At 64.0% G+C, this 114001-nt stretch carries 102 protein-coding genes and 5 pseudogenes (1 of these 107 cut by a window edge); 41 read left to right on the top strand and 66 right to left on the bottom strand.

Annotated features, from left to right (window positions below; translation table 11 throughout):
* Positions 1-94: the 5' portion of an HD domain-containing protein gene (locus ACOJB8_RS09305; protein ID WP_475012171.1), read on the bottom strand. Its footprint begins 530 nt before the window's first position; only the first 94 of its 624 coding nucleotides appear in the window; the start codon lies at positions 92-94; the stop codon falls past the left edge of the window.
* A 244-nt stretch (positions 95-338) separates the two neighbouring features.
* Between ACOJB8_RS09305 and frmR the strand changes: the two genes are divergently transcribed.
* From frmR to ACOJB8_RS09330, 5 genes are all read left to right on the top strand, one after another.
* On the top strand, positions 339-611 hold the full coding sequence (gene frmR, locus ACOJB8_RS09310; RefSeq protein WP_028203886.1) for a formaldehyde-responsive transcriptional repressor FrmR: 273 nt from the start codon (positions 339-341) through the stop codon (positions 609-611).
* Between the two features lie 59 nt (positions 612-670).
* Positions 671-1780: an S-(hydroxymethyl)glutathione dehydrogenase/class III alcohol dehydrogenase gene (locus ACOJB8_RS09315; protein WP_475012174.1), complete on the top strand. Its 1110-nt coding sequence runs from the start codon at positions 671-673 to the stop codon at positions 1778-1780.
* Between the two features lie 22 nt (positions 1781-1802).
* A complete protein-coding gene (locus ACOJB8_RS09320; RefSeq protein ID WP_368605264.1) occupies positions 1803-2093 on the top strand; it encodes a hypothetical protein in 291 nt (96 codons plus the stop codon).
* A gap of 7 nt (positions 2094-2100) precedes the next feature.
* Positions 2101-2931, top strand: a complete 831-nt coding sequence (gene fghA / locus ACOJB8_RS09325; RefSeq protein ID WP_475012176.1) for an S-formylglutathione hydrolase — start codon at positions 2101-2103, stop codon at positions 2929-2931.
* A 197-nt stretch (positions 2932-3128) separates the two neighbouring features.
* Positions 3129-4361, top strand: a complete 1233-nt coding sequence (locus tag ACOJB8_RS09330) for a M24 family metallopeptidase (RefSeq protein ID WP_475012397.1) — start codon at positions 3129-3131, stop codon at positions 4359-4361.
* Positions 4362-4444: 83 nt separating this feature from the next.
* On the opposite strand, the pseudogene ACOJB8_RS09335 reads toward ACOJB8_RS09330, so the two are convergent.
* The 12 genes and pseudogenes from ACOJB8_RS09335 to ACOJB8_RS09390 form a co-directional block, all read right to left on the bottom strand.
* A pseudogene (locus tag ACOJB8_RS09335) lies at positions 4445-5595 on the bottom strand (porin).
* Between the two features lie 236 nt (positions 5596-5831).
* On the bottom strand, positions 5832-6947 hold the full coding sequence (locus ACOJB8_RS09340; RefSeq protein WP_083245201.1) for a GlxA family transcriptional regulator: 1116 nt from the start codon (positions 6945-6947) through the stop codon (positions 5832-5834).
* A gap of 76 nt (positions 6948-7023) precedes the next feature.
* On the bottom strand, positions 7024-8025 hold the full coding sequence (locus ACOJB8_RS09345) for a LysR substrate-binding domain-containing protein (protein WP_069263839.1): 1002 nt from the start codon (positions 8023-8025) through the stop codon (positions 7024-7026).
* 389 nt (positions 8026-8414) lie between these two features.
* Entirely contained in the window at positions 8415-9908 is a 1494-nt protein-coding gene (locus ACOJB8_RS09350; RefSeq protein ID WP_368685276.1) for an aldehyde dehydrogenase, read from the bottom strand.
* A 17-nt stretch (positions 9909-9925) separates the two neighbouring features.
* Complete coding sequence (locus tag ACOJB8_RS09355) at positions 9926-11257, bottom strand: NAD(P)/FAD-dependent oxidoreductase (RefSeq protein ID WP_475012179.1); 1332 nt, start codon at positions 11255-11257, stop codon at positions 9926-9928.
* Positions 11258-11266: 9 nt separating this feature from the next.
* Complete coding sequence (locus tag ACOJB8_RS09360; RefSeq protein ID WP_475012181.1) at positions 11267-12154, bottom strand: dihydrodipicolinate synthase family protein; 888 nt, start codon at positions 12152-12154, stop codon at positions 11267-11269.
* A gap of 74 nt (positions 12155-12228) precedes the next feature.
* Positions 12229-13524 carry a serine hydroxymethyltransferase gene (glyA, locus tag ACOJB8_RS09365; RefSeq protein WP_475012183.1) on the bottom strand — a complete coding sequence of 432 codons (1296 nt, stop codon included), beginning with the start codon at positions 13522-13524 and terminating at the stop codon, positions 12229-12231.
* Positions 13525-13621: 97 nt separating this feature from the next.
* Complete coding sequence (locus tag ACOJB8_RS09370) at positions 13622-14503, bottom strand: glycine betaine ABC transporter substrate-binding protein (RefSeq protein WP_475012185.1); 882 nt, start codon at positions 14501-14503, stop codon at positions 13622-13624.
* An 80-nt stretch (positions 14504-14583) separates the two neighbouring features.
* A complete protein-coding gene (locus tag ACOJB8_RS09375) occupies positions 14584-15465 on the bottom strand; it encodes an ABC transporter permease (protein WP_069263825.1) in 882 nt (293 codons plus the stop codon).
* Positions 15462-16751 (bottom strand): quaternary amine ABC transporter ATP-binding protein, encoded by a 1290-nt coding sequence (locus tag ACOJB8_RS09380; protein WP_475012188.1) that lies wholly within the window; start codon positions 16749-16751, stop codon positions 15462-15464. Before ACOJB8_RS09380 ends, ACOJB8_RS09375 begins: the two co-directional genes overlap by 4 nt.
* Before the next feature lie 589 nt (positions 16752-17340).
* The gene (locus ACOJB8_RS09385; RefSeq protein ID WP_475012190.1) at positions 17341-18441 is read right to left on the bottom strand and encodes an FAD-binding oxidoreductase; all 1101 of its coding nucleotides are present in this window, start codon (positions 18439-18441) and stop codon (positions 17341-17343) included.
* 52 nt (positions 18442-18493) lie between these two features.
* A complete protein-coding gene (locus tag ACOJB8_RS09390) occupies positions 18494-19753 on the bottom strand; it encodes an aromatic ring-hydroxylating oxygenase subunit alpha (RefSeq protein WP_475012192.1) in 1260 nt (419 codons plus the stop codon).
* 269 nt (positions 19754-20022) lie between these two features.
* On the opposite strand from ACOJB8_RS09390, the gene ACOJB8_RS09395 reads away from it, so the two are divergent.
* Both ACOJB8_RS09395 and ACOJB8_RS09400 read left to right on the top strand, forming a co-directional pair.
* Entirely contained in the window at positions 20023-20949 is a 927-nt protein-coding gene (locus ACOJB8_RS09395; RefSeq protein WP_475012399.1) for a LysR substrate-binding domain-containing protein, read from the top strand.
* Positions 20950-20986: 37 nt separating this feature from the next.
* The gene (locus tag ACOJB8_RS09400) at positions 20987-21577 is read left to right on the top strand and encodes a dimethylsulfoniopropionate lyase (protein WP_069263815.1); all 591 of its coding nucleotides are present in this window, start codon (positions 20987-20989) and stop codon (positions 21575-21577) included.
* A 28-nt stretch (positions 21578-21605) separates the two neighbouring features.
* Here the strand turns inward: ACOJB8_RS09400 and arcD are convergent, their stop codons facing one another.
* Positions 21606-23069, bottom strand: coding sequence for an arginine-ornithine antiporter (gene arcD, locus ACOJB8_RS09405; protein ID WP_069263813.1), 1464 nt, complete (start codon positions 23067-23069; stop codon positions 21606-21608).
* A 197-nt stretch (positions 23070-23266) separates the two neighbouring features.
* Here arcD and ACOJB8_RS09410 point away from each other — a divergent pair, with 197 nt between their 5' ends.
* The 7 genes from ACOJB8_RS09410 to ACOJB8_RS09440 all read left to right on the top strand — a co-directional run bounded on the left by ACOJB8_RS09410 (position 23267) and on the right by ACOJB8_RS09440 (position 31247).
* Positions 23267-23734, top strand: coding sequence for a YaiI/YqxD family protein (locus tag ACOJB8_RS09410; protein ID WP_069264168.1), 468 nt, complete (start codon positions 23267-23269; stop codon positions 23732-23734).
* Between the two features lie 473 nt (positions 23735-24207).
* Positions 24208-25563 carry a lysine N(6)-hydroxylase/L-ornithine N(5)-oxygenase family protein gene (locus ACOJB8_RS09415; RefSeq protein WP_475012194.1) on the top strand — a complete coding sequence of 452 codons (1356 nt, stop codon included), beginning with the start codon at positions 24208-24210 and terminating at the stop codon, positions 25561-25563.
* Entirely contained in the window at positions 25560-26783 is a 1224-nt protein-coding gene (locus tag ACOJB8_RS09420) for an MFS transporter (RefSeq protein WP_475012196.1), read from the top strand. Before ACOJB8_RS09415 ends, ACOJB8_RS09420 begins: the two co-directional genes overlap by 4 nt.
* Positions 26773-27372, top strand: a complete 600-nt coding sequence (locus tag ACOJB8_RS09425) for a GNAT family N-acetyltransferase (protein WP_475012198.1) — start codon at positions 26773-26775, stop codon at positions 27370-27372. Before ACOJB8_RS09420 ends, ACOJB8_RS09425 begins: the two co-directional genes overlap by 11 nt.
* Positions 27373-27393: 21 nt before the next feature.
* The gene (locus tag ACOJB8_RS09430; RefSeq protein WP_475012200.1) at positions 27394-29286 is read left to right on the top strand and encodes an IucA/IucC family protein; all 1893 of its coding nucleotides are present in this window, start codon (positions 27394-27396) and stop codon (positions 29284-29286) included.
* A 2-nt stretch (positions 29287-29288) separates the two neighbouring features.
* Complete coding sequence (locus ACOJB8_RS09435; RefSeq protein WP_475012202.1) at positions 29289-30062, top strand: siderophore ferric iron reductase; 774 nt, start codon at positions 29289-29291, stop codon at positions 30060-30062.
* 9 nt (positions 30063-30071) lie between these two features.
* A complete protein-coding gene (locus ACOJB8_RS09440) occupies positions 30072-31247 on the top strand; it encodes an aromatic ring-hydroxylating oxygenase subunit alpha (RefSeq protein ID WP_475012203.1) in 1176 nt (391 codons plus the stop codon).
* 79 nt (positions 31248-31326) lie between these two features.
* Here the strand turns inward: ACOJB8_RS09440 and ACOJB8_RS09445 are convergent, their stop codons facing one another.
* Positions 31327-32400, bottom strand: a complete 1074-nt coding sequence (locus ACOJB8_RS09445; RefSeq protein ID WP_475012205.1) for an alkene reductase — start codon at positions 32398-32400, stop codon at positions 31327-31329.
* Positions 32401-32504: 104 nt separating this feature from the next.
* Here ACOJB8_RS09445 and ACOJB8_RS09450 point away from each other — a divergent pair, with 104 nt between their 5' ends.
* Entirely contained in the window at positions 32505-33377 is an 873-nt protein-coding gene (locus ACOJB8_RS09450) for a LysR family transcriptional regulator (RefSeq protein WP_176732869.1), read from the top strand.
* Between the two features lie 82 nt (positions 33378-33459).
* Here ACOJB8_RS09450 and ACOJB8_RS09455 read toward each other — a convergent pair whose 3' ends face one another.
* The 3 genes from ACOJB8_RS09455 to ACOJB8_RS09465 form a co-directional block, all read right to left on the bottom strand.
* On the bottom strand, positions 33460-34734 hold the full coding sequence (locus ACOJB8_RS09455) for a DUF3443 family protein (RefSeq protein ID WP_475012207.1): 1275 nt from the start codon (positions 34732-34734) through the stop codon (positions 33460-33462).
* A complete protein-coding gene (locus ACOJB8_RS09460; protein WP_368624635.1) occupies positions 34731-35126 on the bottom strand; it encodes a DUF2844 domain-containing protein in 396 nt (131 codons plus the stop codon). Before ACOJB8_RS09460 ends, ACOJB8_RS09455 begins: the two co-directional genes overlap by 4 nt.
* Positions 35127-36199: 1073 nt before the next feature.
* Positions 36200-37099 carry a DMT family transporter gene (locus ACOJB8_RS09465; RefSeq protein ID WP_368605252.1) on the bottom strand — a complete coding sequence of 300 codons (900 nt, stop codon included), beginning with the start codon at positions 37097-37099 and terminating at the stop codon, positions 36200-36202.
* Between the two features lie 195 nt (positions 37100-37294).
* Between ACOJB8_RS09465 and ACOJB8_RS09470 the strand changes: the two genes are divergently transcribed.
* The 5 genes from ACOJB8_RS09470 to ACOJB8_RS09490 all read left to right on the top strand — a co-directional run bounded on the left by ACOJB8_RS09470 (position 37295) and on the right by ACOJB8_RS09490 (position 42203).
* On the top strand, positions 37295-38212 hold the full coding sequence (locus ACOJB8_RS09470) for a helix-turn-helix domain-containing protein (RefSeq protein WP_069263781.1): 918 nt from the start codon (positions 37295-37297) through the stop codon (positions 38210-38212).
* A gap of 124 nt (positions 38213-38336) precedes the next feature.
* Positions 38337-38597 carry a hypothetical protein gene (locus ACOJB8_RS09475; protein WP_475012210.1) on the top strand — a complete coding sequence of 87 codons (261 nt, stop codon included), beginning with the start codon at positions 38337-38339 and terminating at the stop codon, positions 38595-38597.
* Between the two features lie 106 nt (positions 38598-38703).
* The gene (locus ACOJB8_RS09480) at positions 38704-39180 is read left to right on the top strand and encodes a VOC family protein (protein ID WP_475012212.1); all 477 of its coding nucleotides are present in this window, start codon (positions 38704-38706) and stop codon (positions 39178-39180) included.
* Between the two features lie 240 nt (positions 39181-39420).
* Positions 39421-40536, top strand: coding sequence for an OpgC domain-containing protein (gene opgC / locus ACOJB8_RS09485; RefSeq protein WP_475012214.1), 1116 nt, complete (start codon positions 39421-39423; stop codon positions 40534-40536).
* Entirely contained in the window at positions 40533-42203 is a 1671-nt protein-coding gene (locus ACOJB8_RS09490) for a tannase/feruloyl esterase family alpha/beta hydrolase (RefSeq protein WP_475012216.1), read from the top strand. The genes opgC and ACOJB8_RS09490 overlap by 4 nt, the downstream gene beginning before the upstream one ends.
* 10 nt (positions 42204-42213) lie before the next feature.
* On the opposite strand, the gene ACOJB8_RS09495 is transcribed toward ACOJB8_RS09490, so the two are convergent.
* Complete coding sequence (locus tag ACOJB8_RS09495) at positions 42214-43002, bottom strand: COG4705 family protein (RefSeq protein WP_069263771.1); 789 nt, start codon at positions 43000-43002, stop codon at positions 42214-42216.
* Positions 43003-43273: 271 nt separating this feature from the next.
* Between ACOJB8_RS09495 and ACOJB8_RS09500 the strand changes: the two genes are divergently transcribed.
* Positions 43274-43543, top strand: a complete 270-nt coding sequence (locus ACOJB8_RS09500; RefSeq protein WP_475012218.1) for a hypothetical protein — start codon at positions 43274-43276, stop codon at positions 43541-43543.
* A 72-nt stretch (positions 43544-43615) separates the two neighbouring features.
* Here the strand turns inward: ACOJB8_RS09500 and ACOJB8_RS09505 are convergent, their stop codons facing one another.
* Positions 43616-43876, bottom strand: coding sequence for a DUF2934 domain-containing protein (locus ACOJB8_RS09505; protein ID WP_475012220.1), 261 nt, complete (start codon positions 43874-43876; stop codon positions 43616-43618).
* A gap of 156 nt (positions 43877-44032) precedes the next feature.
* Between ACOJB8_RS09505 and ACOJB8_RS09510 the strand changes: the two genes are divergently transcribed.
* Positions 44033-44410 (top strand): VOC family protein, encoded by a 378-nt coding sequence (locus tag ACOJB8_RS09510; protein WP_475012222.1) that lies wholly within the window; start codon positions 44033-44035, stop codon positions 44408-44410.
* Between the two features lie 72 nt (positions 44411-44482).
* On the opposite strand, the gene ACOJB8_RS09515 is transcribed toward ACOJB8_RS09510, so the two are convergent.
* A complete protein-coding gene (locus tag ACOJB8_RS09515; RefSeq protein WP_256094628.1) occupies positions 44483-45766 on the bottom strand; it encodes a phospholipase A in 1284 nt (427 codons plus the stop codon).
* 239 nt (positions 45767-46005) lie between these two features.
* On the opposite strand from ACOJB8_RS09515, the gene ACOJB8_RS09520 reads away from it, so the two are divergent.
* Both ACOJB8_RS09520 and ACOJB8_RS09525 read left to right on the top strand, forming a co-directional pair.
* The gene (locus tag ACOJB8_RS09520; protein ID WP_256094627.1) at positions 46006-46506 is read left to right on the top strand and encodes a Spy/CpxP family protein refolding chaperone; all 501 of its coding nucleotides are present in this window, start codon (positions 46006-46008) and stop codon (positions 46504-46506) included.
* 46 nt (positions 46507-46552) lie between these two features.
* Positions 46553-46846, top strand: coding sequence for a hypothetical protein (locus tag ACOJB8_RS09525; RefSeq protein ID WP_035512844.1), 294 nt, complete (start codon positions 46553-46555; stop codon positions 46844-46846).
* Positions 46847-46926: 80 nt separating this feature from the next.
* Here ACOJB8_RS09525 and ACOJB8_RS09530 read toward each other — a convergent pair whose 3' ends face one another.
* The 7 genes from ACOJB8_RS09530 to ACOJB8_RS09560 all read right to left on the bottom strand — a co-directional run bounded on the left by ACOJB8_RS09530 (position 46927) and on the right by ACOJB8_RS09560 (position 53398).
* A complete protein-coding gene (locus tag ACOJB8_RS09530) occupies positions 46927-49041 on the bottom strand; it encodes a phosphocholine-specific phospholipase C (RefSeq protein ID WP_342947568.1) in 2115 nt (704 codons plus the stop codon).
* A gap of 89 nt (positions 49042-49130) precedes the next feature.
* On the bottom strand, positions 49131-49574 hold the full coding sequence (locus tag ACOJB8_RS09535; protein ID WP_475012226.1) for a hypothetical protein: 444 nt from the start codon (positions 49572-49574) through the stop codon (positions 49131-49133).
* Between the two features lie 163 nt (positions 49575-49737).
* Positions 49738-50139: a PPC domain-containing DNA-binding protein gene (locus ACOJB8_RS09540; protein ID WP_475012227.1), complete on the bottom strand. Its 402-nt coding sequence runs from the start codon at positions 50137-50139 to the stop codon at positions 49738-49740.
* Positions 50140-50262: 123 nt separating this feature from the next.
* Positions 50263-50583 (bottom strand): DUF4148 domain-containing protein, encoded by a 321-nt coding sequence (locus tag ACOJB8_RS09545; protein WP_069263760.1) that lies wholly within the window; start codon positions 50581-50583, stop codon positions 50263-50265.
* Between the two features lie 402 nt (positions 50584-50985).
* The gene (locus tag ACOJB8_RS09550) at positions 50986-52104 is read right to left on the bottom strand and encodes a WD40/YVTN/BNR-like repeat-containing protein (protein WP_069263758.1); all 1119 of its coding nucleotides are present in this window, start codon (positions 52102-52104) and stop codon (positions 50986-50988) included.
* A 58-nt stretch (positions 52105-52162) separates the two neighbouring features.
* Complete coding sequence (locus tag ACOJB8_RS09555) at positions 52163-52432, bottom strand: MoaD/ThiS family protein (RefSeq protein WP_475012230.1); 270 nt, start codon at positions 52430-52432, stop codon at positions 52163-52165.
* Between the two features lie 162 nt (positions 52433-52594).
* Entirely contained in the window at positions 52595-53398 is an 804-nt protein-coding gene (locus tag ACOJB8_RS09560; RefSeq protein ID WP_475012232.1) for a hypothetical protein, read from the bottom strand.
* A gap of 177 nt (positions 53399-53575) precedes the next feature.
* Here ACOJB8_RS09560 and gcvA point away from each other — a divergent pair, with 177 nt between their 5' ends.
* Positions 53576-54484 (top strand): transcriptional regulator GcvA, encoded by a 909-nt coding sequence (gcvA, locus tag ACOJB8_RS09565; protein ID WP_475012234.1) that lies wholly within the window; start codon positions 53576-53578, stop codon positions 54482-54484.
* A 21-nt stretch (positions 54485-54505) separates the two neighbouring features.
* Here the strand turns inward: gcvA and ACOJB8_RS09570 are convergent, their stop codons facing one another.
* The 3 genes and pseudogenes from ACOJB8_RS09570 to ACOJB8_RS09580 all read right to left on the bottom strand — a co-directional run bounded on the left by ACOJB8_RS09570 (position 54506) and on the right by ACOJB8_RS09580 (position 56834).
* The gene (locus ACOJB8_RS09570) at positions 54506-55312 is read right to left on the bottom strand and encodes a sulfite exporter TauE/SafE family protein (protein WP_475012235.1); all 807 of its coding nucleotides are present in this window, start codon (positions 55310-55312) and stop codon (positions 54506-54508) included.
* 49 nt (positions 55313-55361) lie between these two features.
* A pseudogene (locus ACOJB8_RS09575) lies at positions 55362-56516 on the bottom strand (cysteine desulfurase family protein); the annotation flags it as partial.
* A gap of 105 nt (positions 56517-56621) precedes the next feature.
* Entirely contained in the window at positions 56622-56834 is a 213-nt protein-coding gene (locus ACOJB8_RS09580; protein WP_475012237.1) for a hypothetical protein, read from the bottom strand.
* On the opposite strand from ACOJB8_RS09580, the gene ACOJB8_RS09585 reads away from it, so the two are divergent.
* The gene (locus ACOJB8_RS09585; protein WP_475012239.1) at positions 56833-57948 is read left to right on the top strand and encodes a Kelch repeat-containing protein; all 1116 of its coding nucleotides are present in this window, start codon (positions 56833-56835) and stop codon (positions 57946-57948) included. The genes ACOJB8_RS09580 and ACOJB8_RS09585 overlap by 2 nt on opposite strands.
* Positions 57949-57984: 36 nt before the next feature.
* Here ACOJB8_RS09585 and ACOJB8_RS09590 read toward each other — a convergent pair whose 3' ends face one another.
* Positions 57985-58248: a DUF6723 family protein gene (locus tag ACOJB8_RS09590; RefSeq protein ID WP_342947578.1), complete on the bottom strand. Its 264-nt coding sequence runs from the start codon at positions 58246-58248 to the stop codon at positions 57985-57987.
* Between the two features lie 215 nt (positions 58249-58463).
* Between ACOJB8_RS09590 and ACOJB8_RS09595 the strand changes: the two genes are divergently transcribed.
* On the top strand, positions 58464-59732 hold the full coding sequence (locus ACOJB8_RS09595) for a multidrug effflux MFS transporter (RefSeq protein WP_069263745.1): 1269 nt from the start codon (positions 58464-58466) through the stop codon (positions 59730-59732).
* Positions 59733-59755: 23 nt separating this feature from the next.
* Here the strand turns inward: ACOJB8_RS09595 and ACOJB8_RS09600 are convergent, their stop codons facing one another.
* From ACOJB8_RS09600 to ACOJB8_RS09625, 6 genes are all read right to left on the bottom strand, one after another.
* Positions 59756-61384, bottom strand: a complete 1629-nt coding sequence (locus ACOJB8_RS09600) for an FGGY-family carbohydrate kinase (protein ID WP_475012241.1) — start codon at positions 61382-61384, stop codon at positions 59756-59758.
* Between the two features lie 45 nt (positions 61385-61429).
* Positions 61430-62158: an SDR family oxidoreductase gene (locus ACOJB8_RS09605; protein WP_475012242.1), complete on the bottom strand. Its 729-nt coding sequence runs from the start codon at positions 62156-62158 to the stop codon at positions 61430-61432.
* A gap of 34 nt (positions 62159-62192) precedes the next feature.
* Entirely contained in the window at positions 62193-63488 is a 1296-nt protein-coding gene (locus ACOJB8_RS09610; protein ID WP_368605238.1) for a sugar ABC transporter permease, read from the bottom strand.
* An 11-nt stretch (positions 63489-63499) separates the two neighbouring features.
* Positions 63500-64357 carry an ATP-binding cassette domain-containing protein gene (locus ACOJB8_RS09615; protein ID WP_475012245.1) on the bottom strand — a complete coding sequence of 286 codons (858 nt, stop codon included), beginning with the start codon at positions 64355-64357 and terminating at the stop codon, positions 63500-63502.
* 60 nt (positions 64358-64417) lie between these two features.
* On the bottom strand, positions 64418-65476 hold the full coding sequence (locus tag ACOJB8_RS09620) for an ABC transporter substrate-binding protein (RefSeq protein WP_475012247.1): 1059 nt from the start codon (positions 65474-65476) through the stop codon (positions 64418-64420).
* A 135-nt stretch (positions 65477-65611) separates the two neighbouring features.
* On the bottom strand, positions 65612-66580 hold the full coding sequence (locus tag ACOJB8_RS09625; protein ID WP_342947584.1) for an AraC family transcriptional regulator: 969 nt from the start codon (positions 66578-66580) through the stop codon (positions 65612-65614).
* A 469-nt stretch (positions 66581-67049) separates the two neighbouring features.
* Here ACOJB8_RS09625 and ACOJB8_RS09630 point away from each other — a divergent pair, with 469 nt between their 5' ends.
* Positions 67050-68456 (top strand): MFS transporter, encoded by a 1407-nt coding sequence (locus ACOJB8_RS09630; RefSeq protein WP_368618599.1) that lies wholly within the window; start codon positions 67050-67052, stop codon positions 68454-68456.
* A 78-nt stretch (positions 68457-68534) separates the two neighbouring features.
* On the opposite strand, the gene ACOJB8_RS09635 is transcribed toward ACOJB8_RS09630, so the two are convergent.
* From ACOJB8_RS09635 to ACOJB8_RS09645, 3 genes are all read right to left on the bottom strand, one after another.
* Positions 68535-68963 (bottom strand): YybH family protein, encoded by a 429-nt coding sequence (locus tag ACOJB8_RS09635; RefSeq protein ID WP_475012250.1) that lies wholly within the window; start codon positions 68961-68963, stop codon positions 68535-68537.
* Positions 68964-69061: 98 nt separating this feature from the next.
* Positions 69062-69583, bottom strand: coding sequence for a hypothetical protein (locus ACOJB8_RS09640; RefSeq protein WP_475012252.1), 522 nt, complete (start codon positions 69581-69583; stop codon positions 69062-69064).
* 49 nt (positions 69584-69632) lie between these two features.
* Entirely contained in the window at positions 69633-70469 is an 837-nt protein-coding gene (locus ACOJB8_RS09645; RefSeq protein WP_069263730.1) for an MFS transporter, read from the bottom strand.
* A gap of 138 nt (positions 70470-70607) precedes the next feature.
* Here ACOJB8_RS09645 and ACOJB8_RS09650 point away from each other — a divergent pair, with 138 nt between their 5' ends.
* On the top strand, positions 70608-71543 hold the full coding sequence (locus ACOJB8_RS09650; RefSeq protein ID WP_069263728.1) for a LysR family transcriptional regulator: 936 nt from the start codon (positions 70608-70610) through the stop codon (positions 71541-71543).
* Between the two features lie 22 nt (positions 71544-71565).
* On the opposite strand, the gene ACOJB8_RS09655 is transcribed toward ACOJB8_RS09650, so the two are convergent.
* Positions 71566-72561 carry a Gfo/Idh/MocA family protein gene (locus tag ACOJB8_RS09655; protein ID WP_475012255.1) on the bottom strand — a complete coding sequence of 332 codons (996 nt, stop codon included), beginning with the start codon at positions 72559-72561 and terminating at the stop codon, positions 71566-71568.
* A gap of 275 nt (positions 72562-72836) precedes the next feature.
* Here ACOJB8_RS09655 and ACOJB8_RS09660 point away from each other — a divergent pair, with 275 nt between their 5' ends.
* The gene (locus ACOJB8_RS09660; RefSeq protein ID WP_475012256.1) at positions 72837-74486 is read left to right on the top strand and encodes an alkaline phosphatase family protein; all 1650 of its coding nucleotides are present in this window, start codon (positions 72837-72839) and stop codon (positions 74484-74486) included.
* Between the two features lie 80 nt (positions 74487-74566).
* Here ACOJB8_RS09660 and ACOJB8_RS09665 read toward each other — a convergent pair whose 3' ends face one another.
* The 11 genes from ACOJB8_RS09665 to ku all read right to left on the bottom strand — a co-directional run bounded on the left by ACOJB8_RS09665 (position 74567) and on the right by ku (position 88621).
* A complete protein-coding gene (locus ACOJB8_RS09665; RefSeq protein WP_083245196.1) occupies positions 74567-75322 on the bottom strand; it encodes a helix-turn-helix domain-containing protein in 756 nt (251 codons plus the stop codon).
* 262 nt (positions 75323-75584) lie between these two features.
* The gene (locus ACOJB8_RS09670) at positions 75585-76976 is read right to left on the bottom strand and encodes an aminotransferase (RefSeq protein WP_475012258.1); all 1392 of its coding nucleotides are present in this window, start codon (positions 76974-76976) and stop codon (positions 75585-75587) included.
* A 20-nt stretch (positions 76977-76996) separates the two neighbouring features.
* Positions 76997-78475 (bottom strand): NAD-dependent succinate-semialdehyde dehydrogenase, encoded by a 1479-nt coding sequence (locus ACOJB8_RS09675; RefSeq protein ID WP_475012259.1) that lies wholly within the window; start codon positions 78473-78475, stop codon positions 76997-76999.
* A 128-nt stretch (positions 78476-78603) separates the two neighbouring features.
* Positions 78604-79086, bottom strand: a complete 483-nt coding sequence (locus ACOJB8_RS09680) for an Lrp/AsnC family transcriptional regulator (RefSeq protein ID WP_342919974.1) — start codon at positions 79084-79086, stop codon at positions 78604-78606.
* Between the two features lie 7 nt (positions 79087-79093).
* Positions 79094-80122: a N(2)-acetyl-L-2,4-diaminobutanoate deacetylase DoeB gene (gene doeB / locus ACOJB8_RS09685; RefSeq protein WP_475012261.1), complete on the bottom strand. Its 1029-nt coding sequence runs from the start codon at positions 80120-80122 to the stop codon at positions 79094-79096.
* A gap of 5 nt (positions 80123-80127) precedes the next feature.
* Positions 80128-81336: an ectoine hydrolase DoeA gene (gene doeA, locus ACOJB8_RS09690; protein ID WP_475012263.1), complete on the bottom strand. Its 1209-nt coding sequence runs from the start codon at positions 81334-81336 to the stop codon at positions 80128-80130.
* A gap of 9 nt (positions 81337-81345) precedes the next feature.
* Positions 81346-82371 (bottom strand): cyclodeaminase, encoded by a 1026-nt coding sequence (locus ACOJB8_RS09695; RefSeq protein ID WP_475012265.1) that lies wholly within the window; start codon positions 82369-82371, stop codon positions 81346-81348.
* Position 82372: 1 nt separating this feature from the next.
* A complete protein-coding gene (gene eutB, locus ACOJB8_RS09700) occupies positions 82373-83353 on the bottom strand; it encodes a hydroxyectoine utilization dehydratase EutB (RefSeq protein WP_069263711.1) in 981 nt (326 codons plus the stop codon).
* A 108-nt stretch (positions 83354-83461) separates the two neighbouring features.
* Positions 83462-84874 (bottom strand): MocR-like ectoine utilization transcription factor EhuR, encoded by a 1413-nt coding sequence (gene ehuR, locus ACOJB8_RS09705; RefSeq protein WP_475012267.1) that lies wholly within the window; start codon positions 84872-84874, stop codon positions 83462-83464.
* Positions 84875-85097: 223 nt separating this feature from the next.
* Positions 85098-87701, bottom strand: a complete 2604-nt coding sequence (gene ligD / locus ACOJB8_RS09710) for a DNA ligase D (RefSeq protein WP_475012269.1) — start codon at positions 87699-87701, stop codon at positions 85098-85100.
* 44 nt (positions 87702-87745) lie between these two features.
* The gene (gene ku / locus ACOJB8_RS09715; RefSeq protein ID WP_475012271.1) at positions 87746-88621 is read right to left on the bottom strand and encodes a non-homologous end joining protein Ku; all 876 of its coding nucleotides are present in this window, start codon (positions 88619-88621) and stop codon (positions 87746-87748) included.
* Between the two features lie 244 nt (positions 88622-88865).
* On the opposite strand from ku, the gene ACOJB8_RS09720 reads away from it, so the two are divergent.
* Positions 88866-91802 (top strand): PAS domain-containing hybrid sensor histidine kinase/response regulator, encoded by a 2937-nt coding sequence (locus ACOJB8_RS09720; RefSeq protein WP_475012273.1) that lies wholly within the window; start codon positions 88866-88868, stop codon positions 91800-91802.
* A 17-nt stretch (positions 91803-91819) separates the two neighbouring features.
* On the opposite strand, the gene ACOJB8_RS09725 is transcribed toward ACOJB8_RS09720, so the two are convergent.
* The 3 genes from ACOJB8_RS09725 to ACOJB8_RS09735 all read right to left on the bottom strand — a co-directional run bounded on the left by ACOJB8_RS09725 (position 91820) and on the right by ACOJB8_RS09735 (position 95608).
* The gene (locus ACOJB8_RS09725) at positions 91820-92968 is read right to left on the bottom strand and encodes a branched-chain amino acid ABC transporter substrate-binding protein (RefSeq protein WP_342947600.1); all 1149 of its coding nucleotides are present in this window, start codon (positions 92966-92968) and stop codon (positions 91820-91822) included.
* 76 nt (positions 92969-93044) lie between these two features.
* Positions 93045-94277 carry an NAD(P)/FAD-dependent oxidoreductase gene (locus ACOJB8_RS09730; protein ID WP_475012276.1) on the bottom strand — a complete coding sequence of 411 codons (1233 nt, stop codon included), beginning with the start codon at positions 94275-94277 and terminating at the stop codon, positions 93045-93047.
* Positions 94277-95608 carry an amino acid permease gene (locus ACOJB8_RS09735; protein ID WP_368685325.1) on the bottom strand — a complete coding sequence of 444 codons (1332 nt, stop codon included), beginning with the start codon at positions 95606-95608 and terminating at the stop codon, positions 94277-94279. Before ACOJB8_RS09735 ends, ACOJB8_RS09730 begins: the two co-directional genes overlap by 1 nt.
* A gap of 366 nt (positions 95609-95974) precedes the next feature.
* Between ACOJB8_RS09735 and ACOJB8_RS09740 the strand changes: the two genes are divergently transcribed.
* Both ACOJB8_RS09740 and ACOJB8_RS09745 read left to right on the top strand, forming a co-directional pair.
* Positions 95975-97402, top strand: a complete 1428-nt coding sequence (locus ACOJB8_RS09740; RefSeq protein WP_475012278.1) for an aminotransferase-like domain-containing protein — start codon at positions 95975-95977, stop codon at positions 97400-97402.
* A 347-nt stretch (positions 97403-97749) separates the two neighbouring features.
* Positions 97750-98286 carry a hypothetical protein gene (locus ACOJB8_RS09745; RefSeq protein ID WP_368605216.1) on the top strand — a complete coding sequence of 179 codons (537 nt, stop codon included), beginning with the start codon at positions 97750-97752 and terminating at the stop codon, positions 98284-98286.
* Positions 98287-98472: 186 nt separating this feature from the next.
* Here ACOJB8_RS09745 and ACOJB8_RS09750 read toward each other — a convergent pair whose 3' ends face one another.
* Complete coding sequence (locus ACOJB8_RS09750; protein ID WP_368605215.1) at positions 98473-100077, bottom strand: EAL domain-containing protein; 1605 nt, start codon at positions 100075-100077, stop codon at positions 98473-98475.
* Between the two features lie 205 nt (positions 100078-100282).
* Here ACOJB8_RS09750 and ACOJB8_RS09755 point away from each other — a divergent pair, with 205 nt between their 5' ends.
* Entirely contained in the window at positions 100283-101749 is a 1467-nt protein-coding gene (locus ACOJB8_RS09755) for an MFS transporter (RefSeq protein WP_475012281.1), read from the top strand.
* A 271-nt stretch (positions 101750-102020) separates the two neighbouring features.
* Here the strand turns inward: ACOJB8_RS09755 and ACOJB8_RS09760 are convergent, their stop codons facing one another.
* From ACOJB8_RS09760 to ACOJB8_RS09775, 4 genes are all read right to left on the bottom strand, one after another.
* Positions 102021-102182, bottom strand: coding sequence for a type VI secretion lipoprotein TssJ (locus ACOJB8_RS09760; protein WP_475012283.1), 162 nt, complete (start codon positions 102180-102182; stop codon positions 102021-102023).
* Positions 102183-102455: 273 nt separating this feature from the next.
* The gene (locus ACOJB8_RS09765) at positions 102456-103511 is read right to left on the bottom strand and encodes a relaxase/mobilization nuclease domain-containing protein (RefSeq protein WP_475012285.1); all 1056 of its coding nucleotides are present in this window, start codon (positions 103509-103511) and stop codon (positions 102456-102458) included.
* A gap of 1 nt (position 103512) precedes the next feature.
* Complete coding sequence (locus ACOJB8_RS09770; RefSeq protein ID WP_475012286.1) at positions 103513-104034, bottom strand: plasmid stabilization protein; 522 nt, start codon at positions 104032-104034, stop codon at positions 103513-103515.
* Positions 104035-104044: 10 nt separating this feature from the next.
* Positions 104045-104497 (bottom strand): hypothetical protein, encoded by a 453-nt coding sequence (locus tag ACOJB8_RS09775; protein ID WP_475012288.1) that lies wholly within the window; start codon positions 104495-104497, stop codon positions 104045-104047.
* Positions 104498-104604: 107 nt separating this feature from the next.
* Between ACOJB8_RS09775 and ACOJB8_RS09780 the strand changes: the two are divergent.
* The 3 genes and pseudogenes from ACOJB8_RS09780 to ACOJB8_RS09790 all read left to right on the top strand — a co-directional run.
* A pseudogene (locus ACOJB8_RS09780) lies at positions 104605-104790 on the top strand (branched-chain amino acid ABC transporter substrate-binding protein); the annotation flags it as partial.
* On the top strand, positions 104777-105520 hold the full coding sequence (locus ACOJB8_RS09785; protein ID WP_475012290.1) for an ABC transporter ATP-binding protein: 744 nt from the start codon (positions 104777-104779) through the stop codon (positions 105518-105520). The pseudogene ACOJB8_RS09780 and the gene ACOJB8_RS09785, both read left to right, overlap by 14 nt.
* Before the next feature lie 26 nt (positions 105521-105546).
* Positions 105547-106263, top strand: a pseudogene (locus ACOJB8_RS09790) (ABC transporter substrate-binding protein); the annotation flags it as partial.
* Between the two features lie 268 nt (positions 106264-106531).
* Here the strand turns inward: ACOJB8_RS09790 and ACOJB8_RS09795 are convergent.
* From ACOJB8_RS09795 to ACOJB8_RS09805, 3 genes are read right to left on the bottom strand one after another with little or no spacing between them, the layout of a single operon-like run.
* Complete coding sequence (locus tag ACOJB8_RS09795; protein WP_475012291.1) at positions 106532-106813, bottom strand: acyl carrier protein; 282 nt, start codon at positions 106811-106813, stop codon at positions 106532-106534.
* Positions 106800-107222 (bottom strand): acyl-CoA dehydrogenase family protein, encoded by a 423-nt coding sequence (locus tag ACOJB8_RS09800; protein WP_475012401.1) that lies wholly within the window; start codon positions 107220-107222, stop codon positions 106800-106802. Before ACOJB8_RS09800 ends, ACOJB8_RS09795 begins: the two co-directional genes overlap by 14 nt.
* Complete coding sequence (locus tag ACOJB8_RS09805) at positions 107117-108229, bottom strand: VirB4 family type IV secretion/conjugal transfer ATPase (RefSeq protein ID WP_475012293.1); 1113 nt, start codon at positions 108227-108229, stop codon at positions 107117-107119. Before ACOJB8_RS09805 ends, ACOJB8_RS09800 begins: the two co-directional genes overlap by 106 nt.
* Here ACOJB8_RS09805 and ACOJB8_RS09810 point away from each other — a divergent pair.
* From ACOJB8_RS09810 to ACOJB8_RS09820, 3 genes are all read left to right on the top strand, one after another.
* On the top strand, positions 108213-108947 hold the full coding sequence (locus ACOJB8_RS09810; protein ID WP_475012295.1) for a 3-oxoacyl-[acyl-carrier-protein] synthase III C-terminal domain-containing protein: 735 nt from the start codon (positions 108213-108215) through the stop codon (positions 108945-108947). The two genes, ACOJB8_RS09805 and ACOJB8_RS09810, sit on opposite strands and share 17 nt — an antisense overlap.
* Before the next feature lie 355 nt (positions 108948-109302).
* Positions 109303-110091: an autoinducer binding domain-containing protein gene (locus ACOJB8_RS09815; RefSeq protein WP_475012297.1), complete on the top strand. Its 789-nt coding sequence runs from the start codon at positions 109303-109305 to the stop codon at positions 110089-110091.
* Positions 110092-110281: 190 nt separating this feature from the next.
* A complete protein-coding gene (locus ACOJB8_RS09820; RefSeq protein WP_475012299.1) occupies positions 110282-111082 on the top strand; it encodes an acyl-homoserine-lactone synthase in 801 nt (266 codons plus the stop codon).
* Here the strand turns inward: ACOJB8_RS09820 and ACOJB8_RS09825 are convergent.
* Positions 111055-111621, bottom strand: coding sequence for a hypothetical protein (locus ACOJB8_RS09825; protein ID WP_475012403.1), 567 nt, complete (start codon positions 111619-111621; stop codon positions 111055-111057). The two genes, ACOJB8_RS09820 and ACOJB8_RS09825, sit on opposite strands and share 28 nt — an antisense overlap.
* Positions 111622-112420: 799 nt before the next feature.
* On the opposite strand from ACOJB8_RS09825, the pseudogene ACOJB8_RS09830 reads away from it, so the two are divergent.
* Positions 112421-112916, top strand: a pseudogene (locus ACOJB8_RS09830) (transposase); the annotation flags it as partial.
* A gap of 51 nt (positions 112917-112967) precedes the next feature.
* Here the strand turns inward: ACOJB8_RS09830 and ACOJB8_RS09835 are convergent.
* Positions 112968-113444, bottom strand: a complete 477-nt coding sequence (locus tag ACOJB8_RS09835) for a hypothetical protein (protein WP_475012300.1) — start codon at positions 113442-113444, stop codon at positions 112968-112970.
* Between the last annotated feature and the right edge of the window lie 557 nt (positions 113445-114001).

Raw genomic sequence — 114001 nt, forward strand, 5'->3', positions numbered from 1 at the left:
CATAACGGCGCGCGAGATCGGCATAGACGGCCTCGGCGCGCGCGCCCCCGCTGCGCGACCACAATTCGACGAAGCGTCGCTGCGTGCGGTTCACCCCTGCTCCTTTGCGCGCTGCGCAATGCTCGGAGAAAATTCCTCACGAATGTCGATGGTCGCAGATACAGCAGGTAAGGCACGTGGTCCTCGAAACTGCGCATCACGGGCTCATTATGCGCCGCATGCCCTGCGGGAACAGCCCCGATATTCACCTGGCATCACGTTGGCAACATCGATGCAAACGTATACTCCCTGCCAGTATTCGCCTATACTACCCCACAGTATCTTCAATCGATGCCGTCATGCCCCATTCCCCCGAAGAAAAGAAGCGCGTGCTCACGCGCGTGCGCAAGGTTCGCGGCCAGCTGGACGCGCTCGAGCGCGCGCTGGAGGAAGGCGCCGATTGCGCGCCGGTGCTCCAGCAACTGGCGGCGATTCGCGGCGCGATCAACGGCGTGATGGCCGGTGTGCTCGAAAGCCACTTGCGCGAAGAATTTACCCACCTTGCGGGATCAGCGGAGTCCCCGGGATCGATCGACGATGTCGTGACCCTCGTTCGAACCTATTTACGCTAGCTCACCGCGGGATTTTTCCCGCGCCGATTCGGCCGACCTTCTTTTTTTACAGGACTACTATGAAATCGCGTGCTGCAGTTGCGTTTGGGCCGGGCAAGCCCCTCGAGATCGTCGAGATCGACGTTGAACCGCCCCGCAAGGGCGAGGTGCTGGTCAAGATCACGCATACCGGCGTTTGTCATACCGATGCCTTCACGCTCTCCGGCGACGACCCGGAAGGCCTCTTCCCCGTCGTGCTCGGCCACGAGGGCGCCGGGATCGTCGTGGAAGTGGGTGAGGGCGTGACCAGCGTGAAGCCCGGCGATCACGTCATCCCGCTCTACACCGCCGAATGCGGCGAGTGTCTGTTCTGCAAGAGCGGCAAGACCAATCTGTGCGTGTCCGTGCGCGCGACCCAGGGCAAGGGCGTGATGCCCGATGGCACGAGCCGTTTCAGCTACAACGGCCAGCCGCTCTATCACTACATGGGCTGCTCCACGTTCAGCGAATACACCGTGGTGGCCGAAGTCTCTCTCGCCAAAATCAACTCGCAAGCCAATCCCGAGCAGGTGTGCCTGCTGGGCTGCGGCGTGACCACGGGTCTGGGCGCGGTGAAGAACACCGCCAAGGTGCAGGAAGGCGATAGCGTCGCCGTGTTCGGCCTGGGCGGCATCGGACTTGCTGTGATCCAGGGCGCGAAGCTCGCCAAGGCCGGCCGCATCATCGCCATCGACACCAATCCGGGCAAGTTCGATCTGGCGTGCGCCTTTGGCGCCACCGACTGCGTAAACCCCAAGGATCACGAGAAGCCCATCCAGCAGGTGATCGTCGACATGACGGGCTGGGGCGTGGATCACAGCTTCGAATGTATCGGCAACGTCAACGTGATGCGTGCGGCGCTCGAATGCGCGCATCGTGGCTGGGGCCAGTCGGTCGTCATCGGCGTAGCCGGCGCGGGTCAGGAAATCTCCACGCGCCCGTTCCAGCTCGTGACCGGCCGCCGCTGGCTTGGCACGGCATTCGGCGGCGTGAAAGGACGCTCGCAACTGCCGGGCATGGTCGAAGACGCGATGGCGGGCAAGATCCAGCTCGCGCCGTTCGTCACCCACACGAAGCCGCTCTCGGGCATCAACGAAGCGTTCGACTTGATGCACGAGGGCAAATCGATCCGGACCGTCGTGCACTACTGACACGCAAGGAAGGAGACAGACCATGGCCTCGGCCATTCACCCCACGGTTGACCGCGGCATCCAGAAAGGCGCCGAAAGCTTCGCGGGCGGCACGCTGCGCTGCCCGTCGAAAGACGCGGGCTGGGACGGCCCCGGCTTCGCAGCCTTCGTGTCCTCGATCATCGAGAGCGGCACACCGCCTTCGGCCATGGCCGACGTGCGCCAGACGCTGCGCGACAAGGGCCTCGAGCCGTACGGTTGTCTGAGCCCCGCGCTCATGGACATTCTCTCCACTCAGGCTGCGAAAGCCAAAGGCACTTACCGGGAGGCCTGAAACGCTTATGGAGCGCATTGAACGACACGTCAGCCACGGCGGCAGCCAGGAGGTCTGGAAGCACGCCTCTTCCACCGTTGGCGGCGACATGAAGTTTGGCATCTATCTGCCCGAGGCTGCCATGCGCGGGCAGAAATGTCCCGTGTTGTACTGGCTTTCGGGCCTGACCTGCACGGAACAGAATTTCATCACCAAGGCGGGCGTGCAACGCTACGCGGCGGAGCACGGGATCATCGTCGTCGCGCCGGATACCAGTCCGCGTGGCAGCGATGTGCCCGATTCGCCCGACTACGACCTCGGCCAGGGCGCGGGCTTCTACGTGAACGCCACGCGGGAACCGTGGGCGAAGCATTTCCGCATGTACGACTACGTGGTCTCCGAATTGCCCGCCCTCGTCGAGGCGGGTTTTGCGGCGAGCGAGGCGCGCTCGATCAGCGGGCATTCGATGGGCGGGCACGGCGCGCTGGTGGTTGCACTGCGCAATCCGGGCCGCTATCGCAGCGTATCCGCATTCTCGCCGATCGTCGCGCCGAGCCAGGTGCCGTGGGGCGAAAAAGCGCTCACCGCCTACCTCGGCGATGACCGCGAGGCGTGGAACCAGTATGACGCCGTGGCGTTGGTCGGCAGCGCGCGCGAACGCTTGCCGCTACTCGTCGAACAAGGCGGCGGCGACGAATTCCTCAATGCGCAGCTACGGCCGGAATTGCTGCAGGCTGCCTGCGCAAAGGCGGGACAACCGTTGACGCTCAACGTTCGTGAAGGCTACGACCATAGCTATTACTTCATCGCCAGCTTTATCGGCGAGCATATGGCCTTTCACGCCAAAGCGCTGGCTTGAAACGTGCCGCGCGCCCGTTCGCTGGTTTCGGCGGACGGGCGCGTTCTCTATGGTCATCCAAAGGCAAGGCGCCGAGGCCGCCGCTACGTATAACCCAAAGTCATGCGGCCAGGAAAATAAAGCGCATTGACGCTGTACACCCCATCCTCCAATACTCAAAGGCAACACGCTATCAATGCCAGGCCAGGAGAAAGAGGATGACGAGCGCCCCGCTTTTGGATGCGACACGCAGCACGATCGAACCGACCCGCAAAGACGCGATCTTGCGTGACGTCCGGGCCTGGCGGCTCGCGCGCGTGCAGGAGCAATTACGCAAGCACAACGTGCCCGCCATCCTGCTCTATGACCCGGTGAACATTCGCTACGCGACCGACACTTCCAACATGCAGGTATGGGCCGGCCGCAATCCCGCGCGTTACGTCATGGTCTTCGCAGACGGTCATGTCGTCGCCTGGGAATTTCACAGCAGCGAGCATGTCTGGGACGGGCTGGACCTCGATGTGGAATTGCGCGGCGCGCTCAGCTGGACATTCTTCAACGCGGGCCACGAGGCGGAGCGCCGCGCGCAGGTCTGGGGTGCCGAGATCGTCGACGTATTGCGCCAGCACGCACCCGGCGAACATGTGCTGGCAGTCGACCGGCTCGATCCGTTCGGCGCAGCCTACCTGGAAAAGCACGGCATCTCGCTGCTCGACGGACAAGCCCTGATGGAAACGGCGCGATTGATCAAGTCGTCCAGTGAACTCGTGTTGATCGGCGAATCGTTGCGCACCTGCGAGGCGAGCATCGGGCGCATGAAACGCGAGCTTCGCCCCGGCATGACCGAGAACGACCTGTGGGCGTATCTCCATTACGAAAATATCCGGCACGGCGGCGAGTGGATCGAGACCCGGCTTCTCGCCTCCGGCGACCGCACGAACCCGTGGATGCACGAATGTTCGTCGCGCGTTCTACAGAAAGGCGACCTGCTGGTCTTCGACACGGATATGGTGGGACCGAACGGCTACTGTTCGGACATCTCCCGTACGTGGCTCGTTGGTGACGGCCGTCCTTCTGACGAGCAGCGCAAGCTCTACGAGTATGCGTTTGCACAGGTCCATTTCAATATGGAGCTTCTTCAGCCGGGCATGACGTTTCGAGAGTTCTCGGAAAAGGCGTGGAAGATTCCGGAGCCGTTCGTCAAGAACCGTTACTGCTGCCTTGCCCACGGTATCGGCATGGTCGACGAATATCCTTCGATTGCCCACCAGGTCGATTGGGACAGCGCGGGCTACGACGGTCGCTTCGAAGTGGGCATGACGGTGTGCATCGAGAGCTATATCGGTGCGGAAGGCGGTACGCAGGGCGTCAAGCTCGAGCAGCAAGTCGTGCTCACCGAGGACGGCTGCGCCTCTTTGACCGGTTGCGCCTTCGAGACTGACTGGCTGTGACATGTGGCGTGCGGCGTTCAGGGACGCACTTCGCGCTCGTTACGGCGTGCCCGCCAGCACGCCGTCGGCGATTGCGCGGGTGATTAGAACTTGTGACGGATTGCAGCGCGAATCACGAGCTGATTCGAGTTAGACGAAACGTCCGCGGCACCCGGAACATAAGCGACGTCGAGCGCCGTTTGGGTCTTGTCGCCGCCAACGTGCTGATACGCACCCTGCAGATAGAGATCCGTGCGCTTCGACAGATTGTAGTCCGCCATCAGACCGATGGTCTGATAGTTCGGATGCAGCTTGCCGGTGGTGGCATTGAAATCCGCGCGCGTGTAGGTGTACATCGCACCCACGAAGAAGGCCGGGGTGAACTGATATTTCCCGTTCACTTCGAAGTTCTGGAAGCGCAGCGACGACAGATTCGATCCGGCGGGAGGCGTGATCGCGCCAATATAGCCGTTGCTGACCGGTTGGGTGACGGCGGTGTTCGTGTATGCAAAGCCCAGCGTTGCCGAACCGATCGTATAGTTGATCCCCGCGCCGAAGATACGCAGGCGTTGCGCCAGGAAATTTTCGTCGCCGCCGTTGTTGATCGCGCCAGTGGCCGTCGAAGATGGGTTGTTGGCCTGCACATATGACGCCGCGATCAAAAGCGAACCGTTCGTGTACTGGGCGCCGACGCTGTACTGTCGGTTGTTGGCAAAATTCGTGTCGTTGCTGAAGCTATACGTGCCGCCGAACTGGAAACCTGCGAGCGACGGGCTCGTATATTTCGCCGTGTTGTTCACGCGAAACGTGTTGTCCGTGTTGTCGTTGTCATACGGGTGCGAAAAGAGATAGCCGGCCCAGTTTCCATTCGCCGTAGTCTGTGCGAGAAAATCGACCAACGAGTCGTACTGGCGCCCCAGGGTGACCGTACCATACGTGTCGCTCGCCACGCCAACAAAGGCCTGCCGGCCAAACATCAAGCCGCCCTGCCCGAGTTTCCCGTTATTGACGTTGAAGCCGTTTTCAAGCTGGAACACGGCTTTCAGACCACCGCCGAGATCCTCCGCGCCCTTCATGCCCCAACGGCTGCCTTGAACATAGCCGCTCTGCAGTTCATACAGCTTGCTGCCGCCTGCATTGTTGTGAAGTCGAAGCCTTCGTCGATCACGCCATAGAGCGTTACCGAGCTTTGAGCCATCGCGGGAGCGGCAAATGCCGCCAATATCGATGCCGCGATTACACTGCGTCCTTTCATCGAAGTTCTCCAAACCTGGTTGTCATTCGAGAACGAATGATCGTATGTACGTTTTCTGATTGATTAAATATGTAGCTTACCTAAGTATTCTTGTCTGTGGTTGTCTCCTTTCATTGTCATCAATCTATGGCACGACGAGGAACCGGTGCGCGGAGTATTGAAGCAACGCCGCAGGCTTTCAACGTGATTTATTTTCCTTTTCGGATGACTTTAAATTAAGTGATCTCTCGGCACTGCTACCGCAATCTATTCGATTCACCTTGCAGTTGCCGAGCCGGTGCCTCGACATATTCCTCAGGCAACGGGGTATCCGGCTCCGGCGTGCCCAGCAGCGCCTCATGAGCGTTCGGCAGCCGCGTCGTGCGATATTCGTTGGGCGACTCGCCAAATTCCTTGCGAAACTCACGGCCGAGATGCGAGGCGTCGGAAAAGCCGCATGACGACGCGATATCCGCAACCGTGCGGTCCGAACTCGTCAACAGCCATGACGCCATGCGTATGCGGATCTGCCTCGCGTACGCGCCCGGCGATTTGCCGGTTTCCGTCGTGAAAAGGCGTTCGAGCTGGCGCACCGAAACATCGAGCCTGTGCGCCAGGTCCGGCAGACTCAGCGGCTGGCCAACGTGTTGCTCCATCAGCAGAATCGCGCGCCTGACCTTGGGATGCGTGGCAGGCGCGAGGCCCGGAGGATGCGGTTGCGGCGCGTTGCCTTTCTGCGCGTCGTCCACGAGCAGAATACGCAGCGCCTTGCGCACGATCGTGGCCTCGACATGGCGCAGCAGAATCGCCGCGGCCACGTCGATCGACGCACGGCCGCCGGAACACGTAATGCGCCTTCTGTCGATCACGAAGAGCCGGTCCGCAACGAGGTCGCGCTCATCGGCTTGCGGAAAACGCTCGACGAAATCCCAGTAGTGGAACCAGCTCACGCAAATTCGATAGCCGTTCATCACGCCGGCCCGGGCGAGTGCGAACGCCCCCGTACAGAGTCCCACGAGCGTGGCCGGCGTTTCGGCCATCGCGCGAATGAAGGAGAGCGTTGCGTCGCTGGCCGGCGGTCCCGAATGCAGCAGCCCGCCTACGATCACGACATAGTCGAACGCCTCATCCGCATCGAAGGTCGTCCACGGTGTGATCTGGATTCCGCAACTGGCGCGAACCGGAACGAGGTTTTCTCCGACGATGGTCCATGCGCACCGCACCGGCCGGCTCATGTCGCCTTCGTCGCTGGCGAGCCTGAGCAAATCGACGAAGCCGGAGAACGCGGTCAACGTGAAGTTGGGCAATAGCACGATCCCGAAACGCAGCCGCCTCGCCGCCGTGGCTTCGCTGTCAATCGCGTGGTGAACCATGAGGACCGCCTCTGTCAATGCATTCCAGACAATCGATACGGTCGAAATCCGTTGCCCGTTGATTAGCCTGTGATAATTAGCCGGTGACCGCAACACCGGCATCGAGCCAGTCGCGCATCATCGCACCGGCTTCTTCGCTGAGCCAGTTCCGAAACTGCAGATACTCGGTGCGAGGCCGCGCATTCCGGTGCGTAATCAGATAGTGGTAGCGGTCTCTAAAGACGAGCGCATCCGGAACAGGCCGTATCAGGCGTCCCTGCTCGACCTGAAGATGGAGCAGATGATGCCAGCCCAGCAGCGTCCCTTCGCCGGCTTCCGCCTGCGCGACGAGAAGCCGGTAGTCGTTGCTCTCAAGGTTGCGGTTTTCAGCCAGCATGTCCGTGCCGTCGCCCTGCTGGAACCAGTTGCGCCACACTCGCCAATCCACGTGTTCGCACACCTGGGCGCGCCCGAGCAACGAGAGATTCAACGTGGGTTCGGAAAGCAGGTCGAGCGGCTTGAGTTTCTTGCCGCGAAAATACCGGTCGTAAAACGTCGGGCTGCAAACCGGATAAACGACATCATGAAACAGCGGCTCGACCTCATACTCCGGCTCACGCGGCGGATTCTTCGTGATGATGATGTCGGGCTCCATGAGTTCGTCCAGTTCCATGAAGTGCTCGGTGACCATTACGTGCAGCCGGATATCCGGAAAGCGCGCACGAAACGCCGGGAGGCGCTGCGACAACCAGAGGGCCGAAAACGTATGCGAGACGCAAATCGTCAATGCGTGCCGATCCGTGCGCCGCACCGCCTCCGCCGCTTCGGCGATATTCATGATCGAGAGGTACGACGCGTTGTACAGAATGCGTCCTGCGTCGGTCAACGCGATATGCCTCCCGGTGCGCTCGAACAGCGCGACATCGAGCGAGTCTTCGAGCTCCTTGATTTGTCTGCTGATTGCGGCCTGCGTCACGCAGAGGACCTCCGCCGCCTGGGTAAAGCTTTCGTATCTCGCCGCCGTCACGAAGCAACGGAGAGCACGGAGCGACGGCATCTGGGCGAGGAGTCTGTCTGCGAATAGCTGCTTCTTTAACATGGCTTGCGCTCTTTAAACGGGTGCTCGCATGGCGCATTCAAGCTCGCCACGAACGATAAAGGGATCCGGATGAGAATAGTGTGCGAGTCCGTTTGCCCCGTGGCAAGTGAGGCGTTCCATAATATGGGTCTTATAAATGATGCAGCATCGCCCTTCTACTGTGGTGCCGCCAGTTCGCCAGCCGTTTGTTCGCCGCGCGGAGAAAAGTGTGATCCGCTCGAATGACAGGCCCGAGCGCAGCAGCCCGGTCACCACGGCCTTTGTGATTGCACCCGTTCCAACGAATCCGATGCGCATTAGCATGCAAGTCCTGTTCAGCTGTGGCGCAAGCGCGCCACGGAAGGCGAGCGGGGCCTGACGGCCCGCTCGCGCGCGTTACCGCTGCCAGTTCAGGCGAGTTTCAACCAGGTCGTCTTCAGCTCGCAATACTGGTCGTGTGCGTAGACCGACTTGTCGCGGCCGCCGAAGCCCGATTGCTTGAAGCCGCCGAATGGCGTCGAGAGGTCCCCCTCGCCGAAGCAGTTTACCGTGACCGTGCCCGCACGGATCCGCGCCGCAACCTTATGCGCACTGTTCACGTTGTCGGTCCACAACGAAGCCGCCAGTCCATAGCAGGTGTCGTTCGCGATGCGAATGGCGTCTTCCACGTCCTCGTATTCGATAAAACACACGACCGGCCCGAACACTTCTTCGCGCGCGATGGCCATATCCGGCGTGACCTGATCGAAGATCGTCGGCTCGACGAACCATCCGCCGGTCTCGGTCAGCACGGCACGTCCGCCGCAAACCACGCGTGCGCCCTGCTCCTTCGCTTTCTCGATGTGCGTCAGCACCTTCTCGTAGTGCTTTTGCTCGATCAGCGCGCCGAGCTTGGTGTCCGGGTCGAGCGGGTCACCCGTCCTCCAGCGCGCGAGAACAGCCTGAACTTTCTCGATCAGTTCCGCCCGATTGCTCGATGGAACGAGAATGCGCGAACCGGCGCTGCAGTTCTCTCCCATATTCCAGAACGCAGCGGCGACGGCCTGTTCGGCGACCGCATCGAGATTCGCGACATCGGGAAGAATCACCTGCGGATTCTTGCCGCCGCATTCGAGCACCACACGCTTGAGGTTGGTATCCGCGGAATAGTGCAAAAAGCGCTTTCCGGTCGCGGTCGAGCCCGTGAACGCGACGAGGTCGACATCGGGATGGCGGCCCAGCGCCTGCCCCGCGCTATCGCCGAAACCCGTGACGACGCTGAACACGCCCGCGGGCACGCCGGCCTCGAGCGCGAGATCCGCGATGCGCAGAGTCGAGAGCGACGTTTGCTCCGCAGGCTTCACGACCACGCTATTGCCAACCGACAAAGCGGGACCGATCTTCCAGGCCAGCATCAGCGCGGGGAAATTCCAGGGCAGGACCGCGCCCACCACGCCAATCGGCTCACGCGTGATCATGCTAACGACATCCGCGCCCGAAGGCGAGAGCGCGTCGTAACGCTTGTCAGTCACTTCGGCATGCCAACGAATGCAGGCTGCCGACTCGGGAATATCCAGCGCGAGGCATTCGCTGATCGGCTTGCCCGCCTCCAGCGCTTCGAGAAGCGCCAGCTCGTCCACATGCTCGTCGATCAGTTGCGCGAGGCGAAGCAGCACCGCCTTGCGATGGGCCGGCGCGGCCCTTGACCATACGCCAGTTTCGAATGCATTGCGGGCAGCGGCGACCGCGTGATCCACATCCTTTTCACCGCATTTCGCCACTTCCGCAAGCACCTTGCCCGATGCCGGATTGAGCGTAGCGAAGGATTCTCCCGCTGCCGAATCACACCGCTCTCCGGCGATGAGTGCCCGGCCGTCGAGTGCCAGCTCCGCGGCTTTCTGCTTCCATTCCTGATGCGTCGTCATCTCGTGTCCTTGGTTGATTAAAGCTCGGCGCCCGCCGACATTTCCTTTGCCCAGATCGTCGCCGACACGGCCATGTCCACGATGGGCCGAACCGGCAGCGAACGCGGGTGGGGTTGATTCAGAAGCTGATGGACAAGCTCGCTGCTTTGGCCAAGCGCGTATTCGGCAATCAGCTTGCCCGACGACGATCCTCGGCTCAGCCCGAGCCCGTTGCAGCCCACCGCTTCGAGAATGCCATCGTCGCGGCGGCCGAACAGCGCGCCGTTGTTCGCGGAGAGACACAGTGGACCGCCCCACGTATACTCGAGCTCGACGCCCTCGAGCATGGGGAATCGGCGGTCGAACGAGCGCTGATGCAGCGTTTTCGCCTTCGCGAGATCGGCTTCGGACACCTGCAGTCCCGGCCTGAACGCAAAATGGTTACGCACGCAAATACGGTCCGTGGCAAGACGGCGCACGGTCGTGCCCATGGGGTCAGCCGGGATCAGCGCCCACGACCGCGTTCCGCCCAGCTTCTCGACCTCGCCCGCATTCATGACGCGCGTCATCGATGCAAAGGTGTAGACGGGCAGCAAGCCATTGGGGTGGATGCCGAACGTCGCAGCATAAGCGTTCGTGCAGAGAATCACCTGTTTGGCGACGATCTTTCCCTTGGCGAAATGCAGGACTTTCTCGTTGCCGCGATGCTCGATTTCGGTGACTGCGCTCAGCTCGAATACCGTGACGTTCTCCGGCTGCGTGGCCGCGAGGCCGCGCATGAGCGCCGCAGGCTGCACCGTGCTGCAGCCCGGCGTAAATAGCGCCCCCTGATAGAAGTCCGTGCCCGTTACCTCGCGGATGGCTGCCTGATCGAGCCATTCAAAAGCTTCGTCGATGCGCGTCAGACCCCGCGCAAAGTGCAAAAGCGCGTCGAGCCCCTTCTTGTTGACCGAGGCGTGGAATTTCCCCTCGTCGCGCCAATCGCAGTCGATATTGTGTTGCCGTACGATCGAGCGCACGTAGTCGATGCCATGCCGCTGGAACCGCACGTCGGCCTTGTCCTCTGCCACGCTGCGCGAATAGCTTTCACTGCTGATGTCGTGGGGCAAATCGACGAAGAATCCGGAATTACGGCCGGCCGTCGCGCGCCCGATGCGATCGGCCTCGACTAGCGCGATCGATGCATCGGGCGCCAGTTCGGCAAGCCGGCGAGCCGCGCAAAGCCCGGTGATGCCGCCGCCCACAACGACCCAATCGTATCGATGCTCCGACGACACGCTTCTGGCAGGCCCCGCCGGCGGGAGACTCTCCCACCAGCCGTTGACGCCATCTGGCGCAGGAAACCGCGCGAATTCCAGGTTCGAGACCATTTTCGGTTATTACTGGGCGTTGCGAATAAGCGGTTGCACAAGCTGCGCAAACGCGCTGCGCTCCTCTTGCGTGAGCGAGCCGAGCGGTGCACGCGCCACACCAACCGGCAGCCCCACCAGTTCGCAACCGTAGCGCACGTACTGAATGAATTTGCCGCTGCGCTCGAGCAGTTCGAGCACCGGCAGCAATTGCGTCATCAGTTTGCGGCCCAGAACGAAATCGTTCTGTTTGACGCACGCATCGAACAGCGCCGTGTGTGCTTCCGGCAGGAAGTTGGAGGCGCCGCCTACCCAGCTCTTCGCGCCCCACGCGAAAAATTCGAGGGCCTGGTCGTCCATGCCGCAGCTGAGCACCAGCCGGTCCTTGAAGTGCGTGACGAGATGATGCAGATGCGAAATATCGCCGGTGCTCTCCTTCATGGCGATAAAGTTCGGGCGCTCGAGCAGCGTTGCCAGCACGTCATCGCTGATCTCCGTGCCCGTGCGGGCCGGAAAGTTGTACAGCATGATCGGCATGTCGAGCGCGTCGTCGACCTTCAGCATGTGGCTGAGCAGTTCTTCCTGCGTGGGCTGCGCGTAGTACGGCGCGGCCACCAGCAGCGACGACAGACCTGCACGCTTCGCTTCGAGACCCAGTCGAGTCACTTCCTTCGTCGTGGTCGCGTTGATGCCCGCGGTCAGATAGGTTTTTCCACCCGCCGCCTCGGCAACGGTGTTGAAAGTCTTGACGCGTTCCTCGAAGCTCAACGCGTAGTATTCGCCGGTGGTGCCGCCGATCCCGAGTCCCGATACGCGGCCTGCGAGATTCGCTGCATGCTTGCCGAGCAACGCATGGTCGATTTCACCGTCTTCCTTGAACGGTGTGACCAGCGGAGTATGTACGCCCTCGAAGCTCATTTCGATTCCTTTGTTCAGTAGTCTTCAAACAGATAAACGGGTCTTCACTGCATTTGCGCGCTGAGTGCCTGGGCTTATGCCAGCGCGTCGGCGTGCGAATAAATCGGATACTGGTTGCACAGATCCCGTACGCGGCTGCGCACGGCGCGCTCGACGTGGTCGTCGCCGCCCGGCTCGCGCTCGACGCCCGCCAGCACTTCGAGAATCATTTCGCCAATCTGCTCGAATTGAGCCGTGCCGAATCCGCGCGTCGTACCGGCCGGCGTGCCAAGCCGGATGCCGGAAGTCACTGTCGGGTTTTCCGTATCAAACGGAATGCCGTTCTTGTTGCAAGTGATGCCCGCGCGCTCGAGGGCTTTTTCAGCCTGCGTGCCCGTAATGCGTTTGGAACGAAGATCGACGAGCAGCAGATGGTTATCGGTGCCGCCCGTGACGAGCGAGAGCCCGCCCGATTGCAGCACGTTGCCGAGCGCCTCGGCATTGCGCAGCACGCGGTCGATATAGCCCGCGAACTCAGGACGCAACGCTTCGCCGAACGCCACCGCCTTGCCCGCGATGACATGCATGAGCGGACCGCCCTGCAAGCCGGGGAACACGGCGGAATTGATCTTCCTGGCGAGGTCGCCGTTGTTGGTCAGGATGAAGCCGCCACGCGGGCCGCGCAGCGTTTTGTGCGTGGTCGACGTCACGACGTCCGCGTACTTGATCGGATTTGCATGGCGGCCGGCCGCGACGATGCCGGCGATATGCGCCATATCGACCATCAGCAGGGCCCCGACGCTATCCGCGATTTCACGGAAAGCCGCAAAGTCGAGCGCGCGCGGATAGGCCGAATAGCCCGCGATAATGAGCTTTGGCCGGTGCTCCTGCGCGAGCCGCCGCACGGCGTCGTAGTCGATGCGACAAGTCTGCGGGCTCACGCCATATTGCACGGCATTGAACCACTTGCCGGAAAGCGCTGGCCACGCGCCATGCGTGAGGTGGCCGCCGGCGTCCAGCGACATGCCCATCACCGTGTCGCCCGGCTTGACCAGCGCGAGCATGACTACGCCGTTTGCCTGCGCGCCGGAATGCGGCTGCACGTTGGCATATTCGGCGTCGAACAGGGCCTTCACGCGGTCGATCGCGAGCGCCTCGATGCGGTCCACATGCTCGCAGCCGCCGTAATAGCGCTTCGACGGATAGCCCTCGGCATACTTGTTGGTCAGCACCGTCCCTTGCGCTTCCATCACCGCCGCCGAAACAATGTTCTCGGAAGCGATCAATTCGATCTGCGTTTGTTGCCGGCGCAATTCGAGCGCGATCTCCGATGCGATGACCGGGTCACGGCTCTGGAGCGTTTCAGAAAAGAAGCACGAGTATTCGCTCACAGGTCACTCCAGGAAGTAATCGTGTCAAGCAGGCCCTGCTAGTACATGAACTCGGGGCAGCGGGCCTTTCCTGCCCCCGTGAATACGAACCTGGTGGTTACTGCTGCAGCCAGGCTTTCAGCTTGTCCGGGTGCGCGTCGACGAACTTCTTCGCGGCGGTCGCATAGTCGTTCGTGCTGTTGCCTTCGAGTTCGATGGCTTCGACATCAGCCAGCGTCAGCTTGAAATGCTTGAAGAACACGTCGGCGCGGGGAAACCTGGTGGCGAACTGTTTGGATGCGAACGCGTGGACCTGTTCTTCGCCGCCCAGCGTGCCCTTGGGGTCCTTCAGGTAGCGCATCTGCCATTTCTGCCAGAGCCAGTGCGGGCTCCAGACTGTGGCCACGACCCACTGCTTCGTTTGATACGCACGCGACACGGCAGCGAGCATCCCGGCTTCGCTCGACGACTGCAGGTTGTAGCCATTCAGGTCGTAGGCCTGAACCGACTTCTGGGAGGCCTGCATGAGGCCCGAGCCCGGACCAATGCCCTGGATCGTGCCGTCGAGCTTGCTTTTGACGTCCGGCTTGTTCAGGTCCGAAATCGACGACACTTCCGACTCCGGCACGTAGGCGGGCACGGCCCAGCCGTTTCGGCCGCCCGTGTAAATGACGCCGACATCATCCAGATCGTTCTTGTACTTCGCGTAGTACACAGCGTGCGTCACCGGTAGCCAGCCGCCCACCATGATGTCGAGGTCGCCGCGTGCCACGCCCTGGAACTGAATGCCGATGTCTGCATTGACGAACTTGACCGGCTGATTCAGTTTCGCTTCGAGCACGTACTTGGCGACGTTGGCCGTGGCGAGAACGTCGGCCCAGTCGGTGATCGCCAGCTTGATCGGCTCCGCCGCTACCGCAGACCCGACGCCGACACTCATGGCGACGACCGTCGATAGCGCCAGCTTCGTCACGAGTGATTTGAAAGTATCGCTAATCATGTTAGTACTCCGGATTTATATTGAAACTACTCATTCGTCACGGATGACCTGCCTGTGATGTCAGGCAGGCATCCGGCTAGTCAGCTATGCGCCGCTTCGGTGGTGCCAGCTTTGCCCACCTTCGCGACGGGTCTCCTCTTCTTCGATTTCACGCCGAACGTCTCCGTCAGGCGGTCCAGCACGATGGCCAGCAGCACGACGCCGAGGCCACCTTCGAAGCCGATGCCGATGTCAAGCCGCTGGATGCCGCTCAACACATATTCGCCGAGGCCGCCTGCGCCGATCATCGAGGCGATCACGACCATCGAAAGCGACATCATGATGGTCTGGTTCACGCCGGCCATGATGGACGGCAATGCATTCGGCAGCTGGATTTTCCAGAGCAGTTGCGCGTCGGTGCTGCCGAACGAGCGGCCTGCTTCCAGCAATTCCTCGCGAACCTGGCGGATGCCGAGCGTCGTGAGGCGCACCACGGGGGGCATGGCGAACACGACGGTGGCGATCACGGCAGGCACGCGGCCGAGGCCAAACAGGATCACGGCGGGAATCAGATAGACGAACGCCGGCATGGTCTGCATGAAATCGAGCAGCGAGCGCAGAATCAGTTCCACCCGCTTGTTGCGCGCGCCCCAGATGCCGAGCGGCACGCCGACGATGAGGCTGAAAACCGTCGCGGCAACGACAAGGGCCAGCGTAGCGACCGTTTGCGGCCACAGCCCCATGTAGTGAATGAGCAGCAGCGCGATGCCGACGAACACGGCGAAGGCGATCCCACGGCGCCACAACGCGAACGCCACGAGAAAGACGAGCATCGCGACGAAGGGAATCGCCCCAAGGCCGTCTTCGAGCAGCTTGACGACTGCGCCCAACGCCGCGGAAAACGCGTTGAATCCGCCCTGGAAGTGATTGAACAGAAAATTGACGGCGTTCTCTGCGAACTTGCCGATGACTGACGAATTCATGCTGCCCTCCGCTCCATAACCTGTTTGAGTATCGTTCGGCACGACACGACTCCCGCGAGCTTGCCTGCCGCGTCCGTCACCGGCACGTCGTGTTGCTGGCTCAGTGCGATCGCGGAGAGTTCGTGCAGGTCGGTGTCCAGCGAGACCGTGCTCAAGTTCTTGAGCAACGCTTCGCGCAGGGGTTGGGCACCCGCCCTGTGCAGCGAAGCGGGCGTGACGCAGCCCTGGTAGCGGCCGGCTTGATCGCACACGTAACCGCACTCGGCACCGCTATCGATCAGTTGATTGAGGTAACGTTCAGCGGGCGCGCCGACGTCGCCGGTAATCAGTCCGCGCTCGACGCGGGTCATCAGGCTCTCGGCCTTGAGGAAACGCGAAACGTCTACGTGACGGAAGAAGTCCCGTACGTAGTCGTCCGCAGGAGACTGGATCAGTTCGGCGGGCGTGCCGACCTGAATCAGACAGCCGTCTTTCATGATGCCGATACGGCCGCCAATCTTGATGGCCTCTTCGATATCGTGCGAAATGAAGACGATGGTTCGCTGCTCCTCCTTCTGGAGCCGCAGCAGTTCGCTTTGCATTTCGAAGCGGATCAGCGGATCGAGTGCGGAGAAGGCTTCATCCATCAGCAGCACAGCAGGATTGACGGCCAGGGCGCGCGCGAGACCGACCCGCTGCTGCATGCCGCCCGAGAGTTCGCTGGGCAGCAGCTTTTCGTACGAGCCGAGTCCCACGCGCTTGAGCGCGGCGCGTGCGATTTCATAGCGCTCGGACTTCTTCATGCCCGCGACTTCCAGGCCATACGAGATGTTGTCGAGCACTGAGCGGTTCGGCAGCAGCGCAAACGACTGGAACACCATCGCCATCTTCTTGCGGCGCACTTCACGCAGTTCGGGCGTGGACATCGGCGCAATGTCGCGGCCTTCGAGAACGACCTGGCCGGACGTCGGCTCGATCAGGCGATTGAGCAGACGCACGAGCGTCGACTTTCCGGAACCGGAGAGTCCCATGATGACGAAGATCTCGCCGGCCTTCACGTTGAGGCTGACGTCGTTGACCGCCACCATGTTGCCGGTGCGCTTGAAGACCTCATCGCGTCCCAGGCCCTGCTTGACCAGTTGCGCAGCAACCTCGGGCTTCGGGCCGAAGATCTTCGACAGGTTCTTGACCGTCAGGATGTCGGTTCCTGATATGGCAATGGGCCGGGCCACCGAAGGCGTACCCGCTGTGTTGATTGCGCCTGGCGGCAATGTGTCGCCCGGTGCGAACGTCAGATGAGGGGCCATTTGTCATCCCAGCTGGCTGGTTCAGAAAAGTGGCGCTGGTGAACTCCGGTACGGCCTGAAGTTCTAGCGCGGCGATTCAGCTCGCATCGACGCTTATCCGGTTTCGAATTCACTATTTCGGTGAATCCGGCTCGGGTGCAGCAACTGATGCAGTGATTGCAGCGTAGCAATCCAAATTGCGCGCTCCAGCTACATTTTTTCGGCCCTTTCCCATACCTTTGGTAATGCATGCAAAGTGCCCGGTGAGTAATGAAACGTTTAGCGAATAAGCGAACGGCGCGCGGACCCTATACGGGTTGGGACTTTGCGGGCAATTGAGTGCCGGGAACGGCTGCCTTTGGCCCAATGATCGCGAAGTAGAGCGCGCCGCATGGAACGAGGGAAAGTCCTGGGGGGTTTTAGTCTGGGAAACTACCAGGAGAATGGGAGGAAAATGCAGGAAACTACGAGGAATTGGGCTGAATATCAGACGACAAAAAAGAATTGCCCTGTCGTGACCGGCACCGCATTGCGGGCCACGACAGGGCGTTGGAGCATTTCAATTCAAGCTGAACGGCTTGCCGAAGCCATTCAGACCATAGTCGCCCTGCTACAAATCGAGTACCAGGTTCGAAGTCGGGCGGCTGCAGCACATTAACCGCATCCCTTTCTCGATTTCGCGCGGACGGATGCCGCCGTTGTGCTTCATGTCCACGGAACCTTCGAGCACCTTCGTCTTGCAGGTCCCGCAGATGCCCTGGCTGCATGACGACGGCAAGGGCACGCCGGCCTTGCGCGCGGCGACGAGCACGGTCTGCGAGGCGTCCATCGTGAACGAGCGGCCCGAGCGCGCCAGTTGCACCGTAAAGCCGGCCTGCGCAGCCGGCTCGGCGCTGGCCTCGGCGACTGGCCCTTCGGCGCACTCCACGGTCTCCGCGAAGTTGAAGCTTTCCTGATGATAGTGGGCGGGGTCATGGCCGCCATCCGCGAGCATCTTTCTGCAAGCGTCCATATAACCACCGGGTCCGCAGATGAACACCTCGCGCTCGCGATAGTCCGGCACATGCTCCTTCAACAGATCCAGGCTGAGGCGCCCCACGGGCCCCGACCAGTCCGGTTCGCTCCCGAGCGCCTCGCAGACATGTACCACACGCAGTTTGTCCGAGAGCGCACACAAGTTCGAAAGCTCGATGCGGAAGATGATGTCTTCCGGCGTTCTTGCGCTATGAATGAACACGATGTCGCGGTTCAGCCCCAGGTCGAGCGCCGCGCGCGTCATCGACATCAACGGCGTCACGCCCGATCCCGCCGAAAGATAGAGACTCTTGGCAGCCGGTCCCGAAGACGGCGTAAACACCCCCGACGGCCCGAAGGCCTTCAACTCGACGCCCTCTCGCATGTTCTCGTGCAGCCAGTTCGACATGACGCCGCCCGGCGTGCGCTTGACCGTAATGGAAAGCGTATAGGGACGCGTGGGCGGCGAGGAGATCGTGTAGCAGCGGCTGACCTCCTTGCCGTCGATTTCGGCGGACACAGTAATAAACTGGCCCGGCTCGAAACTGAAATGGCCCTCCCGCGTGCTGAACACGAAAGTCCGCACGTCGTGCGTCTCGGCACACACGCGCATGCACGTCAGCATGCGCTGCTCGTGACTCGGCCACTGTGCATCAGCGCGTTCCCACGTGCTCGCACTGCAAAAGCGATCAAGCATGTCCTGACCCTGCCCGATGAAACATGAATCCGCGGCTACGTCCATGGCGACCTCAAACTCCGTGCGCCTTCAGCTTCGCGTCGTACCAGCGCGAAAACTGGTCGAGCGCTGCCTCAGTGAAGTTCGAGAAAGGACCCGGAATATAGGCCGGATCCTGCGTTCCCGCATGCGTGTTCCCGACGAGCTCCGCGTCCTGCGTCGTGGTTGCGACCCACACTTCAGTGAGCCGCTTCAGGTCGTAGTCCACGCCTTCCACCGCATCTGCATGGACCAGCCAGAGCGTGCGCACGAGCGTCTTGTCCGGCGCGAGGGGCAGGCTATAGGCGATCACGGCATGGTCGCTCATCACGTGAGTCCACGAATGGTGGCCCCACATGTGGACGTCGCCGAGGTCGCGGCGCGTGACGTCGCCCAGCAGCTTCGTGCAGGCCACTTTCGTGTCCAGCGTCTGCGATTCGTTTGCACCCGAGATGACGAGGCGCTGAGTGCGGAAGTTGGTATCCACGCTTTCGTCGAGCGCTTCAACCGTGCCGCAGACATAACCGTCTTTTTCCCAGTTCTCCTGGCATGCCGCGTTGCGCTTCAGGTAATCGTCGTAGGCCTGCAGCGACGCTTCGCTCTGGCCGTCCGGACAAAAGCCGAAGTCTTCCGCGAGAAACGAATTCGTCAGCTCCGGATGCGTACCCGCGCAGTGGTAGCACTCGCGGTTGTTTTCCATCACGAGCTTCCAGTTGCCGTTCTCGACGATCTCCATTTCATAGGCGATCTTCGTACGGGCCAGGTCGTACGGCGCGAAGCGCGGGGCCATCACGGCCTCGAGCTTCTCGAAGTCCGCAGGCGGTTCGTCGGCGAGGCACACGAAAATATGCGCGCCCACCGTCTTCACATGGACCGGAATCAGGCTGTGGCAGCTTGCGTCGAAGTCCTTGCCCATATGCGTCGAATGCTTGAGGCTGCCGTCCAGGTCGTACGTCCACTGATGGTACGGACACACGAGCATCCCGACGCTTGCCTTGCCCGCCTTCTTCATGATGCGCGAGCCACGATGACGGCAAACGTTGCGATACGCCCGCACGTTCTCGTCGTCGTCGCGCACGATGATGATCGATGCACGGCCGATATCCACCGTGTGGACATCGCCCGGTTCCGGCACGTCGGCCGTCACACCAACGAGAATCCAGAGCTTGTGAAAAAACACTTCGACATCCGTTTCGAAGACGTCCTGACGCCCGAACAATTCACCGGGCATGCCGTGTCCTTTCTTGCGGCTATCGACGAGTTCGCGGTGCGTTTGAATTTGAACCTCAGACATGGTGAGCCTCTGGATGAGAACGTTGCGTAGCGTTCGGGACACTGATATGGCGTGAAGTATTGGACCTTCAAAACGCACCGTCAACGCGCTTTATAAGCTGCTTCACATTCGTTTAAATCATGCGAAAATGCGCCCGAAATGCGGCGCACGAAATGGGCCTCCCGGGTCGACTAGCAGGGAATTCCAGATCAGGGCTTCCCCGGAAGAGATGGCCGTCAATGCAGGCAACAACCCCCACTCGCCTTACCCGTCGACAGATTGGAAAGCGGATGAAAACCACCAAAGCAACGAAAGGCTATCGTCGGATCGTTCCCTCGCTGACCGCCCTTGTCGAGTTCGAGGCCGTGGCACGCCTTGGAAGTTTCACCTATGCGGCAAGCGAACTGGGTGTCACGCAGTCCGCCGTGAGCCGACAGGTGCGGTTCCTCGAAGAAACGCTCGGCGTGCAACTCTTTCACCGCCTGCACCGGTCGATTGATCTGACGAGTGAAGGCGAAGCGCTTTACCTGGTGGTCGCGGAGTCCATGCAGAAGATCGCCGGCGTCTTCGATCGACTGGTGACCGGAACCGAGCAACGAGAACTGGTGCTGGCTTCGACGGCTGCGTTTTCGCAGTTCCGGCTCTTGCCGCGGCTCGCGAAGCTGAAGAAGCTCGATCCGCCCTTGCAGCTGCGTTTGTCGACCGACATGTTTACGGCGGACCTTCGGCATGTGGAAGTGGATGTCGCCGTGCGCTATGGGGACGGCAACTGGCCGGACGGAACTTCGACCTTGCTGTTCGACGTTGAAGTCTTTCCCGTCTGCTCGCGGGAGTTCCTCGAGGAATACGGCACGCCGCGCTCGCTCGACGACCTCGCGAAGATGGCGCTCGTGGAGTCGGATGCCACGTCCGAAGGATGGATGGGCTGGAACGAATGGTTTCGCGCTGTCGGGTACCGGCCCGCGCGCCTGAACAAGCTGCTACGGTGCAGCCTCTACACCGACGCCATTCAAGCCGTGCGATACGGACAGGGAATAGCACTCGGGTGGAACAGACTGGTCGATGACCTGCTGCAAACAGGCGACCTGGTTCGCATCTGCCTCGCAACTGTCCGCCCCACCGACGCTTATTTCGTCGTGGTGCCTCACGGCCGGGCCATTACCCCCGTCATCACGCAGCTTATCGAGTGGCTGCGAGGGGATCCGGCGCGGCGCTGACTGCAGGAGTCCTATCAACACAATTACCGGAGCCCCCATGTATCAACGACATGAGAACCTCGAGCATTTCATTCGCGTAGCCCGAGCGCTGTTTCAGGCGCCAGCGCTGCCGGAGGCCGGCCGCCAGATGGCCATGAAAGTATTCGAGCGACTCGAACAGCCATCGGACGACGGCAAGCGCAACCTCGCACGCTATCCCGCCTGCGACCTCCTCGATTCGGCACTGAGGCCGTTGCTTGACGAAACAAGCAGTCTCGGCGATACGGCCCGCGCCATCAAAACGCTCGAACCCGCTATCGGCTGGCAGCGGCGAACGTCCGGATCGAACGGAAGCAAGGACTATGTCGAGAAGCACGTGAACGGCATGATTTGCGGTCCCGGCGGCATGGAAAGCCGATACGACGTGCAGCTAGGGTTTTCGCTGCTCGCGCCGAACACGCGATACCCCGATCATCGACATCCCCCTGAGGAAGCCTATGTGCTCCTCAGTGCCGGGGAATTTCGCCAGCGTGACGGCGACTGGTTCGATCCAGGCATCGGCGGTGGCCTCCGCAATCCGCCCAACAGCCTGCACGCCATGCGCTCGGGCGCCACTCCGCTCCTCGCGCTATGGTGTCTGCTGGTATAAGCGTCCCTTTCGACTATCGGCGGCCCAATCAAAGGTTCAGCAGCCCGCGATACAAGCCGTAGCCTGCCACGATCGCGGCAACGAGCACGGCCGCGAATACGAATTTCTCCAGATGCGTAAACACGTTTTCCCCGGCCTCGCGCCGCGCCTTGGCGAACAAGACGACGCTCGGCGCATAAAGCAGCGACGAAAGGAGAAGGTATTTCACGCCGCCCGCATAAAGCAGCCAGACAGCGTAGAGCACGGAAACCGCAGCAATCACCAAATCCCTGCGGCGTTCCGGTTGCGACAACTCGTAAGTCTCGCCGCGAATGGCAAGCAGCAGCGCGTACGTCGCCGACCAGAAGTAAGGCACGAGAATCATCGAGGTGGCGAGATAGATGAGCGAGAGATACGTGCCCTTCGACACCAGCGTGATGAGCAGAAACAGCTGCACCATGCCGTTGGTCAGCCATAACGCGTTGGCCGGCACCTGTCTCGCGTTTTCCTTGCGGAGGAACGCGGGCATCGTGCGGTCGCGCGCGGCCGAGAACAGAATCTCCGCACACAGCATGACCCACGAAAGCAGCGCGCCGGCCAACGAAATGGCAAGCCCCACGCTCACCAGCACCACGCCCCAATGTCCGATAACGTGTTCAAGCACGCCTGCCATCGAGGGATTCTTCAGCCCCGCGAGTTGACGCTGCGTCATGATGCCGAGCGCCAGCACATTGACGAGCACCAGCACGAGAAGCACGACGAAAAATCCGATCACCGTGGCCTTGCCGACGCTCTTGCGATCCGCGGCACGTGCCGAGAAAACGGTCGCCCCCTCGATGCCGACGAACACCCAGACCGTGACGAGCATCATGTTTCGGACCTGATCCAGCACACCGCCCAGCGCCGGATTCGAGCGCGCCCAGATATCGGCCGAGAAGACATCCAGCCGAAACGCGAGGAGGCAGATCAGAATGAACAGGACGAGTGGAACGATCTTCGCAATCGTCGTGAACTGATTGATGAAACTCGCTTCCTTGATGCCCCGCAGCACCAGAAAATGCACGCTCCACAGCAGCACCGAGGAGCAGGCGATTGCGGGTAACGTATTGCCTTCGCCGAATACAGGGAAGAAATACCCGAGCGTACTGAATAACAGCACGTAGTACCCGACGTTGCCGAGCCACGCGCTGATCCAGTAGCCCCAGGCCGAGGCGAAGCCCATGTAATTGCCGAATCCGGCCTTGGCGTATGCGTAGACGCCGCCATCGAGATTCGGCTTGCGGTTGGCGAGTGTCTGAAATACGAGCGCGAGGGCCAGCATGCCGAAGGCCGTAATGACCCAGCCAATCAGTACGGCGCCCACACCGGCCGAAGCGGCCATATTCTGCGGCAACGAAAAGATGCCGCCGCCGATCATCGAGCCCACGACGAGGGCAACGAGCGCACCCAGTCGCAGCCCGTTTGTCTCCCTGTGTTCCCCAGCGGCATCGAACCCGTGGGTGGCGTCGCTCATATCCGCTCCGTCTTCGCAGTGTCAGGTCGGCGTATCCGGCTCCATTGCGAAATCAATGTTGGCAGGTATGCAGGCAAATGCAAGGAAAACGCGGTGCATTCGGAATGCGACAGGAAACGACAGGAAACGTCGGGCAATGCACGGCGCATCGCCGGCATTGCGATATGATCGCGCTTTACTGTGCCGGGATTCCCTACATGCAAGTGCTGGTCGACGCTGACGCCTGCCCCGCCGTCATCAAGGACATGTTGTTTCGGGCCGCGCGGCGTGCCGAAGTCCTGGTGACGCTGGTGGCAAACCAATATCTGCGCACACCGCCGTCGCCCTTTATCAAGTCGATTCAGGTGCCGGCGGGTTTCGACGCGGCTGACGCCCGTATCGTCGAACTGGTCGAGGCGGGCGACCTCGTGATTACCGCCGACATACCGCTTGCCGCAGCGGTGCTCGAAAAGAACGCGCAAGCGCTCGATCCGCGCGGCAACTGGTTTACGCGCGAAAACATTCAGGAACGGCTGACGATGCGCGACGTGATGGATCAACTGCGCAATGCAGGCATCGAAACGGGCGGTCCGGCGCCGTTCAGCGCGCGTGACAGCAAGGCGTTCGCCGGCCAGCTCGATCGATTTCTCGCGCGGCATAGCCCGCCGCCGCGCAAGACTGAGTGAGCGCAGAAGGCGCGAGACGTTTGGGATCGTCGTGGTCCCGCACACGCGAATCGCGCGCGATTAGAGCCGAAATATTTCCTGCGCGCCGCTAACCCCTGCAAAGCGCAGGGTTTTTGTCAGGTGATTTGACGCCAAAAATGAGGCGGCGCGACCGCGAACCCCGCTGCCTCCCGAAACAAGCCGATCCCCCGCCCGCCCCAGCCCAGCCGGACTTTGCCGCGGATCGCCCCTGCCGGGCTCGATGCGTATTGGGCAGACACGATAGTTCGTCGTCCTCAACGCTGTGCGTTTCGCTCTTGCCATTGGGCGGCGTCTTTCCTATGATCATCAAACGCGAATCACTCTCATTCTCATCGAAGCGTCACGCGCCGCGTAAACGGTTGCGCGTTGCGCCTCGTTAGCCTTCTCGCCGTCTTGGTCCTTCGATGAGGTAACCCGACATGGTCCTTTCCGCTCCAGGTGAAAGTTCAATCATGAGTACAACTAATGTCAAACCAGGTCCAACCTCGCCCGTGCTCGACTTCGTGGCGATCGGCCTCGGGCCGTTCAATCTGAGTCTCGCCTGCCTCGCCGATCCGATCCGCGATCTGCGCGGCCTCTTCCTCGAACGCAACGAGGACTTCGACTGGCACCCGGGCATGCTGATCGACGACACGACGCTGCAAAACCCATTTCTCGCCGATCTCGTCAGCCTCGCGGATCCCAAAAGCAAGTTCAGCTTCCTCAACTACTGCAAGCAGGAAGGCAAGCTCTATGCGTATTACATTCGCGAGCGCTTTTATCTAAGCCGCGCCGAATATAACCGCTACTGCAAATGGGCTATCAGCCAACTGTCGAGCATCGCGTTCGGCTCGAGCGTGGAGCACGTTGAATACGACGCGCAGCAAGGCCATTACCTGGTGCGCGGGCGGCACGTGCGCACCGGCCAGCCGTTCATGCATCGCGCCGCGCGCCTCGTGATCGGCGTGGGTTCCGTGCCGCAATTGCCGCCGTGCTGCGCCGAGCTGCGCGAGCGCTGCATCCATAGCGCGCATTACGTGGCGTGCAAAGCCGAGCTGCAGCAAAAGCGCTCGATTGCCGTGATCGGCAGCGGCCAGAGTGCAGCCGAGATTTTCTACGACCTGCTCAAGGAAAGCGACGAGCACGACTACACGCTCACGTGGATCACGCGTTCGCCGCGTTTCTTCCAGATGGAAAATACGAAGCTCACGCTGGAAATGATCTCGCCCGACTATATCGACTACTTCTACAACCTGCCGGACGGCGTGCGCGAAAACATCATTGCCAAGCAGGACAGTCTCTACAAAGGCGTGAACGCCTCGCTCATCAACCAGATTTATGACCTGCTCGACGACCGCCGCAGCCGCGGCTGCAACAGCGCGCGCCTCATCACCAATTCCGAGTTGAGCGCCTGTCGTCACGACCGTATCGAAGACCGCTTTCACCTGCGCTTCGTGCAACGCGACGAGGGCGTGCAATACACCCACGTGACGGACGGCGCGATCTTCGCGACCGGCTATGGGCAGAACGTGCCCGGCTTCATCGAGGGCATTCGCGCACGCATCCGCTGGGACGACAAGGGGCGCTACAGGCTCTCGCGCAACTATGCAATCGACGTAAGCGGGCGCGAGATCTTCGTGCAGAACGCAGGGCTCTACAGCCACGGCCTGACCAACCCCGACCTCGGCATGAGCTGCTATCGCAACTCCTGCATTCTGCGCGAGCTGACCGGTGTGGAGCACTACAAGATCGAGCGGCGCATCGCGCTGCAGGACTTCTCGGTGCCGGACACGGAAGCGTTCGTGAAGATGCCGCTGGAGGCGCAATGAAGCTGCGCAGCACGATCATCCTGATGACGACCTTCGCCGTCATCAGCGATGCGATCCTGATTCCCTTCTACCCGCAGTTCTTCGCCGCGCGCTATGGCGTGACGAGCCCCGTGCATGCGGGCGCTTACGTGGCGTTCATCTCCATTGTCGTGATGCTCACGCTGCCGCTCTGGGCACGCATTGCGAAGCGCCTCGACGCCATGCATCTGCTCGTTTATACGCAGTGCGCCGCGGGCGTGCTTTCGGTCGCGAGCTATTTCGCCGCGACGGTGCCGCTCTTCTGGGTACTCTCGCTCGCGATGTTCATGTGCAAAAGCAGCTATCTGCTGATGTACCCGTACATGATGCGCCTCGAAGCGAAAGAATCGCATCCGCATACCATCGGCGTGCTTTCGGTGGTGGTGCACTTCGGCGCGATTGCGGGCGCGGTGGCGGGCGGCTTCGTCATGCAGGTCTGGGACGCGCATCACTGCATCTTCGCGATGGCCGCCGGCGACTTCGTGCAGATGGCGATCTGCCTTGCGCTGATCCGCACTCACCGCATTGCGCGGCGCTGCCGGTTTGCGGACTCTGCCGATGAAGCACCGGTCAAGCCGGGTCTGCGTGCGCGCATGCCGATCCTGCGTCTCGCACTGCTCATGCTCGCGTTCGACTTCTGCGTGTATCTCATCCGGCCGTTCATGGCGGCGTACTGGCAAGCCGTCACTCATGCGCCCGGCGAACTGGTTCCGGGGCTCGTGTTCGCCATTCCCGGCATGGTCGCGCTCGTCGCGCTGCGCCTGAACAAGCGCCTCGCCACCCAGGGCAAGCGCGTGCCCGACCACATGCTCGCGAACCTGCTGCTGTGCACCGCCGGCATGCTGCTGCAAGGCGTGGAGGCGCCGCTGTGGATCGTCGTGGGCCGCGTGATGTTCGGCTGGGCGCTGTTCCAGATCGTCGTGAAGCTCGACGTGACGATGTTCGCACTGAGCACGCCCGCCTCGTATGCCGCCGATTACAGCGTCATCAACTTCTTCCAGAACCTCGGCGTGCTGCTGGCTTCGTTCGCGGCCGGCGCGATCGTCGACAAAGCCGGCTTGCGTGCGCCGTTCTTCGTGGCGTCCGTGGGCCTCGTTTTCACGGCGCTCGCGAGCGTCTGGCTGCTCGCCCGGCCGCGCGCCCAGGACTCGGCCCTTTCCAACCCGATTGCCGAAACAGGAGTCACCGCCCGTGCGAACTGAAATCGCTGCCGAGGAAATCGCGCTGTGTCATGTCCCGGCTGCACGCATGGCCATGCCCGAGGCCTTTCACATCCGCCCGCTCGACGCGCAACGCGACGCGCCCACGCTGCACCGCTGGTTCATCGAAGAACGCGCCGCGTTCTGGAACATGCGCGACAAGAGCGTGACGGAGGTGGCCGCGTTCTATCAGGCTATCGAGGACTCGGGGCACGCGCGCGCCTGGCTCGGTTCGCAGGATGGCGTACCCGCCTTCCTGTTCGAAAGCTACGACCCGGCTCACGAAGAGATCGGCGAGCACTACGACGTGTGCGAGGGCGACCTCGGCATGCATCTGTTCGTCGGCCCCGCGGCCCGGCGCACATCGGGCTACACGCGCCACGTCTTCGAAACCCTCATGGCGTTCCTGTTCGAGCGCCTTGGCGCGCAGCGCGTCGTCGTCGAGCCGGATGCGCGCAACGCACGCATCCACGCCCTGAATCGCGCGATGGGCTTCGTGTATACGAAGGACGTCGCGTTTCGCGAGAAGACCGCCTCGCTCGCTTTCTGCACGCGATCCGCTTTTTACGCCGCCATTACGCAGGATCACTAAATTCCATAAGGACATCGCAACATGAATCACGTCGCAACCCAGGCTTCCATGCAACATGTGCTCCTCACGCCCCATGAGGCTACCGCCCACCTCATACCCGAGGTGTGGCAGCACGCGAACCGCATGTTGGTGCGCAAGGCCATTGCCGAGTATGCGCACGAGCTGATCGTCGAGCCACAGCGTGTGGGCGATGCGCCCGGCGAGCACTACGCGCGCTATGCGCTCGAATCCGACGACGGTACCCGCGTCTACACCTTCGACGCGCGCCTGCTCGCACTGCGCCACTGGAGCATTCGCCCCGAGACCATCGTGTGCTCGCAGGACGGCGCGCCGCAACCGCTCGACGCCCTCGCCTTCATCCTCGACGTGAAAGCGCGGCTTGGCATCAAGGAGGAGATGCTGCCCATCTACCTCGATGAAATCAGCAGCACGCTGTATGGCGCAGCCTATAAAGCGGTGAAAGATGGCCCGGACACAGCCGAACTCCTCGATGCCGATTTCCAGTCGATCGAAACCGCGATGAGCGAAGGCCATCCAGGCTTCGTCGCCAACAACGGCAGGCTCGGCTTCGACGCGGGCGACTATCGCGCGTTCGCGCCCGAGGCAGGCTCGCCGATTCAAATCGTCTGGCTCGCCGTGCACAAGGAGAACGCCGCGTTCCACAGCTCAGCCGACCTCGACTACGAACAGCTCATGGCAGAAGAACTGGGCGTGGAGACCATCGCGCGCTTTCGCTCGATCGTCGAAGCGCGCGGCGTGGACTTCGCCGACTATCGGTTGATGCCGGCGCACCCGTGGCAGTGGTTCAACAAACTCTCGATCGCGTTTGCGAGTTATGTCGCGACCAACCGCATCATTTGCCTTGGCTTCGGCGCGGACCGTTATCAGGCCCAGCAATCGATCCGCACGTTCTTCAATCTCTCGGACCGTTCGAAACGCTATGTGAAGACGTCGCTCTCGATTCTCAACATGGGCTTCATGCGCGGACTCTCGCCGTACTACATGTCGGGCACGCCCGCCATCAACGACTTCATCAAAGGCCTCGTGGCGAGCGACGCGTATCTGCAAGGCAAAGGGTTCACCATCCTGCGCGAAGTCGCGTCCATCGGCTTTCGCAATCGCTATTACGAAGCGGCCGTCCAGGTGGACAGCCCCTACAAGAAGATGTTTTCGGCGCTCTGGCGCGAGAATCCGCTCAGTCTCGCGGGAGACGGCCAGCGGCTCATGACCATGGCCGCGCTGCTGCATACGGACCGCCATGGCGCAGCGCTGCTGCCGGCGCTGATCGAGGCTTCGGGGCTCACGGCGCAAGCCTGGCTCGAGCGCTACATGGAGGCATATCTCGCGCCCCTCGTCCATTGCTTCTACGCACACGATCTCGTGTTCATGCCGCACGGCGAAAATCTCATCCTAGTGCTTGAAAACCATGTGCCCGTGCGCGCGATCATGAAGGACATTGCGGAAGAATCTGCCATCCTCAACAAGGATGCGCAGCTTCCGGAAAACGTCAAGCGCCTCGCCGTGGACGTGCCCGAGCGCGTCAAGCTGCTCGCGATCTTCATCGACGTGTTCGATGGCTTCTTCCGCTACATGAATCAGGTACTCGTCGAGCACGGCTGCTGCACGGAAGACGTCTTCTGGGACACGGTGGCGCGCTGCGTTGCACGCTATCAGGACGAGCACCCGCAACTCGCGCGCAAATACGCCGAATACGACCTCTTCGCGCCCGAGTTCCTGCACTCGTGCCTGAACCGCCTGCAACTCGGCAACAACCTGCAGATGGTCAATCTCGCCGATCCCGCGGGCAATCTGAAGATGGCGGGCAATCTGCAGAACCCGCTGGCGGGCAGGCGCGGCGCGGCGCGAAACGCCGCGCAAGCGAATGGCATGAACGCCGAAGCGGTCGCGGCATAAGCATGGCGGCAAACCGCGCGCTCGACGACATGCTGCAACTCGCCGCGCGGCTCGTACCGGGATTGCGGGGCGTGGTAGCCGCGCGCCCCGCGCAAGGCATCGTGCATACGCGCCCGGCGCCGCCTGGCGGGGACGCCAATCGCGCTGCGCTCGATGCGCTCCTTGCCTTCTGGTCGCGCACCTACCCGGAAGCGGGCCGCCTGTACTGGTCGTCGCGCTGCTGGGGCATCCTGATCTGGCAACCGCTCTACTTGAGCGTGATCGGAGTGCATGCGGCAGGCGTGTCGCTCTCGCTTGCGGACATCGCGCAACCCATTGCCGAGGGCTGGACCCGCGAGGTCCGCATACGCGATCACGAACCGGCGCAGGGCGACACGCACGCATTGATCGCGCACGCCGCACGCGAAATCGTCTCGTGCTGCGAGCAAATGCACGACGAGTTGATGCCGGTGACTCGCCTGAATGCGGCAGCAGCGCGCGGCACGCAAGCCGACGTAGTGCTCGCCGCACTACTTGCGGCACGCAAGGCGCGTCCCGAGTGGAGCGACGCACAGGTCGAGGCGCATGGCCGGCAGTGGCTCGCAGCGCTCGGCCTGCAAGGCTGCTCAGGCTATTTCCCGTTTTCGCGCACGGACGGCGCAAACGCACTCGCGCTGGAGCGGCGCACCTGCTGTTACCACTATCGCCGCCGCGACGGCGAACTCTGCAGCACCTGCCCGCGGCTCGCAAAGCATGAACGCATCGTGCGCCTGAACGCGCAACACGAAACAGGATGAAACCGACCGATGAACGATATCAGTGACCTCGCGCATCTCGCGCTGCCGACCGATACGGAGGAGGTGCATGCGCAATTGCCCGCGAGCGCCTATTTCGACGAGACGCTGTTCGAGCGCGAGATGGCGCGTATCTTCGCGCACTCGGCGCTATACGTGGGCCACGAACAGTCGGTGCCCGAGCGCGGCGACTGGCGGCACCTGCCGCAGGACGAAGGCGGCCGCGTGCTGGTGCGCGGCGAACACGGCGTGCAATTGCTCTCGAACGTCTGCCGTCATCGCCAGTCGCTCATGCTGGGCGGCAAGGCCGGCAACGTCGCTGAGAGCGGCGGCCCGCCTGCGCAAGGCAATCTCGCCGCGAGCGGCGGCAACATCGTATGTCCTTTGCATCGCTGGACGTACGCGCCTGGCGGCGAGTTGATCGGCGCGCCCGAGTTCGAGCGCAAGCCGTGCCGCAATCTCGAACGTTTCGAACTGCGAAATTGTCATGGGATGCTCTATGAGGGACCCCGCGAGCCCGCGCGCGACATGGCGCGCGTGTTCATGCGCCCCGAGTTCGACTTCTCCGGGTACGTGCTCGATCACGTCGAAACGCATACCTGCCGGTACAACTGGAAAACCTTTATCGAAGTCTATCTGGAGGATTATCACGTCGCGCCATTCCACCCAGGCCTCGGGCGCTTCGTGACCTGCGACACGCTCGACTGGGAATTCGCCGAAACGTACAGCATGCAGCGCGTGGGCGTACACGCCGCGCTTGCGCAGCCCGGTTCGGAAATCTATCGCGCGTGGCACGATCGATTGCTCGATTATCGCGGCGGCGAGGCGCCCGAGTTCGGCGCCATCTGGCTCGCGTATTTCCCCACGCAGATGATCGAGCTCTACCCGCACGTGCTCGTGGTCTCGACGCTGTATCCGAAGAGCCCGCAGGAAACGCTCAACGTGGTGGAGTTCTACTACCCCGAAGAAATCGCGGCATTCGAACGGGAATTCATCGAAGCTCAACGCGCGGCGTATCTGGAGACGATGATCGAGGACGACGAGATCGCCGAGCGTATGGATGCGGGACGACTGCGGCTCCACCGGCGCGGCATCAGCGACGCCGGGCCGTATCAGTCGCCGCTCGAAGACGGCATGCGCCATTTCCATGCGTGGTATCGGCGCGCCTTCGCGGGACCGCTCGAATGAGCCATTGCGTAACCGCGCAAGGCAGGCGGTTTGCATTGGCGCGGCGAATGCAACGCACGCCCCGCGCCTTCTCGTTACGTCAGGCGTTAGCCACTTCGCTCAAGCTCGGGTAGTCCGTATAGCCTTGCGCGGCGCCCCCAAAGAAGCCGTTGCGATCCGCCGCGTTCATCGCCGCATTGCGCCGCAGGCGGGTGACGAAATCGGGATTCGCCAGCACCATCTGACCGTAGGATTCCAGATCCGCCAGCCCCGTGGCCACATCTGCGCCAATCTGTTCGCGCGGGCGGCCAGCCCGGTTCACGATCAACGCGCCCTTCCACAGCTTGCGAATGTCACCCAGCAGCGCCTCGTCGCCCTGATGCGCGATGTGCAGATAGGCGAGCCCCAGTTTGTCGAGTTCGGCCACCAGATAGTGATAAAGATCGGGGCCTTGGGCGCCTTCGTCGATGCCCCACAGCGTCGTGCCCGGTGAGAGGCGGATAGCCGTGCGGTCCGCGCCGATTTCGCCGGCAATGGCCGCCGCGACTTCGAGCGCAAAGCGTGCGCGGTTTTCGATCGGGCCACCGTATTCGTCCGTGCGCGTATTGGCGCTCGGCGCGAAGAACTGCTGAATCAGATAGGCATTCGCGCCGTGGATTTCGACACCGTGCGCGCCGGCATCAACGGCGTGGCGGGCGGCGGTGCGGAAATCGTCGACGGTGCGGCGGATTTCCTCGATGGTCAAGGCACGCGGCACGGGAATGTCCTGCATGCCGCTGGCCGTGAACATGGCCGTACCCGGCGCAATGGCGGAAGGCGCGACGCCCACGCGGTGGTGCCGCGTATTGTCGGGATGCGACATGCGGCCGGCGTGCATGAGCTGGATGAAGAGATGACCGCCTCTCGCATGTACGGCCGAGGTGACTTTTTTCCATCCGGCGACATGCGCGTCGCTATAAATGCCCGGGGTCGTCATGTAGCCCTGGCCCTCATCCGAAGGCTGCGTGCCTTCGGTGACGATCAAGCCAACGCTCGCACGCTGGGCGTAATACTCGGCGGCCAGTTCGCCGGGCGTGCCGTCGGCCAGCGCGCGCGAACGCGTCATGGGCGCCATGACCAGACGGTTTGGCAGCGTGTAACGTCCGACGCGTACGGATTCGAAAAGCTTGCTCATGATGATCACCTCGACTGGTTTGGATGGGTGCATCATCGCCTGCTTCACGATTGGGATAAATATGGTAATTTGGATATCATTGATCCATTGATGGAGCAGTGAAGGTGGAACTATTGAACGACATGGCCTTGTTCGTCGAAGTCGTCAAAGCCAAGGGGTTTCGCAGTGCCGCCGACGCGACAGGCATGCCGAATTCCACCCTTTCACGCCGCATCAGCGGCCTGGAAAAGGCGATCGGACTGCGCCTGCTCCATCGCACGACGCGCAAGATCGAGTTGACCGAAGCGGGTCAGGTCTACTTCGAGCGCTGCAAGCGCATCGTCGATGAAGCCCGCCTCGCGCACGAGCAGCTAGGCGACATGGTCGCGCAGCCCAGCGGCGTGCTGCGGGCCTCGTTTCCGGTCGATTTCGCCGTCACCTACCTCGCGCCCCTGATCGCCGAATTCGCCAGTCTCTACCCAGCCATCTCCTTCGATTTCGAACTGAATCCGCGGCGTGTCGATCTGGTGAGCGATCCGTTCGACGTGGCGATCCGCATGGGCGAGTCCGAAAGCTCGCAACTCATTGCGCGTCCGCTGGCGTCGCTCACACCATATCTCTATGCGTCGCCGGGCTATCTCCGGCGCGCGGGCGAGCCAGGCAAGCCGGCCGACCTGGAACGGCACGAATGCCTGGTTATCCTGAGGGCTGACACGTGGACCTTGCACGACGCAAAGCGCACGAGCATGGTGAAGGTGGGCGGACGCTTTACGCTCAACAGCGTCGGCATGATCCGCCGCCTCGCTACGCTCGACATGGGCATCGTGCTGCTGCCAGCGGAAATCGTGGCCGACGAGGTGGCCAGCGGAGCGTTGCGGCGGATTTTGCCGCAATGGCATGGCACGCCCACGCCGGTCTACGCGATTACGGAAACGCGTCTGCTGCCAGCGAAGACGCAGCGGTTTATTGAGTTTTTGCGGGCGCGGCTGGCGCGGTAGCGCACCCAAAAAAAAGGCGATCACGCATCAGCAGAGTGATCGCCCTTTTGCCGCGTCGGGCCTGCACGCGGTCAATCAGCCATTAGAACGCGACGTAAGGCGCGGTCCCGCCGGGTGCCGTCCTGCCCGCAATCGCGAAGTAGACATTGCGCCCGAAGAAGAATGGCAATCCCCAGTCGAACGTCGCGCTGGTTGCGGTCCCCGCGAGATTGTTGAAAGCCGAGGCGCGCGTACTCGCAAGTATGTTTGCGTTGGCGACCATGAAGGACATGCTCACAGGCGTCGTGGCTCCCGCGTTGCCAAAGGCTGTCGCCGTCAACGCCTGGGTGGCCGTCGGGCAGTACCACCCGGTCCCGCCGGCGCACTGGGTTATCGAACTGTCGGCGAAAAACAGGCCATTGGATCCGCTGTCGACATATGACTCGGCCAGCACCTGCCCGTTGTACTGGGTTGAGATGAACAGGCTCGCGTCATAGCCCAGCACCGAAGTCGCACCGAACGTGTTGTTCGATTGCGTTCCTATCCCGAACACGAGCGAACCATCGACGGACGCCTGTCCCGCAGCCGAAATGGCGGGCAACTCGACGATGACGCCGTTGTTGTCCTGCGGGAGAACTGCCACCGGGTTCTGAATCTGGGCCGAGGCGGTCACTGCCGTCGACGTGCAAGTTCCAGTCGTCGTGTTACAGGAATAGTAAATGTCCTTCGACGCATTGCTCGTGCAGCTCGGGCAATCCTCCACGAGATTCGCTACGCCCAGAATCCCGTTGGCGCCAATGACTGACGGCGTATCCGCGAGGGTGACGCCACAGGCACTGGGTGCGGCAGGAAATCCGCCGGGCGTGCCGTCGATCATCATCGGCACGTTGCTGGCAACTTCGCCAGCCAGCTTGATATCGGCGGTAGCCACCGGCCCCCAGAAATACCGGCCGTCCGCGAACGGGTAGCACTCGCCAAGCACATTGCCGCTGCTGTCCTTTTGCTGGGGCAGCGCACTCGCCAGGGCACCGAGCGCCGAGGACGTGAGACGCAGCCCGACCGAACCGGTGTCCACGATAACGTCACTCACGATCGTACATTGCGTGGTGCCATGGAGGCACACCGTCACCGTGGCTACCGGGAGATTGGGCGAATAGCCGCTACCTGAAGGCGCCAATGAGTTGTCCACCCTAATCGGCAGGACGTTACCGGTGCCCAGAGTAGGGTCGCTCGAGTTCCCACCGTTGCTCGTGCCCGAACCCGGTGTGCTCGATTGCGCGGTCTGGCCGCCGTTACCGCTGCTGCCACCACCGCCGCCGCAAGCGGCCAGTACGGCACAGAGCCCCATTGCCCAAAACGCGTTGCGAGTCGAGTTCATTTCAGGTCCTCCGGCGTGACACCCGCAGGAACCGCAGCCGGCAACCAGGCCGTGCCTCGCATGTTGTTCATCCGTCCGCCTCCCACATAGCGCATCTGCGCCGACTCGACCGCTACGTGTCGATGCAGGTCAGCGTGGGTCGGCGTCTGCAGCGCGGCCTTGTATTCGGAGAAGTAAGTCCCGAACAATTGCGAAAGATCCGGCGGGCGCGGCCCGCTCCAGGACACGGCGAAAACTTGCCCTGCCGCATTTGCGTATTCGCGTACCGTCGTGCCCGTGGGCAGCGTGATGACCTGGGTGGTGTAGGTCGAGGTCGAGGTAGATGCCGTCGAGGACAACTGCCCCCTGAGCGCGGACGCTTCGATCTGAAGTGAGTCGATCTTCCCGCCCAAGGCGGCCTGTGCAGAAGACTGGCATATTGCAATTGAAGCGACGCCTGCCAGTGCAGCAATTAGCAAAGCGCGTTTTCCCCGGAATTGATAAGGACGTACTCTCATGTTTTTCTCGTCTTTACTCTCTTTTTAATCGAGGCCACCCGCACAGGAAGTGGATATAGCCTCATGTTGGCACAGCATTTATTCGGTGATTATCTCAGTCGCCCTCAGTTAATTTCAGTCATTGAGCTTTTGTTTGCTGAGGCGCGCATCCCCTCGACTATCCTGGGCGCTATCTTCGATCTGGTATACGCGCGTTCGCACCACGGGAAGCTCGGGCGGTTCCTGTGCGATTCCCCATGCGCTCAACAAGCCGTCAAACGATGCGCCGGCCGGCGATGTCCGTGGCTCGGGCAGAGGTACGCCAGTCGAGCGGTAACGCGCGGATCCTCGCGCACTCGCGCCCTTATTGACGCGTTCGGCGGCGCCGTTGCGCATGGCGTAGCGAACGACATCCGAGGCTTCGCGCGAACTCATCAATCCCGACGCAGTAATTTCGCTGACTGAGGCGCTTTCACGTTGCGCCAACCAGTGCAGCAGCGTGAGCGCACTAGCGTGAACCTTCATTACTGCCCTCTCCCGTCTTTGTCGTGTGCCTGTCCCCGGCGCAGATCACGCTCGCGGCGTAAGGACGGCGCTCGCCAGGAGGGGGTGAATAGCTCGCCAGGCGCGGGCTTACGCAGTAACCCCGGAGCGGCCGTCAATCCCCGTGTTTGCACTCATCTTTATCTGCACATCAGAGGGTATCGGCAACCGTCAGACGAATCTTTAGCGCACACGATCAACTTGTGGCGCTCAGCTCGTTTTGTAATAAAAATGAAGGAATTCGATATTCAATTGAATCAGCCACCGAGAACCTCAGTGCGCCATCCCGCTCACTCGCACCCCATATCCCGTCACAATCGACGCGGCGGCCAGGCCGCCGACAAATGATGCAAAACACATAAACTCCGGACTGACGCTTCCAGACGACCGCAAATCACAACGCTACGCCAACACCCTGAAGGCGAGCCTGGCGCGCTGAAGCCCGCTCACGCCGCCGGCGCGCGGCGCGCGAACAGGCGCCGCGTCAGATCGAACGCTACGAGGTTGCCCGAGACGACCAGCAAAAGCCCGATAACCGCAAGCAAGGACCACCGGTAGCCCTCGTAGACCGTCGAAACGGCCAGAGCGACGATCGGGAACAAGACCGTGCAATACGCCGCGCGCTCGGGCCCGATCCGGCCAACGAGCGTCAGATAGGCCGTAAAACCGATCACTGACCCTGCCACGACGAGCCAGGCCAGCGCGCCGAGATAGCGCGCATCCATTTCGAGCCTGAACGGCAATCCGGCCGCGGCACTGCCGGCCACGAGCACAGCGGTGCCGATCAGCATGGCCCAGCCGTTCGTGACGAGCGGATTGAGCCCCATCGACTGCATGCGGCTGGATAGCAGATTGCCCGTGGAAAAGCACAGCGTGCCGAGGAAGGCCACGGCGAGGCCGAGCCACGCGGTCTGATCGCCGATATGGCCGGCCATCTGCTGCAGGAAAAGACAAACGATCCCGATCAGGCCCAGTACGGCGCCGCCCACGGCGGAGGGTTGCAGCGGCCGCCCCATGAAAATGCGTCCGTTGATCGAATTCAAGAGCGGCGCGGTCGAAAACACCACGGCCACGAGCCCGCTCGGCACGATGTTCTCGGCATAGTAAAAGCACAGGAAATTGAGGCAGAACAGCGCCAGCCCCTGGGCGACGAGATAGCGCCACGCCGCGCGCGGCGGCCAGATGGGGCGGCGCATCACGCCCAGCAGCGCAAACACCAGAAGTGCCGCGAGCCCGAAACGCCAGGCGATCGAAACGGGCGCGGGCACGACGCCAAGCTGCCACTTGATAGCGATCCAGGTGGTGCCCCAGATCAGGACGGTGAGCATGTAGAGTAAGAGATTCATTACGGGAAAGGACCTCGAGTCGATGCCCCAACTATGGCGCACGGGGCCGGCGCGGACTTGTCCAGGATTGCGCATTTCTTGCCTGCGCCCGGCCACGGCCAGCAACGGCGGGGGCGCGAGCGTATACTTTCAAAAGCCGCTCTGACTACCCGCTTTGTGGACCCCATCACCGCCTTGCAGCACGCCGCCCCGACCATGAACGCCCAGGTGCCGCTTCCCGCACCCGCCCTCGCCAATACGCCCTTTGGGCTGCATTCGGTGTGCCGCACGCTGAGCGAGGCCAATGCGACGCTGGAGCGCTTTGCGTGGCTCGGCGACCAGTTCGCGGCCGCCGTGTGGACGCGCGTCACGCGCGAGGCCGAAACCGTCTATGACCGGCCGGGCCATCACACGCTGTCGTGCTATCTCGACGGCGGCTACCGCACGGAGCGGCAGAAACTGCCTGGCGTGTACGGCGCGCCAAGCCGCCTCTGCGCGCTGCCCGGCGACCATGAATCGCGCTGGTGGGTGCGCGGCCACATGCATTTCATGCACCTGTATTTCCTGCCCGAGCACTTCACGCAGCGCGCGGTGCGCGAACTCGACCAGGAACCGCGCGAACTCACTCTCGCTGACCGCACGTATTTCGAAGACGAACGCATTGCCGTGCTCTGCCAGGCGCTGGCCAACGAGAACTGGGCCGATCCAGATGGACTTTTACGCAGCAACGAAACGGCGCACGACGTGCTGAGCCTGCTGCTGCGCAGCCAGGGCGTGCGGCGCGCGGGCGCGGCCCTCAAGGGCGGCCTCGCCGTATCGACACGGCGGCGGCTGCGCGACTATATCGACGCCCACCTGGGCGAGACGCTGACGCTCGGCGCACTGGCCGATGTCGCGTGCCTTTCCGAGTACCATCTCGCGCGTATGTTTCGCACCTCGTTCGGGCGGCCGCCGCATGCGTGGATCGCCGCCCAGCGTCTGGAGCGCGCCCGCCTGCTGTTGCGCACGACCGCTCTGCCGCTCGCGCAGATTGCCGCAGAGTGCGGGTACGCGAACGCGAGCCACTTCAGCCATCGCTTCCGCGATGCATTCGGCGCCGCGCCGAATGTCTATCGTCAAGCATTCCCGAAGTAGTCGTATGTCCCTCGATCCCGCGGTGCGTGGCTCCATGTTTTGCCGCGCGGCTGGGTCTTGTCGCGACTGCCGGGCCTGCCTATCGTGACGTCATGCCCTAGACGTTCACCGCAAAGAGCCCGTCATGTTCCGAACCATCGTCGAACACACTTCGCGTTTTAGCGCCGTTTTCCCCTTATCGCCCGCTTTGCGCACGACCTTGCGCGGCGGCGCTATTGTGCTTGCGGCAGTCATGGCATTCACGCTTGCGCTCATGTTCGCGCCACACAGCACTCGCGCTAATCTTGCGCTGTGTGTTGCATCGTACTCCGAATCATTTTCGGAACACGACAGGATAGATGCACACAACGCCCAGTCCCTCGCGATCGAACGCTGCATCGACTAGCCGCGGTACTCCATCAGCAAAAATCAAAAATCCCCCATAACGCCGAGGCTTTGTCACAATGTGCGCTACGCGTCGGCAATGAGACGCCTTGTCAAAGGAGATCGTGATGGCGGAACTTGTGACTTGCCTGTGGTTCGATGAAGGTAGAGCACGCGAAGCGGCGGAGTTCTACGCCGCGACGTTTCCGGACAGCCATGTCGGGGCTGCCCATGTATCCCCGATACCAGGCATCGGTGCGGGGGCGGAACTGGTGGTCGAATTCACGGTGCTCGGCCGGCGCTTCGTGGGCCTGAACGGCGGCCCCAACTTCCAGGCGAACCAGGCCGTGAGCTTCATGGTCGAGACCCACAGCCAGGAAGAGACCGACCGCTACTGGAACGGCATCGTCGGCAACGGCGGCGAGGAATCGGATTGCGGCTGGTGCAAGGATCGCTGGGGTTTTTCGTGGCAGATCACGCCAAAGCGCCTGCTCGAATGCGTCTTCGGCACTGATCGCGAAGCCGGCAAGCGCGCGATGGAAGCGATGATGACTATGCGCAAGATCGACATCGCCGGAATCGAACGCGCCGCCGCAGCGAAGTAGGCGACACGCCGCCGGACACCGCAATCGCCACATAGCTGGCATGCAGATGGCGCCGACATGGCGCGCGTGTCATATCAGGCGCATAAAGCCCCAACCACGCCGCGAGCAGGGAACGATACCTGCGAGATGCCCTCGTACGCACAAGGGCGACGCTCACGATAAGTGAGCCGCCGCCCTGCCATTCATCGAGCGGTCAACGCCAGCCTGAGCTGGCGCCGCCGCGATGCTTGCGAGGGCACCATGGAGTCTCGCCAGAGGCGTTCGATCGAAGTCGACTTTTTCCGCGGCGTCGTGCTGATTGTGATCGTGCTCGATCACATACCGGGCAGCGCCTTGGCGCAGCTGACGCTGCACGCTTACGCGCTGTGCGACTCCGCCGAAGTGTTCGTGTTTCTCGGCGGGTACGCGTCGGCCGCGGCCTTTATGGCCGTGCGCGCGCACCGTGGCATGAGCGCCGCGCAAGCGCGCTTCCTGCGCCGCGGCTGGGAGATCTACCGCACCTATCTGCTGACCGCCCTCCTCACGCTGCTTTCTGGCGCGATGCTCGCGCTCCTGAACCTCAATCCTGCCGCCGCCGACCTGAGCGGCTGGGCGTCGTTTGCCACGCATCCGCTGCGCGAGACCCTCCACGTCGTCTTGCTCGCCCGCCAGCCGTATCTGTCCAGCGTGCTGCCGATGTATGTCATATTTGCGCTGTGCGTGCCCGCAGCCGTCCCTTTCGCCCGCCGCGCGCCGCTCGCCACGCTGATCTGCAGCCTGTTGCTCTGGGCCTTCGCGCCGCTGCTGGCTGCGCTCATCGGCGCGAGCACACTCGCGAACTGGCCGTTCAACCCATTCGCGTGGCAGTTGATGTTCGTATTCGGCATGCTCTGCCGGCTGCACCCGCTTCCGCCCGGCTTCAAGACCTCGGAAACCGCGCGCTGGCTGGTACGATGCGCGTTCGCCGCGGTGGTGCTGTTCGCGGCGGTTAAATGGTTCCTCCTGATTCAACCCATGCCTGGGGCAATGAAACAGCATCTGGCCTTCGCGCGCGTCGTCAACTTCATCGGCATTGCCATGGTGGCGGCGTATTTCGTCCATCGCGGCACGATCGCGCGGATCGCCGCGCGCGTGCCCGCCGTCGTGACCGTTGGCCGCACGGGGCTCGTGTGTTTCGTCGGCGGCACGCTGATCTCGGTGATCGTCGACACCGCCACGCCACACGCGCTGCACGGCGCGGCGGCGTTCGCGGCAGCGCTGGCGGGCGACATCGTCGCGATCGGCGCGACGCTCATGCTCGCCAGGGCGTGGCGCGGCACCCTCGGGCGCCAGAAGGAGAAGGCCCGGGCGAGCGTCAACGGAGCCGGCTGCGGATGATACGACGGGGCAAGCGCGCACTCGGATCCCTCAAGGCGATCGCCATCGCCACGCTCACGCTCATCGCTAGCGGCCCCGTTTTCGCCCAGCACACGCCTTCGCTGCCGCTGCATTGCACCGACCTTGCCGGCGCGCTGCTGCCGCCCACGAGCATCGGCCTGCCGACCAACGGTGCGCTCGTGCAGAGCGCCGCGATGATCTCCGCGACCGCCACAGGCAATCTCAACGGCGACTTCTGCCGCTTGACCGGCGTGATCCGCGCCCGGAGCGCCGGGACGCCGGACATCCGCTTCGAAGTCAATCTGCCGAGCCGCTGGAACGGCCGTGCGCTGCAATTCGGCGGTGGCGGCTACAGCGGCGTCGTGGTGACGGGAACCGGCCCGATGCCCTTCTCGCCCGACCGCGCGCCGCTCGCGCGCGGCTATGCGACCTTCGGCGACGACTCCGGCCACAATGGCACCTCGTCCGAGGCCAACTTCGGACTGCTCGAAGAAGCCGTGACCAACTTCGGCTACGCGCATTTGAAGAAAGCGCATGACGTTGCGCTCGCACTGATCACGCTCGGCTATGGCAAGCCGCCGGAGCACGTGTATTTCGCGGGCGGCTCGACAGGCGGCCGCGAAGGCTATACCGTGATCCAGCGCTATCCCGATGACTACGACGGCGTGATCGCGAATTCGCCCGCGCTGAACTTCTCGGGCGTGCGCTTGACGGGCGTCGTGGTGGGCCAGCACGAATACCGCACGCCGGGCGGCTATCTGTCGCCGCAACTGCTGGAGCGCGTGTACGAGCGCGTGATGCAGGCATGCGATACGCTCGACGGCGCGGCGGACGGCCTGATCAGCGACGTCGAAGCCTGCCGCGCGAAAGAGCCCGAGATCATCGACTCGCTGCGTTGCTCCTCACAGGATCAGACGGATCGCCAGCACGCCCCCGACGACTGCCTGACGCCACCGCAACTGGCCACGCTGGAAAGCCTGCGAGACGGCCTGCGCCTGCCCTACGCGCTCGCCTGGAATGCGGACACCTATCGCGGCTACAACGTCTTCCAGGGCACGCGCTTCACGAGCATGCTGGGCCTCGCGCATGAGCCGCAGCGGCTGACTCAACTGGGGTTCGTCGCCAATGGCTACCTGTACGCGCAGGGCGATGCGTACCTCAAATACTTCATCACGCACGACCCGACTTTCGATTCGACGAACTTCGACGTAATGCATCCCGGCCGTCACCGCGAGCGCCTGTTTACGCTGTCGACGACGATCGGCGCGATGAATCCGGACGTGTCGCGCTATATCGCGCGAGGCGGCAAGCTCATCACCTTGCAAGGACTCGCCGATGAGGTCATCAGCCCAAACCAGACCATCGCCTACTACCAGGGGCTGGTGGGGCGCTACGGCGAAGAGCGCGTGGACAGCTTCATGCGGCTCTACATGGTGCCGGGTTACCAGCACGGCAACGGCGTGTTCATTCCGTCCGTCGATCTGCTGGGCGCGCTCGACGACTGGGTCACGCATGACAGCGCGCCGGAAACCTTGTTCGCGACCGACATTGCCCAGGCCACGAACGGCCGCACGCGGCCGCTGTGCCGCTACCCGGCGTTTCCGCGCTATCTGGGCAAGGGTAATCTGAACCGCGCGACCAGTTTCACGTGCGCGATGCCGCAATGACCGATGCGCGCTACGCGTCGCGCACCCGGCGAGCGGCACGCTGAGGCAGCACCACGATGCAGCCGACGATGAAGATCATCAGCAGCGCCGATGCATAAAAGCGGCTGAAGTGCAGGCCGCCGTCAGCGACGGGCTTGTCGAGCAGATCGCCCAGCGTCGCGCCGAGCGGACGCGTGAGCACGAACGCGAACCAGAAAAGCGCCGTGCGCGAAACGCGCGGCCACAACCACAGCAGCGCGACGACGACGAGGCCTGCGCCGAAGATCGCAGCGCCATATTCGTAGCCTACGCCAAGGCCGCCGCGGTCTTCGCCCGCCACCCAGTCGCCCAGCGCGGTGCCGAGCGTCTGCGAAAACAGGATCGTAATCCAGTAAAACCACTCGACGCGCGGCGTCGCGACGCTCTCGATCGACACCGTGCCTTCTACGCGGTACCAGATCGCGAGACTGGCCACGAGCAACAGCAGAATGATCGATACGCCGCCGGGATAGCCTACGCCGAGCGAACGGTCGCAAAAGTCGGCGAGCGTCGTGCCAAGCGTGGTCGTGGCGACGATCGTCGCCCAATAAAGCCACGGGTAGAAGCGCTGTGCGCGGATCTGCGCCCCAACCAGCACGACGAAGCATGCGAGAAAAATGAGGGTGCCAACCAGATAGCCCAGATTCAGTGACATCGTCACCCAGTCACCGCCGGTTTCGCCGAGCGTGGTGCAAGCAATCTTGATGATCCAGAAGCCGAGCGTCACGGCGGGGACCTTGCTGACCGTATCTTCGATGAGACTTCGTGTGGTGGTGGACATGAACACTCCTTGCGCCGCATGACGGGCGGAACGAAACAGCTTGGGACTATATGCCGCCGTTGCTTAACTAAACCTTAACCACGGCCGAATATGCACTAGATGCGCATCGTTGCCTGCGCATAAGCAAACTCTAAGGTTGGCTGCGTAGCCTGTGGACATACGTCGCGGTGATCGGACGTCGCGATGTTGAATGCGCGGTTGCAAAACGGTTTTGCGATCCGTACATTTTTTCAGTAATCCGAAGTAATTTTTGTTACATGGAGTCTGTATCATGAAACTTATACTTGCTACTGCTATTGTCTCGCTTGCCGTCGCGTTGCCCGCCGCCGCCTTCGCGCAGGACACTGAACCTGCGGCACAAACCAGGCAGATGCAGATGCAGCAACCGGCAAACCCGCAGCACGCCAGCACGCAACCCACCGAGGACTCCGGCTATGGCATGGAAAGCTCGGGCACCTCGAATGCGTCGGTTGCGCAAATGTCGCGCCACGACGCACTCATGTCACACGAGGGCCGCAACGACCTGTTCGCGCATCATTGATGTGCGAACAGGTCGCGCCGGCTGGCGTGACGATGGCCTGAAGCGCGGCACATGCGCGATCAACGCGTGAGTTCACCCGCCACCGCGCCGCTTGTCGCGCGCCAGTTCACTCGGCGGCATGGTGTCGCTTTCCTGCAGGGGTTCACCGGCAAACCGGCGCTTGCCGGCCTGATCGCTGGCGATGCTCGACGCTTCTCCTTCTGCGTCATATTCGGCGGCAACCTGTTTTTCGGCGCGGCTCCAATATTCGTCCGCCCGACCTTCCGGCGCGCCGTCGTCTTCCCAGAGTTGATAAGCGCGTCGCCGGATGCGCTCTTCCCGTTGCTCATTCATGGTCATTCCTCCGATGGTGCGTGTGTGAGCAGCGCGGCAACCGGCTAGCCGCGACTGCGGATGGCGCACTGCATGTACAGCGAGCAAACACGGTGCCCGATGCGTGCGTCATACTCACGCCACCACCAATCGAATCCCTGTTGAAGAAGATCGCTCATGACCGACACGAACACGATACGTCCCTTCGCTTTCGTCCTTGCCGTCCAGGACCTCGAACGCAACGCGGCATACTTTCGCGACGTGCTTGGCTTTCGGGTAGATTGGGCCGATTCGACCGACTGGCGAATCGTCGAGAAGGGCGGCGTGCGGATCATGCTCGGCCATTGCCCCGATGCGTTGTCCCCGGCGGCGACGGGGGATCACAGCTACTTCGGCTATCTGGAAGTCGAGGACGTTCAAGCGTTTCACGATGAAATCGCGCAACGAGGTGCAATTGTCCCGCAGCCTCCGCTCGATCGCCCGTACGGCATGCGCGAATGCACCGTGGCCACACCGGATGGCCACCGGTTCGTAGTGGGTCAAAGCATTACGTGACCCACGCCTGGTGTCTCTCTACGATACCCGCCGCACGAGTGACGTTTCCCAACATTCGCACGCCAAAGTCAGTCAGCGCGACACGGCGAAACCGATGCGCGCAGCCCAGCGGTGCTGGTTGTAATCGAGAAGATCTTCGGCGTAGCCGTTGAAGTAGTTGAGGAACAGATACCCGCCCCATGCATTGCCGAATAGCTTGGCAAGCGGGTATGTAAATTGCACATCGACGCTTCCATAGGTCGATCTCGTGCCTTTTCTCAGCGTCGTTGCGAGTTGCCAGCCATCAGGGCTGCCGTATTTGAACAGCAGATCGACATAGCCGCGATAGTGGGCTATATCCCCATTCGTCTCCTGGATGTGCTCGTACGCGTAGATTTTCGGCTCGATGGTCAGGTGGTTCGCGTTGAGGTCGCCGAAATCCCAGATCGGCTTCACATACACGATGTCGACGCCGCGTGAACCCGGACCGGGCGTCCCGTTCGATTCGTGCTCGTAGCCGGTCTCGATACCCATCCGGGTGAACCAGCTTGACCTCCAACCGGTGTCCTCGAGGTAGTAGAAAAGCGCGGGCATGTAGCTCGTATCGTGGAACGGCGACTCGTCCCCGCGGACATCCCAAAGCGAAGTCTGCGTATAAGCAAAATAGAGGTTGTCGAGGAAACCGCGTGAGCGCGGATCGTCCGGCAAGATGAAGCGGAATTTGATACTGATCTGGAATCTTGCGAGATCCGCGTCGCTCGATGACCAGCCGTCCGCGAAATAGTTTGGCTGGTAGAACGAAAGACGGCCCGCGAGGAAAGTGCCAATGTCGGGCACCAGCGAATTCGAGGGCTTTACGGTGGAAGGCGGCATTTGCGCCGCAAGTGAAGCATTGCCCGCCATGGGTCCTTCGGCTGGCGCCGTGGCGACCGGTTCCGATGCGGACGCAACCGTTGCCGCTGGCACCAAAGGCGCGGAGGCAGGCGCCGCGGCGTTCGCCGTTGCCGAAGCCGGCATGCGCGTGAGCAGGACCACGGAAGGCGAAACGTCCACGCCCGGCACGTCCACTCTCAAAGCGCCGCGCGCCCACTTGGGCCATGCCGCGCTATAGCTCACGGCCTTCATCTCTCCGGCGGCGAGCCGCAAATGCTCGGGTGCGCCTGGTTCGCGCGCGAGCAGCACGGCCTTCGGCAACGCCTCTCCATTGGTCAGCGTGATGCTCAAATCGCGCGGCACGTCGATCGAAGTGCCGGTCGGCGCATCGCCGGTATACACGATCGTCACGACGAGCGGTTCGTCCGATCTCGCCTCGCGCGGCGGGCGCATGATGGACACGGCGGCGCGGCTCGCAGGCACATAGCCCGCCAAAGTTGCCACGGCCAGCGTGGCGCACGCCAGTCTTCCCCACGCTAACCGGGCGACAGGAGCGGAATGCGAATGGGATGCCCTCTGAAATGCCAATCGAATCGCCACGTTGCCTCCTTGTATCGTCAGAATGCCTCGCTGCCGGGCGAGCCAAGCCGATTTTCTGCGTGAGTGAAGCGTGGTGCTTTGCGGGAATCGTGCCCTATTCCCTCTTTTCCCTGTTATTCGCTGTTACATAGAGGATGCCGAATTTGGTTGCCGCCGCTGCTATGATCAAAATGGTTCGTTCCGACTTGCCGGCCATTGCCGGCGAACGCTTTTCGCGAGGGCTGACAATGAAACCTGTCCTGCTTGCGCTAGCCCTGCTCGGCACTTCCACGTGCTGGGCGCAGGCCAGCGCTCCGGCTGCGTCGTCGCATCAGCATCACGTCGAAACTGTCGACGACCGCGTGAAAGAACTGCATGCCGAACTGAAGATTACTCCCGCCGAAGAGGATCAGTGGGCGAAAGTGGCCGACGTCATGCGCAATAACGCGAAAACGGTGGATGATCTGATCCAGCAGCGGCACGATAATGCCCAGCAGCAAACCGCGGTGGAGAACCTTCAATCGTGGAACGAAATCGCCCAGGCGAATGCCGACGGCAGCAAGGCGATGCTCGATGCCTTCTCGGCGCTTTACGCGACCATGCCCGACTCGCAGAAGAAGCTTGCGGACGCCGCTTTCCGGCCCGCTGAAGCGCACACGAAATAACCAGCCGCGAGCGTCCGCAACGCGCGCTCGCGACGGAGGATCGGCGATGAAACTCCGTGTGTTGAAGTTTGCATTCCTCTGTATCGCGACGACGCTGTGCGCGATGCAAACCGCACAGGCGCGCGTGAACGTCAATGTCGGCGTGGGCATCGGGATTCCTGGGGCGTTCTACGCGCCGCCGCCGCCCGTATTCTTCATGCATCCCGCCGCGCCGATGTGGCCGCCTCCCGTTGTGTATTCGCGGCACGGCTTTTCTCCGTGGCACCGCCCTCCGCATTTCATGGGTCCGCGACACGTCCGGCATCCCGGCTGGGGACCGCCACCGCCACGCTGGCGCTAGAGGCGCCGTGATCCACTACGCGGTAAACAAAAAAAGCCACGGCTCGCGAAAGCCGCGGCTCATCTCACTCCTCAGCGGTATCAGGCGCCGAGCGCGGGATCGCTATAGCTCGCGTGGCCCGTTTCGACATGCCCCGCAATGCGGCGCACGAACGTCGCATCGCTATCGACCGTGATCGTCAGGTCGTACCAGCCGTACGCGTTGCGCAGGTCGAGATAAAGCTGCTCGGTGTCGCCGCCGGGCACCGTGCGCTGGATCTTCGTGCCCGGGTCGTACGCGTTGACGATCGTGAACTGGCAGCGCGCGCCGCCCTTGTTCTCGAGGCGCAGTTGCAGGTTGCCGTTCGCCACGTCGTAGCCCTCGGCCACTTCGGGGCGCGCCGTTTCGTTGCCGCCGAACCAGTCCGACTTGACCTGCGTGCCCGCGAAACGGCGCAGAAACCCGTTCGGTCCATGCACGCTGAAGTCGTATGCGCCGCTCGCGCCAATCGCGAGCTTGTCCTGCAGATGCTTGCCGGCTTCGACCGTATAGGTGCGCGGCGCATCGGTGCTGCCCGCCGTGTAGACGAGGAACACCGCACCGGCGCGGCCCGAATTGACGAAGCGCGTGGAAACGTCGCCCGAGCTGGCGTTCGAATCGAAGCGCACGAACAGCTCGTACGGCAGCGCCCGCGCGTTGCGCACGCCCGCTTCCTGCTTCGGCACGCTGCCCACGACCGGCGGCACCGGCACGTAGTCGGGGTGACGCAGCTTGTCGGGCGGCGCATAGCCCGTCGTGGAAGGCAGCGCGGGAATCGCCGCGTTAGGCGTGGCGAAGTTGAATGCCGACGTGAGGTCGCCGCACACGGCGCGGCGCCATGGCGTGATGTTCGGCTCGCGCAGGTCGTGATGCAGACCGAAGCGCTTCTCGATGAAGCGGATCACGGAAGTATGGTCGAACGTCTCCGAGCACACCCAACCGCCGCGCGACCACGGCGAGACCACGAGCATCGGCACGCGCGGTCCGAGGCCGTACGGGCCCGCCGCGTACTTGCTGCTGCCCGGGAAAATCTCGTTCGTCGTATCGACGGTCGAGAGGCCGTTCGCGCTCGAAGCCGGCGGGAACGGGGGCGCCAGGTGATCGAAGAAGCCGTCGTTCTCGTCGTAGTTCACGAGCAGCACGGTCTTGCTCCACAGGTCCGGGTTCGACGTGAGGATCTGCAGCACCTGGTCGACGTACCACGCGCCATAGTTGGCGGGCCAGTTCGGATGCTCCGAATACGCCTCGGGCGCGACGATCCACGAGACCTGCGGCAGCGCATTGTTCGCCACGTCCTGCTTGAGCACGTCGAAATAGCCGCCGCCCGCCAGCACGTTCGTGCCCGTGCGTGCGCGGTCATACAGCGGATTGCCGGGCTGCGCGTTCTGGTATTGATGGAAATACAGGAGCGAGTTGTCGCCGTAATTGCCGATGTACGGGTTGTCGCCCGTCCAGCCCCACGAGCCCTTGGCATCCAGGCCTTCGCCCGCGTCCTGATAGATCTTCCACGTGATACCCGCGCTCTGCAGGACTTCGGGATACGTGGACCAGCCATAGCCCGCTTCCGCGTTGTCGATCACCGGGCCGCCGCCGCTGCCGTCGTTGCCCACCCAGCCCGTCCACATGTAGTAGCGGTTCGGGTCGGTCGCGGTCATCGTCGAGCAGTGGTACGCGTCGCAAATCGTGAACGCGTCGGCGAGCTGGTAGTGGAACGGAATGTCGTCGCGCGTGAGGTAGGCCATCGTGGTCGTGCCCTTGGCGGGCACCCACTGGTCGTAGCGGCCGCCGTTCCAGGCAGCGTGCGTCGTGGTCCAGTCGTGCGGCAGGTCCTGGATGAACTGCAGGCCCAGGTTGGACGCCGTGGGATGAAACGGCAGCACTTCGCCCGCGCCGGCCGCGAGCGGCTGGTTCCACACCGGCTTGCCGGTGGGCAGCGTGATCGCGCGCGTGTCGCCGAAGCCGCGCACGCCGCGCAGCGTGCCGAAGTAATGATCGAACGAGCGGTTCTCCTGCATGAGGATCACGATGTGTTCGACATCGCGGATGCTCCCCGTGCGATTGTTCGCGGGAATCGCGAGCGCATTGCGGATGCCCTGCGGCAGCATCGTCAGGGCGGTGGCCGAACCGGCGCTCATCGCGGCGGTGCGGAGGAAGTCACGGCGGCTTCTCGAGGTCATCTTGTGGTTTCCATCTTCAGGTTGAGAAAGGCACGCACGGCACGCCGCCTTGACGGGCGGCAGGCGGCCAGGCCGCGCGGCCGGGTACGTCAGTCAGCGGTGTGGATAACGGGTGTGACAAGCGGTTCGATCTGCGCGGCTTGTGTGTCTTGCGCGCTCCCGCCGGCGGGTGGCTTCGCCGGCGAGCGCACGGCGTTCGCGGGCAAGGCGACGCCGGCGTTCACCATGCTGTTCGCACTATCTGGGAGATTCGATGCGCCCGCATCCGACGCCAGCGTGAATGCGTTGGCGAGCGCCGGGCGCTGTGGATTGGTACCTGGCTGCGCTTGCGCGAGTTCGCGCGCCGCGTTCGTGGTGAGCGCGACGCGCGCGTCGCTATCACGTGCGCTGCACGCGCCAAGCGTACACAGCGCGGCTGCGCATGCAAACAGCATGGCGGGCGCACGCATCGTTTTGAATGCAGCGGGCAGGCGCAAACGTCTGCGCGACGCGCGTTGCCATGGCAAGCGCGCCGGCGCGGATTCGACCGTCATCGAAGTCTCCGTCCAGATAGAGGCACAACAACGGCTCGAGGAGCGGCCCGAGCGGGGCCTCGCGCGCAGCACGGACAGCGGCGAGGCAACGCCGAAGCATAGCGATGCCGCTTTTAAATTTTGTGACGGTGCGTGGGGTCGCGCGAATGGCGGCGCAGGCGGATCAGCCTGGCGCGTTGCGGATCTGCAGTTCCGCGTATCCGGTCGCGGAATCGAGCTCGCGTGAGAAACGATGGCCAGGCAGCAGCACCAGCAGCAGCTCCGCCGTGGTGCGCACGGTGCAGCCGCGCGCGACGTGGCCGCCCAACACGCGGCCTTGCGCGTCGGACACGGACATGTGCAAATGGGCGCCATCGGGCGACACCGAGCCCGCGAGCGTGAGGATTTCGAGGTCGCCGCGCAATGCGGTCGGCGTTTCGGCGCCGGCGAAGCGCAACTGCGCGACGCTCAGGCTGCCGATGCCCTGAATGACGAACGCCGCATGCGAGGCTTGCTGGCCCAGCAAGCTTTCGACGGCGGCGCGCAGATCGTCGCCGGGAGACAGCCGTACGGGATGGATTTGCATGCTGGCCTCGGGGTCGTCGTATCCGGCACAGGTTAGGCCGGGACGAAGCACGAGGCAAGTCGCGACATGAACAACGGCCCGCTCGAAGCGGGCCGCTCTTGCACTCGCACCTTCACGCACCGATCACTGGTGCGCGTAGATCGAACCCAGGCCGGGAATGTCGTGCGACGCCGAAGCCGTAACCGCGCCCGCTGCCGACGACCCATTCGCCACGCCGCCGAACGCCGACGCCACCGCGCCGTTCTGCGCACTCACCTTCGCTTCGGCGGCCTCGATGTGCTGCGGATAGTCGTTGTAGTCGGCCGCCGGGTTGTAGCCGGCCTGTTGGAGCTGCACCAGTTCGGCGCGCACCTGGGCACGCGTGAGCGGCTCAGCCGACTGGGCGAAAGAGACGACGGGAACGGCGACAACAGCGGCAACGATCAGCGACTTGATGAGTTTCATGGTATCCACCTGTAAGCAATGAGTTGGTTCGGACCACGATGGCGTGGCTCGCGCGTCCAGTCTTTTTCGATGTCTCTTGTGCGACGTCGCTGACTGGCATGGGTGTATTTGAACTCCCGCACGTATCCCGCTTGTTTCCACGCCCCCCTGCTTTTGCAAGCCTCTTTGTCCATTGCCACGGCGGATACACAACGATACAAAACCCCTCGCTACTCCCGCATTTCGCTCGATACCCGCCGCGCAATACAGATTGCGGCGAAGATCTGCATCTTGACCGAGCTGAGCGCGATCCGCACGCCGCCTCCCGCTGCGCGAGATGCGCGTACGTGCTGCGCGCCGGCTCCGCGAGCGTGCGCATGCCGCGACCATGGCCGCGCAGCAGGGCGGGCTGGAAGGCCGCCATCACCCGAAGCGCACGCAATACACCGGCGGCAAGTGCGCCGAAACGAGCCGCCAGTTTTCGCCGCCATCGTCCGAGGTCCAGAGCGCGCCCGTGGTCGAGCCCATGGCGAGGCGCGTGCCAGTACCGTCGATGTCGAGACCGTGGCGGTACACGAGGTCGTATGCCGGTGCGGCCGGCAAGCCGTTCGAGAAGCGCTCGAATGTACGCCCGCCGTCGCGCGTGCGCGTGACGACGAACCGGCCGTCCACAGGAACGCGGTACTGGTCTTTTTGGGCCGGCACGAACCACGCGGTGTCCGGCTCGCGCGGATGCACCACGACCGCGAAACCGAAGCTCGACGGCTGCGCTTCGATGCGGCGCCAGTGGGCCGCGCCATCGGTCGAGCGGAAGATCGCGCAGTGATGCTGGGTCCACAGCACATCCGGATTCGCCGCGCATTGCACCACGCGGTGCGGGTCTTGCGCATTGGGTTCGCCGCGCCGCTCGGGCGGCATGTAGTCGGCCTCCATACCCTCGGCGGTGAGGCGCCAGCTCGCGCCGCCGTCGCCGGTCTGCCACACGCCGCCGCACGACACGCCCACTGTCACGTGCCGGCTGTCGCGCGGATCGACCATCACCGAGTGAATGCCCGGCGCGTCGTAGCCGCCGCCCGCCCATTCGCGGCGCTCCGGGCGGTCCCACAGCGGGCGGTTGAGTTCCCAGCTGTCGCCGCCGTCGCCGGAGCGAAACAGGCCGCCAGGTATCGTGCCCGCCCACAGCACGCCCGGCTCGTCCGCGCCGCCCGGTTCGAGCGACCAGATCTGCTGGAGCGACCACGGCGCAGGCAGGCGGCCCAATGCATCCGGTTCGCTGGCCTGAATCTCCTCGGCAGGCTGTGGCGGATAGACGGGCACCGCGCATTCTTCCCAGTGCGCCATGCCCGCGCGCCGGCGATGCAGCTTCACGCCGAAGTGGCCCAGGTTGAGCGCGGCATAGAGCGAGCCGTCGCGCGTATCGGGCATCACCATGCTCACCGGCTCGCCGACGAATTCAGGTTCGCCGATTGTCCAGCCGCCCTCTCCATCGCCTTGCAGAACGAACAGCCCCTTGCGGGTTGCGACCAGCAGTCGATCGCTCATCTCGCGTACCCTCCTGTCGATCCAGAGTCAGCGCTCCGATCCCACGCAAAGTGGTGACTCATCCGCCGGACAGCGCCTGCACGACGTACACCCGGCTCTCATCGCCGAGCGCGTCGCTCAAATGTCCCCGATCGCGCAGGCGAACGCCGTCCACGAATACCGCCAGATGCTTACGCAATGCGCCCTGATCATCGAGGATATAGCCGCGCAAACGCGGCTGCTCGGCAAACACGGCATCGAACGCTTCGCGAAGCGTGCGCGCGTCGATCTCGCGCTCGGGCGTCGCGACGTGCCGCTGAATCGAAGCTGCGAAGAAGAGGTGCGCCATGGCGGGCCGGCGATGCGGAAACGGCCGCGTCCGCCGGATCTGTAGTTTAGGCCATTCGCCGTGGGCGTCGAGGCGTCGGCGCGCCCCGAAGCCGAAGTCCTGCGATGCACCGCAGCAAGCGCGGCGCCGTCAGCCCAGACCCGCCAGACGCAAAGCCAGCGGTTAAGGCGTGCTGCCTTCGGCCTTGGCCTTGCCGTGCAGGCAAGGTGTCGGCAGACGCATGCGGTACAGGGAAATCGCCTGAATCGTAAGCACGCAGATTATCGCTGTTCCGTAAGCAGCCAGTAGATTCCAGTGCGTGAGCGTGAGGCTCAGGACGAAGAAGAACGACGCAAATCCCAGCAGTCCCGTGGTCATGCCGCGCATCAGTTGCTGCGCCGCTTCGTGGCCGATCAGGCGGTGCGCGAACACGGCGAGGATGATCGCCATGAACGGGAACGATGCGAGCACGCCGCTCGCCTCGGGTCCGACGTAAGGCGCGATCAGCGTCACGCTCACCACGAGGCCGGCGATGAGCGCCATGCGCGACGGCAAATCCCACCACGGCGGCGAGAGGCGCATCGTTCTTGCCGGCTGGTTGGGAATCAGGTTGAGCGCAAGAGCAATGGCCAGAATGGCGAAGAGATAAAGACCATGCGTAGGCAGCGCGCCCCATTGCAGCACGAGGGCCACCAGGGCGAACGTGGCGCCTGCGCCTGCCAGCGCCACCTTCCACCCACGCGCCGCGAGCCGGCAATAGACGACGCAAAACGCCGCCTGCGCAGCCGTTGCGACAAGCGAACCCGCAGTCGCTTGCGCGGCGAACGCCGGTCCGTGCTCCAGCGCGAGAAAAACCGAAACCGGCCCCGAAGTAAGCGGCAGTCCCACGAGCAGCCCGCCGACCGCTTCGCCCCAGCGGCGAGCGGCGAGACTGGCGGCCAACAGCAACAACGGCGTAAAGACGAGCTTGAAAAGCAGAAGATCCATGATGGGCGACGCAATGCGGAGAATGCCAACTGTCGGGAATGCGCGGCGGACGTCGCACTGGTTACGTTACGTCCCGCGGCTTTATGCCCATATTGAAGCCGGTCGATGTGGCTGACAAACCATTTGTCGTCATATAATGCGTGAGCAAAACTCACACGTCACGTACATCCCGGCTCCATGTTCGACCGCCTTCCCCCGCTGCAAACCCTGCGCGCCTTCGAAGCCACCGGGCGGCTCCTCAGCATGACGCTGGCGGCACAGGAACTGCACGTCACGCATGGCGCCGTGAGCCGGCACATCAAGACGCTCGAAAGCCATTTGGGCGTGGCGCTGTTCCAGCGCCTCACGCGTCGCATCGTCCTGACCGAAGCGGGCGCCGAGTTCCTGCTGGCCGTGAACCGCGCGCTCGCTGAATTGACCAAGGAGTCCGAGCGCCTGCGCACGCACGACAGCGTCACGCGCCTGAAGATCAACGCCAGCGTGTCCTTTGCGAACCGCTGGCTCGCGCCGCGCCTGCATCGCCTCAAGGCTCGCCATCCGGAACTCGACGTCCACCTCGACGTGACCGACAAATACGTCGATCTCAACGACTCGGATGTCGATGTGGCGATTCGCTACGGCAGCGGACGCTATCCGCGCGTGCTGGCCGAGCGCATTCTCGACGAAACCGTGACGCCGGTTTGCAGTGCTGACTATCGGGCGAAGATGGGCGGCATGGCATCGGTCGAGAGTCTCGCGCGCTGCACCTTGCTGCATGAGGGCGGCATGCTTGCGAACTGGGAGCAATGGCTGGCGCTGGCGGGATTGAGCGGCGTGCGCAGCGATCGCGGCACGGCATACAGCCATGGGAGCCTCGCGATCGAGGCGGCGATTCGAGGGGAAGGCGTCGCGCTCGGGCGCAGCGTGATCGTGGCGGACGACATCGCGGCCGGCCGGCTCGTTGCGCCGTTCCCGGACCTGCGTCTCGAGTCCGAGCGCGGCCATGATCTCGTCTATCGGATTGGCAGCCGCGACGACCCCAAGGTGCGTGCCGTGCGCGACTGGCTCGCCGACGAAATCCGCGTCTTTCTCGCCCCGGCCGGTTGAGCGCGAACCAAGCGCAAGGTCTCAGTAACCGAGCACCACCTTGGCGAGCATGCCGCACGCCACGCACACCAGAATGGCAGCGAAGCCCATCTGCGTATGCCGCGAGGAAACGCGGTGCGAAACGTGACGCCCCAGCATCATGCCGACGACGGTCGCGACGCTGAACCACAGCGTGAGGTCGAGCCGCAGCGGCACGCCATGCAGCACCGTCGCCACCACGCCGCCGGAGCCCACGAGCGCAATGACCATCAACGACGTCGCGACGATACCGTGCATAGAGATGTTCGTGAGCTTGCGCAGCATGGGCACGATGATGAAGCCGCCGCCCACGCCGAGCAGGCCGGTCATCAGTCCCGTCAACGCGCCGGTCGAGGCCAGCGCGAGCGCCGTCGCTTTCGACCACACGAGGCGGCCGGTATCGGGATTGACGCGGCCCACGCAAAGCGGCGACGCTTCGGGCAGCGCGCGCTTTTTCCCGATGGTCTGACGTAGCAGCCGCACCGCCACGAACAGCATCACGCCGGCAAAGAGCGCGAGCAGCAGGCGTTGCGGCATGGCTTGAGCGAGGCGCACGCCCAGCCACGTGGTCGGCACGCCCGCGAGCGCCATGCAGAACGCCGCGCGATAGCGCACGAGACGCTTGCGGAAGGCTTCGAGCGCGCCGATCCCCGCGCTGCTCGCCACGGCGATCAAGGCGACCGGTGTGGCCTGCTGCATGGACCAGCCCATTCCCACCACGATGGCCGGCACGGCGAGAATGCCGCCGCCCGCGCCCGTGAGTCCCAGCATCGCGCCGATCATGGCGCCGAGTACGAGTGAAACGATCATCGGGTTTCGATGTTCATCGTGACCTTGACCGACGAAATCAGGCGGGCTCAGCGGCCGGCAGACACGGCGCCACCGAGCGACGGATGCAGTCCACCGCGAAATCGACGTCTTGCGGCTTCGTGAAGCGCCCGAGGCTCAGGCGCACCGTGCGGTTTGCCGCCTCTTCGCCAAGCCCGATGGCAGTGAGCACGTGCGAAGGCGTGCCCGCCGCCGAGTTGCAGGCCGAAGTCGACGAGATCGCGAGGTCGCCGGTCAGCAGGAACGGGAAGAAGCCCGGCAGATCGATCGTGAGGCTCAGCGTGTGGGGAATGCGCTGCGCGCGCGCGGCGTTGAGCGTGACACCCGGCAACGCGAGCACCTCGGCCAGCAGGCGCTCGCCCAGCCGCGCAATGCGCTCGCTGTCCGCTTGCAGCGCCTCGCGCGCAATCACGCACGCCACGCCCATGCCGACGATCTGATGCGTGGCCAGCGTGCCCGAACGCAGCCCACGCTCGTGACCGCCGCCATGCATTTGCGGCGCAATGCGCTCGAACGCCTCGCGGTTCACGTAGATCGCACCGATGCCCTTCGGCCCGTACACCTTGTGCGCCGACATCGAAAGGAGGTCGATGCCCATCGCTTTCACGTCGATGGGCGTCTTGCCGAGCGCCTGCGCCGCGTCGACGTGCAGCAGCGCGCCGGCGGCATGCACCACGCTCGCAATCGACGCGACATCGGTGAGCGTGCCCAGTTCGTTGTTGACCAGCATGAGCGAGACGAGACCGGTGTCGGGCGTGAGCGCGGCGGCCACGGCCGCTGCCGTGATTTCGCCCTGCGCGTCCGGTGCGAGCCGCGTGACGGTCATGCCGCGCGCTTCGAGGCTCGTCATCGTATCGAGAATGGCCTTGTGCTCGAGCTGGCTCGTGATGAGATGGCGCTTTTGCGTCGCGCGGTCCGCATAGCCCTTGAGCGCGAGATTGTTCGACTCGGTCGCGCCAGAAGTCCAGACGATCTCCGCGGCATCGGCGCCGATGAGCGCCGCCACGTCCTTGCGCGCCTGCTCGACGAGCCGGCGCGCCCGCTGGCCCGCGCCGTGCGAGCTGGAGGCCGGGTTGCCGAAATCGCCTTCCATGCCCAGACAGCCGAACATCGCCTCGATCACCCGCGGGTCCGCCGGGGTGGTCGCGGCATAGTCAAAGTAACGCAAATCGCCCTTCTCGCTCATCATCGTTTCTCGCACAACGGAATGTCGAAAATGCTACGCCCCGGACACTAAAAAATGGTTCCAAAATTAAGTGGATTCTCCAGATGACGGAGTATTCGATTCTCTTCAGCCGACGTAACTTGAAATTAAATTCTCAAGACGGTCGACCAGGCAGCCTGGCGGCGCGAAACCGATCGCGCCTTGGATCGGCGCGTAGTAACACAAAGTGGGCGACAGCGTTCCCGTGTACCGTATCCACTGCGCGCTGTGCGAGCGAGAAAAACGCCCCGGGAAAAGCGCGCCCGATGCCGTCCCCTCCACCTCCGCGAGGTTCGCCATGCCGCTTTCCCGTCGCCGCTTCCTCGAACTGAGCCTCGCCGCGAGCAGCACCGCCTGGTGCACGCAGCGTGAAGCGATGGCTGCGGACATGCAGCCCATGCCCGAAGAAGACCCGCAAGCGATGCAAACGGCCCAGCGTGGCGGCCTCTACGCGAGCCTGCACGACCCCAACGCCACGCAGCTGCCACCCGAAGCGTTCATGCAGCGCTTCTTCTACTCGAGCGCGCCGAGCGCCGCGCCGCAAGGCGCATGGACCACGGCGCCGCCCTTGCCGCTGCCGCGCAGCGAAATGGCGTGGGCGACGAGCGAGGGCGAGCGCATGCATGTGATCGGCGGCTACGGCGCGGGCCAGGTCGCGCGGCCCTATCACCATGTATTCGATGCGGCGCGCGGCGCCTGGCGCAACGCCGCGCCCGTTCCGCGCGGCGCGAATCATATCGGCGTGGCGGCGCTCGACGGCGTGGTCTATGCGATGGGTGGGTTCGTCGAGCAGAACCGCATTGCCGTGCCCGACTGCTACGCCTATGTCGTGGCCGACGACCGCTGGCACGCGATTCACCCGCTTTCGCGCGGCTCGCGCGGCGCGATTTCCGTCGTGGCGCACGAGGGCATGCTGCACGCGATCGGCGGCCGCGACACGCGCTCGGTGGACTGGCACGAGGCTTACGACCCGCAGAGCGACAGCTGGAAAACGCTCGCGCCCATTCCCGGTCCGCGCGACCACACGGCGGCCGTCTCGCTCGCGGGCTGGATACTCGTGGCCGGCGGCCGCATGGATACGTTCGACTTCAACACCGGCATGCACGTGGCCTACGACGCGAAGCGCGACGCCTGGGAAGAACGCGCGCCCATGCCCACGCCGCGCTCCGGTCACGGCGGCGCGGCGTGGCGGGGACGCTTCTTCTGCATGGGCGGGGAAGGCACGCGGCGCGTCTTCGGGCAGAACGAGGGCTACGATCCGGCTACCGACTCATGGCAGGCCTATGCGCCCATGCTCACGCCGCGTCATGGCATGGGCGCGGCAGTCGCGGGCGATGCAATTCATGTGGCGGGCGGCGGCCCGATGAATGGCGGCGTGATTCAGACTTCGGTGCACGAAGTGTTTTCCCTTTGAGCTGGGCAGGCTCCCCCTTCGGCGCGCAGGGTCTGCTCACCCTTCGGGCGTGGCAATGTCCGCGCGAATCAGCTCATCCGCGAGCGTGAGTGCCTGTTGCCTTGCCAGCGGACCCGTCGCGCACGGCCCCGGACGCGGACAGCCGTCGAACGGATAGATGAGCCGCCCATCGGTCTTGCGGCGAATCCGCAGCAATCCGTAGTAGCGGCCCGCGCCGTCGATCTGCTCGCCGCAGAAGACTTCGTAGTCTTCCGCGGTGGTAGGACGGCGCACGGCCTCTTTCGGCCTTTTCTCTGGCATTTCGGCACTCCGGGACTATCCTGGGCGAGATAAGCGGAAGCTCAGCAAGCGCCGCGCCTGAGAGGGGCGTCGCACGGAAGTCGGCGATAACGGGCACAATACGCGCCTGCACCGCCGCGCCGGACGCCGTGTTCGTGTTCCGAACGTGCTTTCCGAACAGCTGCCCCAACGCCCCCCAGCGCCGCCGCACCGGAACCCGCCCTTTTCACGCTGTCATGACTCACGATCTGCCCGAACGTCCCGCCACCGCCGCACGCCAGGCGAACTCGCCGCGCTTCCTGCTGTTCCTGATCTGCCTGTTCGCCTCCGCCGGACAGCTCGCCATCGACATCTACGTGCCCGCGCTGCCGGCCATGGCGCGCTACTTCGCGACGTCGCCACAGGCGATCCAGTCGAGCGTGTCCGTTTATCTCGCCGCCTACGCGTTCGGCCAACTCATCTTCGGACCGATTTCCGACGCGCTCGGGCGCAAGCGCGTGCTGGCTTTCGGCCTCGTGATCTATACGCTCGGCTGTCTGCTCTCGCTCGCCGCGCCGAATCTGGAAACTTTCGTGCTGGCGCGCTGCCTGCAGGGCTTCGGCATCGCCGCGACCAACCTGCTCGCGAAGGCCATCATCACGGATTCGTTCGTGGGCACCGCGCTCATGCACGCGTTCACCTACATGTCGATTACGTGGGGGCTCGCGCCGATCATCGCGCCGGTGATCGGCGCGCATCTGCAGGAGCTGTTCGGCTGGAAGGCCTGCCTCGTGTTCCTGCTCGTTTATTCGTTGGTGATGTGGGCGTTGCTGTGGCGCTTTCGCGAGACCTTGCGGCAACCGGTGCGGCTGGAGCCGCGCACGCTCATCGCGAACGCGGGCAAGGTGCTCGCGAGCCCCGTGTTCCAGAGCTGCTTTCTCGCCCAGGGCCTGTGCTACAGCATCCTGCTCGTCTTCAACGTCGTCGGGCCGTTCATGGTGCAGAACACGCTGCACAGGCCGCCCACCTTCTTCGGCTATCTCGCGCTCGGCATCGGCCTGATGTATTTCCTGGGCGGCCTCTCGAACCGGCTGCACGGCCCGCGCCTGCCTACCCCGGAGCAACGTCTGCGTGTGGGGGCGCGCGTGATGGCGGGCGCGGCCATCGCGATGCTCGTGCTCGCACTCACGGTGGGCCTGCGCGTGTGGACGCTCGCCGTTCCTGTACTCGTGATGGGTCTGTGCGCGGGTGCGATGTATCCCACGCTGATGGCCAAGGGCAATTCGCTGTTCCCGCATATCGCGGGTTTGACGAGCGCGATTCTCGGCTGCGCGCTGCTGCTCGTTTCCTCGGCGATGATGGGGCTGGCCGGTTTCGTCTCCGTGCACGTGCTCACGCCGCTAGCGGTGTTCTTCGTACTGCTCGCGCTCACCGTCGTCGTGATGGTGACGAAGCTGCTGCGCCACCTCGCGCAAAGTCAGGCTGCTGCCGCCGCGCTCGCGCAGCGCAGCGGCGAGGCGGCGTGAGCCGCTAGCTCCCGGTCAAGCCGTTATCGGATCGCGCGCGCCACGTCCTGCAACTGCGTGAAGGCGCGGTAACGCGCTTCGTGCAGCGCCGCGATCTGGCCCGTGGCCGGCGCATAGACCTTGCTGATCCGGGACATCGCGGCCATCGCGTCGCGCGCGTTATCGTATAGGCCGCCAGCCACGGCGCCCAGCATGGCCGCGCCCAGCAGGACCGGCTCCTCGGCGTGGGTGGCCAGCACGGGCTTGCCCGTTGCGTCCGCCAGCAGCTGGCGCACGAGGTCGAGCCTGCCCGCACCGCCGCTGATCACGACCTGCTCGATCGGCGCGCCCGCCTGGGCCTGCACCTCGACGATCTGCCGCAGCCCATAGCCGATGCTGCCGATGCCCGCGACATAGAGCGCGACGAGGCTCTCCATGTCCGTCTCCATGCCGAGTCCCGCGATGACGGCCCGCGCGTGTGGATCGGCAAATGGCGCGCGGTTGCCGAGGAATTCGGGCACGACATGCAGGCCCTGCTCGTGCGCGAGGCGCACCGCGCCCGATTCGCTCTGCGCAGCCTGGACCGCCAGCCCGGCAAGCATCGTCGGCAGCGACTGCCCTTCGCTCGCCGCGCGGCTCGCGGCTTCTGCAGCGAGCGGATGCATCGCGAGCAGCCGCTCGATCGCCGCGCCCGCCACCGACTGCCCGCCTTCGTTGAGCCACGCCCCGGGCACCATCGCCGCGTAGTACGGCCCCCACACGCCGGGCACGAACACGGGGTCGCGCGTGGTCGTCATCGTGCACGACGAGGTGCCGAACACGTACGCGAGGCACGCCTCGGGCTGCCCTTGTGCGCCGACCGTGCCGATGCCGCCCGCATGCGCGTCGATCACGCCCGTCGCGACGGCGGTGCCCGCGCGCAGGCCGAGCTGCGCGGCGGCCTCGGGCGTGAGCCCGCTGCCGAGCGGCGTGCCAGGCTCGACGATCGTGCGGCCGATGCGCGCAAAGCCTTCATCGGCAAGCACGCCCAGACCCACGTTGCGGAAGTAGCTCTCGTCCCAGCGCTGCTCGTGCGCGAGATAGGTCCACTTGCAGGTCACGGTGCAGGTGGAGCGCGAAAGATCGCCCGTGGCGCGCCATGTGAGGAAGTCGGTCAGGTCGAAGAACTGCCAGGCCGCGGCGAACACCTCGGGCCGGTTTTCCAGCAGCCACAGCAGCTTGGGCGTTTCCATCTCCGGAGAGATCTTGCCGCCCACGAAGCGCAGCACATCGTGGCCCGTGGCGTTGATGCGCTCGGCCTGCTCCACGGCGCGATGGTCCATCCACACGATGATGTCGCGCTCGGCCACTTCGGACGGGCCAACGGGCAACGGCGCGCCGCCCTCGCCCAGCACGACGAGCGAACAGGTGGCGTCGAAGCCGATGCCGGCGATCTGCTCCGGCGAGATCGCGGCCTGCGCGAGCGCCTCCTTCACGGCCTGGCACACGGCGTTCCAGATCTGCGTGCTCGATTGCTCGACGATGGCGCCGCTCTCATGAAACACGCTGATGTCGTGTTTCGCCGACGCAAGCATGCGACCGGCGGAATCGAAAATGCCGGCGCGGGCGCTGCCCGTGCCCACATCGACACCGACGGTATGGCGTGCGCCGCCGGCCTGGTTAATTGAGGTCATGGCTCGTTGATTGTGGTTAGGGCCTGTTCACGCTGATAACAGGCCCTAAAGATCGACACTGTTCGGCAGGATCACGAGGTCGCGAATGGTGACGTTGCGCGGCCGCGTGAGCATGAATACCACGGAATCGGCCACTTCCTTCGGCTGCATGAGACTGCCCTGGGCCAGCGCTTCATCCATCTTCGCCTGGGGCCAGTCGTCGAGCAAGGCCGTGACCACAGGGCCCGGCAGCACCGCGCCCACGCGCACGCCGTGCTTCGCGACCTGGCGGCGCACGGTGTGCGCAAACGCCTGCACCGCGAACTTCGAGGCCGTGTAAACAGGCTCCCACACCACCGGCACGACGCCCGCCACCGAACTCGTGAAAACGATGTCGCCCGACTTCTGCGCGATCATGTGCGGCAGCACCGCATGCACCGAGCGGAACGCGGCGTTGATGTTCAGGTTGAGCATGCGGTCCCACTCGTCGGGGTTGCCGTTCGCCACTTCGCCGCCGATATACGTGCCCGCGTTGGCGTGAAAGATGTCGAGCCCGCCCGCGAGATCGAGGATCCTTGGCAGCATCGTCGCATAGTCCGCCGCGTTGAGCAGGTCCATGGCGAGCGGCAGCGCATTGGGCCCGAGTTCCGCGCAACATTTCGCGAGCCGGTCCTCTGCGCGGTCGATCAGCACGACTTTCGCGCCTTCGTCCACGAACGCACGCGCGCACGCGAAGCCGATGCCGGACGCCGCGCCGGTAATGGCGGCGACCTTACCCTTGATCGATTCAGACATGGGTGACTTTCTCCTTGAATCAGGTGCCGACGCCTCAGGCGCGGCCATGCGAAACACGCGACTGGCGGGCGAGCGAATCGACGATCACGGCAATGGCCAGCACAGCGCCGGTGATCATGAAGCGCAGCGACGACGACAGGTTCAGCAGCGTCAGGCCGCTCGCAATCGACTGGATCACGATGATGCCGAGCACGGCCGACCATGCGCTGCCGCGCCCGCCGAAAAGGCTCGTGCCGCCGATCACGGCCGCCGCGATCGCGTTGAGGTTGACGTCGCCGGTGCCGGCCTGCTGGCTCGCCGAAGCGAGTCGCGCCGCGGTCAGCACGCCGCCGATCGCGGCCAGGCTCGCGCACAGCACGAAGGCGCTCGTATAGATCGCGCCGACCTTGATACCCGCGCGCCGCGCGGCTTCGTGATTGCCGCCCACGGCGTGCATCGAGCGGCCCCAGCGCGTGCGCGTGAGCGCGTACTGCATGACGACGGCGAGACCCAGAAAGAGGCCGAACATCAGCGGCACGCCACGCCCGCGGTTGAGATAGGCCACGACGATTTCGAGGAACACGGTCAGCGCCGCCGCGCGCCCGAGCAGGCCTGCGACCGAAGGCGCCGAAAGCCTGGCCGCATGGCGGCGCGTGCGCGTACGCAGGCCGAGCAGCAGGAGCACGATACCGGGCAGCAGCGCGATCACGTGCGAGACGATCGGCGGAATCACCATCAGTTGTCCAAAGTTCACCATCGCCGAGCCGTAGGGCAAATTGATAGAGCCCGTCGAGCCGAGCACGTAGAGCTGCATGCCGAGGATGGCGAGCAGGCCCGCGAGCGTCGAGACGAAACTTGGCATGCCTATCCAGTTGAGCAGCAGCGCATACAGTGCGCCGATCACCGCGCCCACCGCAATGGCCGCGACGATAGCGAGCAGCACGGGCCAGCCGTCGTTGACCCACAGCGTGCCGACGAGCGCCGAGGCGAAGCCGCTCATCGAGCCCACCGAGAGATCGATCTGCCCGAGCAGCAGCACGCAGACAATGCCAAGCGAAATGACGCCGACCGTCGAGCAGTCGAACAGCATGTTTACGAGGTTGTCAGCGGAGAGAAACACGGGGTTCAGGCTCGTGAATACCGTCCAGATGATGACGAGCCCCGCGATGACCGGGAGCGAACCCAGGTCGCCCGAGCGCACGCGGTCGACGAATGCCGACACACTCTCGCCGATTCCGCTCGCATGCTTCACGCGCACGTCGCTGCGGTCGAGCAGCGTGGATGGCTTCGCATCGGGCTTTGAGGCATCCGGGTTTTCAGGCTGCGCAGCGCCATGGATAGTCTTGCTCACGATCGTTCCTTTCACTGGACATCCTGTTGCGCCTGGCGGCGGCCCGCGCGGCGCGACACCGCGTTTTCCGTCGCGCCGGTGATCGCCGCCACGAGTTCGGCGTTGGAGGAGTCGGGATAGAAAATCCCGTTGTTACGGCCAAGGCGCAGTACGACGATGCGGTCGGCGACGGCGCGCACGTCTTCCATGTTGTGGCTGATCATGATGACGGCGTGGCCACGGTCGCGCACGCGCTCGATCAGGTTCAGCACCTCGGCGGTCTGGGCCACGCCGAGCGCGGCGGTCGGTTCGTCGAGCATGATGAGCTTCGGGTCGAGCAGCAGCGAGCGCGCGATCGCCACGGTCTGGCGCTGACCGCCCGAGAGAGAGGCGACCACGTCGCGCACGCTGGGAATACGCGCCGAAAGCTCGTTGAGGAGCGTCCAGGCCTTCACTTCCATCGTGACCTCGTCGAGCCGGTAAGGGCTCAATTCGCGGCCGAGGAAGATGTTCGCCACGACGTCGAGGTTTTCGCAAAGCGCGAGGTCCTGGAACACCGTCGCGATCCCCAGGTCGAGCGCCGTGCCCGGATCGGACAGGTTCACCGGCTGGCCGCGAAACGTGATCGTCCCGGCGCTCGGCTGGTGCACGCCCGCAAGAATCTTCACGAGCGTCGATTTGCCCGCGCCGTTGTCGCCGACAAGGGCGACTACCTCGCCCGCATGCACGTCGAGCTCGATATCCGTGAGGGCCGAAACCGCGCCGAAGTGCTTCGAGATGCCGCGCAGGCTCAGCACCAGCTCGCCGGGCGCGCCGTCGCTTGTCGTGGCTCGGTCCGTGGCTCGGTCCGTGGCGCTGTCCGTTGCGCGGTTGGTGGATTCGTCAGTCATGAAATGGGTACCTCTTCGTTGCTCTCAGGGCCCGGCGCGCGCCGGGCCCAGCCATGCGTATCAGCCGCCAATGCCGAGCTTCTTGCAGCCATCGGCGTAACGGCCCGTGCACAGATCCGACGCTTTCGCGAAGCCCTTGTCCACCACTTCCGCCTTGATGTTCTTCTGCGTGATGACGGCCGGCTTGAAGAGCTGCGTGGGCGTCTTGAAGAGCGTCGTTTCGCCCTTCACGGGCTTGCCGTCGAGGAAGCCCACGGCCACCTTCGCCGCCGCGCCCGCCACGATCTCGCTCGGCTTGAGGATCGTGTTGTACTGGTCGCCCGCGATGATCAGTTGCAGGCCCGCGGTGGTCGCATCGTTACCCGTGACCGCCGGAACCGGATTGAGTCCCGCCGCCTTGAAGGCCGCGATGGTACCGCCCGCCGTGCCGTCGTTGGCGGCCACGACGCCCACGATCTGCGGTCCGAAACGCGTGATCTGCCCGCTCACCCATTGCTGCGCCTTGGGCGGCGCCCACTCCGGCGTGTCGTACTCGGAGAGCGTCTTGTAGCCGCTGCCCTGCAGCCCTTCGTGAATGCCCTTCTTGATGAGCCCCGCGGCGGCGTCGGTCGGCGAGCCGTTCACTTCGAGCACGCCGCCCTTGCTCCCGGCCACGCCCGACTCCTTCAGATGCTGCACGAGCGATTGGGCGATGGACTTGCCGATTTCCTCGTTGTCGAACGACACGTAGTAGTCGGCCGGGGTCGACGGCACCGGCCGGTCATACGCGATGACCTTGATGCCCTGGCTTTGCGCCATGTGCACGAGCGAAGCCGCGGCCGTGGAGTCCACCGGGTCGAGCACGATGACCTTCGCGCCCTGGGCGATCACCGAATTGAATTGTTGCTGCTGCTGCGAGGCATCGGCATTCGCGTTCTGGTACAGCACCTTGCAGTCGGGGCAGAGCTTGCCCATTTCGGCCTTGAAACCGGGGAAGTCGTGCTGCTCGTAGCGCGTGGAGGCCTGATCGGGCATCAGGAACGCGACCGTGCCGCTCGGCGCGGCGTAAGCCGACGTGATGCCCGCGAGGGCGAGACTGAGCGCGGCGGCGCGGATCAGTTGGGTGTGAAGTCGGGTCATTGGGTGTCTCCGTTTTTTGGTTGAATGCCTGGTAGGGTGGCCGGTGCTGTCGTGCTGCCTTGTGAACGTGTGAGTTCGTCCTGCGCAATGCCTGAAATGCGCACTGCGCTTGAACCTCTTTTGCTGGGCGATCCGCTAGCCGATCGCGGGCGCGCCGTACACGGCTTCGCTCTTGCTGGCCGCGCTCGCGGCGTTGAGCCGCTGATAGGATCGCCAGCGCGACGGCGACATTTCCTTGATCAACAGGAACTGGCGGTTGAAATTCGAGAGGTTGTTGAAGCCCACCTGATAACAGATGTCCGTGATGTTCAGTTCGCCCGACATCAGCAGCTGGCACGCCAGATTGATGCGCAGCTGGTTCACGTAACGCACGAACGACACGCCCGTATGGCGGCGGAAATAGCGCGAGAATGCGCTCACGCTCTGCCCGGCCAGTTCCGCCAGCTCCGTTTCGCGCAACTCCTGCGAGAGATTCTTGCCGATGAAGGCGAGCACGTGATTGATGCGCGTACCCGCATAGCGGGCCGGGTCGGCGCGATACGCCTCGCTTGCGAGCGCCGCGGGCTCCTCGCTTTGCACGAGCAGATCGAGCAGGTCGATGAAGAGCGTGACACGTCGCATGCCCTGTGCGCCCAGCATCTCGCGCAGGATCGGCTCGGCGGCCGCGCCCGTTTCCGGCGTGAACAGCAGCCCCCAGCGCGACGCATCGAGCAGCGCCTCCACGCGCCTGAATTCGGGAAACGCATCGATCGCGCGGGCAATGAAAGCCGCGTCGAACTGGAGGACGAGACAGCGTTCGTCCACCGCCTCGCCGTGCGGCACGCTGCTCACCCAGTTGTGCGGCAGGTTCGGGCCGATCATCACGAGATTGCCGGGCGTGAAGCTGCCGATGAAATCGCCCACGAAATACTTGCCCGTGGTCGAGGTGATGAGGTGGATCTCGTACTCGGGATGGAAGTGCCAGCGCACCGTCCGATAGGGGTAGCCGTGCGACCAGACCTTGAACGACTCGTCGCGCGGCACGGCGACCAGTTCGAGGTCAGGCTGGGAATGCGTGGCGCCGGGCGCGTTCGTGCGCGCCGCGGGTGCCCCAATGGTTTGCATCTCGACTCCTCCTGCACAGTTTTTTCTTGTTCTGCGACGGCTACTTGCGCATACGCTCGACCTGTCTTCGGACCACGCGCCGCCATGCCTGAAAATTACCCGCCGCGGCACGCCTGCACCACTGAAAATCAGACCGCAGACTGATACTTTCTTGCATTCGGGTTAGTCCTGGGCCGATTCCAGTGTGCCGGAAGTCAATTTTTGTGCATCGCAACAGTTGCCACTAGCGAACCGCGAGACAGCCCAACCACCAGAAAAACGGCAAATGTTGCTGCCGCTCGCTCGAGGGCGAATCCCGAAGAGCGGTCAAAAGTCGCCACCGCACCCGCTCGACAGGGACGCGCGATGCGCAGGCAGGGAAAGTCCCGATGCGAAATCGTCCTATGACATCGGAAACAGAAATTGACGGGACTAACTTGATCGCTCAAGCGCGCCATTCGGGCCGCGGTTCCTGACAAGAGGACGTCTTATGCGATTCGCCGAAACTTGGCATTCCCCCACGCCGGGCCGGTCCCTATGGGACGATACGTCGACTCCCGACCACGACCAGCACGCCGCCCCCACCGGCAGCGCGCACACGCTGCCACGCCGGGCCATTACCGCCGCTGCGCTCGGCAACGCAACCGAGTGGTTCGACTACGGGATCTACGCCTATGGGCTCGCGTATATCTCCGCGGCGCTGTTTCCGGGCAGCACGGCAAGCGCCACGCTGTTCGCGCTCGGCACCTTCGCCATTTCATTTCTGATTCGCCCGCTCGGCGGCCTGTTCTGGGGGCCGCTCGGCGACCGCTTCGGGCGCAAGAAAGTGCTCGCGCTGACCGTGCTGCTGATGTCGGGCGCCACGCTGCTCGTCGGCCTGCTGCCGACCTATGCGAAAGCCGGCTGGATCGCTCCGGCCGCGCTCATCGTTTTGCGCATGATCCAGGGCTTCTCCACCGGCGGTGAATATGGCGGTGCAGCCACCTTCATGGCCGAATATGCGCCCGACGCGCGGCGGGGCTTCTGCGGGAGTTTCCTCGAGTTCGCCACGCTGGCCGGCTTTTCGCTGGGCGCCTTGCTGATGCTCGCGGCATCGCTCGCGCTCGGCAACGATGCGATGCATGCGTGGGGCTGGCGTCTGCCGTTCCTCGTCGCGGCGCCGCTGGGCTTGATCGGCTTCTATCTGCGTTCGCGCATCGAAGACACGCCGGTATTCCGCGAGATGGAAGAGAAGTTCGAGCAACAGGAGCGGGAGCGCCCGGCCATTTCGCTGCGCACCCTGCTGCGCGAGCATCGCGTGCCGCTCGTGCTGCTGGGCGGGCTCGTGGTCGCGCTCAATGTCGTGAACTACGTGCTGCTCGCGTATATGCCGACGTACATGCACAAGGAATTGGGCGTGAGCGAGAACATGTCGCTGCTCATTCCGCTCATCGGCATGCTGGCGATGATGGCCCTGCTGCCGTTCGCTGGCCGGCTCTCCGATCACGTGGGGCGCAAGACGCTCTGGTGGTTTTCGCTCGTCGGGCTGTTCGTCGCCGCCGTGCCGATGTTCATGCTGATGCGCCACGGCGTGGGCGGCGCGCTGATCGGCTTCGCCGTGCTCGGCCTGCTCTATGCGCCGCAGCTCGCAACCATCTCGGCGATGTTCCCGGCCATGTTCCCGACGCAAGTGCGTTACGCGGGGATGGCGATTGCCTACAACGTCTCGACCTCGCTGTTCGGCGGCACCGCGCCGATCGTGAGCGACTGGCTCGTGGACAAGACCGGCAGCCCGCTCGTTCCGGCGTACTACATGATGGCCGCATGCGCGGTGGGCGCCGTCGCACTCTTCTTCGTGATCGAAACGAAGGGCTGTTCGTTGCGCGGGCAACAGGTTCCTGGCAAGGCCCAGCAGTAACGGCATGGCGGGCCGCTCGCGCCCGTCATGCTCCGATCGAAATGCCCGACCGCGTGTCGGGCATTTTCTTTTCGGCGACTAACGTTTGAAAATGACCTTCGTCGTCGCGGGATCGATCGGTGAAGACGAATGCTGGTGGAAGATCTTCCAGCCCTCGTCCGTTTGCCTGAGCGTCGCGGTGATGCGATTGTCCATCGAGCGCAATTCCTCGCCGTCCGCCGCCACCGCTTTGTAGCTCACGAAGGCGTGGACCACGGCGAGGTCCTGGGAGACGACGGTCTGCGCCTCGCTGAAATCCACGAACACGCGCTCGGCGCCCAGCGAGCCAAACCAGCCCTCCACCATGTTGCGCCATGACGCGATGCCCTCGTACGTCCACGCGCCCCACATGTCGAAGGCCAGGATGTCGGGGTCGTAGAGCGCGATGAACGCATCGACGTCTTTGGCCAATACCGCGGCCTTGTACTGGTGCAGCACCTGCAGGATCGGATCGGCGGCTTTGTCCACTTTGTTGTCTCCTGAACCAGGTTGCGTTGACGAATGAACGGCTGCTTATTAAAGCAACGCCGCCTGGCCTCTGTCCAGTGAATTTGCCGCCCCGCCTTTCAGGTGCGCGAAGCGTTGGCGAGCACGCGGGCGCCCTTGCTCTGCGGACGCAGCAGCAAATAAAAGGCGGCGCCGTGCGTAATTGCCAGCAGCGGCACGACAATTACGGGAATCACGTAGGTCGCTGCCAACTCTCCTGCGTGTACAGGCACACCGGCCTGGATGGCGTGGTAGTAGGCAAGAACCAGGTCCACCGCGCCGACGAGATTGAACGCCACGACGAAGAACCAGAACACCGGCCGCTTTCTTGCCGCGAGTAGCGCCAGCATGGCCAGCGCACCCGTTGCGAGGTCCCCATAAGCCGTGGGCACGGCGAAACTCGCGGGCAGATCGGGACTCACGACGCCCGGCAGCATGAAGACCAGCCCGAAGAAGCGGAAGCTGTGCAGCGTGGCGATGGCGCGTTGTGCGGCGAATGGGTCCATCGACCTGAGCCGGGGCCAGACGTAGACGGTAAAACAAAGGAGCCACGCGACATACCCGAGCGCGAGGTGCAAGCGAAAGATCGATTCCGGTGACATGTTGCCTCCTGCAAGGTGCGTTGCGATGTGCGGATGAAATGAAGGGAGCTCACGCGGCGCGGCGCCGGAACAATTGACGCAGCGAAAGCGCATGCAACAGGATCGAACTGGGCACGACGAACGCGGGCGTCAGTACATACGGGTACGTGCCCGCGTTGAGGCTCGGCATATCCGGCGCGATCAGCTGGAATCGGCCGGGCGCCGTGATCATCCCCAGGGTCACGGCAACGGCGAAATCGATCAGCCCGAAAATGTTCCAGGCGATGGCGGCCTTGTGCCCCTGCGCCGTGCCGCTTGCCACCGCGATGGCCGCCGGCACGGCGAACAGGCCCGTCAGCAGGTCGCCGGTGCCCGCCGGCAACGCGTCCACGCCGGCCATCGCACCATGCAGCCACGCAGCGATCGCCCAACTGCCGAACACGCGGTAAAACTGCAGCGCAATGAGCCATGCGGCCGGCATCGCGTCGAGTACTTGCCCGATTCGCTTCGACATCAGCAATAGCGGCGCGCCGACCATCACAGGCAAAAATATCGCCAACGGCAGCATGGGCAACGGCGGCGGGACGGCGCTCAGTCGAAAGACGCCATGGATCGCCGCACTCCAGACGACTGCGAACCAAAGCGCATGCGCCATGAGAATCACGAGCCAGGTCGCGCGGCGCTGGCTCAGCGTCAGGCCGGTGCGCTCGAGGCCGAGCCACAATCCGAGCGCCATGAACATCTGGGCGACGAGCTGGTGCGCCGTGGTTTGAAAACCGCTGCCAGGGATCGCCGGCAGCCAGTACATCACGGCAATCCACAGCAACGTGAGCGGCGCAATCCAGCGCAGGCTGCGCCACGCCGGGCGCGGCGGGATGATGCCAACGGGAACGGCGGGTGTGCTCATCAGCGGTTCTCCAGATGAATGCCAGACTTCGCGGCGGATCCTGCCTGCGCGCAAGGCGATTTGCGCGCGTCATCGGCTGGCACGTTAGGTGTACCATCGTTTCCCGCGAGCGACTATTCATCACAATGTTGATGCGCTATGAAGCAGAACTTCACAGTCAGGCAAGGTGCGCTCGATGGCGTGGAGGCGTTTCTGAGCGTTGCCAGGCACCGCAGCTTTCGCAAGGCGGCGGCGGACCTCGGGGTGACGCCTTCGGCTATCAGCCAGGCAGTGCGTGTGCTCGAAGAGCGCATCGGCGCGGCGCTGTTCGTGCGCACCACGCGCAGCGTCGGCCTGACCGAAGCCGGCGAACGGTTTCTTTCGCGCGCAAAACCCGCCTTCGAGGAACTGGTCGCCGCGAGCGAAGTCGCGCGCGACCTCGGGCAGCGCCCTACGGGTTTGTTGCGGCTCTCCGTGCCGCGCGCGGTCGTCCCACTGCTGCTCGAGCCGCTGCTCGCTTCGTTTTGCCAGGCTTATCCCGAAGTGGAGGTGGAAATCGCCGCGAGCAAGGAAGTGGTCGATCTCGCGGCGGAAGGCTTCGACGCCGGCATCCGGCTCGGACAGCTCGTCGCCGCCGACATGGTGGCGGTGCCACTGACGCCGCCGTTTCGTCTCGTTGTCGTAGGTAGTCCTGCCTACTTCTCCGGCAATAAACGGCCCCGCCACACGGACGATCTGCGCGAGCACGCCTGCTTGCGCTGGCGGCGCTCCAACGGCGCGCTGGCCTCATGGTCATTCGACGACCACGGGCACGCCATGGAAATCGCCGTCTCCGGACCGCTGATCGCCAGCGACTTCCCGACCATGATGGGCGCGGCGCTCGAAGGCATCGGCCTCGCGCAGCTACCCGAGCCGATGGTCTCCGATGCCGTGAAAGCGGGCAAACTCGTGCGCGTGCTCGACGCCTACGCGCCGATGCTGCCGGGCGTGTTTCTCTGCTATCCCAGCCGCCGGCAGATCATGCCCAAGCTGCGCGCATTCATCGACCATGTGAAAAGCCGCAAGGCGGGCGCGGGTCAAGCCAAAACCCGTTGAACCCGCCCGCGGCGCTTCGACGTCAAGCAATGCTTTCCCAGGCGCCCGAGCGGGCCGAGCGGAACACGGCGTCGATCACGCGCATGTTCGCGCAGGCATCTTCCAGCGCAATCGCCTGGGGCGCGCCGTTCAATATCGCCTCGGCAAAAACCTCCGCTGCCACGCCGTATTGATCGCATACCGGCAGTTCCAGCCAGCGATCGGCTTCTCCCTGCTGGCTCAACAGCAGCCACGTCGGCCGGTCGTTCGGCGCGTTGAATGGAATCTCGACCTCGACGCGCCCCGTCGTGCCGTGAAACTGCATGCGCTGGTAGGGATGAATCTGGGTGGAGTAAAAGAAGCTCGCTTGCACGCCGTCGAAATCCATGAGCACGGAGCCAAGGCGGTCTACTTCGAACGACTGGTCGCGCTCCACGAGCGCGACCACGCGCTTCGGCTCCCGCCCGAGAATGAGGCGCGAGGTCGTGATCGGATAACAGCCGATGTCCAGCAAGCCGCCGCCGCCCATATCGCTATGGTTGCGAATGTCCTGCGCATTGGTGTTGTAGTAGGTAAAGCCGCCTGTCACCGCCCGCAATTCGCCTATGGCGCCCTCTTCGATCAACGCCTGCACCTTCAGCCACTGCGGATGCGTACGAACCATGAAGGCTTCCTGGATATACCGCCCGCTCTTGTCGCGCGCGGCGATCAATCGTTGCGCCTGTTGCGCATCGAGCCCGATCGGCTTTTCGCACAGCACATGCTTGCCCGCCTCGACGGCCTTGATCGTCCACTCCACGTGAAGGTGATTGGGCAACGGGATATAGACCGCATCGATTTCGGGGTCTGCCAGCAGCGCCTCGTAACTGTCGTACGCCTGCGCGAGTCCATATTTCGCCGCGGCAGCCTGGGCCTTCTGTGCTGAACGCGAAGCAATCGCTTTTACGCGGCACTTCGGTGCGTGGTGCATGGGCACGACGACCTTGTCGTTGATCTTCGACGTACCCAGGATACCCCAGACGATTTCATCCTTTGCCATGACGTTCCCTTTGGATTCGATTATGCGATGCCCGGAATGGACTGAATGGAACTCACTCTTAACGAGCGCTCCACCGCGAACCGTGAACACTCGAATGCAGGAGTCTACACCCGCGAAAACCCTCACTTCACGCGTCCGCAAACGCGTCTTGCAACAACTGATAACAACTGACGGCAAGATGAAAGCACGCCGTCACGAGAGATTCGCCTTCCAGCCCCACATTGCTCGGGCTGTGCGCAGGTCCCCACAAATGCAATACAAAAACGAGGTGAAAGATGGAGAATACGAGCCGGTGGTCGCGGTTAGGCGCAGTCGTTGGCGCGAGTGCAATGGCACTTGCGGGTGTGCACACAACGGCTTATGCAGGCGACATGAAGGATGTGAAGCACGTCCTGCTCATCAGTTTCGACGGCCTGCACGAACAGGACGTAGCCCGTTGCATCGGCAGCAATTCGTGCCCCAACCTCGCGGTGCTCGCGAAGTCGGGCGTGACCTACACGAACGCCCATACGCCGCATCTGTCCGATTCGTTCCCCGGCCTCACGGCGCTGGTCACGGGCGGCTCGCCGAAGAGCGCGGGCCTCTTCTATGACGTGTCATATGACCGTACGCTCTACGCACCGCTCGATTCCCAGTGCAAGGGCCCGCAAGGCTGGAACGTCGTGTTCGACGAAACGACCGGCATCGACGGCGAGAACGGCGGCGCGCTGATCCACCTCGACGGCGGCGGCGCGTTCAATCCGCAAGCCATTCCCTATGCGAAGGTCAACGGCGTTTGCACGCCCGTGTACCCGCACAATTACATCAAGACGAACACCGTCTTCGAAGTCATCAAGCAGAACATCCACGGCGCGCGCACCGCGTGGGCGGACAAGCATGCGTGGGGCTATGACTGGGTCAACGGTCCGTCGGGCAAGGGCGTGGACGATCTGGCGCGCACTGAGATCAACTCGATCGATCCGAAGACCGGCACGTATTATCTGGACACCTACACGCATACCGAAGTCTTCGACAACATCCACGTGCAGGCGCTGATCAACGAGATCGACGGCCTCGACTCGACGGGCAAGACGAGCGCGCCGGTGCCCACGATGTTCGGCACGAACTTCCAGACGCTTAGCGTCGCGCAGAAGTCGCCTGTGGCGAAACAAGGCGGCTATCTCGACGCCGACTTCACGCCCGGCCCGCAGGTCGCCGCCGCGATCACGTACCTGGACAACTCGCTCGGCCGCGTGGTGCAGGAACTGAAGCAGCGCAACCTCTACTCGTCGACGCTCATCATCGTGACGGCCAAGCACGGCCAGTCGCCGACCGATCACTCGAAGCTGGTGAAGAACGGCGACACGCTCACGAAGCTGCTCGAAGCCAACAACTATCTGGACTCGACCGGCAACTTCGGCCAGAACAACACGAAGACGGGCAACCTGAACGACGGCTCGGGCCTCCCGGGCACGGGCATGGTGCAGACCGACGACGTTGGCCTGATCTGGCTGCGCGATCAGGGCCAGAAGGACGCCGTGGTGAAGACGCTGCAGGCGAACCTGAGCTGTAACGCGCCGGGCATTTGCGCGGATGGCCCGCAGGCGTACATCCTCACGGGCGACCGCCTCGCGGACTGGTTCGGCAATCCGTCGAACGGCCGCACGCCGGACATCATCGTGCAGCCGAACCCGGGCGTGATCTATACGTCGAGCACGGCGAAGGATGAGGAGCACGGCGGCAACGCGCCCGACGACAGCCATCTCGGTCTCGTCGTGTCGTTCCCCGGCATTCACCACGCCGGCCGTACGGATGACCACTACGTCTTCACGACCCAGGTCGCACCGACGATCCTGAGCGCGCTCGATCTCGATCCGCATCTGCTGCACGCGGTTCAGCTCGAAGGCACGCATCGCCTGCCGGGGCTGGGTCTCGACGAGAAGTAAGGAGAGTTGGTAGCCGCACAAGGCGCGGCTGGCTGCGACAGTCATCGGACGGTCCGATGGCTGCCGCGTCAGCGGCCCGCCTAGACCGTCTGCAGCCCTTCGATATCGCAGATGCGGATCAGCTTGCCCTGCGCATCAATGAGGCCGCGCTTCTGGAAGCGCGACAAGATCCGGCTCACGGTTTCGAGCGTGATGCCCAGGTAGCTGCCCATGTCCTCGCGCGACATGCGCAGACGGAACTCGGCCTGCGAATAACCGCGCTGCCAGTTGCGCGACGACACGTCGAGCAGGAAGGCGGCCACGCGTTCTTCGGCGGTAAGCGAGCCCAGCACCATCATCTGCGAGGCTTCCTGGTTGAACTGGTCGCCCATGAGCCGGTGCAGCCGGTCCTGCATCGTGCCGCTTTCGCGGCACAAGCCCTTGAGCGCGGCGTAGGGAAGCGTGCAAATCGAGCTGTCTTCGAGGGCAACGGCGCTAAACGCGTGCACGTCGGTGGCGATGCCGTCGAGCCCCAGCGCGTCGCCCGCGAGACGCAGCCCCGTGATCTGCTCGCGGCCGTCGCGGTTGACGATCAGCGTCTTGAGCGAGCCGGAGCGCACGGCGTAGAGGCTGTCGAAGCGGTCGCCCGAGCGATACAGCGCCTCGCCGCGGCGCACCTTGCGCGCCCCGCAGATCAGCGCCTCGAGCTTCGGCAGGTCTTCCGCCGGCAGGCCTTGCGGCATGCAAAGATGGCGCATGGCGCACCCCGAACAGCGTGCGCTGGGCGGCGTTCCGGTGAGAGGAGCGCGGCTGCTTTGGCGCACGACGATAGCCGATCCTGCGACGGGTGAGAGCATCGAACGACTCCTTCTTTAACATTTTTTAAGATTTCGACGCATTGTCACACCATGCGCGTGCGTCAATGTGGTGGCAAAATGCCGCGCACCAGAACCGCGGGCCTTTGAGCCTTGTCAGGCAACGGTTTCACGGCCTTTTGCGCAAGCGCAAGCGACCGAAAAGCAACACCTGCGCAAGCCCAGCGGAAACAAAAAAGCCGCCGTATTGGCGTACGGCGGCTCGCGACATTGAACCGTCAACGGTTGACGCGCGCTGCGCAGCTTACCCCGCTACCAGACTGCGCTCGGCCACCTCGTCCACGGCCTGCTTGACGATCCCGACGATCTCGTCGGCCTCGGCGCGCGTCATGACGAGCGGCGGCGCGAAGCCCAGGATGTCGCCATGCGGCATGGCGCGTGCGATCACGCCACGCTCCAGCGCCGCCGCCGAAACCTTCGGCCCGATCTTCAGCGCCGGGTCGAACGGCCTGCGCGCGTCCTTGTCGGCCATGAACTCCAGCGCCGCCAGCATGCCCACGCTGCGCACCTCGCCCACGAGCGGATGCGCGCCGAATGCCTCGCGCAGCTTCGCGCCGAAGTACGAGCCGACCTGCCCGGCGTTCTCCACGAGCTTTTCACGCTCGAGGATCGCCAGATTGGCGAGCGCGGCGGCGGCACACACCGGGTGTCCCGAATAGGTCCAGCCGTGCCCCATCGGCCCGTGCTCCTGCGAGCCGCGCGCGATCACGTCCCAGACCTTCTCGCCCACGATCACGCTGGAGAGCGGCGCATACGCGCTCGTGAGGCCCTTCGCGACCGTGATGAGATCCGGTTCGATGCCGAAGTGCTGGGCGCCCATCTTCGAGCCCAGACGCCCGAAGCCGCACACCACCTCGTCGGAGATCAGCAGGATGTCGTGCTTGCGCAGCACCGCCTGGATGGCCGGCCAGTAGCCTTTGGGCGGCTCGATGATGCCGCCCGTGCCCATCACCGGCTCGGCGATGAACGCGGCAACCGTGTCCGCGCCTTCACGCGCGATCAGCTTTTCGAGCTCTTCCACGCAGTACGCGACGAACTGCGCCTCGTTCATGCCCGTGGGCGCCTTGCGATACCAGTGCGGGCAGACCGTATGCTTCACGCGATCGATCGGCAGATCGAAATGCTGATGGAAGCTCGGCAAGCCGGTGAGGCTGCCCGTGACGATGCCCGAGCCGTGATAGCCGCGGTCGCGCGAGATGATCTTCTTCTTGTTCGGGCGGCCCAGCACGTTGTTGTAGTACCAGACGATCTTGACCTGGGTTTCGTTCGCGTCCGAACCGGACATGCCGTAATACACCTTCTTCATGCCGGCAGGCGACCAGTCGATGATGCGCGACGACAGCTCGATGATCGCATCCGACGAATGGCCCACATAGGTGTGGTAGTACGCGAGCTGCTTCGCCTGCTCGTACATGGCGTCCGCAACTTCGGTGCGGCCGTAGCCGATGTTCACACAGTAGAGGCCCGCGAAGGCGTCGATATACTGCTTGCCCTCGTGGTCCTCGATGCGGACACCCTTGCCGCCGCGCACGATCTTGCCCGGCAGCGCGCCGCTCTCGTGGTCGTAGGCGTGCGTGGACGGGTGCATGAAGTGCGCGCGGTCCTGCTCGAAGAGTGCGTCGATGCGTTGAGTCATGTAGTCCTCCTGATTCCGGTTCAGGCCATGGCCGCGAGCGGCAGGCCCAGATTGCCAAGACAAAAATATTTGGTTTCCACGAAGGGCTCGAAGCCCTCCGCGCCACCTTCGCGGCCAAGGCCAGAGGCCTTCATGCCGCCGAATGGAATGGGCGCGCCCGTGAACTTCACGCCGTTCACCGAGACCATCGCGAAGTCGAGCCGCCGCACCAGCTGGAAGATCGTGTCCATGCGCGTCGCGCACACGTAGGCCGCGAGGCCATATTCCGTGTCGTTCGCCCTGGCGATCACTTCGTCGAGCGTGTCGAACGCGCAGACTGCCGAAATGGGCGCGAAGTTTTCCTCGTCGTACACGCGCATGCCGGGCGCGGCATCCGCGATCACCGTGGGCTCGTAGTACCAGCCGCCCAGCGCATGCGGATGGCCGCCCGACACGATGCGCGCGCCCTTCTCGCGTGCATCGGACACGCGCGCGACCGTGCTGTCGAACGCGGCCTGGTGCATGAGCGGGCCCACGTCCACGTCTTTTTCGAACGCCGGGCCGGTCTTGAGCGCGCGCACCGCCGCCGCATAGCGCTCGACAAACGCTTCGTAAAGCGGGCGCGCCACGAAAATACGGTTCGCCGCGCAGCAGTCCTGGCCCGAGGTCTGGAATTTCGCGCCCACGGCGATCCTGACGGACTGCTCGAGATCGGCGTCTTCCGTGACGATGAACGGTGCGTTGCCGCCCAGTTCCAGCGCGACTTTCTTGATGCCTGCGCGCGCCGCCGTCTGCGTGACGAGCGAGCCCACGCGCGTCGAGCCCGTGAAGCTCACGGCACGCACGCGCGTGTCGCCAACCAGGGTTTCCATCGCCATTTGCGGCTCGCCGAGCACCACGTTGTAGACGCCCGCCGGGAAGCCGGCTTCCTCTGCGAGTTGCGCCAGGGCGAGCGCCGAATACGGCGTTTCGTGTGCGGGTTTCACGACGACCGTGCAGCCGGCGGCGAGCGCGGCGGCGGCCTTGCGCGTGACCATCGCCACCGGAAAATTCCATGGCGTGATGAGCGCCGCGACACCCACCGGCTCCATCACCGTGCCCAGATGCGCACCATCGATATGAGTGGGAATCGTCCGGCCTGCCAGGCGTTTCGCTTCATGCGCATACCAATCGACGAAGCTCGCCGCATAGCGGATTTCGCCGCGCGATTCGGCCAGCGGCTTGCCCTGCTCCAGTGAAAGCAGTGCCGCCAGATCCTCCTGGTGCCGCACGATCCGTTCGTGCCAGCGCAGCAGCGCCGCGCTGCGCTGCGTTTGCGAGACCCAGCGCCACGATTCGAAGGCGCGCTGTGCCGCGTCCACTGCACCGGTGATCTGGGCGCGCTCGAGCATGGGCACGTGGCCGATCACCGACTGGTCCGCGGGGTTCTGCACGGCCACGGTGGCCGCGCTGTCGCTATGGACCCAGCGGCCGTCCACGTAGCACAGCGATTTGAACAGAATGGGGTGTCCTGGCAGCATCTCGTCTACTCCTTGTCAGGTCTGTCGATATGCCTTCCATTCTGGGGCTGGTGGCATCGCGATTTTTTTGGTTTTCGGCCCCGCGCACCTGCGTTTTTTTTGAACCGCAGCGCGCGGGCGCGAAAAATTCACGCGCTTTCCAGGGCCCACGCAGGCGCGTGGCTGGGCGCGCACTTCACCACCTTCGTCACGATGTAGGTGAAGTAGCGCTCGATGCCGAGATCCTCCATCAGCAGCGCGTCGACAAAGCGCTGGTAATGGTCGATGTCGCGCGCCAGCACGTGCAGCACGTAGTCCACTCCGCCGCCCGTCGCATAACACTGCATGACTTCTTCTGCCGTGCTCACGCGTTCTTCGAAGCGCCGCATGTCGGACGCGGTATGGCGCGATAGCGTCACTTCCACGACGATACGGCTGCCACGCATCGCGCCTACCCAGTCCACCTCGGCGTGATAGCCGCGTATCACGCCGCTTTCCTCGAGCTTGCGCACGCGCTCCCAGGCCGGCGAAATGGAGAGATTGACCTCTTCAGCGAGCTTCGATTTCGTGATGCGGCCATCGCGCTCGAGGATGCGCAGGATGGCGAGGTCGTAACGGTCGAGCTTAATCACGGCGCGCTCATGCCGCCACGGGCAGGTTGCGTTCGACGACGTCGGCCACCACGGCCACGGTGTCGCCCGCCTGCACGAGCCCTGGGAAATGGCGCGCCGCGAGCAGCCCTCCGCGTTGCGCCCGATATTCCACAGGGCGCGCGCCGGTGCGATCGATGTCGTGCACGCGCGCGAGTAACTCGCCCGCCTCGACGGTATCGCCGAGATCGCGGCACATCTCCAGCATGCCGCGATGCTCGCTCGTGGTGTAGCAGGTGCCGTCGGGCATGTCGAGCAAGGTGGTCGTGCGCGCGCCGACGCTGCGCTCGCCAGCCTTGCGCTCAATGACGCCGGCGTGCGCAAGAAAGCCGCGTACGCCGCGATCCGCAATCGCCACGCTCTGCGCGGTGGACGTGCCGCCACCGCCCAGTTCGGTCGAAACGAACACCTTGCCCGCTTCCTCCACGGCGCTGTCGAACAGGCCGACGCTGTCGAGTTCCAGCATGCGCATCGAATACGGCGCGCCGAACGCCCGCATCGCACGCTCGCAACGCGCCTGCTGATCGCCATCGGGCAGCACATGGATCGCCGCGAACGGCACGAAGTCGAGCGTGCGCCCGCCCGCGTGAATATCGAGCACGTAATCGGCACGCGCGAGCAACTCACGCTGGAAGTAATCGGCGATCTTTTCGGTCACGCTGCCATCGGGGCGACCTGGAAAGCTGCGGTTCAGATTGCCCGCATCGATCGGCGAGGTGCGCGTGCCCGCACGAAACGCGGGATAGTTCATGTACGGCACGATGATCACGCGGCCATTCACGTCCGCGGCCTGCAACGAGCCCGCCAGCTTGGCGAGCGCGATCGGGCCTTCGTATTCGTCGCCGTGATTGCCGCCCGTGAGCAGCACCGTCGGCCCCTCGCCGTGCTTGACCACGGTAAGCGGAATCATGATCGCGCCCCACGCGGAATCGTCGCGCGAATAAGGCAGCCTCAAAAAGCCGTGTTGCACGCCATTGGCGTCGTAATCGACGGTCGGCGTAATCGGTGACGCACGCATCGGCCCTACTCCTTCACGAACAGTTTGCGCGGCGTGGTGCAAAACGTTTCGACGCCGGTTTCAGTGATCAGAATGCTTTCGGTGATCTCGAGACCCCAATCGTCGAGCCACAGCCCCGGCATGAAGTGAAACGTCATGCCGGGTTCGAGCACCGTGCGGTCGCCCGGACGCAGGCTCATGGTGCGCTCGCCCCAGTCGGGCGGAAAACTCGCGCCGATGGGGTAGCCGCAGCGGCTGTTTTTCTCGATGCCCGACTTGCTCAGCACTGCAAAGAACGCATTGGCGATGTCCTCGCACACGTTGCCGGGCTTCGCGGCGGCAAGGCCGGCCTCGATGCCTTCCACCACGGCTTTCTCCGCATCGAGAAAGTGCTTTGGCGGCTTGCCGAGATAGACCGTGCGCGACTGCGGGCAGTGATAGCGGTGGTAGCAGCCCGCGATCTCGAAGAACGTGCCCGCGTTCGCCGTGAATGCCGAATCGTCCCACGTGAGGTGCGGGGCGGCGGCATCGGCGCCGGTGGGCAGGAGCGGCACGATGGCGGGATAGTCGCCGCCGCGGCCCTCCACGCCGGTAATGCCCGCCTCATAGATCTGCGCAACGAGGTCGCACTTCCTCATGCCCGGCTCGACCACATCGAGAATGCGCGCATGCATCTTCTCGACGATGCGCGCCGCGACGCGCATGTACTCGATCTCGCGCGGCGACTTCACCGCGCGTTGCCAGTTCACGAGCGCGGTGGCGTCCACCCAGCGCGCCTTGGGCAAATGGCGCTGGAGCGACGCGTAGGCTGCTGCACTGAAGTAATAGTTGTCCATCTCCACGCCAACGCTCAGCGAGTCCCAGCCGCGCGCGGCGATGACTTCCGTGCTCAGATAGTCCATGGGGTGACGCACAGGCGACTGAACATAATGATCAGGATAGCCAATGATATTGTCGTGCGACATGAACGCCGTGCGCTTCGCGCCGTTTGCGTCCTGGCCCCGACCGAACCAGACGGGTTCGCCGTCCATGGTCAGCAGCACGCATTGATGGACATAGAACGACCAGCCGTCGTAGCCGGTCAGCCAGTTCATGTTGGTCGGGTCCGTGACGATCAGCAGATCGATGCCTTCGTCCTGCATCGCGCGGCGCGTCTTCGCAATGCGCGCGTCGTATTCGCTGCGTGCGAACACGAGGCGCGGCGCCACCTCACTCTTTTCAGTTGCTGCGGACATCTTTCCCTCTCAAGGCGTGACTGCGTTGTGAAACACCGCGCCCGCACCGGTCGCGCGGGCGCGCTGCAAGGCGAGAACGGCAATGGCGGTGTCCTGCGCCCCGGTGCCGGTGAGGTCGCAGATCGTGATGTCGTTGGCACTTACGCGGCCCTCGCGGCGGCCCGCGATCACTTCGCCCAGCTCCGCGAAGCCGCGATCGGGCGCGACCTTGTGCGCTTCGATCGCGTGCCTCAGTTCGCCGAGCACGCGCGTTTGCTGCAAGCGGTCGCAGACATAGCGCGCCGATTCGAATACCGAGGGCGCGAGTTCGTTCTTGTACTCGGCGTCGGAGCCCATGGCCGTGAGGTGCAAACCGGCGTGCAGGTCCGCCGCGTGCACGAGCGGTGTGCGGCTGGGGGTGGTCGTCACGGCCACGTCGGCCTGCGCGAGCGCGTCGTGCACCGAAGCGACGACGCGGGCGCGCACGCCGTGGCGGCGTTCGGCGTCGGCGGCGAAGACCGAAGCGCGCGCCGCATCGCGGGCCCAAACGCTCACGCTGTCGATCTTGCGCACCAGCATGAGCGCATCGAGTTGCAGGCGCGCCTGCTCGCCCGCGCCGATGATCGCCGCATGGCGCGCGTCGGGACGCGCAAGCCAGCGCGCGGCTACTGCGCCCGCCGCGGCGGTGCGCACGGCAGTCAGATAACCGTTGTCGAGCAGCACGGCCTCGGTAAGACCCGTGCGCGCAGAGAGCACGAGCATCAGCCCGTTCAGGCTCGGGAGGCCCAACGAGGGATTGTCGAAAAAGCCGGGGCTGATCTTGATGGCGAACTGTTCGAAGCGTGGCAGATACGCCGTTTTCACATCGACCTCGCCATGCCGCTCGGGCAGCGCGAGATTGAGAATGGGCGGCATGACAACGGCTTCGGTTGCGAGCGCAACGAATGCGGATTCGACCTGATCCACGGCCGCAAGATCGAGCGGGACGAGTTCGCGCAGTTGCTGTGCGCCCAGCAACGTAACCGGCGGCAACTCAGGTGACAACTCGGAATGCATTTCAAACCTCCGTCACGAGACGGCGGTGCACCGTCATGTCGATGTTCGCGCCGCTCACGACGATCACGAGCGGGCCTTTGCTGCGCTCGATGTGCCCGTCGAGCAGCGCCGCCATGCCCACCGCGCCCGCGCCTTCCACCACGAGGCGTTCTTCGCGGTACGCGTGGGCCACGCCGTGCGCGATCGAAGGCTCGCCGAGCAGGATGACTTCATCGGCCAACGCGCGAGTCAGCGCGAAGGTGTGGCGATTGTCGAGACCAATGCCGCCGCCCAGCGAATCGGCCAATGTTTCGCTTTCCTCAACGTCGACCGGATGGCCCGCCGCGAGGCTCGCATGCATGGCCGCGCCGCGCGCCATCGAAACGCCGATGGCGCGCACGTCCGGCCGGATCTGCTTCGCCGCAAACGCTGCGCCGCTGAACAGTCCGCCGCCCGAAAGCGGCACCACGAGGGTCGCGGTGTCGGGCAGCGCTTCGAGAATTTCGAGGCCGATGGTGGCTTGCCCGGCGATCACGTGCAAGTCGTCGAACGGCGGCACGAACGCATAGCCTTCTTCGCGCATGAGGCGTTGCGCTTCGATCTGCGCTTCGTCCTGGCTCTTGCCCGCGATCACCACGCGCGCGCCCAGCGCAGCCACGGCTTCGACCTTGTTGGGCGGCACGAGCGACGACATGCAGACGGCCGACTCCATGCCGAGCGCGTGTGCCGCATACGCGAGTGCACGGCCATGATTGCCGGTGGACGCGGTGACGACGCGCTTCACGCCCGACTCGGCGAGATGCGCCACCGCGTTGGTCGCGCCGCGCAACTTGAAGCTGCCCGTGGGCTGCACGGTTTCGAGCTTGAAGTAGACCGGCACGCCCACGCGCGCCGACAAAGTGGGAGACGCCACGAGCGGGGTGTGCGCTACGCGGCCGGCGAGCCGCTGGCGCGCGCGGTAGACATCGGCAAGCGAGAGTGACGAAAACGAAAGCGACGACATGAAATGCACGTTCCTTCCTGTGAATCTGTGCAATCCAGTCTAATGAGCCAAAACGGGCTTTCTAATGTCCTGGTACAATCCGCGCGCCCGGATGGGCAGACGCAACGTCTAGTTGAAATCGTGCACGTGCGGATACTGCTCGAACACGCCCGCCATGGTCTGCAGCGCGTTGCGGCACGCGGTGTCCGACGCTTCCGCGCCAAGGCTGATGCGCACCGCATTGGGACGCGCTGTGCCGCCCACGAGAAATGGGTCCGGCGAAGTCACGGCAATCTGGCGATTGCGCAATTCGCGCACGACGCGGTCCGCCTGCCAGTAGTCGGGCACGCGCAGCCAGGCGGACAGCGCGTTGGGATGCGCGCCGAGCACATAGTCGCCCAACGCCTCGCGCACCATCGCCTGGCGCGCGGCGAGCCGCTCCCGCTGCAGTTCCACGAGGCGCCGCGCGGTGCCGTCCATGATCCAGCGCGTGGCAATCTCCGCAATCGGCGAGGTCGCCATCCAGCTGCTCACGCGCAACACGCTTTCCACGCGCAGCGCAAGGCGGCGCGGCATGGCGAGATAGCCCGTGCGCAGACCGGTGAGCACCGACTTGGTCATGCTCGTGCAATAGAACGCCAGCTCGGGAATCAGGCTCGCGACAGGCGTGTTGGCTTTCGCGGGCAGCGCGCCATACACATCGTCCTCGATCACGTACACGCCATAGCGCTCCGCAATGCGCGCAATCGCGCGGCGGCGCGAATCGGGCAAGACGGCCATGGTGGGATTGTTGAAGGTCGGCGTGCACACGAGCGCGCTCACGCGCTCGCTGTCGCACATTTCCTCGAAATGCTCGGGACGGATGCCGTACTCGTCGATTTCGAGCCCCTTGAGCGTGAAGCCCAGCACGTTTGCCGAGCCGATTACGCCGTGGTCCGTGAGGCTTTCGCAGAGCACGGTGTCGCCGGGGCCTACCGTGGAGGCGAGCGCGAGGAAAATGCCGTGCGCCGCGCCATTGGTGATGAGGAGCGATTCGGGTTTCACCGGCATGTTGAGCGAGGCGAGCCACGCCGCGCCCGCCTGGCGATGATGCTCGAAGCCCGCGATGGGCCGAAATGAGCGAATCCACGGCTGATCGTCCAGCGTGGCGAGCGTCGCGCACACCTCGCGCCACGCGGCGTCGTGCTGCGGCGTGTGGACGATGCGCGCAATGGAAAAGTCGACGATCTCGCGCTCGGCCGTGTCGAGAATATAGTTCGACATCGACTCGGTCACGCGCGCGGCGACGAAGCTGCCGCGCCCGACCTCGCAGCGAATCAGGCCCTGCCTTTCGAGTTCCTTGTAGGCATTGGTGACCGTCTGCACGCTCACGCCCAGTTCCGAGGCCACCTCGCGCTGCGGCGCGAGACGCACGCCGGAAACGAGCGCGCCGCGCTCGATGTCCTGTGCAATCGCCTTGACCAGCCGTTTGTATTTGGATTCTGCGCCGTGCGCGGCCCCGACCGCGTCACGCCACTCGCCCGAAATCGTCGCCCACGCCATCTCGATCCGCTCCTCGGTAAGCGTTCATGGTCGCTCAGAAACGGGGCGGAAAATAATTGTCTCAGGACAATTGCGGGTAAAAAAAGGACAATCATGTCCGGAAAATCGACAGCGCCTGCGTCGGTCAGCACCTCGATTTCGCGCGCCGCGCTCGCGCTGCGCCAGCGAACCCACTTCGGAGGCGACGAGCTGGCGAGCCTGGCTGGCATCTGACGATAAGCTTTCACCTCCCGCCGAGTGGTTTCCACATGGAGGCCGTGATGCGTTGGCGCGCCTTTTCGTAACCGCTCCACGGATCGGCGCGCAGCGCTTCGAGCCGCCCGCGCACGTTCGCGACATTCCACTGGTCGCCGCTTGTGAGCGTGTGCAGTTCGTCCCAGTCGACGGGCACCGATACGCCAAGACCGGGCCGCGCCCGCGGCGCATAAGCCGCAGCTGTGCTCGCACCGCGGTTGTTGCGCAAATAATCCACGAAAATCCGGCCCTTGCGGTTCTGCGCCCCCATCTTCGCGCTGAAGCGCTCGGGCAGCGTCGCCGCCATGTGGCTCGCCACCGCGCGCGCGAAGTCCTTGGCCTCGTCCCAGCCGGCATGGCGTGTGAGCGGCACCACCACGTGCAGGCCCCGCCCGCCGCTCGTTTTACACCACGCCTGCAGGCCCAGCGCGTCGAGCAGTTCGCGCGTGAGCTGCGCGGCCTCGAGCATGCGCTCCCATGCGAGCGAGGGATCGGGGTCCAGGTCGAAGACGATGCGGTCGGGCTTTTCGATGCTCGCCGCGAGCGCATTCCAGGTGTGCAGTTCGATCGTGTCCATCTGCGCCGCGCCGACCAGCGCCTCGGTGGTATCGAGCGTGAGCAGCGGCGCATGGCCCGGATCGAGGCCGGGGTGCTGCGTGGCATGCGGAATCTGCAGCGCGTTGGCGTGTTTCTGGAAAAACAGCTCGCCGCCCACGCCCTTGGGGGCGCGCGCAAGCGCGACGGGCCGCCCCTGCACGTGCGGCAGCAGCCGTTCAGCAATCGCTTCGAAGTACTCAACGAGATCGATCTTGCGCAGTCCGCTTTGCGCGTCGATCACGCGCTCGGGATGCGTGATGCGCACGCCGGCGACCTCGGCTTCGTCGTGGGCGGCGCGGCGCGTACGGCTCGCCGTCTTTGGCGCGCTCGCCGAAGCCTGCATTGCGGCCTTCTTTTCGCGTTGGTTCGCCACCGCCTGCACGGGCGTGGACTGCCCTTCGCGCACGATGTCCTTTGCGGGCTTGTCCTCGCGCAGTCCGACGAACGACGCCTGGCGCACCACGCCCGCGCTCGTCCATGTCTTGAAGCGCACCTCCGCCACGAGTTCAGGCCGCACCCAGTGCACGCCCGCGCGACGCTCGGCCGCCGGCACCGCCGCGAACGGCGAGTTCTGGCGCTCGCGCGCACGCAGTTCGCCCGCCATCGCTTCGAGCCGCGCCGCGTCGAAACCCGTTCCCACTTTGCCGGCATATTGCAACGCGCCATCGTCGCCATACACGCCGAGCAGCAGTGCGCCGAACCCCTCGCGGCTGCCCTTCGGTTCCGTATAGCCGCCGATCACGAATTCCTGGCGCCGCGAGCAGCGCAGCTTGAGCCACGCTGCGCTGCGCGTGGACGTGTAGCGACTATCGCGCCGCTTGGCGACGAGTCCTTCGAGATTCGCCTCGCAGGCGGCTTCGAGCAGGGCCTGCGGTTCGCCCTCGAAGGCCGCCGAAAAACGCAGCGCATCGTCAGGCTTTTGTGAGAGCAGCGCCGAGAGCTTATTGCGGCGCGCCTCGAGCGCCACGCCGCGCAAGTCCGCGCCGTCTAGCCAAGGCAGATCGAAGAGCCAGAACGTGATGTCGCCCGCACGGCCCGCGTCGAACGCGTTCTGCAACGCCTGGAAGTTGGGCACGCCCGTCGCGTCGAGCACAACGGCCTCGCCGTCCAGCCACGCCGATTCGACCTTCAGCGCGCGCAGCGCTTGCACCTGACGCGGAAACTTCGCTGTCCAGTCGTTGCCGGTGCGGGTAAAGATACGCACATCGCCCTTGCCGCGCGCGTGGCGGTCAATGCGCGCCAGCACGCGGTAGCCGTCGAACTTCATTTCGTAGAGCCAGTTGTCGCCGTGCGGGGGAGCGTCGACCGGCGTAGCAAGTTCCGGGGCAAGTGTCTCTGGCATCGATGCGCGCACTGCGCCTTCCAGTGCCGTGGCTGCCTCCTGCTTCGCGGCCCGGTTGCCCGCGCGGGCGCCCTTTTTTGATGTTTTCGACGTTTTCGACGTAGCAGGTTCGTCCTCGACTACATGGAATTCGTCTTCAGGCACGGCCTCGTCGTCGCGCTGCTTGATCAGCAACCAGCTCTCCTGTTTGCCGTCGTGCATGGGACTCCGCACGAGCGCCCAGCTGCCGTGCAGCCGCTCGCCCTCCAGCGTGAATTTGAGCTTGCCTTGCGCATACCCTTCGCGCGCGCCGCGCAAACCGCCCTCGGGGCGCCACACACCGTGGTCCCAGATCGCCACCGTGCCTGCGCCATAGCTGCCTTCGGGAATGCGCCCTTCGAACGAGCCATATTCGAGCGGATGATCCTCCACATGCACGGCGAGCCGTTTCACCGTCGGGTCGAGGCTCGGGCCCTTGGGAATAGCCCACGACTTGAGCGTGCCGTCCAGCTCGAGGCGAAAGTCGTAGTGCAGCCGCCGCGCATCGTGACGCTGTATCACGAACGATCCTTCACCCTCTCGCGGTTTCGCGCTGCGTCGCGCAGTGCGACCACGCGGCTCCGGCGTTTCATCGAAGCGGCGCTTCTGTTCGTAGACTTCGAGCTTGTGCTTCATCGTTCGCCCCTTGTTCCTCTCTCTCAGAGCCGCGCTCGCGTTCATCACGCCGCGCGCCGTCCGCGCTTCGGCGCCGGTTTCCCGGACGGCGCACTCGCGCCGCTCCCGCCACCCTCGCTGCGCTTGCCGAGACTGCGCTTGAGCAACTCGGAAAGGTCGACGATATCCGCGCCGCGCCGCTCGGGCGCGGGTGCCGCAACGGGCGTGAGTTCGTGCGCCTTGCCTTCGCGCGCCTTGCGCCCGGCCAGTTCGAGAATCGCGTCGAGGTAGGTGTCGCGATACGTTTCGGGGTCCCAGTCCGTGCTCATGTCGTCGATGAGCTTGCGCGCCATTTGCAGTTCCTGTGTGCTCACGCCCGCGGCTTTTGCACTGCTGGGCAGCCGCTTCACCGCATCGAACTCGCGCACCTCGGTGGCCCACCGCAGCGTTTGCAGCGCAAGCGCGGGGCCCACCGCCACGAGCGCCGCGAGATGCTGCCGGCTGTGCAGCACGACGCTCGCAATGCCGAGCTTGCCGCTCGCCGCGAGCGCGTCGCGCAAGAGCGCGTAGGTCTTGCCCGCGCGCTTATCGGGGGCGAGCCAGTACGGCGTGTCGAGGTAGAGAAAGGAGACCTGCGACGCCTCGACGAACGCGAGCAGCTCGACCGTCTGCGTCGATTCGGGACTCGCGGCCTTGATCTCCTCGTCGGACATCACCACGTAGGCGCCTTTTTCATACTCGTAGCCGCGCACGATGTCGGCGTGCTGGACCGCCTTGCCCGTGCGCTTGTTGATCTGCTGATAGCCAACTGGGTCCAGCGTGCGCCGATCGAGCAGGTTGAAGCCGGTACGCTCGCTCTGCGTAGCCGGGAACACTTCGACCGGCACATACACGAGCCCGAAGGTGATGGCGCCTCTCCATATCCATATCGCGCGTGGCATGCTCGCATCCTCCTCGCCTTCCGTATCGTGCGGCCATCGCGCAAATACAATGCCCGTCGCCCTTGCGGCCCGTTCAGAAGTGCACTGTGTTCAAAGGGACGCAACAAAACGTGCTGGCATCTCCCGGTTTTTATCTACGGGAATACGCGATGCTTACCCGCAAACACAATGGGCTCACCTGCGTTAGCAACTTTGCACCGAAGATGCGAACGCCGGGGCGGCGGACGACTAAAGCGGAGGCAGCATGCAAGACAACGGCGCACCTGCGCTCACGGTCGAGGAAACGCTGATCACCGAAGCCCTGGTGAACCGCCCGAACCGACTGCCCGACTACCAGGGCGAGAGCCGTGCGCTTGCTGCGCTCGCGCATGAAATGGCGAACAATCCCTCAGGTGTGCTGCCTATGCTCGCGCGGCTCGCCCTCACGCTTTGCCGCGCCGGGTCGGCGGGCGTGAGCGTGCCCGAGCGCGACGGCCCCACGGCCCGCTTCCGCTGGGGCGCGGTGGCCGGCGAACTGGCTGCCGACGTGGACCGCACGCTTCCCGGCGACGATTGTCCCTGCGGCGTGACCGAGGGGCGCAATACCATGCTTCTCTTCGACCGGCCGGCACGCAGCTTTGCTTCGTACCGCGCGATCGATCCACCCATCAGCGAGGCGTTGCACGTGCCATGGCGCGTCAACGGCACGGTGGTCGGCACGGTCTGGGCCGTGACGCACGGCGAAGAAAGACATTTCGACGCCGAGGACGCGCGCCAGCTACAAGGTCTCGCCTCCTGCGCGAGCGCCGCCCACCAGTTGACGAGCGCGCTGAGCGACGCCCAGGACGCGGGCCGCAATCTCGCGCAGCAGGTGGCCGAACGCACGCGCACGCTGCAGAACATCAATACGAAGCTCCACGACGAAGCCGGGCACCGCAAGCAGGTCGAAGAGGCGCTGCGCGAGAGCGAGGCGCGCCTGCAGGCCGCCATCTCCATCGAAACCGTGGGCGTGCTGTTCTTCGACCTCGACGGCACCATGGCCGACGCCAACGGCGCTTTCGAGCAGATGAGCGGCTATAGCCGCGAGGATTTGCGCGCCGCGGCGCACTGGGACCGGCTCGTGCCGCTCGAATTTCTCGGCGTCACGACGCGTGCGGTCACCGACCTCGCCACCACCGGACGCACACAGCCTTATGAACGGCAGTTGATCCGCAAGGACGGCACGCGCTGGTGGGGCCTTTTCGCGCCCACGCGGATCTCGGGCACGGGCATGGCTTCCAGGTGCGCCGAATTCGCACTGGACATTACGGAACGCAAGCGCGTGGAAACTGAATGCGCTGACAGCGAGGAGCGCTTTCGCGCGTTGGTGGAAGGCTTTGCGCAGGCCGTATGGGAAGCCGATGCCCAAGGTCAGGCCGAGTCGGTCTCGCCGGGCTGGTCGGAATATACCGGGCAGCCCGGCGAAGAATGGCTCGGCGAAGGCTGGGCGAACGCCGTCCATCCCGATGACCGCGCCTACGCGCTGCGCCAATGGAAAGACGCGATTGCGGCACAACGCGTGGTGAACGCGGAATATCGCCTGCACGTCGCCGCGGGTGGCTGGCGCTGGACCAACGTGCGCGCCGCGCCGATCTGGAATCCGGACGGCACAGTGCGCAAGTGGGTGGGCATGAATATCGACGTGGACGACCGCCGCAGCGCACAGGAAGCGCTGCGCGAGAGCGAGGCGCGCTTTCGCGCGCTAGCCGAAGCGTCGCCCGCACTGATCTGGCAAATCGACACGCAAGGCAATACGGTCTATCTGAACCAGCGCTATCTCACGGCGATCGGCCTCACGCCCGGACAGCTGCTCGAAACCGGCTGGCAAACCATCGTGCATCCGCGCGATCTGCCCGGCTTTCTGTCGCGCCTACAGGCTGCGCAACTCGACCATTGCGCGTTCCAGAGCCGGCTGCGCGTGAAAATCAAGGATGCAGGCTGGCACTGGTTCGAAACCTGTTGTGCGCCGTGGTTTTCCGCGAACGGCGAGTTTCGCGGCCACGTGTGTGTATCGATCGACGTGACCGAAGCCGTGAATGCCGAAGACGCGCTCAAGGAAGCGGACCGGCGCAAGGACGAATTCCTCGCCACGCTCGCGCACGAGCTGCGCAATCCGCTCGCGCCGATCGCCAATGCGCTGCACCTCATCCGGCACAGCGAGTTTCCAGCGGACTCCGCGCCGATCCTCGACATGCTCGATCGTCAGGTGCATCACATGGTGCGGCTGATCGACGACCTGATGGAAGTGTCGCGCATCACGCGCGGCAAGATCGGCCTCGTGAAGGCGCCCGTGGCGCTCGCGGAAATCATCGAGAATGCCGTCGAGACGAGCCGCCCCGCCATCGATCAGGCCCATCATGAACTGAGCATCACGCTTCCCGACACGCCGCTCGTTCTCGACGCCGATCGCGTGCGGCTCACGCAGGTCTTCGCGAACATGCTCAACAACGCGGCGCGCTACACCGACACGGGCGGCCAGATCCGGCTCGACGCCACGCGCGAAGGCGAGTGGGTCGTCGTCGCACTGAGCGATACCGGAATCGGCATGTCGGCGGGGCAGATCGATCAGGTGTTCGAAATGTTCACCCAGGTCAGCCGCCCCGCCGACCGCAACCAGGGGGGCCTCGGCATTGGCCTCACCATGGTGCGACATCTCGTGCGCATGCACGGCGGCACCGTCGAGGCGGCAAGCGCAGGCCCCGGCAAAGGCAGCACCTTCACGGTGCGCCTGCCGCTCTCGCAGCAGACACCTACCGAACCGCGCGATACCCCGGCGAGCGTGGCGCGCGCTGCGAAGCCGCTCGCGGGCAAGCGCATTCTCGTGGTCGACGACAACCGCGACGCCGCCGATTCGCTCGCCATGGTGCTCTCGGGCGAAGGCGCGCAGGTGCGCGTGGTCTACGACGGCGCCGCCGCGCTCGGTGCGCTGGCGCAGTCGGTGCCACATGCGGTCGTGCTCGACATCGGCATGCCCGGCATGGACGGCTATGAAATCGCGCGACAGATCCGTCAAAGCCCGCGGTACGTCGGCCTTCAGATCATCGCGCTAACGGGTTGGGGCCAGCACGCCGACCGGCTGCGCTCGCGCATGAGCGGTATCGATTCGCATCTCACGAAGCCGGTCGATTTCCACACGCTATTCGAGCTGCTGGTCGCGCGCTGAAAGGCCCCTCACGCGCTTTACACGCCATTACCCCCGAGCGTCTTGAGGCTCTTCCACTGGCCCTGCTGCACCTCGAAGAGCGTATAAGGCGGCTTGATGAGGTCGCCGTGCGGATCGAACGCGATATTGCCCGTCACGCCCACCACCGTCACCTTCGGGAAACTCGCGACGATCTTCGAGCGGTCGAGCGAATCGGCGTCGCGAATCGCCTTGATCATCGCGAGCGCGGCATCATAGGCGAACGGCGCATACAGTTCGACATCCTGATTGAAGCGTGCCTTGTAGCGCTTCGCGAATGCTTGCGCGGAAGGCAGCTTGTCGAGCGCCGGTCCCGGTTCGAGATCCTGCGTGCCTTCGCCCGCCGGGCCCGCGATCTGCAGGAAGGCATTGCTCTTCAATGCGCCCGCGCCGAACAGGCGCGCCGGCATGCCGAGCGTGCGCATCTGCTTGGCGAGCATCGCGCCCTGTTCGTCGAGGCCGCCAAAGAAAATCACGTCGACGTTCTTCTGCTTGAGCGAGGTAAGTATGGCGCGAAAATCGACGGCTTTGTCATTGGTGAACTCGCGGTCGACGATATTGCCGTTGGCCTCCTTCGCGCCTTTCTCGAACGCGTCGGCGAGCCCCTGGCCAAAGGCCGTGCGGTCGTCGATGATGCCGATGCGCTTCGCCTTCAACTGCTCCACCGCGAACTTGCCGGCGATCACGCCGCCTATGCCGTCGTTGCCCATGGTGCGAAACACGTTCGCGTAGCCCTGCTGGGTTAGCGCCGGATTCGTCGAGCCCGGCGTGATCATCGCGACATTCGCATTGTGATACACCGTCGAAGCGGGAATGCTGCAGCCCGAGTTGTAGTGGCCGATCACGCCGACCACGCCGTCGTCCACGAGCTTTTGCGCCACCTGCACGGCCACGTGCGGATCGGCCTGGTCGTCCTGCACGTCGAGCACGTACTTCACCGGCTTGCCCGCAATCATGGGGTGTTTGGCGTTCTCCTCGTCGATCGCGAGCTGCGCGCCATACTGCAAGTCCTTGCCGACGCGCGCCACCGGGCCGGTGAGCGGACCCGCGAAGCCGATCTTCACAACCTCGGGGTCGGCCGCCTGCGCGGGGCCGTGCAAGCCCATCAGCCCGAGGGCCATCGTTAGTACGAGAGTGCGGCGGTTCATGATGCTCATCCTCGCTGGGAGACTGTTGCGGTGGGTGTTATGTGGCGGTTGGCTGGAAAGTGGCTTGAATCACGGGTTAAAAGCGTCGCGGACTATAAGGCGAAAGATCGAAAGGAGGCGCACGCCTTGCAACGAGATCGGCGACCACGCTGCCCGTCACGCCGCCGAGCGTCACGCCCAGATGCTGGTGCCCGAACGCGTAGATCACGCGCGGCGAGCGGCTCGACGCGCCCACCACGGGCAACGCGTCGGGCAGGCTCGGCCTGAAACCCAGCCAGTCGCTGTCCGGTTCCGGCAGCCCGGGCAGCGCCTCCTGCGCGGAGCGCGTCAAGAGGCGCAGCAGGTCCGCGTTCTTGCCCGCGCCGCTGGCCGCCAGCTCGACGGTGCCCGCCGCGCGGATGCCGCCGTCCATCGGCGTCATGTAGAAGCCGCGTTCGGCCCAGCCGCACGGACGCGAAATTCGATTAGCGGTGCCAGGAAAGCGCACGTGATAGCCACGTTCCACACCTAGCGGCACTGCGTCGCCGCATTGGCGCGCGAGGCGCCCCGAAAACGCACCCGCGCAGACAATGGCCTGTTCCGCGTCATGTGCCTCGCCCGCCGTATCGATCAGCTTCACCGCACCAGACGTTGGCTTCAGCGTATCGACCGCCACGCGCCGGTGCACCAGGCCGCGCTGCGTCAGCATCGCGTGCAAGGTCTGCAGAAAGCCGCGCGGATCGCTCAGAAACCAGCTGCCCTTGAAGAGCGTGCCTTGAGAGAAGAGCGGCGCGAGGCCGGGCTCCAGTTGGGCGATCTCGTTGCGCGCGAGCGTTTCGAACGCCACGCCGAGCGAGCGCCGTAGCTCGAGCGCCGGCTGCGCGGCCTTGAACGACGCTGCGCTCGAATACAGGTAAAGGCATTCGCGTTCACGCACGAAGGCCGCGAGCGTGTCGACGGCCAGCATTTCGCGGTAGCCTTCAAAGGCGCGCGAAAGCAATTGCGCGAGCGCATTCACGCTGCCCTCATAGCGGCGGGGCGTCGCGCTCAGCAGGAAACGCGTGAGCCAGGGCGCGAGCGCCGGCACGTCGCCCCAGCGGATGCGCAGCGGGCTCGTCGACGAGAATAGAAAGCGCGGGATATTGCGGAACACGTCCGGGTTGTTCACGGGAATGCACGCATAGTTCGCGAACGTGCCCGCGTTGCCGTATGAAGCGCCCTCGCCCGGCCCCTGCGCGTCGTACAGCGTCACGCTGTGCCCGTCGCGCATGAGCCAGTACGCGCACGACAACCCCACGAAGCCCGCGCCGATGACAGCCACTTGCGCCATTACTTCTTCCAGTTGGTTGCAGGCTCACGGAATTCCTGCACGTGAGTCCTCTTGCGTGTGAGCAGGTAAGCCGCCGACACCACCGCCAGGCTCGCCAGGCTCGCCATGAGCTGGCCCGCGAGCGCATGGTCGAAGCCCATCGCGCAGAGCACGCCGGCAATCGCGGCCACCACGGCCCACGAAAGCCAGGGAAAGAGCCACATTTTGAATGTGAGCCGTTCGGGCGCCGTCGCCTCGAGGCGCCGGCGAATCACGATCTGCGAAACGGCGATGGAGAGATACACGAACAGCATGATCGCGCCCGATGCACTGACGAGATAGAGGAACACGCCCTGGGGCGAAACGATCGCCGCGACGATGGCCACGTAGCCGACGATGCTGCTCGCGAGCACGGCGAGACGCGGCACGCGGCTCTTCGAGAGCGTGAGCAGCGCGCGCGGGGCGTCGCGGCGCTCGGCGAGCCGGAACACGATGCGCGAGGAGACATAGAGCCCGGAGTTCAGCGCCGAGAGCACGGCCACCAGAACGATTGCATTCATGATGTCCGCGGCGCCCGGAATATGCATGGTTTCGAGCGCGGCCACGAACGGCGAGTAGCCCACCTTGATGCTCGCCCACGGCACGATGCACGCGATCACGAAGAGCGAGCCGACATAGAACGTGATGACGCGCAGGATGACCGAGCGCGTCATCGACGCCACGTTGCGGCCCGGATCGTCGGATTCGGCCGCGGCAATGGTCGCGATCTCCGCACCGCCCACCGCGAAAATCACCGTGGGCACGCCCGCGAAGATCGACATCGCGCCGAACGGCATGAATCCGTGGTCGCCGCTCAGGTTGTTCACGGTCTGGTGCCACGAGCTGAACCCGAACAGATAGCTCGCGCCCACCACGATGAACACGATGATCGCCGCCACCTTGATCGACGCGAACCAGTACTCGAATTCTCCATACGATTTCACCGAGAGCAGGTTCACGGCCGTCATGAGCGACAGGAGCACGAGCCCGATCACCCAGACCGGTGCGGGAATCCAGCGCTGCAGGATGCCCGCGCCCGCCACCGCCTCCACGGCGACCACGATGACCCAGAAGTACCAGTAGAGCCAGCCGTTCGTGAAACCGGCCCAGTCGCCGAGACCGATGCGCGTGAACTCCGTGAACGAGCCGACACCCGGATGCGCGAGCGCCATCTCGCCGAGCATACGCATGACGAACAGCACGACGATGCCGGCCAGCAGATAGCTCAGGCAGGCAGCCGGCCCCATCGCGCTGATGGTCGCGCTGCTCCCGACGAAGAGCCCCGCGCCGATGATTCCGCCGAGCGAAATCATCGTGACGTGCCGCTTGCGCAGCGAGTGGCCAAGGGGTGTGGATGTTGCGTCTGAAGCGGGTGTGGGTTGCCGGGTTGCCACGAGCCTGTCCTCCTGTAATACAGTGCGTGTTGCGCCGAACTGCCGACCGAACAAAACCTTGAATTCATACTCACACAATAATTTTTTGTGTGCAATTAAAAATGCTTTGTGTGGAGACCAGGAAATTCCCTGGTGGGTGACCTTTCGGTCCGGGACAAAGGCAGCTAAACTCCGGCCAGATATCGTACTATTGGCGTAACGATGCGGCGGCGGCGCTGGCAGCCCATTTCACAGCAGCAAGGCAACGTGGCAGACGATCGAATTTTGTATGGAGTTACTACTTGCATGAAAGCCGACTATTACCAGACAAAATCGGATGACGATCTCCAGACAAAAGGTCGACAAGCCACGTATCTGGAGGTCTCCCGCAATCTCGAGGAGCAGGTGCGCAGCGGTCAGTACCCACCCGGCAGCCGCCTGCCGCCGCAGCGCGATCTGGCCGTGGAACTGGGCATCAACGTCTCCACGGTCTCGCGCGCGTATAAGGAATTGCAGGCGCGCGGGCTGATCGTGGCGAGCAAGCGGCGCGGCTCGATCGTCACCGGCGGGGCCATGCCTGCCGTCGGCGCGGCGGCGCAGCGCGGCAGTCAGGCGAGCGGCGCTGGAGCGGGTGGCGTGGTGGACCTCACCGTCAACCGGCCGGCGACCGGAGAATTTCTCGCGCAGCTCGCCCGCACGATGGCGTCGATCTCGCGCGACCCGCGCTTTGCCGAAACCCAGGAATACCAGCCGCCCCAGGGCGCCGAATGGGCGCGCGCCGCGGGCGCGCAGTGGATCGCCGCACCGGGCTTCACGCCCTCGCCCGAGAATCTCGTCGTGACGAGCGGCGCGCAGCACGGCCTCTATGCGGTCCTGAGCAGCCTGATGGGACACGAAGGCGTGATCCTTTCCGACAAGCTGACGTACTACGGCCTCAAGGCGCTCGCACCCGTATTCCAGTTCGAGCTGGTCGGTATCCCGAGCGACGCCGAAGGCCTCCTGCCCGACCAGCTCGAAGATGCCTGCCGCCGCATGCCGGTGAAGGCCATCTTCACCGTGCCGAACCTGCAGAACCCCAGCGTGGTCACGATGAGCCTCGAGCGGCGCCTCGCGCTCGTGGAGATCGCGCGGCGACATCACGTCGCCATCATCGAGGACGACGTGTACGGGCCGTTGCTGCGCAAGCGCCTGCCGACCATCGCGAGCCTGTGTCCCGAGCTGACCTTCCACGTGGCCTCCACCTCGAAGGTGCTCGCGCCGGGGCTGCGCATCGGCTATCTGCTCACGCCGCCGCACGGTGCACCGCTCGCAGCCGAAGCCGTGCGCACGACGGCCTGGATGCCTGCGCCGCTCACCACGCTCATCACCACGCGTTGGATCGAGGACGGCACCGCTCACCTCATCCTCGAAGCGCAGCGTGCGGAGCTGCAGGCGCGCCAGGAACTCGCTCTCCAGATCCTGCCGCGCGAGTTGCTCAACAGCGACCCGGCGTGCATGTTCGTCTGGCTGCGCGTACCGGCGCCGTGGCGTTCCGACGACTTCGCCGCGAACGCGCTCGCGCGCGGCGTGAATACCATGCCCGCTTCGGCCTTCGCGGTGGACCGCTCGACGCTCGAGCACGGCGTGCGTATCAACCTCGCGTGTGCAACCTCGCGGGAGCAACTCGCGCGCGCACTGAAGGTTCTCGCTCGCACACTGCAGGACCGGCCGCGCGCGCTCTTCGGCACGATCTAGGCCGCACCCGGATTTTCCCCAATGGGTTGGCGTCGATGTGGCGTCGATGGGCTCGCCTGCTGCGTGAGCCCATCGACCATGCGCACGTCCATGCGCAATTTCTTCCGCTGCGAGTGCGCCTCGCGCAGCTCGAATCGGTCATAACGTCCGCGATGTTAGGCAACGACGGTGCACGTCAACCGCGCTCTGGTGGACTTCGCATCCATCTGCATCGCGTACGCACACATTCGGCTGGCAGGAAGCAAATCAGGTACTAGAATGCATTGGTGCAAGTGATGCAAAGGCAGTCAGTTCGGCAGGAACGTTCGACAGTTTGATGTTTCGAGTTCGTCATTGGAGGCATGCTCATGACGTGCCTGAACGAAAAGATTGTCGGTGCAGCCTTTTTTATGCTGAGCGGTTACGCATTCGCTCAGAGCACCGGTTTGAACATTCCCGAAACCATGACGGTCGCCAATATCCCGTCAATGCCGATGGAAGTGGTTCCAGCGCTGCCACCGGAACCCCAGGCGTACCTCCACCGGTACGAAATGGAATATCAGGCGAATCAGTCAAAGCCGTTTTACGCGGAAGTCGAAAGCTTTTATAGCGCGCCGGTGGCACAGGACAAATACCATTACGACTTCGTGAAATCCGCGCCCGGAAGCCGTTACGGTGAGCAGCAGGCTGCACGGTCGAGTGCCGATTATCTGCAGATGGGCCCTTCCACAGCGCCGCAAATCTCGATTCTTCAGGTGCCGGACAGCACGCTGAACATCGGCGCGCAGCCTCAGCGCAGGCTCTCGCTGACCGTCGACGAGTGGGTGTTTTCCGCCACCGCACGCGTCGCCATTCTTCATTCGCATAGCACAGGCGCAACGGTTACCGTTCGGCGCGGCTTCTAGATCCGCGTATCTGATTTAACTGTCGAATCGAGAAAGACATTAATCGAAACAGGAAATGGCGCAACCGGAAGCAAGTGCGCTTTTGCAGACAACCTTCGGTAAGGATTGCAGACTTCCTGCAAGCCGACTTTTCGCAACTTCGGCTTATGGAATTCATTACTCAAGACAAGTTCATACGTATTCGCGCTAGCGCACCGGCGACGACACCGCATAACGCACGAGCCTCGCGTCGCGCTGCATTTCGGCAATACTCGCAGCGGAGCCCGGACGCCGGTAGAAATACCCCTGCCCATAGCGAATGCCCAGACGTTGCAACATCTCGTGTTGCGCCTCGGTCTCGACACCCTCTGCAATGATTTCCATTCCGAAGTGACTGGCCAGCGCCACGATCCCCTTGACAAGCTGATCGCCGCGCCGCTCGAGTTGTCGTACGAACTGCCCGTCGATCTTCACGTAGTCGAACGGAAAGCGCCCGAGCGTGTCGAGGTTGCTGTGATGCGTGCCGAAGTCGTCGATAGCGAATTTCACGCCGCGCGCCTTCAGCGTCTCGAACACCGCCTCGGTGCGAGCGCGCTGTTCGAGCAGGAAACGCTCGGTCACTTCGAGAATCAGGATGATGTCCGGCGGCAGGTGCTCGACTGCGCCGAGCACGTCCGCCACGAAATCCTTGCGTTCGAAGTCCAGCGGCGCAACGTTGACGGCGAGGTGAAACGGACGCTCGCTCGTCGCGCGCACCATCTCTGTGGTTGCGCGTTCGAGCACGAAGCGCGTGACCGGTCCGAGCAGGCGGCTACCCTCTACGTCGGCCATGAACACGGCGGGACTCACTGCGCCGAATTTCGGATGGGTCCAGCGAATGAGCGCCTCTGCGCCGCTCACGCGGCCGGTCGCCAGTTCGACCACGGGCTGGTAGACCACATGAAACTGGCCGTGCCGCAGGCCGCGGCGCACCGCCGAGAGCAGCAGCCGGCGCGGCGCGAATGCGATGAGCCAGGCCGCGCCGATCAGCAGATCGACGAGCAGCGCCGCCGCGCCAAAGCGCAGACCGTATTTCCAGCGCGCGTCGCGATGCGCGCTTGGCGCGAACGCCACGTCGACGGCGAAGCCCCAGCGCGAAGATGTGGCACGCGCACCCGCGTGGCGCGCCGCGTCGCCGGCGGCGAGCAGCGCGCCACGGTCGTCTATCGCCGCAGCGCCCGGCACGGAGAGCGTGACGCGGCCCGCGCCGTAGCGCACGCCGTGCGCGAGTGCATCGGTCAGATACGCCGACTCGATCACGTAAAGCAGGCCAACGTTCTCGCCGGTGGGTACATAGAGCGGCATGACCGGCACGTGGGCCTGCCAGGGCGAGCCGCCGATCAGCGTGACCGCTGTGCTCGCAGGTACATGCGCGAAGAACGGAGCGAGCGGCAGGTCGTAGGGGCCGAGCGCAGACGAACAGTAGAGCCGCCCGTTCGCCACGAGATTGATGCCGCGCACGTAGTTGACGTGCGTTCTCAGCTCGGCGAACTGCCGCGCCACACGCTCGCAGGGCTGCCCCGGAAGTGCGGCGAACGCGGCACTTTGTGCGGTGAGCACGCTATCGAGAATGTGCTCGATCGCGGACACCATATCCTGCGCGATCAGACCTTCATGCTTGCGGATCGACTTGTCGCCTTCCCTCACGCCGGCGGCCGCCGCGAGCAACAGCAGACTTGCGGCGCACACGAACGTGACGATGGCGGCGAGCGTGGGCGTGAGGCCCGACCAAAGGGACTTGCGAATCGAAGACCACGTAGCTGGTTTTGTCATGGGCACGCCTGTGCATGGATGGCGTGCCCCGTTCCGGACATGATCGGGCATAGGCTCCCTGCACGTCACCCGCTTTTTGTATGAACAGACGATACGTTACGTCAACCGCTTCCTCACATGTTAGTTTTTCTCTTTTCACGCGCACCCCGCATTCCGGGAACGGCGCATGCTACTACGCATCGCGTGCTGAACCCGGCCTTGCCCGATGAATCCTCCCAATACGACCGAGACGACTGATAAGCCCGCCATCATCGCAACCACGCTGCCCGCGCGCCTCGATCGCTTGCCGTGGGGCCGCTTTCACGTGCTCATCGTCGTGGCGCTGGGCGTCACCTGGCTGCTCGACGGTCTCGAAGTCACGCTGGCCGGTGCGGTAGCGAGTGCGCTGAAAACAAGCCCGGTGCTGCATCTCGACAATGCGCAGGTGGGCCTGGCCGGTAGCGCGTATATTGCCGGCGCGGTGTGCGGTGCGCTCGGCTTCGGCTGGCTCACGGACCGGTTGGGCCGCCGCAAGCTCTTTTTCATCACGCTCGCCGTGTATCTGCTGGCCACCGCCGCAACAGCGTTTTCATGGAGCTTCGCGAGCTTCGTCGCGTTTCGCGCGATCACGGGCGCGGGCATCGGCGGCGAGTACGCCGCCATCAATTCGACGATCCAGGAGTTCACGCCCGCGCGCGTGCGCGGATGGACCGACCTCAGCATCAACGGCACGTTCTGGGTGGGCGCGGCCATCGGCGCGGCGGGCTCGCTCGTGCTGCTCGATCCGCACCTGCTGCCCGCGGACTGGGGCTGGCGCGTGTGCTTTTTCATTGGCGCGGTACTCGCGCTCATCATTTTGCCCATGCGCCGCTGGATTCCCGAAAGCCCGCGGTGGCTGCTCACGCACGGCGAGCACGACGAGGCGAAGCACATCGTGGAAGGCATCGAGACGCGTTTTCGTGATGCGGGCCATACGCTGGAAGACCCGCCTGACGACCCGCTGCGTCTGCATGCGCGCGGCCATACCCCGCTGGGCGCGGTGTTTCATGCCATATTCGTGCGGCACCGCCGTCGTGCGCTGGTGGGTCTATCGCTCATGACCGCGCAGGCCTTCTTCTACAACGCGATTTTCTTCACCTACGCGCTCGTGCTCACCGAGTTCTATCACGTGCCCGGTGGCGACGTGGGCCTCTATCTGCTGCCGTTCGCGCTCGGCAACTTCCTCGGGCCGATCGTGCTGGGGCGGCTCTTCGACGTGATTGGCCGACGCACGATGATCGCCGCGACCTACGCGCTCTCGGGCGTGCTGCTCACGGCGAGCGGCTGGATGTTCGAGCACGGCATGCTCACGGCGACGATGCAAACCGGCGCGTGGATGGTGATTTTCTTTTTCGCCTCGGCGGCGGCGAGTTCCGCCTATCTGACCGTGAGCGAATCGTTTCCGCTGGAGATCCGGGCGCTTGCCATCGCCGTGTTCTATGCGTTCGGCACGGCGCTGGGCGGCATCATCGGCCCGGCGTTCTTCGGACGACTGATCGATACACACCAGCGCAGCGAAGTGTTCACGGGCTACGTGGTGGGATCGGCGCTCATGATCGCGGCTGCACTCGTAGCCGCGATCTGGGGCGTGGACGCGGAGCGCAAGTCGCTCGAACATGTGGCCGCGCCGCTTTCGGCCGTGGGGAAGGAGTAGGTTCGCTGCGTTACTGCGTTGCCTTCTGTGAAGGTGCGTCGGCCGCGAGCAGCAGCTGGTTCACGAGTTCGAGCTTCAGCGGTTTGTCCGGATCGGTTTTTTTCGATCACGTACTTCCTCCCATTGCCACTACCGGGATTACGATAAAACGCGACGATCGCTACGTATGGCGTATCGCCCTTCAACGCCTGTGTCAGGCCTGCGCAAGCCCCGGGGTTCAGCGTGGCCGCCATGCTGGCCTGCAGGTCCTGCGCGAGGACGGTGCGATCGTCTATAGCCGATAGTCGCACGAGGCGCCATCGACGATCTCGAGGTCCCTGAACTGATAGAAGCGCACGGCGACCGAAGTTGGACGGCCGGCATCAGCCGGATTCAATGCCTGACGCGCGGCCAGATCGACATCAAGCACCTTGACCTTCTTGTAGAACACCACACGTGACACGTGCCAGGAGCACGCAAGCCGGCCCCCCACAGACCGGCGTTCCCCAAGCAATGGGATCGATGGCCATCGGAATCATGCCGGCCATCAGCCGCCTTGCGTTTCCTGGTTTATGAAAGTATGAGCACGCAACTACAACCCGCGCTGGTCAACCGCCTGACACTGCCTGTGTCTGCCCGGTTGCACTCTCTCTACGTCAATCAACGTTGATCTGAACGTGTCGCCTGGCCACGGAAGGATCGGCATTGCCATGCATCGCTCCTCGGCTCACCGCTCCAGGCGGGCATCCGGATCGTCTGGAAACAGCTCGCGCTGGGGCTCATCGCGTTCAGTGCGATGAAATCCGCGCTCCCGCATCGAGTGACGATGATGCCCACCTTCTGCGCGGTCACCCAGCCCAGGCCTGGGCCCGGGTCGACCTCGCTGGACTGGCATCGTGTGCACGAAGTCGGTGATCACATCCGCCAGGCTCCGGTCATCGGGGCTCGGTGAGCCAGCCACTGCGTGAGCCATACCTCGCCATGCTTCGAACGTCCCGGCGTGGGCATACCACGAGGCAAGGCGCGTTGGCCCGTCCAGCTCCTCTCGCCAGTAGCGCGGCGTTTCTCCACGCGCCATCATCTGAACGACGGCCTGCTTCGAATAGCGTCGGGTTTCGCCACGGGCGTGCCGTGGCGTGGCATTGGCCTCAACCCCGAGCTCGCGTAGTTGCCCCGCAAACCGTTCACGCCAGCGTTGCAGATCCTGTTTGCGCGGGTTGAGCCGCCTGCCATCCGGCCCGCGTACCTGCACACTCAGGTGCACGTGCGGGTGCGCTTCGTCGTCGTGCGCGGCGAAGGCATACCGTCTGCCGTCGCCGAATTCCCCAGCGGCAAACGCACGCGCGGCGTCGCGCACCGCCTGTCTGTTCGTGCCTGGCGGCATCGAGAGCAGCACATTGAATACCTCGCGCCTGCGGCTTTCCTCCGGAATGCCCCAGCCACCCAGGTGCCAGGCGTGCGTGAGATCGCGCAGCGCTTCGCGCCCGAGTACGACCATCCCGTCCTGGTCCTCGAGTTCCACCTTCCCGTTGCGCGAGATGTAGCGCAGATGACGACGCACCGCGCCCATACCCTGCGCGCCCGACGCCTTGTTCGTGATCTTGACCATCACCTCAGGGGTCCGCCTGAGCGTGCGTGCAAGTTTCTCGCGCATGCGTCGCCCTTCCCGCCCAAGCTCACCGCGCGACATACGCGGCGCGCGCACATGCCGTAACGGTTCGTGAAAGAGCCGGTCTCCCCAGTCCAGCAGCATCTGGTCGACCCAGGTCATCGGGAACGGCATGCTACCGGCTCCAGCGATCGAGGTTGGCGCGCAGCACCTGCGCGACTGCGCGCAGGTGCGTTTCAATCATGGCACGGACTGCGTCGGGCATGCCCGTCATGCGATACGCATCGTCGTGCGCCTGCAACCGGCCCAGCAGCGTCACGATGGTCGCCAGTTGCTGGTTCGAATCCGCAAGCAGCCGCATCTCGCGCTCGCCCAGCTGCGGTTCATGCACGAGCTGCGAGCGGACCACTGCAACCACCCAGCGGTTGACGTTCAGGCCAGCCGCCCACGCACGCTGCCTGACCGCTTCGAGTTCGGCCTGCGTGAGACGGATTTCGAGGCGTTCGCGATGCCCGCTGGCCACAAGATGATGTCGTTCATGCCTGGACGCTGTGCCTTGCGGCTCAGCCTGGCTCAGCAAATCGTGGACCAGTAGCCGCACACCATCGGCGGCTGCCACGCCATGAAGGGCGCACCACGCCTCCCACCGTGGCTTCGCCGGCCCGAGATCCACACACAGTCGCGCCCGCGTGGTCATGTGTGCGCTCCTACCGCGAAGGCGGCGCGGGTTCTTCCCGGGCACGTTCAACCTCACGGCCCGCAACGCGCTCCGCCACCGCGCGGGTGCGACGGTTTCGGGTGGAAGGCGCCAGCGGATCGAACACGCGCGGCGCCGGCACGGTGACGCCCTCGGCCACGAAGGCTTCCAGCAGCCGGCGCGCATGCTGCTGCACCCGCGTGATCGATCGCTCGCTCAGACCATGCTCGCGCATCGCCGCAGTCAGCACCGCCATCTGCACGGCAAGTTCCTCGGGGCAAGCGCGGGGAGGCTTGCGCCTGGGCGCGGCGTGTACGGGCTCCGATTCGAGCGGCTGCGCCGCCGCCCATTCGGGCTCACCCTTTTTCCCCGCCGCGCCGGGGCGAGCGTGCGTGCGCTCCTGGCCCACCACATCGACGCGCCAGATATTGCGATAGACGTCCTTTTTCTCTTCACCGGTCATGTTTCCCCTCGTATCGATAACGGGCACCGCCACGCTCACCAGGCGCCGGCCAAGATTTTCAAGCGTGACCTGCTGTCCAGCGAGCGCGCCGGATTGCGCAACAGCCCTTCCGAGAGCGGTGCGCGGTACTTGCCATCGAACATGACCTGGGCTTCGTGCAGTCTCTCGCATGCGAAACATGGGTGATGCACCGCGGAGAGGTGGTTCGACGCGGATCGTATTCGGAGATCGCGAACGACGAGGAGATCCGTCGTATCTATCTGGGGCGGGGAGCGGCACATGTTGCGCATTGAAAACCTTTGCGCCGGATACGGCGACGTGGATGTGGTCCATAACCTGACGCTGGAAGTGCTGCCCGACGAGGTGCTCGGCGTGCTGGGCTGTAACGGCGCGGGCAAGACAACCCTGGTGAAGGCGATCATGGGTTTGCTGCCGTGTGTGAGCGGGCAGGTGGTTTTTATGGAACAGCTGGTGACGGGGCTGCGCACGCACGAGATCGCGCGACGCGGCATCGGCCTGGTTCCGCAGGGGCGCTGGATTTTTCCGAAACTGACCGTGCGCGAGAACCTGCTGATGGGTACGCGGGCCGCCGGTGGGGCGGACATCCTCGACGACGTATTCGATTACTTCCCGGTGCTCAAGTCGCGACTGTCACAGCAGGGCGGCACGCTCTCAGGCGGCGAGCAGCAGGTTCTCGCCATCGCACGCGCCCTGTGTGGCCGCCCAAAACTGCTGTTGCTGGATGAGCCGTCCGATGGCGTGCAGCCCAACCTGGTTGAGCGTATCGGCGAAGTCATCCCGGAACTGTGTCGTCGCTCGAAGCTCTCGGTGCTCCTTGTCGAACAGAACCTCGATCTCGTACTTCAGAGCGCGCGGCGCTGCATTGTGCTCAGTAACGGTCGCCTCGTGCACGCCGGCGTCGTCGAACCGCAACCGGGTGGGAGTGGCGAACACCCGCTCGCGCGCTACATCTCCCCGGCCGCAGAACCTGCCGCGGATTTCCCTCAGGAACACATCCAGTGAAGCCAGTGACCTTTTGTGAGAATTGCATGAACCGTCGTGATTTTTCCCGAAGTATGCTGCTTGGCGCAGCCGCATCCCTTGCTGCATCGGCTGTCTCTCCGTTCGCGCGTGCCGCCGCTCCGTTGAGGATCGGGCTGCTCGCACCCCTTAGCGGTCCCCTGACGCGGGTGGGACAGACCAACCGCAACTGTGCCGAGCTGGCGGTGGACGAGATCAACGCAGCGGGCGGACTGCTTGGCCGGCCGCTGCAGCTGAGCGTCGAAGACACGCAGATGTCCACGGCGGTCACACTCGAGAAGGCGCGACAGCTTTTCATGCGTGACGACGTCGCGATGATCACGGGCATGGTGCTACCGTCCGAGCGCGAAGCGGCGCTGCAGGCGGCGAGGGCAGCACGAAAGCTCATCGTCTATCCGAACTTCGACGAAGGGCGGTGCGACCCTCAACTGCTCACGACTGGACTGGCGGCAAACCAGCGCATCGAGCCGCTCATTGCGTGGCTCATGCGTAGCGGAGGAAGATCAGTTTGCGCTGTCGTCTCGGACATCGGCAGCAACCGCAAGGTGCTGATCCCGCAACTGCAGGCGGCGGTGGCCCGGCATGGCGGGACGTTCCTCGAAGTCTACTGGCTACCCTTCGGCACGCGCGACTATGGTGCCGTCCTGCAGCGCGTTGCCAGTGCGAATGCGCAGATCGTATGGCACAGCATCGGAGACGACCCGGTGACCTTCGTGAAGCAGTACCCTGGATGCCATTTCCGAGAGGAGCAGGTGGGGTTCGCAGGCGACATGCAGCGGCATTGCGGTGCGCGCTGTCGCCGACAAGTGTGCGACGGGACCTGGATCCGTCACCTCGCGGCTCCAGCGCAGCGTATCGGCATACACCGATTGCATGACGGTCTCCCGTGCGGATGAATGTGTGGCCGGCGGCTGCAACGCGAGATCGGGCCGAACGCGCGTCTGTGGGACATACCGTGCCGTGGCCGCGATGCATGCCTGCCCGCGGACGGTGTCAGTTACGGCGGACATGGGATTCCACGAAGGACACGAGGTTGCCAAAACGCAGGAACAGGTCGGCAGAGAGATCCTCCGGCGCGAGCGTGAAGGCGAAGCGCTGCTCGAGCTGCAGAAGCAGGTCTGTCATGTTCATGGAGTCGACACCAACGTCGAAGAGGTTCGTGTCGTCCGCGATCAACCCGGCAGGCATGGTGCTGCCGATAGCCGACAGCAGGCATGACCGGATAGTGGCGGCGAGTGCCTCGCGTGCGGGACCTTGCGTGTCAGACGTCGTCATGAGGTGTCTCCTGCCCGGATCGGTGGGCGGTGGCTTTGTCAGGCGAGAAGCCCGGTGATGAGTCGGGCGCGGTGTGGCACTCGCAAGTCGCGTTTGCGATGTCCCAGGGGCGAGCCGTTGATCGTTGCGCTGCCCGCGCGATCATGAGCCGCTGCAGATCGCCGGTACCTTCCATGATGTCGAATGCCCTGGCGTCCCGGTAACCCTGCTCTAGTGACGGACAGGCAGCGATACCCTCGATGCCGGCGAGATCCATCGCCGCGCGCGTCACCCGCGCGGCCACGCGCGAGGCAAACGCCTTGGTCATGGATGAATCCAGCGAGGTTGCAATGCCACGATCCGCTTGCGAATCGTTTTCTGCCTGTTGTTTGCGAAGTCGGTGAATACAGGGTCGCGCAGACGCTTCCAGAACTCGGTCATTACATAGATGAAACGCCGCCCGTCGATCAGGCTTTCGGTCAGGTGCAACAGATACATCGTCACCGGCGTCGACACCTCGGGATCGTCCAGCAGTTCGGTATCGTCGAAACCGAACAGCTGGTTGTGGCTGAAATCCAGCTGGTCCGACGGGTTGTCCAGTACCCAGCCAAGCCGTCCACCCGCACACCATCTGGTGAGCCGTGCGTGCAGGCTGTTCTCGCCCACGGCCGGCATCAGCTGCCGTACCATCGACAGGCGCCGCAGCGGCCGCGCCATACGGGCGACCTCCCTTACGGCGCGTGAAACGTCGAGTTCGTCCCTGGCCGAAAGCGGCGCACCGCCATCGACAAGCCGGCGAACGAGCCGCTCCCAGAAGTCCAGCACGGCCTCGTCGGGGTCGAGCTGGAATGGATTGAGTCCCGTCGGGACGCCCCGGCGAAAGACCGTGTAGTGGCCACCCATCGCGCGCACGCCGATTTCGGTGCCACGGTCCTTGTCGTAGACGATACCCGTGACGCCATACTTCATCGCCATGGCGAGCAGGAACAGTTCGAGCACCGTCTTGCCGGCGCCTGCCTGCCCGATGATCTGGGTGTTGGCCAGCGCCTTCTCGTCGCCGGAATCCTTCTTGTCCGGGGTCGCGTGGAAGTTCAGATACAGTGGCTGACCGCTTGGCGTCTTGACGATCGTGATCGCCTCGCCCCACGGGTTGCCGTCGCGCTTGCCCGTCGCGAAGTTGTGCAGGCTCGCGAGTCCACAGAAGTTGCGCGACGTGAGCTTCGCCTCGCGAGGCCGGTAGCGCCAGTTGCCCGGCTGCTGCGCGAACCACGCAGCGTCCGCCACCAGATCAACGAGCGCGGTCTGAAAGCCCACGTCAGCGAGCTGCGTGCGCGCCTTCGCCACGTGCTGCGTCACCTCGTCCGGGCGGTCGCCGAGCACGGCCAGCGAATAGTGATATTCGCCAAGCACGAAGTCCCCATTGATCAGGTCGTCCATCGTGCACGGCGATGCCGCTGCTGCACTCCTCGTGGAGAGAACCCGCCACGAAACCGCGGGCCTGCAGCTACTCGACGCTGCAACCCGGCACGTTCCCGCTCACATCAGGCGCCCTGCGGCAGGCGCCGCCGATGCGCGCACGTCCACCCTGCTGTCGATGATCGATTGCCTCCTCGCGCAACACGGCCTTCACCGCGATGAAATCGACACGGTTGTGGGGCACCCGGCAATCTCATCGCTCACGACGGCAGTCTGCGAGCGGCTCGGCCGGCCGGGGATCCTCGGTGATGGTGCCTTTGCTGCATTCATCGAGCGCGGCGGTGTGGCGAACCGACTGCTTGCGGTCGCGACACACGCCAGCGGCCTGGGATGGCCAGGCGTGCTGGCAAACAACGATCCCCGTCTGGCCGCGCAGTCCTTCCTTGCGGCACGCAACCTGATCCGCCACACGCTCCAGCAGGCGCACCGGTCACTGGACGATATCCAGCTTGTCCTGCCCCACCATCTGGATCTGCCTGCGTGGTATTGCCTGCTCGATTCGCTTCGGATCCCGCGGAACCGCTTGTTCGCGCAGAATTTCAGCCGGATCGGCCATGTCACCGTCAGCGATGCGTTCATCAATCTCGCGCAGTGCGATGGGCTGGTTCCCGGCAGGCCACTCCTGCTCTTTGCACGGGGCGTGGGGGGGTTTTCCGCAGCGGCACTGCTGTGCCCCTGAGGTGACGGTGAGCCTGACTGCGAGGGCGACAGCGGGCCTTGCACGTAGCCGCCGCCGCAACGCAACGTGGAAGGGTCCCCTGGAACGAAGCGCCGATCACAATCGACGTCATTGCCCGTGGAATTTTTAACTGGCCAACTGTACTATGTACGAAACGGTTAACGGCAACCTCTTCGGATGCCGCACAGTTGGCCGCGCCGGATACCGCATCCCGGCTATCGTATGCGGACCTCTGACTGGCCCCTCCCTCCCGGAAACGCGCGTCGGATGAACCGCGCTGTTCTTGCGCGGTGGTTTCATTCTCATGTCGCGCCAGGTATTCCGGACTCCCTGGGGCGGCGCCGAGGTAGCAAACATGAAACGTCTCTCCCGACGCCGTTCGAACGGGCTCGCGCGTCATCCCGTCGCAATGCCTGATCGCGTTCAGGCTGCCACGCCTGCACCGTTGATGCGTCTGGCATATGCCGCCGACATACCCACCCTCGTCGATTCGTTCGGCAATGCGGTCGATACGCTTGGATTCCCCTATTACGTCATCAGCCGCGTTGCCCGAAGCCGTTCAGCCTGTCACCAGCGAACCGCACTCGAGATGGTGCACGCCCACTACCCCGACGAATGGGTCCGTCACTACCAGCGCCGCGACTACGCATCCACCGATCCCGTGCACCGGGCCGCCTTTACCCATTCGGCCCCCTACCGGTGGCATGACATCATCGGTTTGAGCAAGGCCGAACGCCGTGTGCTCGACGAAGCACGGGAGGCCGGACTGGACGGTGGACTCAGCATTCCCGTTCACCAGCCCGGCGGCAGCATCCTGCTGTTCAACCTCTCCGGGCCCCTGCGCTGCGTGAACGACGTGGCCAACTCGCGGCTGGCGTACCTTGCCAGCACACAGTTTCACTTCGAACTTCATCGACTCACGCACAAACCATCAATCAAGGCATCGCACTTCCTGACACCACGTCAGCGTGAATGCCTGACCTGGGTTGCACGCGGAAAAACCTCGGCTGAAATCGCCACCATTCTTGGCATCTCTCACTACACAGTGAACTACCACCTCGAAGAAGCGATGAAAGCCCTCAACTGCTACGGCAGGACGGCCGCCGCCGTCAATGCCACCGTGCAGGGGCTCGTAGAGCCCTGAGCTGTCCCTTCACCCGGCACAACCACACAGACGACCCCTCGCCGCGCATATGCGACGAGGGCCACCGGCACTTGCCTGCCCGCGCGCCGGCCACTGCACCCTCCCAAAGTTCCGGGTTTCAGAACCGCCGACCCGCTGATAGCTTCGCGTTCAACGCTCAACGGCCAAAGCCCAACGCCAGGAGGAAACCGTGCCATATATCGTTGCGGGCAGACTCGACGACCTGCCACCCCATATTCGTCGTCGCCTCGGAACCTTCCGCCACCGAGTCTTCGTGCAGCGCCTGCACTGGGAAATACCTGGCGTGGCCCACGACGCCACGAGCGAGTGGGATAATTTCGATGGAACCCCAACGCTGCATCTGGTCGCATTCTCGCCAGACGGCGAGGTCTGTGGATGCGCCCGATTGATGCCCACCACAGGACCTTACCTGCTCCGTGACGTCTTCCCGGAACTGGCACGCCCGGGCGATATCCTGCCATCTTCATCCTCGATATGGGAGATGTCGCGCTTTGCGGGATCCGGGCTGCCGGACCACCGCACCGGCTCGACCTCAGGCATGTCGTTGTTTCCCTTCGTCATCTCGCTCGCCCTCTCATGTGGCGCGACACGCGTGATCGGCGTCGTCTCGCACGCCGTTGCGCGCCTGTACCGCCGCTTCGGCCTCGAGCTGCACAATATCGGCACAGAAGCGTCCCGGGGCCGTGCCGACGTCGTTGCGTGTGCAATCGATCTGGATTCTGCTACGTTTCAGAAACTCCAGTGCGATCCTGACACGCTGCAGAACTCAATCATCCGTTTCGGACAGTTCCCACTCCCCGCGGCTGGGACCCCGGGTTTTCCAGATGCGCCTGAAACAGCGCGTGTGCGCCCTGCACACGTCACGAGCGAAGCGCCCGTCCCAGTTTGCGACAATGGCGCAGGGCGCACGCAAGGTTTAATCCAGATGACTGCATCCTCACATCAGCGCATCACTGCCGGCCGACTGTGATGCCGGTTGTCGGCCTCCTTCATCCAGTCCGGCCGGATCGCCGACGCATAGGCCTGGGCACTGCGTGAGGCCTCGCCATTCGGTTGTGTGCTCAGGCCCAGCCGCTCATCGATCGCGTGCGCAACGGTCGCTGACTTCGGAGGATGATCGTGATCGCAGTCTGCCCAGAACACGCACATCGCATCGAACAGCACTGACAGTATTGACGTCACATAGGGCAGTCGCACTGCGATGCCATGGTCCGACCGCCCGCTACCTGACTCGCCAGACGGCATACGGAACGCTTCGGCCGGCATCATCATCCGCAGGCAATCCAGTTCGCGCTGCAGGCGGTCCTCAATCCGGTAGTGCACGGTCGCCGAATGCGCAAGTGCCTTGCGCAGCTCGCCGAGCTGCCGGTCCCTGATCTCCATACATCGGGTCAGCCGACGGACTTCGGTTTCGGCACGCCGCAATCGCGGGTCTGGAGCTGCCAGGGGAGATGACGCCAGGGGAGCGCCCTTGCGGCCGCCCACCGTCGATGGATCGAGTTCTTTCATCATGTTCCCTGCCCCAATGTACGTGCGGGTGTCGATCCAGCCCCGTGTTTTCCCGCGATACTGCGACGCGTCAGGCATCGGGTGACTCCCCCCGCAGTTCACGCATGACGGCTCGCAGCGGCGACCTGTTTCGGAATCGGATCATGTCTCCTTTTTCGTTTTTCCCGGACAAACCATCAACTGCCAAATGACGTAGGTCCCTCCTGACGCCCCAGGATCACCTCATGTGTGAGACTTCACAACCATGTTACTTCTGGCCCCACGACGTCCGTGCCAGTAGCGGACACCAGTGTGACTTACAGGACTTGCTACGCCTGGCTCAGGCTCATCGGCATTTGTGCTGGCTTTCATTTTGACTATTTACGGGTCTCATGCTTCCGGGAACTCCAAAGTCGGCACTGCTTCGACATTTAAACTATATAGGACTACGATTTATATCCCGTAAAATGCGATCATTATATTTATGTTAAATAACATAGCGACAAAATCGTTTGCTTGCCTGGTACACCGCGCCGAGTCCCCGTCCTAGTCGCCTGCGCCGCTAAATTGGTGGCCGCCACGACCGCCGTGCCGGTCCTAGGTGTGACGGCCCCCAACGGTCAAGAGAACGTTCTTATCGGCTCCTTGCACGCGCCGGCGGATGGGCTACGCGAACCGCTGCCATCGATCTTTGCCGGAGCCCGTCACTACGTTGTCGAGCACAACGGATTTCCAACGTTACCCGCGGTTGAATGGTCGGTATCTGACAACGAACCCACCTGGGGGAAATCGCTCACCAATGCCGAGATCGACATCTACCGTGCAGTTCACCACGGCAGTAGGCATGCTCGCCGAACTGGGCGATTTCTCACGCTTCGTTCACGCGCGCCAGCTGATGGCCTGGCTGGGCGTGACACCCAGCGAACACTCGTCGGGCGAGAAGCGCCGACAAGGCAGTATCACCAAGAACGGCAACAGCTATGCAAGAAAGCTCCTCGTCGAAGCCGGCCTGGAGCTACCAGCATCCGGCCCGTGTAACTCCCAATATCCAGCGCCGCCACGAAGGCATCCCCAAGCCCATCGTGGACCGCGCCTGGGACGCGCAGGTGCGCCTGTGCCGGCGCTACCGGAAGCTCGTCGCGCGCGGCAAGCAGAAGAACATCGCGGTGGTCGCGGTCGCCCGCGAACTGAGTGGATTCATCTGGGACATCGGCAGATTTTGCGTGGCGCCCTTGAACTCGAACAAACAGAACGGGGAGTATTGCCGCACCGTCTGCCCGCCTGGGCTCGCGCCCAATGCCCTGACCCTCAGTTGACGATGGCGGAATCGCAACCTTCCGGCGTGCGGCTGGTGTTCCGCACCGAGGCTACGGAGATCGAGCTTGATGTCCTGCCGACACAAGTTTTCCAAGGTGATCGCTCGCTCGAACAACGATCTCCATCCGGGTCGCACAGAGCTGGCGGTCGTATTCGTTGATCACGCCGGTCAGTCCCGCGATCAACGATTCGGGCACTTGCCACACTCCGGTGTGATCGGCCTCGCTAAGCACCTCTCCGAGGCCACGCTCAACACACTCGACCTCCGCGATATCGATCTGTCCATGTCCTGCCCGGGCAATGAAGCTCGTGATGATAGCCACCTGCGAGACGAGATTGATGAGGGAGCGGTCCGCCTCGCCATTGCGCAGACGCTCAAGCGCGATACGTGCACGCAGTGCGAGATCCGAGGCTTCGTGGCGGGGCATCGGGAGAAAGAGCGACTTTGCGTGCGTTCCGGCGACTGGCGGACGCGTGGATCGAGAGTTCTTCTTGTTGGGCATGTCCGGTAGGCAGTTGATCTGCATTTGACACGTCATTGCCGCAACCATCGTGGCGCGTGACCAGCGCGACGCTTGAAGGACCGGTCCGCGACTAATGCGCCGGTTGCGAATTCGCCCCGCCACTACCGTCCGACGATTCAACAGAGTTGCATGGTGCCCGGCCAGGGGGCGGCCCCTAGTCCGGCCGCGAGGCTTGGGCATCTGAGTGAGCGGTTGACCAGTGCGGAAATCGATTGAAATGGTCTCTTGCAGAACCGCTGAAGGGCGTGCCACTGCTCGTCCAAAGCCGACACGCTTTCGGCTCTCGCATGAACTCGTCGACGACAGAACATAGATTCGTGCCGTTGTGGTGGTAAAAAATCGTCCTGCCCCCCAATGGACGGCCACAAGCTCCCGTGTCGTCTATGATCATTTACGTGGAAGGCATGCCGTTCGCGGTCATCCACTGTGCCGCAAGCCGCCACGACATCACTTAGCTTGAAACTGTCGCGCTCCACACATCCTACGTGAACCGGGGCGCAGGTTGCACTACCAGAATCGTGCGGCGCGTTCGGCTTCAGCTCCAACGCCCAAAGTTATTA

This window comes from Paraburkholderia sp. BR10141 (genome assembly GCF_056155635.1).

Coding starts and splice junctions, on each gene's coding strand:
- ACOJB8_RS09730 (WP_475012276.1), bottom strand. CDS start 94,277: ATGGCGCAAGTGGCTGTCATCGGCGCGGGCTTCGTGGGGTTGTCGTGC.
- ACOJB8_RS09410 (WP_069264168.1), top strand. CDS start 23,267: ATGCAAGTGCTGGTCGACGCTGACGCCTGCCCCGCCGTCATCAAGGAC.
- ACOJB8_RS09320 (WP_368605264.1), top strand. CDS start 1,803: ATGGCCTCGGCCATTCACCCCACGGTTGACCGCGGCATCCAGAAAGGC.
- ACOJB8_RS09735 (WP_368685325.1), bottom strand. CDS start 95,608: ATGATTTCGCTCGGCGGAATCATCGGCGCGGGGCTCTTCGTCGGGAGC.
- ACOJB8_RS09315 (WP_475012174.1), top strand. CDS start 671: ATGAAATCGCGTGCTGCAGTTGCGTTTGGGCCGGGCAAGCCCCTCGAG.
- ACOJB8_RS09560 (WP_475012232.1), bottom strand. CDS start 53,398: ATGGATCTTCTGCTTTTCAAGCTCGTCTTTACGCCGTTGTTGCTGTTG.
- ACOJB8_RS09755 (WP_475012281.1), top strand. CDS start 100,283: ATGAATCCTCCCAATACGACCGAGACGACTGATAAGCCCGCCATCATC.
- ACOJB8_RS09805 (WP_475012293.1), bottom strand. CDS start 108,229: ATGGACGACCTGATCAATGGGGACTTCGTGCTTGGCGAATATCACTAT.
- ACOJB8_RS09500 (WP_475012218.1), top strand. CDS start 43,274: ATGAAACTTATACTTGCTACTGCTATTGTCTCGCTTGCCGTCGCGTTG.
- eutB (WP_069263711.1), bottom strand. CDS start 83,353: ATGTCGTCGCTTTCGTTTTCGTCACTCTCGCTTGCCGATGTCTACCGC.
- ACOJB8_RS09590 (WP_342947578.1), bottom strand. CDS start 58,248: ATGCCAGAGAAAAGGCCGAAAGAGGCCGTGCGCCGTCCTACCACCGCG.
- ACOJB8_RS09330 (WP_475012397.1), top strand. CDS start 3,129: ATGACGAGCGCCCCGCTTTTGGATGCGACACGCAGCACGATCGAACCG.
- ACOJB8_RS09390 (WP_475012192.1), bottom strand. CDS start 19,753: ATGTCTGAGGTTCAAATTCAAACGCACCGCGAACTCGTCGATAGCCGC.
- ACOJB8_RS09465 (WP_368605252.1), bottom strand. CDS start 37,099: ATGAATCTCTTACTCTACATGCTCACCGTCCTGATCTGGGGCACCACC.
- ACOJB8_RS09770 (WP_475012286.1), bottom strand. CDS start 104,034: ATGACCACGCGGGCGCGACTGTGTGTGGATCTCGGGCCGGCGAAGCCA.
- ACOJB8_RS09345 (WP_069263839.1), bottom strand. CDS start 8,025: ATGTTAAAGAAGCAGCTATTCGCAGACAGACTCCTCGCCCAGATGCCG.
- ehuR (WP_475012267.1), bottom strand. CDS start 84,874: ATGGCGTGGGCGACGATTTCGGGCGAGTGGCGTGACGCGGTCGGGGCC.
- ACOJB8_RS09615 (WP_475012245.1), bottom strand. CDS start 64,357: ATGACTGACGAATCCACCAACCGCGCAACGGACAGCGCCACGGACCGA.
- ACOJB8_RS09480 (WP_475012212.1), top strand. CDS start 38,704: ATGGCGGAACTTGTGACTTGCCTGTGGTTCGATGAAGGTAGAGCACGC.
- ACOJB8_RS09400 (WP_069263815.1), top strand. CDS start 20,987: ATGTATCAACGACATGAGAACCTCGAGCATTTCATTCGCGTAGCCCGA.
- ACOJB8_RS09340 (WP_083245201.1), bottom strand. CDS start 6,947: ATGGTTCACCACGCGATTGACAGCGAAGCCACGGCGGCGAGGCGGCTG.
- ACOJB8_RS09620 (WP_475012247.1), bottom strand. CDS start 65,476: ATGACCCGACTTCACACCCAACTGATCCGCGCCGCCGCGCTCAGTCTC.
- ACOJB8_RS09445 (WP_475012205.1), bottom strand. CDS start 32,400: ATGAGCAAGCTTTTCGAATCCGTACGCGTCGGACGTTACACGCTGCCA.
- ACOJB8_RS09455 (WP_475012207.1), bottom strand. CDS start 34,734: ATGAACTCGACTCGCAACGCGTTTTGGGCAATGGGGCTCTGTGCCGTA.
- ACOJB8_RS09695 (WP_475012265.1), bottom strand. CDS start 82,371: ATGCATTCCGAGTTGTCACCTGAGTTGCCGCCGGTTACGTTGCTGGGC.
- ACOJB8_RS09550 (WP_069263758.1), bottom strand. CDS start 52,104: ATGAGCGATCGACTGCTGGTCGCAACCCGCAAGGGGCTGTTCGTTCTG.
- ACOJB8_RS09665 (WP_083245196.1), bottom strand. CDS start 75,322: ATGCTCTCACCCGTCGCAGGATCGGCTATCGTCGTGCGCCAAAGCAGC.
- ACOJB8_RS09645 (WP_069263730.1), bottom strand. CDS start 70,469: ATGAGCACACCCGCCGTTCCCGTTGGCATCATCCCGCCGCGCCCGGCG.
- ACOJB8_RS09650 (WP_069263728.1), top strand. CDS start 70,608: ATGAAGCAGAACTTCACAGTCAGGCAAGGTGCGCTCGATGGCGTGGAG.
- frmR (WP_028203886.1), top strand. CDS start 339: ATGCCCCATTCCCCCGAAGAAAAGAAGCGCGTGCTCACGCGCGTGCGC.
- ACOJB8_RS09530 (WP_342947568.1), bottom strand. CDS start 49,041: ATGACCTCGAGAAGCCGCCGTGACTTCCTCCGCACCGCCGCGATGAGC.
- ACOJB8_RS09380 (WP_475012188.1), bottom strand. CDS start 16,751: ATGGCCCCTCATCTGACGTTCGCACCGGGCGACACATTGCCGCCAGGC.
- ACOJB8_RS09555 (WP_475012230.1), bottom strand. CDS start 52,432: ATGGCGCACCTCTTCTTCGCAGCTTCGATTCAGCGGCACGTCGCGACG.
- ACOJB8_RS09660 (WP_475012256.1), top strand. CDS start 72,837: ATGGAGAATACGAGCCGGTGGTCGCGGTTAGGCGCAGTCGTTGGCGCG.
- arcD (WP_069263813.1), bottom strand. CDS start 23,069: ATGAGCGACGCCACCCACGGGTTCGATGCCGCTGGGGAACACAGGGAG.
- ACOJB8_RS09605 (WP_475012242.1), bottom strand. CDS start 62,158: ATGTCTGAATCGATCAAGGGTAAGGTCGCCGCCATTACCGGCGCGGCG.
- ACOJB8_RS09535 (WP_475012226.1), bottom strand. CDS start 49,574: ATGACGGTCGAATCCGCGCCGGCGCGCTTGCCATGGCAACGCGCGTCG.
- doeA (WP_475012263.1), bottom strand. CDS start 81,336: ATGTCCGCAGCAACTGAAAAGAGTGAGGTGGCGCCGCGCCTCGTGTTC.
- ligD (WP_475012269.1), bottom strand. CDS start 87,701: ATGAAGCACAAGCTCGAAGTCTACGAACAGAAGCGCCGCTTCGATGAA.
- ACOJB8_RS09740 (WP_475012278.1), top strand. CDS start 95,975: ATGAAAGCCGACTATTACCAGACAAAATCGGATGACGATCTCCAGACA.
- ACOJB8_RS09395 (WP_475012399.1), top strand. CDS start 20,023: ATGAAAACCACCAAAGCAACGAAAGGCTATCGTCGGATCGTTCCCTCG.
- opgC (WP_475012214.1), top strand. CDS start 39,421: ATGGAGTCTCGCCAGAGGCGTTCGATCGAAGTCGACTTTTTCCGCGGC.
- ku (WP_475012271.1), bottom strand. CDS start 88,621: ATGCCACGCGCGATATGGATATGGAGAGGCGCCATCACCTTCGGGCTC.
- ACOJB8_RS09640 (WP_475012252.1), bottom strand. CDS start 69,583: ATGTCACCGGAATCGATCTTTCGCTTGCACCTCGCGCTCGGGTATGTC.
- ACOJB8_RS09725 (WP_342947600.1), bottom strand. CDS start 92,968: ATGAACCGCCGCACTCTCGTACTAACGATGGCCCTCGGGCTGATGGGC.
- ACOJB8_RS09435 (WP_475012202.1), top strand. CDS start 29,289: ATGGCGGCAAACCGCGCGCTCGACGACATGCTGCAACTCGCCGCGCGG.
- ACOJB8_RS09750 (WP_368605215.1), bottom strand. CDS start 100,077: ATGACAAAACCAGCTACGTGGTCTTCGATTCGCAAGTCCCTTTGGTCG.
- ACOJB8_RS09815 (WP_475012297.1), top strand. CDS start 109,303: ATGAAACGTCTCTCCCGACGCCGTTCGAACGGGCTCGCGCGTCATCCC.
- ACOJB8_RS09765 (WP_475012285.1), bottom strand. CDS start 103,511: ATGCCGTTCCCGATGACCTGGGTCGACCAGATGCTGCTGGACTGGGGA.
- ACOJB8_RS09655 (WP_475012255.1), bottom strand. CDS start 72,561: ATGGCAAAGGATGAAATCGTCTGGGGTATCCTGGGTACGTCGAAGATC.
- ACOJB8_RS09360 (WP_475012181.1), bottom strand. CDS start 12,154: ATGAGCTTCGAGGGCGTACATACTCCGCTGGTCACACCGTTCAAGGAA.
- ACOJB8_RS09625 (WP_342947584.1), bottom strand. CDS start 66,580: ATGCAAACCATTGGGGCACCCGCGGCGCGCACGAACGCGCCCGGCGCC.
- fghA (WP_475012176.1), top strand. CDS start 2,101: ATGGAGCGCATTGAACGACACGTCAGCCACGGCGGCAGCCAGGAGGTC.
- ACOJB8_RS09795 (WP_475012291.1), bottom strand. CDS start 106,813: ATGACGACGTCTGACACGCAAGGTCCCGCACGCGAGGCACTCGCCGCC.
- doeB (WP_475012261.1), bottom strand. CDS start 80,122: ATGCGTGCGTCACCGATTACGCCGACCGTCGATTACGACGCCAATGGC.
- ACOJB8_RS09415 (WP_475012194.1), top strand. CDS start 24,208: ATGAGTACAACTAATGTCAAACCAGGTCCAACCTCGCCCGTGCTCGAC.
- ACOJB8_RS09355 (WP_475012179.1), bottom strand. CDS start 11,257: ATGGTCTCGAACCTGGAATTCGCGCGGTTTCCTGCGCCAGATGGCGTC.
- ACOJB8_RS09545 (WP_069263760.1), bottom strand. CDS start 50,583: ATGAAACTCATCAAGTCGCTGATCGTTGCCGCTGTTGTCGCCGTTCCC.
- ACOJB8_RS09585 (WP_475012239.1), top strand. CDS start 56,833: ATGCCGCTTTCCCGTCGCCGCTTCCTCGAACTGAGCCTCGCCGCGAGC.
- ACOJB8_RS09430 (WP_475012200.1), top strand. CDS start 27,394: ATGAATCACGTCGCAACCCAGGCTTCCATGCAACATGTGCTCCTCACG.
- ACOJB8_RS09630 (WP_368618599.1), top strand. CDS start 67,050: ATGCGATTCGCCGAAACTTGGCATTCCCCCACGCCGGGCCGGTCCCTA.
- ACOJB8_RS09825 (WP_475012403.1), bottom strand. CDS start 111,621: ATGAAAGAACTCGATCCATCGACGGTGGGCGGCCGCAAGGGCGCTCCC.
- ACOJB8_RS09785 (WP_475012290.1), top strand. CDS start 104,777: ATGTTGCGCATTGAAAACCTTTGCGCCGGATACGGCGACGTGGATGTG.
- ACOJB8_RS09525 (WP_035512844.1), top strand. CDS start 46,553: ATGAAACTCCGTGTGTTGAAGTTTGCATTCCTCTGTATCGCGACGACG.
- ACOJB8_RS09835 (WP_475012300.1), bottom strand. CDS start 113,444: ATGCAGATCAACTGCCTACCGGACATGCCCAACAAGAAGAACTCTCGA.
- gcvA (WP_475012234.1), top strand. CDS start 53,576: ATGTTCGACCGCCTTCCCCCGCTGCAAACCCTGCGCGCCTTCGAAGCC.
- ACOJB8_RS09720 (WP_475012273.1), top strand. CDS start 88,866: ATGCAAGACAACGGCGCACCTGCGCTCACGGTCGAGGAAACGCTGATC.
- ACOJB8_RS09370 (WP_475012185.1), bottom strand. CDS start 14,503: ATGATTAGCGATACTTTCAAATCACTCGTGACGAAGCTGGCGCTATCG.
- ACOJB8_RS09570 (WP_475012235.1), bottom strand. CDS start 55,312: ATGATCGTTTCACTCGTACTCGGCGCCATGATCGGCGCGATGCTGGGA.
- ACOJB8_RS09510 (WP_475012222.1), top strand. CDS start 44,033: ATGACCGACACGAACACGATACGTCCCTTCGCTTTCGTCCTTGCCGTC.
- ACOJB8_RS09595 (WP_069263745.1), top strand. CDS start 58,464: ATGACTCACGATCTGCCCGAACGTCCCGCCACCGCCGCACGCCAGGCG.
- ACOJB8_RS09540 (WP_475012227.1), bottom strand. CDS start 50,139: ATGCAAATCCATCCCGTACGGCTGTCTCCCGGCGACGATCTGCGCGCC.
- ACOJB8_RS09385 (WP_475012190.1), bottom strand. CDS start 18,441: ATGCTTGATCGCTTTTGCAGTGCGAGCACGTGGGAACGCGCTGATGCA.
- ACOJB8_RS09470 (WP_069263781.1), top strand. CDS start 37,295: ATGAACGCCCAGGTGCCGCTTCCCGCACCCGCCCTCGCCAATACGCCC.
- ACOJB8_RS09420 (WP_475012196.1), top strand. CDS start 25,560: ATGAAGCTGCGCAGCACGATCATCCTGATGACGACCTTCGCCGTCATC.
- ACOJB8_RS09440 (WP_475012203.1), top strand. CDS start 30,072: ATGAACGATATCAGTGACCTCGCGCATCTCGCGCTGCCGACCGATACG.
- ACOJB8_RS09475 (WP_475012210.1), top strand. CDS start 38,337: ATGTTCCGAACCATCGTCGAACACACTTCGCGTTTTAGCGCCGTTTTC.
- ACOJB8_RS09505 (WP_475012220.1), bottom strand. CDS start 43,876: ATGAATGAGCAACGGGAAGAGCGCATCCGGCGACGCGCTTATCAACTC.
- ACOJB8_RS09580 (WP_475012237.1), bottom strand. CDS start 56,834: ATGGCGAACCTCGCGGAGGTGGAGGGGACGGCATCGGGCGCGCTTTTC.
- ACOJB8_RS09495 (WP_069263771.1), bottom strand. CDS start 43,002: ATGTCCACCACCACACGAAGTCTCATCGAAGATACGGTCAGCAAGGTC.
- ACOJB8_RS09745 (WP_368605216.1), top strand. CDS start 97,750: ATGACGTGCCTGAACGAAAAGATTGTCGGTGCAGCCTTTTTTATGCTG.
- ACOJB8_RS09350 (WP_368685276.1), bottom strand. CDS start 9,908: ATGACGACGCATCAGGAATGGAAGCAGAAAGCCGCGGAGCTGGCACTC.
- ACOJB8_RS09490 (WP_475012216.1), top strand. CDS start 40,533: ATGATACGACGGGGCAAGCGCGCACTCGGATCCCTCAAGGCGATCGCC.
- ACOJB8_RS09775 (WP_475012288.1), bottom strand. CDS start 104,497: ATGACCGGTGAAGAGAAAAAGGACGTCTATCGCAATATCTGGCGCGTC.
- ACOJB8_RS09670 (WP_475012258.1), bottom strand. CDS start 76,976: ATGACTCAACGCATCGACGCACTCTTCGAGCAGGACCGCGCGCACTTC.
- ACOJB8_RS09375 (WP_069263825.1), bottom strand. CDS start 15,465: ATGAATTCGTCAGTCATCGGCAAGTTCGCAGAGAACGCCGTCAATTTT.
- ACOJB8_RS09600 (WP_475012241.1), bottom strand. CDS start 61,384: ATGACCTCAATTAACCAGGCCGGCGGCGCACGCCATACCGTCGGTGTC.
- ACOJB8_RS09675 (WP_475012259.1), bottom strand. CDS start 78,475: ATGCTGCCAGGACACCCCATTCTGTTCAAATCGCTGTGCTACGTGGAC.